We start from the raw sequence: 115,343 nt of genomic DNA on the forward strand, positions 1-115,343 counted from the left end.
GACGTAGGCGCCGGAGCGACGACGATTGCGATCTTCCGCGACGGAACGCTTACAGCCACGACAACTTTGCCTATAGGCGGTGACTTCGTCACGAACGATATTGCTTACGGTTTGCGCACAATGTCAGACCATGCGGAGAAAGTGAAGCTGAAATATGGATGCGCATGGATTGACGATGCAGTGGAGGACCAAGTCTTCAAAGTGACCCGTATCGGCAGTAATGTAGAAAAAGAATTCAATCAAGTTTTTTTAGCCAACATCATCGAACCGCGCGTACAAGAAATATTCCATCTTGTCAAAAACGAAGTGAAGCGTCTAGGTTTCACGGAATTGCCTGGCGGTTACATTCTATCCGGTGGCACCGTTTCGATGCCAGGGGTGTTGCATGCGGCGCAAGCCGAGCTGCAAACCTCCGTGCGCATTGCCGTGCCTGATTTTATCGGAGTGCGCGATCCCGGGTTCGTCAGTGGTGTTGGGGTATTGCATCATGTATTGCGCTCCGTTCGTCCACGCAGTGCGGGTGGCGCTAAGAAAGCGGCTGCACGGAAGCAAGCTCCAGTTGAATCATCGAACAAGCCGGGCTTGATTGAACGGTTGAAAAATATGTTTAGTGAATTCATCTAGAGGTTGTTCAAAGAGCCCCCTTTTAATCGCGAAGTATACCAATATGTGTTTTCGGCATTGAATCTTGCATTCACTCAATAAGAGGTTATTGCTTTCGAAGTCGTTTTCATGCGAAATTTGTACTTCTCGTGCTGACAAGCGGTCTTTTTGAACACGGATATTTAATAATAAGTTGACTTCATGCCATCCATGCACAATGAAGGGGAGATGGAGAACTGATGTTGGAATTTGAATTTGAGATGGAACAACTAGCCCAAATTAAAGTTATCGGCGTCGGCGGCGGCGGCAGTAACGCGGTTAACCGCATGATTGATAACGGTGTCCAGGGTGTTGAGTTTATTACGGTTAATACGGATGCGCAGGCGCTGCATTTTGCAAAGTCCGAGCATAAGCTGCAGATCGGGGACAAGCTGACTCGAGGCTTGGGTGCCGGAGCAAATCCGGAAGTGGGGAAGAAAGCGGCTGAGGAATCGCGCGAGCTAATAAGCAACACGCTGAAGGGCGCCGATATGGTGTTCGTTACAGCCGGAATGGGCGGCGGGACAGGTACCGGCGCTGCACCGGTCATTGCCGAAATCGCGAAAGAGTGCGGCGCTTTGACTGTTGGCGTCGTCACACGCCCGTTTACATTCGAAGGCCGCAAGCGCCTTACGCAAGCAGAGATGGGAATCGAAGCTCTGAAAGAGAAAGTCGATACGCTCATCGTCATACCAAATGACCGATTGCTAGAAATTGTAGACAAGAAGACGCCGATGCTGGAAGCATTCCGCGCGGCGGATAACGTGCTTCGTCAGGCTGTACAAGGCATTTCCGACTTAATTGCGGTTCCGGGTCTTATTAACTTGGACTTCGCTGATGTGAAGACGATTATGACTGAACGCGGCTCCGCGTTGATGGGCATCGGTATTGCCAATGGCGAGAATCGAGCAGCGGAAGCGGCACGCAAGGCGATTATGAGTCCGCTTCTGGAGACGTCGATCGATGGGGCACGCGGTGTTATTATGAACATCACGGGCGGTTCGAACCTTTCTTTGTATGAAGTCAATGAAGCAGCCGAGATTGTAACAGAAGCTTCCGATCCGGAAGTGAATATGATTTTCGGTGCCATCATCGACGAGAATATGAATGATGACATTAAGGTTACGGTCATCGCAACCGGATTTGAGCATAAGCCTGCGCCAGCCATACCTGGACGTCGTCCATCGTCTGCTGCTGGCGGCAACGAAGCAGCTGATTCACGCTCTGCATCTGCGCTTCGCCCATTCGGCAATCAGTCATCCGGGGATCAGCTGGATATTCCAACGTTTCTGCGCAACCGGCCCCGTAACACGAACAACGATTAATATGATCAATTGATTAATAAAAGCGTTTGCCTGCTATCAGGCAAACGCTTTTGTCGTTCCTCACCCATGAAAGCTATCATCTGGTAACCCTCGACAAAAAAAGTGCCTTTCTTCGCCCACCTTTAGACAGACTTCGGATACGGGTCTCTTTATACTAATTAATAACTTCCCAATAGTTGGCGGCTTATGAAGGGGGGAAGCACATTGACCGTCATCTATGCTGATCTTTTATTCGGTATGAACTTCATATTGGATTGGACCTTGCTCCGAACGACAGCCTGGATGCGGGGGTTCTCCTTTTCAAAATGGAAGGTTGCTGCCGCGACGGGTGTAGGGACGGCTTATGCTGCTGTGTTATTCATACCGTCATACCCGATTCTTTATACGTACGTAGGCAAAATAATTTTCTCTATAGTTATGCTGCTCATTGCGTTTGGATTTCGCAACGTCGGTTTTTTTGTTAAAACAATCGCCGCTTTTTACTTTTCTGCATTTGTATTGGCCGGCGGTGCCGTCGGCTTGCAATATTTATTTCAAGATGCTAGAGGATGGTCGCTCTTTCGCGAGGCCCGGGAAATGTGGAAGAGCGGCGGAACAGAGCTGCAAATGGGTGCTGGCTTCCTCATCGTGGCGCTGCTGGCTTCCTACGCACTATTTCGTACCGTGTGGAAGCAGAGCAAGCGTCAGCAGCAAGTGGCGAGACAATTGGTTCGGCTGGACATTCAAATCGGTGAAATCAATCGGAGCTGCACAGGCCTGGTAGATACGGGAAATCATCTGAATGATCCCTTAAGCGGCGCGCCAGTCATTGTTACGGAGTCGCGCCTATGGGAGGGAGTCCTGCCGGAAGAATGGCTCGAGCGGCTAAAGCAAGAGGAGCCGCTCGACATGCTGCAATCCATTGGCAACTCAGATGGGAGGTGGCCGCTTGATGAATCCAGGCTGCGCATTATCCCCTATCGAGGAGTGAACCAAGGAATGCAATGGATGATTGGGTTGAAGCCAGACTTCATTCAAGTCATTTCCGAGACAGCTAATTATGTCTGCACAAAAGTGATTATCGGGCTGGACGGAGGGACGCTATCCCACGAAGGCGCGTTTCAGGCGATTATCCATCCGGGCGTGATGGAAGCGGCTGAAACCTGCCCGCCGCATTCCGGAACTCCAGAAGCGGCCACGCAAGCTTCGTAGCATATCGAATCAAATAGGACAGCGCATAGAACGTTTGCAAGTGCGTGTTCAGAAGGGGGCTTTTTGAACAACCTCTGCAATCATCGTTACATAGGAACGCGCTGCAGTCTAGACTGCCCTTTCATCACACGTTTATAGGAGGATTGTCGATGCGGTTGAAATGGAAACTAATGATGCAACTCTATTATTATAGGCTGTTGTTCTGGGTCGGACTAAAGCGCGATGAAATCTATTATATTGGCGGGAGCGAGGCGCTTCCGCCGCCACTGACACGAGAAGAGGAAGAATATTTGCTCTCCAAGCTATCTTCGGGAGAAGCGGCAATACGGGCAATGCTGATTGAGCGCAACTTGCGGCTAGTCGTGTATATTGCAAGAAAGTTCGAGAACACGGGCATTCACATCGAAGATTTGGTATCGATCGGCGCCATCGGGTTGATTAAGGCGGTCAATACGTTCGATCCGGAGAAAAAGATAAAGCTGGCCACGTATGCATCGCGATGCATCGAGAACGAGATTTTGATGTATTTGCGCCGCAATAACAAGACGAGAACGGAAGTATCCTTCGACGAACCGCTCAATATCGACTGGGACGGAAACGAGCTGCTGTTGTCCGACGTGCTGGGCACAGAAAATGATACGATTTACAAAAATATCGAAGAGCAGGTGGATCGCAAATTGCTCCACAAGGCGCTCGACAAGCTGAGTGAAAGAGAACGCATGATCATGGAGCTGCGATTCGGTTTGGCGGATGGGGAAGAGAAGACCCAGAAGGATGTTGCCGATCTCTTGGGCATTTCCCAGTCTTATATTTCCCGGCTGGAAAAGCGGATTATAAAGCGTTTACGCAAAGAATTTAATAAAATGGTGTAGCCTGAATATGTCTATGAGCACCGCTGTTTTTTGTCATTTCGGGTCAGTAAGCGAATGGGATGCAGGAATAAAAATGATCCCCGGGGAGATAATGTACATTAATGTTTCTCCCTGGGAGGTAGTCACGAATGACCCGAAACAAAGTCGAAATTTGCGGTGTCGATACATCGAAGTTACCCGTGCTCACTAACGCCGAAATGAGAGAATTGTTCGTGTCTCTGCAGGAACGAAACGACCGTTCGGCTCGGGAAAAGCTGGTCAACGGTAACTTGCGCCTTGTCCTTAGCGTTATCCAACGCTTTAATAACCGCGGAGAGTTCGTCGATGATCTATTTCAAGTCGGCTGCATCGGATTGATGAAAGCCATCGACAACTTTGACCTGGGACAGAACGTCAAATTCTCAACCTACGCGGTCCCGATGATTATAGGCGAAATACGCCGGTACCTGCGGGACAACAACCCAATTCGGGTGTCACGCAGCTTGCGGGATATCGCGTACAAGGCGTTGCAAGTTCGTGATTCCTTGACGAATCAGAATTCGCGGGAGCCGACGATCAATGAAATCTCAGAGGCTTTAAACGTTCCCAAGGAAGACGTCGTATTTGCGCTTGACGCGATTCAAGACCCCGTCTCGCTGTTTGAACCGATTTATCATGATGGCGGCGATCCGATTTATGTGATGGATCAGATTAGCGACGATAAGAACAAAGACGTGTCTTGGATCGAAGAGATTGTGCTTCGAGAGGCGATGCGTAAACTGAATGAGCGCGAGAAGATGATTTTATCAATGCGTTTTTTTGAAGGAAAAACTCAGATGGAAGTTGCAGATGAGATTGGCATTTCGCAAGCTCAAGTATCACGACTCGAAAAATCCGCTATTAATCAAATGCAGAAGCATGTTCGAACTTAACCCTTTATGTTAAGTTATGCTTACAGCCGACCGCTTAGAAGCGTCGGCTTTTTTTTACGTTTAGGGACACTGCCCGGGCGTAGAGGCGGGGCGAGGAAATGCGTCGGCTGAGCAATGTGTGTCTACAGGAGGTTTTATGCCTCGGAAATGTTAATCGCGGATATAAGGACATTTTGCCCGAACGATACATATACTTAAGTATAGGAGTGCACGTTCAAAAGAGGTTTTTTTAAACAAGCTTTACAAAGCAAGGTCAAATCCAATGTGTCGTGGTGAATGCTATGAAAATATCCGATTTCCAAACGAAGGATGTCATCAATATTGTAGACGGGAAAAAACTAGGGCAAGTTAGCGATGTAGAACTCGATTTAAAGCAGGGGCGCATTGATTCCATTGTCGTGCCCAATTACAGCAAGTTCCTAGGCGTGTTCGGCGGAGGCACGGAACTGGTTATTCCCTGGCGTAATATTGTCAAAATCGGGGCGGACGTTGTGCTCGTCAAAATGGAGGAGACGAAGACGATTCGTGCCGAGGAGTATGAGGACGTGGCGTTTCAGCACAAAACATAGGCTTAGAGGGGCTGTTTATGGTACACTGTACGTTGAGGTGAACAACGATGGAACCTTTTGTGCTTCAGCGAAAAAAACATAACGACGGGCCTGTGCTGCTAGAACTGAAAGGGTGGACGGATGCATATCCGGCATTGACCGCAGGCTTCACGACACGCAGTGGAGGGGTCAGCGAAGGTGGCTGCGGTTCATTGAACTGCGCGCTCCATGTTCAAGACGATGAACAGCATGTAATTGTGAATCGTCAGCGTGTCGCTGAGGCTAGCGGTATGCCATTCGATGCATGGACATGCGCGGAACAAGTGCATGGCAACCATGTGCATATTGTAACGTCGGACGAACGCGGCAGAGGGAGATTGAATCGGGATGATGCGATTCAAAATGCGGATGCTCTGGTTACTGATGTAACAGGGGTCATGTTGACATCGTTCTATGCCGATTGTGTCCCGCTCTTGTTCCTTGACCCGGTGCAGCGGGTTGTCGGACTTGCTCACGCAGGGTGGAAAGGGACGGTAAGCAAAATCGGGCCGGCGACGATACATACAATGATGGCGAATTACGATTGTCGACCTGAACACATTCGTGCAGCGATAGGTCCATCCATCGGACCTTGCTGCTATGAGGTGGACGAGCGTGTCCTGGCAGAGGTGAATCACGTGTTCGCGGCTTGTCCGGAGGCGAGGGCGCATGCGGATACGATCATTCGTCCCACGGCGCCGGGACATGCCATGCTGGATTTGCGGGAACTGAATCGACAATTGTTGAACCAAGCAGGAATTTTGACAACAAATATCGAATGTACTAGTTGGTGTACCGGTTGCCATACGGATATGTTCTTCTCCCACCGCATGGAGGGGGGTGCAACCGGACGCATGATGAGTTGGATTGGTTGGAGGATGACATGATGACGCTGCAGCACCGAATACAAGCTGTAGAACAACGCATACAAGCGGCATGCGATCGAAGCGGCCGCAAGCGAGACGAAATTCAAGTGATTGCTGTGACGAAATATGTGTCGCTTGAAGCAACGGGAGAGGCGATTCGCGCCGGCTTGCCGCATATCGGCGAGAATCGTTGGCAGGATGCGGAAGCGAAATGGAAAGCTTTCGGCGCGGAAGCGACTTGGCATTTTATCGGTTCATTGCAAAGCAACAAAGCGAAGGACGTTGTGGGCAAGTTCGCCTATATTCATTCCTTGGACCGCCTTTCTCTGGCACAGGCCATCGAGAAACGGGCGGCTTCACTGGAAGAACGCGTGCGCTGCTTTATCCAGGTGAACATTTCGGGTGAAGATACGAAGCAAGGGTTGCCTCCAGCGGAGGTGCCGTCGTTCTTGGAACATTTGCGCTCGTTCCCTCATCTTGAGCCGGTCGGATTAATGACAATGGCCCCTTACGAACTGGAACCGGATGCGACAAGACCCGTCTTTCGCGGCTTAAGGCTGCTGCGTGATGAGCTGGAGGCGGCTATGCCCGTATCGTTACCGCATTTATCGATGGGAATGTCCAATGATTTCGAGATTGCCATCGAAGAAGGAGCGACATGGGTTCGGCTTGGTTCCATCCTGGTAGGGAAGGAAGGGGAAGCGTAATGGGTGTGATGAACCGTTTTATGAATTTTCTCGGACTGCAGGAAGAAGAAGAGATCATCGAACGTGAAAAGATAGCGGACGCCGAAGAGCATGAGCTGGATGCGCCGGTATTCGACCAACGCAAGACTTCATCGAAGGGAGCCAACATTGTGAGCATCCATTCACAAAAAGCGGCTAAAGTGGTGCTCTATGAACCCCGATCTTACGATGAAGCGCAAGAGATCGCTGATCATTTGCGCTCGCGGCGCTCAGTCGTCGTGAATTTGCAGCGCGTGCGCAACGACCAAGCTCTGCGCATTATCGACTTCCTAAGCGGAACTGTCTACGCCTTGAGCGGCAATATATCGAAGATTGGCGGTAATATATTTATATGCACGCCGGAGCATATTGAAATTCAAGGTTCCATTACGGAGATGTTCGCGGAAGAGTTTGACTACAATCAAATGAGGTGACCTGAATTTGGAATACCAGGTGTTAACGTACTTGGGCTATTTATATCAGATATACAGATGGCTCATTATTATTTATATTTTGATGTCTTGGGTGCCTAACGTACGCGAAAGCTTCGTGGGTGAAATATTAGGCAAGATCGTAGAACCTTATTTAGCTCCGTTCCGGCGCATTATCCCGCCGATTGGCGGCATGCTCGACATCTCCCCGATCGTAGCTTTGTTCACGCTCCACTTCGTTTATATGGGCTTGTTTGCGGTCGTTCAATATATTTTCTAATGAATGAGGAAGAATATATTGCAGATGTATTCTTGCCTTATCCTTTCCACAGCTGCGGCGTATCCTTGAACCGGGACATGCCGGTCAAGCTGGGGGCAGAGCATGTAAAGGGCGGCGAATAGCAATGACAGCCAACGAACGTATATACGCTCACTTCCATCCGGATGAACGCGCGTTTGTCGATCGCGCATGGGAGTGGGTGATACGCGCTGCACAGCAGCATGAAGTGCGGCGCACCGATTTTATGGATCCGCGGCAAGCCTTTATCGTATCAACGCTTGTCAACCGTGAACCAGATGTTCAGCTTCTGCTGGAAGGCGGTTATGAGCAAGCTGAGCGCAAGCGGGCGTTAATTGCTCCTGATTATGTTTACGCCGAAGGTGAAGAGATGGGGATAGCCGTCATGGAGATCACGTCGTCTGATCGGAAATGGGACGAGCTTGAGCATGGCGATTTTTTGGGCGCAGTGCTTGGCTTAGGAATAAAACGCGATAAAATAGGCGACATTCACATCAGCGAGGATCGTTGCCATATGCTTATTACCGAGGATATTGCCTCTTTCCTCGATACACATCTTCGGCAAGTGCATCGGGTCAATGTGTTTACGGACGTGCTGCCGCTTTCCGAATTGCGTACCGCCGATGTGGAGCTGAACGTGATGCAGCTCAGCGTCGCGTCGCTTCGTCTGGATGGCATCGTGAGCGATGTATTCAGATTAAGCCGCGCGAAGATTGTCGCTCCCATCAAAGCCGGGCGCTGCAAGGTCAACTGGAAAGTTGAAGACAATCCGTCCGCTCTGCTCAGAGCAGGCGATGTTGTGTCGCTGCAGGGCTTTGGACGCTTTAAGGTCATCGATATGGAAGGGATGACAAAGAAAGGCCGCATGCGGATCACGGTGGGGACGTATGCCCGTTAGGAACATTTGGGAACGGGAGCTTGCAGGATTTCTGCATGAATTTGTCGAACAAAAGGATACGCTCTAGGGTTCGTAATTTTGAGGAGGTGCACATCATGCCATTGACACCACTGGATATACATAACAAAGAATTTGGCCGCAAGCTGCGCGGTTACGATGAGGACGAAGTCAACGAATTTCTAGACCAAGTCATTAAAGATTATGAGGCGGCCATTCGCGAGAACAAGGAAATGCAAAGCCATGCCGCAAGCTTGCAGGAGAAGCTCAATCACTTTGCGAACTTGGAAGAAACGTTAAGCAAGACGATCATCGTTGCCCAAGAAGCGGCTGACGAGGTGAAGAGCAATGCGAAGAAAGAAGCGCAGCTCATCATTAAAGAAGCGGAGAAAAATGCGGACCGCATCGTTAACGATGCGCTCACGAAATCCCGCAAAATTGCGATGGAAGTAGAAGAACTGAAGAAGCAAGCTTCCATCTACCGCGCCCGCTTCCGCACGCTGGTGGAAGCGCAGTTGGAGCTTCTCAGCCAAGATGGTTGGGAAGCGCTTGAACGTGCCGAAGTAAAGGAATTGTATTAACCCTCCTCAAGCCGTGTTTGACATTTATGCCAAAACGCGCTATAACTATGTATTATTCGATAAGTAACCGTACGGTCATGTTCTGCGTCAGCACCATGATGTCGCGCTGATGCAGCCTGATCGCAACATAACAGCAATTCTATGACGGGAACGCGCCGTCACGTCCCTTGTTCTCCAGAGAGTCGGAGATGCTGTGAACCGATGAACAAGCCGTGAGTGGACATCATCCCAGAGAAGTTAAGCTGAACCTTGGCAGAAGCTAGCGCACGCATAGGCTCTAAGCTGAGGCTTAACCGGAACCCTACCGTTATCGAGGGCGTGTATAGAATACACGATCAGAGTGCCGTGCAATGAATGAGGGACAACTTATGTCGATGGGCGGAACAAGGGTGGTAACGCGAGATAACCTCGTCCCTTTATGGGATGGGGTTTTTTTATTGCAAACCGATTACGATATGGAGAAAGGAAGAGATATCATGAGAAAAGTGGATGTCAAAGAACGCGCCCGCGAGCGGGAGCTTCGCGTGTTAGCGAAATGGAATCAGGAGCATACGTTTAAGAAATCAATCGAACAGCGCGATGGCAAACCGAACTTCGTATTTTATGAAGGACCGCCTACGGCAAACGGTGCGCCTCACATTGGACACGTGCTTGGACGCGTAATTAAAGATTTCATTTGCCGCTATAAGACGATGGCTGGCTACCGTGTCGTGCGCAAGGCTGGCTGGGATACGCACGGACTGCCTGTCGAGCTTGGCGTGGAGAAGCAGTTGGGTATTTCCGGCAAGCAAGAAATCGAGAACTATGGCGTGGAAGCGTTCGTCAAGAAATGTAAAAACAGCGTCTTCGAATATGAGAAGCAGTGGCGCGAGCTGACCGAAGCGATCGGCTATTGGACGAACCTTGACGATCCTTACATTACGCTCGATAACAACTATATTGAGAGCGTATGGCACATTTTGTCCACGATCCACAATAAAGGGCTCTTGTATCGCGGCCACCGGGTCAGCCCGTATTGCCCATGCTGCCAGACGACGCTGAGCTCGCATGAAGTGGCCCAAGGATATGAAACGGTCAAGGATCTGTCCGCAACCGTAAAGTTCAAATTGCATGATACCGGTGAATACGTGCTGGCTTGGACGACCACGCCTTGGACGCTGCCGGCGCACACTGCGCTGGCGATGAACCCGGATATGGACTATGTACGAGTGCAGCAGGACGATGGCGTCTATATTGTTGCCAAGAACTTGGCAGAAGACGTGATGAATGGACCATATACCATTCTGTCCGAGCATAAAGGCTCCGAATTCATCGGCAAAACGTATGATGCGCCATTTATGTTCATCAAGCCGGAGAAAGGACATCTCATCGTGTCCGCAAGCTTCGTAACGGATTCAAGCGGTACGGGGATCGTCCATATGGCCCCGGCTCACGGGGAAGATGACTATAAGTGCTGCCGCGAGAACGGAATTAGCTTTATCAGCGTTGTCAACACGCAAGGACGCTACACGGATGAAGTAAGCGACTTCGCAGGCCGGTTCGTGAAAGATTGCGACATCGACATCGTGAAGACGTTGTCTGAGCGGGGAACATTGTACAGCAAAGAAAAATACGAGCACAGCTACCCATTCTGCTGGCGCTGCAAAACACCGCTTCTCTATTATGCGACCGAATCGTGGTTCATTAAGACGACAGCGGTTAAAGATCAATTAATTGAAAACAACAACAAGGTTGACTGGTATCCATCCCATATTCGCGAGGGGCGCTTCGGCAACTTTTTGGAAGATCTCGTCGATTGGAACATCAGCCGCAATCGCTACTGGGGGACGCCGCTAAACGTGTGGGTGTGCAGCTCCTGCAAAGGCGAGTATGCGCCGCACAGCCATCAAGATTTGCGTGAGCGCTCGACCGTGCCGATTGCGCCAGACTTGGAGCTCCATAAGCCATATGTGGACGAAGTGAAGCTTCGTTGTCCTCATTGCGATCACGGCGAGATGGAACGCACCTCAGAAGTCATTGACGTCTGGTTTGACAGCGGATCGATGCCATTTGCGCAGCATCATCATCCATTCGGCGATGAGAAGAACTTCAATGAGCAATATCCGGCAGATATCATTTGCGAGGGAATCGACCAAACTCGCGGCTGGTTCTTCAGCTTGCTCGCTGTCTCGACATTGTACAACGGCAAAGCGCCGTATAAGGCGGTCATTGCGACCGGACATATTTTGGATGAGAACGGGCAAAAGATGTCCAAATCCAAAGGCAACGTCATCGATCCTTGGGAAATCATCAACGAGTATGGCACCGACGCCTTCCGTTGGGCTTTGTTATCTGACAGCGCGCCATGGAACTCCAAGCGGTTCTCGAAGCAGATTGTAGCCGAGGCGAAATCCAAAGTGATCGATACGCTCGTAAATACGCACGCTTTCTATGCGTTGTACGCGACTATCGACCAGTATGATCCGCAGGCGTATGAGGAGCGTCCCTCTGCCAACAAGCTGGATCGGTGGATTCTGTCCCGCCTCCATACGTTAATGGCCACGGTAAGCAAAGGGCTGCAAGCGAACGATTTCTTGAATCCGGCGAAGGCGATCGAAGTATACGTAGACGAGTTGAGCAACTGGTATATCCGCCGCTCACGCGATCGCTTCTGGGGCAGCGAGATGACGGAAGACAAACTGTCGGCGTATCAGACGCTCCGCACGGTGCTGATAACCCTGGCGAAGATGATTGCGCCATACGCTCCGATGGTAGCCGAAGATATCTACACAAATCTGGGCGGCGAGTGCCAAAGCGTTCATTTAGCCGAATATCCCCAAGCCGATACGGCTATGGTGGATGCAGAGCTGGAGCGTGACATGGAGACAGCGCGCCAAATCGTTGAGCTTGCGCGCAACGTCCGCAACGAAACGAGCATCAAGACACGCCAACCGCTGTCCGAGCTCATTATTTCCATGGATCGCCAGTTCGATCTGGCTGGCTATGAAGAGGTGATTAAGGACGAAATCAATGTGAAGGATATCCGCATTGAGACGAGCGATAATGGCTTTGTTGATTTCGCCTTGAAGCTGAACCTGAAAGTGGCGGGGAAAAAATACGGGAAGAATGTCGGGCCGATGCAAGCCCGCTTGAAAGCAATGACTGCCGCAGAGACGCGCGAAATCGTCGAGCGAGGTGAATGGAGCTTCACCAGCGCCGATGGCGAGACTTTGGTCGTTACAAGTGAGGAGCTGCTCATTGAGAAGCAGGCGAAGGCTGGCTTTGCATCCGCGTCCGGTTATCAGATGACGGTTGCGCTCAATACGGACATTACGCCGGAGCTTGAACAGGAAGGCTGGGTGCGTGAAGTCGTCCGTGGTATCCAAGATACGCGCAAAAAGCTTGATTTGCCAATTGAGAAACGCGTTGACATCGTATTGGATGTCGATGACGAGTTGAAGGCGGCCATTCAAACATTCGAATCGACGTTGCGCGACAATGTGCTTGTCGCTACCTTATCATTCGGTGCGGTCGATGCCATGGAGACGATCGATCTGGGCCAGAAGACAATCCGCGTGCATATCGCTTAAAGAAACACTTCGTTGCGGCAAGGGAATGAGCATTACTTCCAAGGGAACAATAATGGCAAACGCCGCTTGCAGCACATAAATAGGAAAGGAGAGCGTTGACCTTGCAGGACACTTATCCAGCATCAGGTCGCGCTCTTTTCCATTACGGTACAGTGAAGTCTGTTCTAGGCAGCGATAAAGCGTAAACCAAAACATTTTGTAAGGCGATAAAAAACTCACCGTTTGGTCTTAGTGAGGGAGGCATGACAATGTCAGGACAAAGACAAAATAACGATAAGAAGGAACAGGAACAACAAAAAAAAGAGACCATCACCATCGAATTCCCGGCTGCAATTCCCGGCAATGATGAAGAAGAACGGAAAATGATGAAGACGATACATGACTATACCTTCCGCATGGCGCAACAAATGGAGAAGTCCCGTATTTACGAATATACGGAACTTCAGTTGAATCCCCGCCGATTAATATGGGTTAACCTTATGGGAGGCATGGCGCGGGGGGTTGGGATTGCAATTGGATTCTCCATTTTTACGGCCATTATTGTATATATATTGCAATATCTTGGGGCGCTGAATTTACCTATCATCGGTGATTTCATTGCAGATATTGTGCGCATCGTTCAGCGTCAGCTGGACACGAAGTTCTATTAAAGCGGTTGAAGCGCCATGATTAGTGCAAATCCGGGTCTGCGTAGTCAGTCAGATCGATATGCTCATCTTCTTCGAGCAAAGGAATTCCTTCACCATTTTCCATGTATTGTCTATACTGGCGATTGCGGACGATAGATACATGACGGCCTGTAATATCTGTAGCGACGAAGCTTTCGAACGCTTCAACGCCGCCATCCAATTCTTCGGATGCTTCGATTACCAGGTCATCATAGCCGTCCGCATCGCGTTCCTCGTGCAGCGCTGGAGAATCCGACGTGCCCCAGGCTTCAACGATCTGCCATGCATCTTCGCCGTCGAAGCCATTCTGAGTATCCAACTCGTCCAGGCTGGTGCGGCCGAAGGGAGGAGCCAAAAATTCCTCTTCCACCGGACGCCGATCCGATACAAAGGTCTCCGGGCAATGCGGAGCGCAATACATTGTCGAAGGAACCGCTTCAAGCCGCTCGTAAGGAATATGTTCACCGCATACGACGCAAATGCCGTACGTCCCTTTTTGCATCATGCCCAATGCGGTGTCAATTCGTTCAAGCAATATTTCATCATGTTCATTCAGCGCGATGTCTTTGCCGCGCTCATACATTTCCGTCGCCATATCGGCGGGGTGGTTATCATTGGTTGAGAGCTCGCCAGTGTTTTCGCGCAATGATTGGGACAGGCCATAATGATCTCCTTGCTTCAAGCGCCGTTCGAGGCTTGCCTTCGACTCGATTAAGTTTTGCCGTAAGCTTGCTAATTGGTCTGCAGTCAATTGAGGCATCGTTCGCAAGACTCCTTTCGGGTTGACGTAACGCTTACGTATAGATTGTGCGTTTTAGGCAAAAAACTTCGTGGTAAATGAAACAGAGGCTGGGTTGGATTGGACGCCATTTTTCAACCTGTGATACAATGAGCGGGGCAGTAATTAAGCAAGAAATACATACAAAATGAGGTGACAATCGCCCGTGTGGTACTATATCATCGCTCTAATCGTTTTTTTGATTGATCAGGGCACAAAGTGGATAATCGCTACAAAGTTGGAATTATATGAACAAATTTCAGTAATCGGTAATTTCTTTCTCATTACTTCTCATCGCAATACAGGCGCCGCATTCAGCATTCTGGAAAATCAACGGTGGTTTTTTGTTATCGTGACGATAATCGTCGTATCAGGGATCATTTGGTATATGCAAAAGATTAAACATCAACAAGGCGTCATCTTGCCGTTGGGACTCAGTCTCATCTTAGGGGGAGCAGTCGGCAATTTCCTTGACCGCCTTCTGACGGGAGAGGTTGTCGATTTTCTGCAATTCAACTTCGGTTCCTACACCTTTCCAATCTTTAATATTGCGGATACCGGGATTTGTGTCGGAGTCGGCTTCGTTCTGCTTGATGCTTTGCTGACGGTAAAGCATGAAAAGGAGCTGGAGAAGACGAAGGGGCAAGACAACCCCGAGGCTAACAATCAATAAAGCCATAAAGCAGACATTTACGATGCGTGTTCAAAAAGGACAGATTTCTGAACAGCTATATAAGGAAGGATAATTGCAATGAGCAAGCATTTACAACATGACGCAGGTCAGGCCGACAGTGAAGAGCGGGAGGTTTTCATATGGACGGTTCAGGCTGAGCATGCTAAGGAACGGATCGATAAATATATAACCGACTCCATAGAAGAAGACGTATCGCGCTCCCAAGTGCAGCTGTGGATCCGCGATCGGGCCATTCAAGTGAACGGGCAAGCGGTAAAGCCGAATTATAAAGTACTCGAAGGCGATATGATTGAGCTGAAGATGCCTGATCCGGCTCCCGTCGATATTATAGCGGAACCGATTCCGCTCGATATTTATTATGAGGATGCCGATGTCGTCGTCATTAACAAACCGCGCGGCATGGTCGTGCATCCCGCTCCGGGACACACTTCAGGCACGGTCGTCAATGCGCTTATGTACCACTGCAAAGACTTGTCGGGCATTAACGGCGAGCTGCGGCCGGGCATTGTGCACCGGATTGATAAAGATACTTCAGGTCTGCTGATGGCGGCGAAGAACGATCGCGCGCATGTTCATCTTGCGGCCCAATTGAAAGAGCACTCGGTCATGCGCAAATATATGGCATTGGTGCACGGCAACGTTCCGCACGATCAAGGCACAATCGACGCTCCGATTGGACGTGACTCTTATGATCGCAAAATGTACACGGTAACGGAGCGCAACAGCAAGCATGCGGTGACGCACTTTAAAGTGCTGGAGCGATTTGGAGATGCGACATTGGTTGAACTTCAGCTAGAGACGGGACGTACGCATCAAATACGCGTCCATATGAAGTTTATCGGGCATCCGCTCGTAGGCGATCCGATGTACAGCCGAGGTACCCGGGGCTTATCGATGGATGGTCAGGCACTGCATGCGGCTACGCTCGGATTTGTGCATCCGACATCCGGCGAGACGCTTGAATTTTCAGCCCCGCTGCCGGAAGATATGGAGCTGCTGCTGCAATCCATTCGCAATAGATAGGTAAATTCATGCAAACCATCCTTCACTTAAATCAGTATATATTAGAATGATGTGGACAGCTGTCGTGTAATTAATGCAAATTGTTAAATGAATGATCCATTCCTTTCAATGACCGATTCCAGCATAGTAGTAGTGCAAGTTCAAATTCAGCCCGCTGCTGGGTGACTTTTGAACATCAGCTTATAGCATTAAGCACAAGCTTGAACGATTCATTGAGAGAAGGAGCTGCATTACAGTGACAATACAACGTTATCAGGACACATTCATTCAACAGAACTTTGCCGAACGCATTGGCGGAGCGAATTATGGCAAAGACACGAATATTTATAAATTCGAGAAAATTAAACGTGCCAAAGCGGCTGCAAAGCAAGCACAACCTCATGTGGAGCTAATTGACATGGGGGTAGGCGAGCCGGATGAGATGGCCGATGCCGGCATTGTGGCGAAGCTGGCTGAAGAAGCGGCAAAGCCGGAGAATCGCGGCTATGCCGATAACGGGATTGCTGAATTTAAAAGAGCGGCAGCCGACTATTTGCGCCAAGTATTCGGGGTGCATGACATTGATCCGGACACGGAAGTGCTTCACTCCATTGGGACGAAGCCTGCGCTGGCTATGCTTCCGTCCTGCTTCATCAATCCGGGAGACGTGACCATTATGACGGTTCCGGGATATCCGGTTATGGGTACGCATACCAAGTATTTAGGTGGAGAAGTGTATAACATTCCGCTGACGAAGGAACAACAATTTCTGCCCGATTTAGAACGGATTCCGCAAGACATATGCCGCCGTGCCAAGCTGCTTTATTTGAACTATCCGAACAATCCGACTGGTGCGGCGGCAACGGTTGAATTTTTCGAGAAAGCGATCGCGTGGGCAAAACAGCATGAAGTCATTATCGTTCATGATGCTCCCTATGCCGCATTAACGTTCGATGGGGCCAAGCCTTTCAGCTTCCTTAGCGTTCCTGGCGCAAGAGATGTGGGGGTGGAGCTTCACTCCCTGTCGAAATCTTATAACATGACGGGCTGGCGCATTGGATTTATTGCGGGTAACCCGCTTATCGTCAAAGCATTCGGCGATGTGAAGGACAACAACGATTCGGGGCAGTTTATCGCCATTCAGAAAGCTGCGGCATATGGGCTTTCGCATCCGGAAATTACCGAAGCGATTGCGAACAAATATTCACGCCGTCACGACATGCTCGTATCAGCATTGAACGAAGCGGGATTCCGTGCCGAGAAGCCAAAAGGCTCTTTCTTCTTATACGTGGAGGCGCCAAAAGCGATTAAGAACGGTCCCGAGTTTGCAACGGGAGAAGATTTCTCCCAGTACCTGATCCGGGAAAAGCTGATTTCCACGGTTCCTTGGGATGACGCGGGCAAATTTATTCGGTTCTCGGTTACGTTTGAAGCCGATGGCGAAGCGGACGAGCGCCGTGTCATTGCGGAGCTGAAGCGCAGACTGACAGATGTGGAATATATTTTTTGATTGGCTCTGCTTGACAGGATGCAGGTGAAGTGGGATAATTCTGTTAAATGAATATTGAACCTTTAATTCAGTCCCGAGAGGCTGGCAAGGTAACGCTCATTGCGAGAAAGGACTCGTGAAGGGTGAAGGTCTTCTAGTGCAATCACTAACTACCAGAGAGTGGAAAGTGATTGGAACTGCTGCAAGGTCTTCTTATGCCCTAGTCACGTTGTGCCCTTTCGCGCTCACTGATGAAGCATACAACTCCTTGCCTGCGGGCAAGGAGTTTTTTTGTGCGCGTAACCGAGAACACTTAACGAGGTTGCTAAGAAGTGAATCACGCGCTTAAAAAATGGCCTTGGTTGACATGGGTCTGATAACGGAAGGAGTAATCACCCAAATGAGTACGGCAGACTTCAACATTATTATGGATGAAGCGGGGATTCGGCGTGCGCTTACCCGGATTGCCCACGAAATACTTGAACGCAACAAAGGAATTGACAATTGCGTGCTGGTCGGAATTCGAACGAGAGGCATTTACATTGCGCGGCGAATCGCGGAACGAATCCAGCTCATCGAGAATACGAGCATACAGGTCGTAGAGCTTGACATTACGGGTTATCGGGATGACAAGAAAAAAGAGGAGCGGGAGATGGCAGCCATAAGCGAACCTTTCCCGATACAAGATACAAAAGTGATTTTATGCGATGACGTGCTGTACACCGGCCGCACGATTCGAGCGGCGATGGACGCCCTCATGGACCAAGGACGGCCGCAAATGATACAGCTGGCGGTTCTGGCGGACCGGGGACATCGGGAACTGCCGATACGGCCGGATTATGTAGGCAAGAACGTGCCGACCTCGCGTACGGAAGAAATCGAAGTGGCGCTTACAGAAATCGATGGCATCGATGAAGTGAAAATCGTACACCACAGGGGGCAGCAGCAATGACAATGGTACAAATGGAACGTGCGGTGAAGGAGCGCAGCTTGCTCGGACTCAAGGAGCTTGGCATGCAGGAGATTGAATCGATTCTGGATCGCGCCGCTTACTGGGAGCAGCAGCCCATCAAGGTGAACGATGTTCTTCGGCACAAATTCGTTGCAAATATGTTCTTCGAGAACAGCACTCGCACCCGCTGTTCGTTCGAAGTGGCCGAGAAGCGGCTTGGTGCAGAAGTGATTAACTTCACGGCTGCGGCTTCCAGCGTAGAGAAGGGCGAATCCATCTATGACACGGTTCGCACGCTGGAATCGATGGGGATGGATGCAGGAGTGATTCGCCTAAAGCCGGTAGGTCTCTTGGAACAAATTGCGGAGCGCGTCAAAATGCCACTCGTCAATGCAGGGGACGGCATCAATGAGCACCCGACCCAGGCTTTACTCGATATGTATACGATGAGAAAGCAATTCGGGCAGCTGAACGGCCTTAACGTAGCGATAGTCGGAGATGTCGAGCACAGCCGCGTTGCACGCTCCAATCTATGGGCGCTGCGCAAGTTCGGGGCACGGGTAAGCTTCTGCGCTCCGGACAATATGCGCACACACGATGTGGATGTGCCATATGTCACCATGAATGAGGCGCTGCAAGCCGATGTCGTCATGATGCTGCGAGTTCAATTGGAACGTCATGAATCGAATATGCTGAGCTCGGCGGAGCAATACAGGGCCGCTTACGGGCTAACACTTGAACGCGTTGCACGAATGAAATCTCACGCCATCATTATGCATCCCGCGCCGGTTAACCGCAACGTTGAAATTGACGACAGTGTCGTCGAGTGTGAACAGGCCCGTATCTTCGACCAAATGGCGAATGGTGTGCCGGTGCGAATGGCGGTTATGGAACGGGCCATGGCTTAATTATAGAAAGAGTTAATTATCCGATAGAGAACGGAACAGCACGCACGATGAGAGGAGAAATAATCGATGCTAGTTATAACAAACGCAACGGTGCTTGCCAATGAAGGGGAAATGAAATCCGCGCACATTTGGATAGAGGATGGGGTCATCAGCAGGTTGACGGATACGAAGGAGCCGATTCCCGCACATGCTGAAGTTCGTGATGCAGCAGGAAACTTCGTATCGCCGGGATTTATCGACATGCACGTCCACCTGCGCGAGCCGGGATTTGAACATAAAGAAACGATTGCGACGGGAACGCGTTCGGCGGCGAAGGGCGGATTCACCACTATCGCCTGCATGCCGAATACGCGACCGGTTACCGATACTCCGGAAACGGTGCAGCTCATATTGGATAAGGCTGAACAGGAAGGTATCGTAAAGGTTCTGCCTTACGGTTCCATTACGAAGAATGAGCTCGGAAGAGAACTGACGGATTTCGTGGCGCTGAAGCAAGCCGGTGTAATCGGCTTCACGGATGACGGTGTCGGCGTGCAAAACGCCCAGATGATGAAGGATGCGATGAAGTGGGCCAAAGAGCTCGACATGCCGGTCATTGCGCATTGCGAGGATGATTCGCTGGTCAAAGGGGCGGCGGTGACAGACGGTGAGTTCGCCCGCAAGCACGGATTGAAGGGAATTCCGAACGAGTCTGAGGCGATTCATGTGGGGCGCGATATTTTGCTCTCCGAAGCGACAGGCGTGCATTACCATGTGTGTCACGTCAGCACGGAGCAGTCCATTCGACTTATCCGCCAAGCGAAGCAGTTCGGCATTCGGGTTACAGCCGAGGTATGCCCGCACCATCTGCTTCTGTCTGATGAAGACATTCCGGGAATGGACGCAAATTGGAAGATGAATCCGCCGCTGCGCACACCGCGGGACGTTGCGGCATGCATCGAAGCGCTCGAAGACGGAACTATCGATATAGTCGTAACCGACCACGCTCCGCACAGTGAAGAAGAGAAGGCGAAAGGAATGGACTTGGCTCCATTCGGCATCGTAGGATTGGAGACTGCGTTCCCGCTGTTGTATACGAAATTCGTCGCTACGGGCAAATGGCCGCTCGGCTTGTTGGTGAAGCGGATGACGGCAGACCCGGCCAATATCTTCGGGTTACCGACAGGCCGCTTGGAGGAAGGCGCACCGGCAGACATAACGGTCATTGATTTGGAGACCGAACATGAAGTGGACCCGAGCGCCTTTCTAACGAAGGGCCGCAACACGCCGTTTACCGGTTGGAAGCTGAAAGGCTGGCCGGTGATGACGCTGGTGGACGGTCGGGTCGTCTGGAGCAAGTAACCTGGAGCATGCACGGATGGAACGGAACAGACATAGATGTGCCCGGACAGCTTGAATGAATTGTCCGGCAAGGACAAGAGACAGAGAGAGCGAGGAGTGACGAACATGCAAGCAAGATTGATGTTGGAAGACGGAACCCTATTTACAGGCGCTGCATTCGGGGCGGATGGTGAATCTGCCGGAGAGGTCGTATTCAATACGGGAATTACAGGTTATCAAGAGGTGCTGTCCGACCCGTCTTACTGCGGTCAAATCGTGACGATGACATACCCGCTCATCGGCAACTATGGCATTACGCGCGACGATTTCGAAGCGATTCGCCCTTACGTGCATGGCTTTGTCGTGCGCCGTCACGAAGTGACGCCCAGCAACTGGCGCGCGGAGTATACGGTGGACCGCCTGTTGAAAGAATACGGCATCGTCGGCATTAGCGGCATCGACACACGCATGTTGACGCGCAAGCTGCGCCATTTCGGAACGATGAAGGGGATTCTGACCACAGGCAGCCAGCCCGTTGATGAGCTGAAAGAAATGCTTGGCGTCACTGAACTGATGCGTGACCAGGTGGCTCGCACATCGACGATCCAATTGTTCTCCAGTCCTGGCGACAAAGAACGGATTGTACTGGTTGACTTCGGAGCGAAGAGCGGCATTTTGCGCGAATTAACGAAGCGCGGCTGCGATGTTGTCGTCGTGCCGCACGACACGACGGCAGAAGAGATTCGCCGCCTCCGTCCGGATGGCATCCAATTGTCGAACGGGCCTGGGGATCCGAAAGATGTGCCCCATGCCGTGAACATGATTCAGGAGCTGCTCGGAGAGATTCCCATCTTCGGCATCTGCTTGGGCCATCAGCTCTTCGCGCTCGCTTGCGGCGCGGATACGGGCAAGCTGAAGTTCGGTCACCGCGGCGGCAACCATCCGGTTAAAGAATTGGCCACGAACCGCTGCTACATTACTTCTCAGAACCATGGCTATACGGTAGTGGAAGAGTCGATTCAAGGCACGGACTTGGTCGTCACGCACATCAACAACAACGATAAGACAATCGAAGGCTTGAAGCATGCGAACGCGCCTGCGTTCTCGGTGCAATACCATCCGGAGGCGGCTCCGGGGCCGTATGACAATAGCTATCTGTTCGATGATTTTATAGAAATGATTCGCGAGCACAAACGCAATCAACCGCAAATTTCGCGCCAAGCGGAACTCGTAGCACAGCTGAAAGGGGAACTATAATATGCCTAAAAACAAAGACCTCAAGAAAATTCTTGTCATCGGTTCGGGTCCGATTGTCATCGGTCAGGCAGCGGAATTCGACTATGCGGGAACGCAAGCCTGTGAAGCATTGAAAGAAGAAGGCATGGAAGTTGTTCTCATTAACAGCAATCCCGCTACGATTATGACAGATACGAACATGGCGGATAAGGTGTACATCGAACCGATTACGCTCGATTTCGTCACGCAAATTATCCGTCAAGAGCGTCCGGACGGCTTGTTGCCGACTCTGGGCGGCCAGACTGGCTTGAACATGGCGGTGGAATTAGCGCGCGCCGGCGTGTTGGAGCGGGAAAATGTGCGCTTGCTCGGAACGCAGCTTGATGCAATCGAGCGTGCGGAAGACCGCGACTTGTTCCGTGAGCTTATGCGCGAGCTGGAGCAGCCGGTACCGGAGAGCACGATTGTGAATTCGGTGCAGGAGGCCGTTGATTTTGCGAATGAGATTGGCTATCCGATTATCGTTCGTCCGGCGTACACGCTTGGCGGTACGGGCGGCGGGATTTGCGACAATGAAGAGGAACTGCTTGAGACGGTAGCGTCCGGTATCCGCTATAGCCCGATTGGACAATGCTTGATTGAGAAGAGTATCGCCGGTATGAAAGAAGTGGAATACGAAGTGATGCGCGATGCCAATGACAACTGCATCGTCGTGTGCAACATGGAAAACTTCGACCCGGTTGGTGTCCATACAGGTGACAGCATTGTCGTCGCGCCAAGCCAAACGCTGTCCGACCGCGAGTACCAAATGCTGCGCTCGGCATCGCTTAAAATCATTCGCGCCTTGAATATTGAAGGCGGATGTAACGTGCAGTTCGCGCTTGACCCGTTCAGCTATCAATATTATGTCATCGAAGTGAACCCGCGCGTAAGCCGTTCGTCGGCTCTCGCATCGAAAGCGACGGGCTATCCGATTGCGAAGATGGCGGCAAAAATTGCGATTGGCTACACGCTCGACGAAATTGTGAACCCGGTAACGGGGCAAACATATGCCTGCTTCGAGCCGACGCTCGACTACATCGTATCGAAGATACCGCGTTGGCCGTTCGATAAATTTACGCAAGCGAACCGCAAGCTCGGTACGCAGATGAAAGCGACCGGCGAAGTGATGGCGATCGGACGCACGTTTGAAGAATCCATGCACAAAGCGATTCGTTCGCTTGAAATCGGCACGCACCGCCTGTACTTGAAAGGCACGGAGCTGCTTGACGAAGATACGCTGCAAGCGCGCTTGAAGGCGCCGGATGACGAGCGCTTGTTCCTGCTCGCCGAAGCGTATCGCCGCGGCTACACGCTGCAGCAGCTGCAAGACTTGACGAAGATCGATTGGTGGTTCCTCGATAAGATTGAGGCTATGGTCCAATTCGAAAACGTCATTCGCGCTGACGAGACTCTACCGGCAGAGACGCTCTATGAGGCCAAGCGCATGGGCTTCACCGACCGGGCCATTGCGGAGCTGCGCAGTGAAGCGCATCCGGGCGGCGGGTGCACGAAGGAAGAAGAAGTGCGCCGCTTCCGCAAACAGCAAGGCTTTAATCCGGTATATAAAATGGTTGATACATGTGCGGCGGAATTCGAAGCGACGACGCCATACTACTACTCGACTTACGAGACCGAAAATGAAGTGATTGAATCCGCCAAAGAAAAAGTCATCGTGCTTGGCTCCGGGCCAATCCGCATCGGTCAAGGCATTGAATTCGATTACTCCACCGTGCATGCGGTATGGGCGATTCAGGACGCCGGTTACGAAGCGGTCATCATCAACAACAACCCGGAAACGGTATCGACCGACTTCAATACTTCCGACCGCTTGTACTTCGAGCCGCTCTTCTTCGAAGACGTCATGAACGTTATCGAGCAGGAGAAGCCGATTGGCGTCATCGTGCAATTCGGTGGACAGACGGCCATCAACTTGGCAGCGCCGCTTGCCAAGGAGGGCGTGCGCATTCTGGGCTCGAGCCTGGAAAGCATCGATGAGGCGGAAGACCGCAAAAAGTTCGAAGCGCTGCTGTCCCGTCTGGACATCGCGCAGCCGAAGGGCAGTACGGTTACCTCGGTCGACGAAGCGGTAGGTACCGCACAAGGTCTTGGCTATCCGGTGCTCGTACGCCCATCCTACGTCCTCGGCGGGCGCGCGATGGAAATTGTGTACTCGGATAACGAGCTCTTGAATTATATGGAGCAGGCCGTAAAAATCAATCCGGAGCATCCGGTTCTGATTGACCGCTACATGCTGGGAAAAGAAGTGGAAGTCGACGCGATTTGCGATGGCGAAACGGTGCTTATTCCAGGCATTATGGAACACGTCGAACGCGCTGGCGTTCACTCCGGCGACTCGATTGCGGTCTATCCGCCGCAGCATCTGTCGGCTGAATTGAAGCAGCAGGTCGTCGACATTACGATTCGGATTGCGAAAGAATTGAACACGGTCGGACTTATAAACATCCAGTTCGTCATCTATAAAGAACAAGTGTACGTTATCGAGGTGAACCCGCGTTCCTCCCGTACGGTGCCGTTCTTGAGCAAAGTTACGAACATTCCGATGGCGAATGTTGCAACAAAGCTTATTTTGGGAGCCAAGCTGTCTGAGCTGGGGTATCAAGAAGGCTTGTGGCCGGAAGATGACCATGTATCGGTAAAAGTGCCGGTGTTCTCCTTCGCGAAGCTGCGCCGTGTCGAGCCGACGCTCGGACCGGAGATGAAATCGACGGGCGAAGTCATGGGGCGTGACGTTCAATATGCGAAAGCTCTCTACAAAGGCCTTATCGGGTCGGGCATGAAAATCCCGGCGACGGGCGCCATTATATGCACGGTAGCGGATAAGGACAAGGAAGAAGCGGCCGAGCTTATGCGCGGCTTCGTCAATCTAGGCTACAAAATCATTGCCACGGGCGGTACGGCTACGGCGCTGGAAGACGCGGGCCTTATCGTCACGCGGGTGAAAAAGCTGACCGAGGGTTCTCCGAATATTTTGGACCTGATTCGCAACGGCGAAGCTCACTTTGTCGTCAATACGCTCACGAAGGGCAAGACGCCGGAACGCGACGGTTTCCGCATCCGCCGCGAAGCGGTAGAGAACGGCGTCGTCTGCATGACTTCGCTTGATACCGTACGCGCGCTGCTCGGCATGCTGGAGCAGATTAATTTCTCCTCCCGTCCGATGCCTGCTTTCCACAACCATAGTTAAGCGGAGCTATAAAGCATAGCACAATCGCATAGAGGGTAAGCGGGGAGGCCTTCCGGCCTCCCTGGATTGTGAATATGTGCCTCAATCCGGCAGTACGGACCGGTTTACTTACTATCGCGTATTCAATAACGGACTTTGAACAACCGCTTCAAATGGAAAGGCAGAGTGATATCAACGATGAATCAACACATAAATGCGGCTGACGCAGCCGGACGGATAATGGTAGCGCTCGACTACCCGCATGCGGAGGCAGCCAGGCAGCTAATCAAGGAGCTTGCAGGCATTCCATGCTACATGAAGGTGGGGATGCAGCTTTTTTACGCGGCAGGTCCGGCATTTGTCCGTGAATTGAAGGATTGCGGCTATAAAGTGTTTCTCGACGTCAAAATGCATGATATTCCGAACACGGTCAAGGGGGGAGCAAACAGCGTGACGAAGCTGGGCGCCGACATGTTCAACGTTCATGCCGCCGGCGGCGCGAGCATGATGAGAGCGGCAATGGAAGGCGTGCAAGCGGCTTTGGCGGAAGACGCATCGCTGCAGAGGCCCGTCGTCATTGCCGTTACCCAGCTGACGAGCACGAATCAGCTGGTAATGAACGATGAGATCGGCATCCCCGGTGCGGTGGAGGAAGCGGTCGTGCGCTATGCGAAGCTGACGCAGGAAGCGGGGCTTGCTGGAGTAGTCGCTTCACCGCAGGAAGTGACGCGCATCAAGGCGGCTTGCGGCGCCGGGTTCAAGACGGTTACGCCGGGCATCAGGCCCGCAGGAAGCGAGAAGGGCGACCAATCCCGCGTCATGACTCCGCGCGAAGCGTTCGCTTGCGGCACGGATTACATTGTGGTCGGGCGTCCCATTACGGCTGCGCCGAACCCGCGCGCAGCATTGGAATCAATCTTAGAGGAGCTGTTGAACTCATGACAACGACAAACCTGGAACGAACGATTGCAAGCCATTTATTGAATATTCAAGCGGTGGCATTGCGTCCGCAAGAGCCGTTCACTTGGACTTCCGGCATTAAATCGCCGATTTACTGCGACAACCGCTTGACGATGTCCTATCCGGACATTCGCGCCGCGATTGCGGAAGGCTTCGCCTCCTTGGTCAAGGAATACGCGTCCGATGCAGAGGTCATTGCGGGGACGGCTACGGCTGGCATACCGCATGCGGCATGGGTGGCAGACAAGCTTGGATTGCCAATGGCATACATTCGCGACAAAGCGAAGGGACACGGGAAGCAAAATCAAATTGAAGGCATAATCCGCCCCGGACAAAAAGTCGTCGTCATCGAAGATTTGATTTCAACGGGCGGCAGCTCGCTGAAGGCTGCGCTTGCGGTCAAGGAAGCCGGAGCCGAACCGCTTGCGGTATTTGCCATCTTCAGCTACCAGCTGGACAAAGCCGTATCGGCTTTTGCGGAAGCAGGCATACCGCTTCGCACCTTGTCCAATTATTCGGCGCTGATCGATACGGCGCTGGAGCTCGGCGTCATCCAAGCCTCTGATTTGGATGTGTTGAAGGCTTGGCGCCGTGATCCTGCCAGCTGGATCAACTAGGTTGACACCGTGGAAAGACCTGATCGAGTACGCGATCAGGTCTTTTTGTCATTATTAAGGAAAGTTTAAGCTTTTGAAGCGCAAAAGCGAAATCAGCCTTTTTTATGGTATAAAAACGGCCTCTACACGCCAGCGATCATCGCTGAAGGCCTCCATAGAGGTTTTTTTGCATGGAAATGTTGCGTAGGCCAAGATGAAATAAAGCTCGATTTCTGAAATTTGGTAAATTTATTGTAGTAAAACTGGAAAAAGCGTTACAAACTTTGTAACTTTTCATATCATTCAATCGTTTATACTTTAGGAGAGTTTGACGTCATGTCCGAGAGAAAGGGGCAAGGAAACGACAATGAAGTGGCTTCGCAAACGGAAACAAACAGCTTCTGAAGAGGCGACCCCGGTTCTCGCGGCGAACGAGCAAAAGAAGAAGCAAAATGCGCAAGACGAGGCGGAATACATAGAAGATAACGGACAATCTGCAGTTTGGCCCGCGCGCGCAGTTCCTGTCGTGACAGATGAGCTTCTGCTGGACGTTCGCGGCGTGGAACGAACTTTTCAAGTCGGAAGCGAGAAGTTGCATGTGCTGAAGGGAATCGACATGGCCGTACGTCCGGGTCAATTGGTGATGTTAAAAGGCCGCTCAGGTTCAGGGAAGACGACGCTCTTGAACATGTTGGGCGGACTTGATCTGCCTACAAAAGGCGATATTTTGTTCCGTGGAGATTCATTATCGTCATGGAGCGACAATAAACGCACCGTTACCCGGCGCAACGATATCGGGTTTATTTTTCAGGCTTTTGCCTTAATGCCGCTCTTATCCGCATACGAAAATGTAGAGCTCTCGCTGCGCATGGCCAACATTCCCCGCCATTTATGGAAAGCGCGTGTACAGCACTGCTTGGAAATGGTCGGTCTCGGCAAGCGGATGAAGCACCGTCCGTACGAGATGTCCGGCGGGGAACAACAGCGCGTTGCGATCGCGAAGGCTATTGCTCATAAGCCGTTATTGCTGTTGGCCGACGAGCCGACGGCGGAACTGGATTCTCAGATGGGTGCTCAGGTCATGGGAGTATTCCGACAAATTTTACGCACTGAAAACATTGCAATTTGCATGACAACCCACGATCCTACAATTTTGGAGGTTGCTGATCATGTTTATGAAATGGTCGACGGAAAATTCATCTCCTGACACAGGAGCATTACGGAAACGAAACTGGCGCCGCGCCGTGCTGGCGCTCATGTGCGGCACGCTGCTGCTCACATCGGCATGCTCGCTGCTGCCGGACGAGGCGGAAGAGGAAGTGCTTCCGAGCATTACGCCGCCCACGATTTCGAAGAAGCCGGAGTATGAGGTCATTAAGAAACCTTGGATCAATCAGTCTGCCGGGTCAGGCAAAATTATGTCCGAACAGGAAGAAACCTTATTCTTTACTTTGGATGGCAAGCCGATCAAGGAAATTCTTGTCAAGAACGGCGATGCGGTAAAAGCCGGTCAATCGATAGCTCTGCTCGATGTGGATGATATGCAGAAGGATTTGCGCCAGAAGCGTCTTGCGCTGCGCAAGGATGAAGTCGAATTGAAGGGCACGCTGCGCCAGAAGGACGAAATGGATCCAGTTCAATTCGAAGAGGCGCAAATTTTATATGAAGAGAAACGCCAAGCGATTGCCGATTTGGAGGCCGATATTGCGAAAGGCACGATAACGGCTCCGTTTGAAGGAACGATTGTGTCTGTTGCTGCGAAGAAGGGGGCGAACTCGAAGAAATACGATCCGGTTGCGACGATTGCGAACACGTCCCGCCTGATGGTGGCGGCCAAATTGTCGAAGGACGACTTGAAGAAAGTGGCGCCTGGCATGGAAGTGGAAGTCAGCATCAATACGGTCAGCAAATCGTTGAAAGGGAAAGTGAAGGCCCTACCTGTGGCGACGAGTGAGAATAGTGGCGGCGGGCAAGGGAATGAACCCGATCAAGACAGCCTGGACAAATATTTGACCGTCGAACTGCTTGAAAAGCTGCCGGCGAGCGTGACGCGCGGAACGCCGCTCAGCATTTCGGTCATTACGGAACGCCGGAAAGACGTTACCGTCATTCCGCTGGCCGCCCTGCGCACGATCGGTTCGCGCACCTACGTGCAAGTCGTTGACGAGAAAGGCAAGCGGGAAGTCGATGTCGAGGTGGGAGCGCAAGGGTCGACAGAGGTTGAGATTAAAGCCGGGCTTGAACCGGGGCAGAAAGTAGTGGGTAGATAATGGGCATGCCTATGATGCGATTTCTGTTCCGCAAAATGTGGAATACCCGCTGGCTTACGTTCAGCACGCTGGCGGGCCTTATCGTTGCAGTGTCCTTTACGGTCAGCATTCCGATGTACTCGGACGGAGCGTTGAAGCGCGTTGTCACGAAAACGCTGCAGGAGAACGGAGGAGGCTTGCCGGCAGGTTCCATGCTCATGCGTTATCAAGCTGCGGGCGGAGGAAAGACCGATCTGAATGCGCTCAACGAAGTGGACCGCTACATTCGAGATGACGTAACGGCCGAGATCGGGTTCCCGACAGATGTATTCGTCAATACGCGCAGCTTGAAAGCGACGGAGGTGTATCCGGTCGATCCGACGAAGGTGGATGCCAGCCGCGTCCGCACGATGACGCTTAGTTCGTTGACCGGCTTGGATGAGCGGGTCGAATGGTCGCTCGGCAAGCCGTATGAGGATGGAGAGACGAACGGAATGCTGCAGGTCGTTATGCTTGAGGAAGCGATGTACCGCAACGACCTTCACATCGGCGATGAACTGGAATACACGGTACACGGGGAAGCACGTCAGACGCTCATATTGAAGATTGTCGGCACGTTCCAGCCGAAAGAACCGACAAGCGCTTATTGGTATCAAGGGTTGGAAAGCATGATGAACACGTTCTATGTTACTCCCGATACTTTTAACAAGGTGCTGTTGGAACAAAAAAACGCTCCGCTGCAGGTGTCGAGCTGGTATTATGCTTTTGATTTGCGCCAGATTCAGACGAGTCAATTGAATCCGCTCGAGCGGACGCTGGATAGGCTCGGCATCGAGCTGTATCAGAAGCTGAAAGGCACACAACTTGAGCTGTCTTTTGCAAAAGTGTTGAATGAGTTCCGCAGTCAAAGCATACAACTGCAAATGATGCTGTTTACGTTGGCTGCGCCGATGATTGCGATGGTGTTCTATTATATTGCGATGAACGCGAGCCAAGCGCTGGAGAAGCAGCAAAGCGACATTGCCGTGCTGCGCAGCCGCGGCGCGAGCACGCGGCAAATTATATGGTTGTTTTTGCTGGAGGGCTTGCTTCTAGGCGCGGTCGCCTTGGCCATAGGGCCGTTTTTTGGTTGGTTCATGGCCAAATCGATCGGCTCGGCGAACGGGTTCTTGGAGTTCGTCAACCGGAAATCGATTCCGGTCGGCTTCACGACCGATGCTGTCATGTTCGGAGTCGCAGCGGTCGTTATCGCATTGATGGCAAGCGTCATTCCGGCTATTATATTCGCCCGCTCGTCCATTGTTAATTTGAAACAGAAGATGGCCCGTTCGGATCGCCGTCCCGTATGGCAGCGCTGGTTCCTTGACGTGCTGTTGCTTGCAGTCGCCGGTTATGGCTATTACATGTTGAATCAACAGCAGCTGCTGTCCTTCAAGACGGGGATGAGTTCCGATCAACTGCAAGTGCAGCCGTTTCTATTCTTCGTTCCGGCGCTTGCGATATTTGCGGCCGGCCTGTTCTTCTTGCGGCTGTTTCCGCTCATTTTGCGGCTTGTCCAATGGATTGGCGGGAAGCTGCTTCCAGTGCCGCTTTATTTGACCTTGACGCAGTTGTCACGTTCTGCCAAATCGTACTATCCGCTCATGATTTTGCTCATACTGACGCTCGGTTTAGGCGTGTATAACGCTTCGGCCGCGCGTACGATTGATACGAATTCAACCGAACGGACGCTTTACAAACATGGCGCCGATGTCATCATTAAAGCCGTATGGGACAGCACGCAGGAAGTGGACCGCAGCGCTAACAGCAATAACAACAATAATAATAACAATAACGGCGGTGGCGGAAAGCCGGGACCGGGTCCGGGAGGCGGCAATCAACGGCCGAAGCCAGGCCGCGATATTTATAACGAACCGCCGTTCGAGCCATTCAAGCGGATGCCTGGCGTGGAAACTGCCACGCGTGTATTGAAGGAGAAAGGCAATATCATCGTGTCCGGCAAATCTATCGGGACGGGAAACATCATGGGGATTGACAATGTCGACTTCGCCAAGGTTGCCTGGTTCCGCAACGATCTCTTTCCGGCGCATCCGTACCGGTATTTGGATGCTCTCGGCAAATATTACGAGTCAGGTGTCATCATACCGACTAATGTCGCGAAGAAATATCAACTGAAGCAAGGGGATGTTATCTCCGCTTCGATACGGGATCAGATGGTCGAATTCGTCGTCGTGGCGATTTTGCCGTACTGGCCGAGTCTGTACCCGGACGAGGCGCCGTTCTTTATTGCGAATTTGGACTATATTTATGATCAGGTTCCGATCTTTCCGTATGAAGTCTGGATCAAGATGCAGGATAAAGCGCTGCTGGCGCCGGTCGTGACCGGATTGCAGAAGGAAGGCATTGAAATTTATGATATCCAGGACGTGCGCAGCGAGCTTGCGACACAAAGCAAGCATCCGACGCGCGGCGGGGTATTCGGCATACTCAGTATGGGATTCTTGGTCTCTATAGCCATTTCTTTAACCGGATATTTGTTGTATTGGTTCTTCAACCTCTCAAGGCGTGTCGTTCAATTCGGCATACTGCGAGCGATGGGATTGTCACGCAAGCAGCTTACGGGGATGCTGCTGTTGGAGCAATTGTTCACGGCCGGCCTGTCGATTGTGCTCGGTATCGTCCTAGGGAAGCTGGCCAGCCGCTTGTTCCTGCCGTTCCTGCAGTCTGCGGAGAGCGCGAAGCAGCAAGTTCCGCCGTTCCGCATCGTCTTTGAGGCGAAGGACACCCTTCAGCTGTATATCGTAGTAGGTGTCATGGTAGTGACGGGGGCGACGCTCCTGCTGATGCATATTCGCCGCCTGCGCGTCCATCAAGCCGTGAAGATGGGAGAGGAGCGTTAAGCCGTGATACATTGTGAAGGCCTCGTTAAAATTTATAAAACCGAAGATATTGAAGTAGTGGCCCTGCAAGGCTTGAATTTATCCGTGAAGCAAGGCGAACTGATGGCCATCATCGGGAACAGCGGCAGCGGGAAATCAACCTTGCTCAACATCCTTGGCGGATTGGATCGTCCGTCCGCCGGGGCAGTCCGGGTAGGGAAGTGGGATCTGCTCAAGATTACCGAAGAGCAGTTGGTTGAATATAAGCGCGATACGGTAGGGTTCATCTGGCAGAACAATGCCCGCAACCTGCTTCCTTATTTGACCGCGCTCGAAAATGTGGAAGTGCCAATGATGCTGTCCGGCAAGCTGGATCGCAAATATGCAAAAGAGCTGCTTGAATGGGTTGGACTCGGGCATCGCATGAACAACAAGCTGCATCAGCTGTCTGGAGGGGAGCAGCAGCGGGTCGCCATCGCGATCTCGCTCTCGAACCGGCCGCAGCTGCTGCTGGCCGACGAACCGACAGGCTCCGTGGATACGCAGACGTCTGACATGATTATGAACATATTCCGGCGGATGAGCTCAGAGCTCGGGGTCACGGTCGTCATTGTAACGCATGATCTATCGTTGGCAGGCAAGGTGGACCGTGTCGTCGCGATTCGAGACGGTCTGACCAGTACAGAATTCATTAAACGCAATCCGAACTTGAATGCGGACGGCGGTGAGGCGGAGCAATCCGGCGGACACGGGCTGCAGGAACTGCATGAGGCTTATGTCGTAGTCGACCGCGTAGGTCGTTTGCAGGTGCCGAAGGAATATTTGGAAGCTCTTCACATCCAAGACAAGGCTTCTATGGAATTAGACGGAGACAAAATTATTATCCGCACACCGAAAGAGTTGGAGGGGTAAACGATGAATCGAAAAAAATGGGTACGCAAGTTGCTGATGGTTACGTTGACGTTGAGCATGATTTTTCCGCTGCTCGCTGCGTGCAGCAACAAAAATGAGGTGGAGCCCGGTCAAGAGCGCGTCCTGCGCATAGGCGTTGAATACGGAGGTTACGGCGGTGACGATACGTACTTCCGCCAGCAATATACCGACGTATATGAATATGCGAACAAAGGCGTTCGCATTGAGATTGTTCCAGCCATAGATGCAAGCGAACAGCGCTATGACAATTCTACGGATGGTTCCAGAAAAGAGCCTGACCGTGTCGAAGCTTACAAGAAGATGATGACATCAGCCAATCCAGTCGACATCGTCGTAACGGATGCCAACCAGTTCCGCAAGCTTGTGCAGGACGGCATGCTGAAGCAGCTGGACCCGCTCATTCAACAAGACAAGGTCGATACAAGCGATTATGTTCCGACTGTCATAGACGGCATCAAGGCGATGGGCAACAACAACCTGTACGGTTTGGCGCCGACCTTTTATTCCCAGGCGCTGTTCTATAACAAGACCATGTTCCAAGAAGCAGGCGTCAATCCGCCGACTGACAACATGACATGGGAAGATATGTTCAACTTGGCGCGGCGCGTGTCCAAAGGGGAAGGCGCGGATCGGCAATATGGATTTTCATTTAACCGCTACAGAGGCACCGAACCGTTCTGGGAGATTATCCATACCTATATTCCACCGCTGAACCTGCAGCTAATCGATGAAAAAGGCGAGAAGATGACGGTTAATTCGCCGAAGTGGGAAACGGTATTTTCCACGTTTTCCAAATTAGTGAACGAGAAAGTCATTCCGGGTGATAATGAGGACATGGACATGGCTGGAAGCGGAGAAGAATATAATCCGTTCAGCCACGACAACTTCTTATCTGGACACGTAGCGATGGTCATTGGAGAGTATTCCTATATCAATTCCGACCTGGCAGATGCGATGAAAAATGCGGAAAAAATCAAAGGCTTCAAAAAATTCGATTGGGATGTCGTGACGGTGCCTTCTCATCCGGAAGCGCCCGGAGTGGCCGGAGGCGTCTCGTTGAGCAACATTTTCTCCATTAACCAACAAGCGTCCAATCCGGATGACGCTTGGGACTTCATTAAATTTGTAAACAGCGAAGATTGGGCAAAGATTCGTTCCCGGAGCAGCTGGGAGATGGTTTCCCGCAAGAAATTCATTACGGCGAAGGATGGCTCGAACTTCAACATTGCAGCCTTCTATTCGGTCAAACCAGTTCCACCGACAAGTGCGGATCTAAGCGAAGTGTTCAACAAGATGCCGAATGCATGGCAGGTGCAGGAGCCTGGACAGACCTTGTTCAAGGACGTAGTTAGCGGCAAAAAAACATCTGCCGATGCGGTAAAAGAATGGGAGACCAAAGGAAATCAAATATTGCAGCAGCTTAAAAAGAACCCGAACGGAACGGGTGACCCCGTTCAAGGCAACGTATACGGTAATTAATGACGCCGCTGCAAGCAAGCAGATCTAAGGAAAGAATCGGCAGGGATCGCGATTAGCGGGCTTGCCGATTCTTTTTTGTGGTTGTTGGGAATAGTAGAAATGACATTGGCGAATCAGGATGGAGGAGCATTAGGTGCACTGGGTGTATTGGGGCAAGCTGTACGATACGAAATTTCAAGCACGCTGCTTGCTCGAGCGGTTAGAGCATGATGCATGGATATATGGGTATGATACGCTTCAAGAGATTGAAGTATTTCGTTCCCGCAAAGGCAAGTATGGCGTTCGCTTCGTTCCCTGAATTTGGAATGGTGAATTCGCAAGTTTTTTTTCGTTTTCCCTTGACTGTTCATATATTAATGTTGTATAGTAATACTTGTCGCTGCTGAAACAACACTTTAAACAATGTCGCGGGGTGGAGCAGTCCGGTAGCTCGTCGGGCTCATAACCCGAAGGTCGTAGGTTCAAATCCTGCCCCCGCAACCAACTTATAACTTTTATAAACAATGGCGTACGGGCCCTTAGCTCAGTTGGTCAGAGCGGTCGGCTCATAACCGATTGGTCGTGGGTTCGAGTCCCTCAGGGCCCACCAGAACCCGTTGTTTTCAAAGATTCATAGCTTAATACGCCGGGGTGGCGGAATTGGCAGACGCACAGGACTTAAAATCCTGCGGTAGGTGACTACCGTACCGGTTCGATCCCGGTCCTCGGCATATGGATACCTCTGAAATTGAAGAGAGTGTTTTAAATTAAAGTGTATAAGAAGTCCTTGCGTGGAGAAGCCCACGAAAGGGCTTTTTTGTTGTCGTTAACGAATGTTTAATTTTTTGTAAAGCAATAAAGCAGATGGACTATTTTAAATTTTATTGTAAAATGATGGGTGATTGATGTATATTAAGGAGGATTTTCTTTTGATGGGACAAACTGCTATACGTTGTCTTAGATCAGAAATCGAAGAGCAATTGAAGTTACATGGGTACACGCTGGCTAAATTAGGACATTTGACGGGAATTCGCTCCGGGCATTTGAGTCAGATTTTGAACGGAAAACCCCCGCGTTCAATCACAATAGGTCACCTTGACGCAATGGCTGCTGCTTTCGGTCATGCCCCGGGCTGGCTATACCCGGAAGAATGTTGTTCAGAACATAAGTTATCGCGTCCGCGGCTGGTTCCGTATTTGGTTCGATGTGCAGAAGTGAGGCAATGTGACTGCATAGATTTCGCTGCTTCAAGATTGTTGGACATTCCCAAAAATATAGGAATTTTCTTTTCTGTGGCAGAACGGCTTTTTGAAGCCGGGAAGCAAAAAGAATCCGTTATATTTTATCGTCTTGTGATCGATAACGAAAGAGACAGTTTTCACGATCGCTTCATTATGAGCCAGTATCGTTTGTTCCGGGCATTGATAGGAATGGTTACAGAGGATATCCAGGAAGCGGTGATTCGTTTTGAAGCTTATTACAATCGGTTACCCGAAGATATTCAATTAGATGCTTTAGTACAAATGATAAACGTCTATTATGCATTGGAGGATTGGGGAAAAGTTGAAAGATATGCAGATGAATTACATAAATTGACGACCACAATATATCAAGCTCAGAATAGAAGGCGCAATGTTCTAAAATATGACGAACCATTACGGATGGAACGTGATTTTGTGGAATATTATGAACAAGGATTCATCATGAAAGGAATTGCCTTAATTAAGCAAGAGAAGTTTGAAATGGCGAAAAAGCATGTGAAGGAGTACTCCGCATTTAGCTGGTTTTCTTTTCTCGAAGATGCAAAAAAGAAAGAGACTGAAAAGTTTCTCGTTTGGAATAGAAGGAATATGTTTATGCTCAACTTAATGATTGGGAACGCCACCATCCTTCCCGAATTTACGGAATTGATTGAAAAACATCCTAATGATATTCTTCCCATGTTAATTCACATCCTGGATTCAGCTAATAAGTTCGACTTTGCTGTTGATGACATATTAGAGCGTTTCTCCCACAGTCCCCCTCCTGAAAGCAGTATTCACATGCAGATTGACACAAAGCAGATGTTTCATTTTTGGTATCAAAAATCAAAATACAGTTTTAGAAAAGGAGAGGAGCCAAAAGCAGTCGAAGAATTGTTATATGCCCTCTCCTTAGCGCAAACGATGAAATATTATTCGGGTTTTGAAAGATGCGTATCCTTATTTTGGTTACATGTAGATTCCGCAACTCATCAACAAAAAAGGAAATATCAAGAGCTATTGGAAGGAGGATATGAAAAGAAGGAAAATGGCCCCTTGTGCGTAGCGTCAAAAAAATAAAATAAGCTTCAGCCAATTCCCCCCTGCAAGTCAAAGATCCACCATATTCTTTAATATTCAAAATTTGGGTTTCGATGCTACGATATAGATGTTGAAAGGAGGGCAATCTTCTTTCAAAAAAATGATTGAAAAGGAGAAATGACAATGGTTGAAAAATGAGGAAGTCGCTTATTCTGTTCATGTCTTTTACACTGCTATTTATTTCTCTGGGAATCAATGTTTCTGTTGCAGACGCTCAACCCAAAGAACACCTCTTTGTAAGTGAAGGGTTTCGTGAGGTAGAGGCCGTTCTGTCAGCAATCGAAAACATTCCCGATACTGTCGTGGCCCAAGGGGAAGAAAAAACGGTTGAATGGCTAACGCAATACACGGGGATGAATGTAATTATCCAAGAAGGCAATATTAAATTTTCTCCTGAATTCCTTCCATCATTCAGCATTCCAGGCTGTATAGGCGCCATTGGATTGGCGATAATTCCATCGGACTTCCCTTCACAAAAATTCTTAAAGTAAAAAAAGCTCTTGATGCTCTTGGCGGTACGGCGAAATTTGTAAAAGCATTTTATGAGAGTTATAAACTTTGCAAGTCCTACGGCTATTCGACAACGACGGCAGTACAAAAAGCGATTAGGTCAATAGGAGGAAGCTTAAAATCTGATTTAAAGGATGCTTTGTTTGACTTCTTCAATATTAGTACAATGATAGGAAATTGCACGTAAAGTATAATTTAGGAACTGTGATGTAATGCCCAGCTACCGTGATTCAATTTTGCAGCTTTGATTCAAACAGTGGTTAATCATGTCGCAGTTCCTTATTTAATGAATGCGGAGTTGAAAGTTGATGATAAAAAAAATTTGGGATATAACTCGCTTTACAGTCATTATCATATGTCTTTTTCTGAGTTGGTTTTCTAATAATGACACCTTCAAATTGACAGTAATTTTGACCGGATGTTCTATTATTGCTATTTTTCGAATTGTGCTCTACGTATTAGAAAAAAGAGAGAAGAAAGAGCCACCCGCCTAGAAAGCTTAACGAAGCATCACATTGGTGGTCTGTCATGGTTGTTCCACATAATGGATTTAGCTTTTATCGGATGCAACGGTTGACGATGCGGAAAGAAAGATGATATATTGATTGTTGCTAATATATGCATTTACGCCGGGGTGGCGGAATTGGCAGACGCACAGGACTTAAAATCCTGCGGTAGGTGACTACCGTACCAGTTCGATCCCGGTTCTCGGCACTATTAGTCGATAATGAGACTCCTTCAACGGTCTGTTTCCGAACAGCGCATGAAGGAGTCTTTGACTTATTATATTATACAGTCAAGGAGAGGAAGATTACCGTGAGTGTGCTGGTACATAACGATTGGGCGAATCTGCTTCATGATGAGGTAAGAAAGCCTTATTTCAAGCAGTTGTGGGGATGGTTGAAGCAGGAATATGAGCAGAATGTCGTGTATCCTCCATTTGAACACATTTTTTCTGCGCTGCAATATACGTCTTATGAGGACACGAAGGTAGTCATTGTCGGACAAGACCCTTATCATGGGCCAGGGCAAGCCCACGGCCTGAGCTTCTCTGTCCAGCCCGGCGTTAAGATCCCGCCTTCGCTGCAAAATATGTTGAAGGAGAGCGCAGCCGACGTTGGGACGACGATGCCTGATCACGGCTATTTAGCCCCATGGGCCAAGCAAGGGGTCATGATGTTGAACACGGCGCTGACTGTCTACCAAGGCCAGGCGGCTTCCCACCGCGGCAAAGGCTGGGAAATGTTCACTGACCGCGTCATTCAGCTCCTGAATGAACGTGAACGCCCGGTAGTCTTCGTGTTGTGGGGTTCACACGCACAGGCGAAGCTCAGTATGATCGATGCGAGGCGGCATGGTATCGTGAAAGGGCCGCATCCGAGCCCGCTCTCTGCGCACCGCGGTTTTTTCGGCAGCAAACCCTTTTCAAAAGTAAATGCGTACTTGCGGCAGTTCGGCGAAACTGAAATTGAGTGGCAGCTTCCTCCGCTCGAATCAATACGTCAGCAATCATTTTAATTTTTCCTAAAAACTGCTTCCGCGCAGCCCTGTTTCCATCGATTTCAACTTATTTGGAAACAGGGCCTTTTTATTGAATCGTAGAATCGTTTGCCAAAATAGGGATTGACTCAGAATCAAATTATTGATATATTATTAATTGCCAACGACATGTTCTGATAGCTCAGTCGGGAGAGCACCATCTTGACAGGGTGGGGGTCGGCGGTTCGAGCCCGTCTCAGAACACCATACTACAACTATTAGAACCCTTGAATCATAAGATTCAGGGTTTTTTGCATACGAGTATTTTGAAGGATTACAGAGCTGTCTGTATGATGACTATAACCCCACTGCAAGCCCATTCTTCTAGAATTCACCAATTGTTCATACATATGTATTTATGTATCATCTGACAGCTGCCGTATACGTGCTGCTCGGATGAGATGAACCTGGCGACGAACGGAGGGAGAAAGATGGGCGGCATATTATTTGTGTGGCTGATCGGACTGTTCGGCATGACGATTCTCGTCATCTGGGCGCTTGTTCATATGGTCAGCAAGGACAGCATCCGGTACGACGAGCAGTTTGTGTGGAAAAGCAAGCAGAACGCTGAAGCTAGGCAAGAAGAAAAGTGATGTTTAATTTTTCTTGAAAACGGTGACAATGGCATTGTAGTCTTCCAATGAGTGGTTGAAGCGGAGGTTGGTCAGATGAAACCGTGGCATTCCATCATTTATATGGTTGCAGTGGCCACTGTCGTTGTCGTGGTTGCAGGCTGCGTTGCGCTTGCGCATGGTGCGCCCCGATATGAATCCCCGGACTTGCCTGAACCCGTTCTTCCTAGTATACAGACCGAGGTATATGGAAATCCGGTGCCGTCTGAAGTGTATGCGCCTTAAAACCCGCTATAATGGGCAAGGCCTTGTTCTGTTTGTTGACGTAAGAACGTCTGCGGGAACAAGGCCTTTTTTCAATTTTTGCTATGACGCGCTACCTGTGTGCTCATTCTCTTCATCGGCATCAAGAAAGGTCTGTTCATTTTCCCATTTGCGTGAATATGCTTTTCTGGTGACATAAAGCAACAAGAAGACCATTCCGATCACCATAATGACGACCGCGACAATGGTAGCTATAACCGGATCCACGGATTATCCCTCCCTGGTTGATACTAAAGCGCTATAATAGCTGTATATGAATAACTATACATGAAAACGATTTTTCTGTATAATATACTTTTATTTAAATCACACTTTTTATGTTGTTGAGTAACGTATTTTGATATGGTTAAGGATGGTGTGCGACATGGCAGCGGAAGTGATTGAAGTTAAGACGGACGAGCAATTGCAGCAATGTTTGAATATCCGCACTGAAGTATTCGTTGAAGAGCAGCAGGTTCCGATGGAAGATGAAATTGATGACTTAGATACACTTGACGCGCAGGCGAATCATATCCTGCTTCAGGTTAAGGGCGAGATTGCCGCCACCGGCCGGATTAAATGGTTGGATGAAACGACCGCCAAAATGCAGCGGATTGCCGTGCGCAAGCATTATCGAGGGCATGGCATCGGGCGTTCACTCATGCTTGCTCTGGAGCAGTTGGCTCGGTCAATGGGCGCGACATCCAGTATTCTAGACGGGCAGTGCCAAGCGGAAGGGTTCTATCAATCGCTCGGCTATCGCACCATTTCGGAAGAGCCGTTCTATGACGCAGGTATTTTGCACGTCCGCATGGAGAAAAAACTGTAATTTGTAAGCGCGGTATGAAAGGCCAATAGGTGAACAGTCTTCTGATAGATGCCATAAAAGGAGTATCTTCCGGGAAGAGTAACATATAGTTCTGTTTTTTGCGTAATACGCCTAGACGCGAAGCAGAACCTGTAATTTACCCTTCAGGAGGTTATGTCATGGAATCACGTGAAACATTTGTTGCCGTGCAGAAAAATGGGGATGGGGACCTGACTGCGTTCAAGACCGATTCAGGCAGAGTCATGGCTTACGATGAAGCGTTGCAAGCCGTTCACTCGGGTCAAATTGCCGGAGTTAACGTCTTCAAAGGCAAAGATGGCGGGATGTATATTCGCGGTGATGCGGATGGCGACCCCACGAATAACTTAGACAACTTGCCTATGTTCTAAATTTCAAAAAACACCGGCGAGGATGCTGCCGTTATGCGGCAGATCCCGCCGGTGTTTTGTTCCTGTTAGTCCATAATGGTAATAATCTGATGCTGATCGACAAAAGGCATCGGTCCCGTACGGCCCTCATACTGCGAACGCTCATCGCCGTAATGCATTAAATAAATTTTGTCTTGTATCCATTCCGGCAGCGTCAACAGCTCCGCGAGTGTAGTATGAACTTCTCCTTTGCCGGTCAATTGGCAGTCATGAAAAATAAGATTGATTCCTTGCTGCCGGACTAACGCATGCAGCAGGTCAGGTTGAAATCGCATATCTGCGCTATAGAAGAAGGAGCCGTTGACCAGTAGCGAAAAGCTTCGCTTTCCCGCAATATGCGGAGTTTCGATAAGCTGTATCTCCAGGCCAGCTGCTAAAGAATAAGTATGGTTCGGCTCGAGCGCATGCACGTCAAACACATCCTCCAGACATGAGATGCCTTCCTGAGTTAACCCGCCTTGCAGCGTATTGTTCCATAACGGCTCAACCAACGGAGAAGCAAGATACAATTTTGGTTTGCGCCCGTAAATGAACTTCATCTGAAATGCGTATTCTTCCAAGCCTCCCACATGATCGGCATGAATATGAGTAATGAGCGCACCGTCGATATCGCCGAAGGATTTGCCTAGCTTATGCAGCGCCATGGGTGCAGTAATACCGCAATCGATGAGCAGAGTGTTCTGTTCCGTGTAAAGGAGCGCGTTATTGTTAAAGTAGTGTTTGGCAAATGCGCTGCCGGTTCCAATCATTTGTATCTGAAGCTTCATCTCCATCCTCCTACCATGGCATCGGTTAAATCTGACTTTACTGTATCACGCTGTCGGGCACATATACAAGCAAAGCCCTTACAGCCCTCATATAATATGGCGTGAAACGTTAAGCCGGCTGTGGCGATACGTGCGAAACGATCAAACGCAGGGAGAAGGATTGGCGAAAGGAAGGCTAGCACATTGAATGGTCTTCCAGCATGATGATATTCTGGAAGATGAACGAGGATATCTAACATTTCCTGTTAAGCGCAGCCTTCGCCATCTCTCTTTCGTTTCACATGCCGCCGTCTGGCGAATGCGCTTGAGAGGGAGAGGTGTGTAACGATGGTGGTTGATGTTGCGTGGAAAGGCAATGAATTTACGAATTCAAGTGATCGGAAAGGACAAGCTCCCGTTATCATCGTCAATCATATATCAGCAGGAAGCATGTCTCGTTTGGATTCATGGTTCACGAGCCCGGACAATAAAGTTTCGTCGGCTCACTTTGGCGTATCGAAGCAAGGAATCATTCATCAATATGTAAAGATCGAACGCATGGCCTGGGCGCAAGGTATTACCGCAGATCGTATCGCTGCAGCGCCTGCAGCCATCGTGCGCAGCAAAGGAATCAATCCTAATCTGTATGCCGTATCGATCGAGCATGAAGGTCTGGACGGGGAATTAACGGAACAGCAATTTGCTGCTAGCGTCGCCCTGCATCGCTATATTCAGGCCTATGTTAAAGAGCATTGGGGGCATAAGATTCCATTTGATCGCGAGCATGTGCTCGGTCATTTTCAAATCGACCCTGTCCGCAAAGCGGGCTGCCCGGGGCCTAAATTTCCGTGGAAACGTTTATATGCCGCGTTGTCGCTGCCGGAAAAGGGACAAGGGGGAACGGATGGCATGGAAGAGCGATTGAGGCAGCTGCAAAGATCGGTTGCAGACCTGGAGAGCAGGCTGGCCGGCCTCGAATCGCAGCATCAATTGCAGGAGGTTCCCGCATGGGCCAAAGCGAGTGTGGACAAGGCGTTCTCCCAAGGCTTAGTAAACACGCCGACACCGTCTTCGCTGGATTTTTACCGGATGTTGAACGTATTGGATCGCAAAGGATTATTATAGCGCGTGATTAAAAGAGGCTTTTTGAATAACCTCATATAGTGCTAGCGCAACTCTCCTGCAAATTTTGAGTATAACTTAACAACTAAGCAGTTGGAGGTTATGCGATGAAATGCAGGAGAATTGCCGCATTTGTTCTTCTCGGAAGCATCTTGGGCGGAGCTTACGCAGCGGCGCAGCCGGACCCGTCATCTGGCTCTCTGCCAGCCGCGGCAACGGCTGAGAAGATTGAGGTCATATTGAATGATGCCGCCGTCCAAGAAGGAGGGGTCATGTTCGAGGGACGAGCGTATTTATCCGTACGTCAGCTCTCTGAAGCCCTGCTGGCATTCGTTACTTGGGATGAAGCCAACAAGAAAGTCGTCATCGAGAAACCGAATGTCGACTTGATGTTGTTCAAAGATAACACCACATTCGGCAAGGTGGAGACAGGAAAGACTTCCTTTACAGTTCTTGCTCAAGTGGACAGCCTTAAAACGACTGTTGACAAGATAAAACTGACGATTACCGATCCAAAGGGGAATGCGACGCAAATTCAAGAAGAAGCAGTCAAGACGAACGAGGATAATTTCTGGTTCAAATCTCCGGAATTCAAATACGATTTCAAGACCAAAGGGGATTACACCATCTCGTGTTATTTGAGACAGAAAAATGGTGATTTTACGTTAATGTCTCAAAAGACCGTAACGGCGATTTAATTCGGCTCTCTTCGTCGCTATATACATAGGCAGCGGCCCCTTCATTGACCTTGTCCGCATAAAGTGGTAATATACGGTGGTATGACCACTACCTGAATACAAAGGAGATTCACGCATGAGCGAACATAATCATGACTGCGGATGTGGACACGACCACGATCATGACCACGAACACCAAGAAATGGTCGTTACTTTGGTAGATGACGAAGGCAACGAAATCGATATGGCTCTCGTCGAAACGTTCAATGTAGGTGAGCAACTGTACGCGTTGTTGCTTGAACGCAACAATCCGGAAGCAGATGGCATCATTGTGCGCGTGGACGAAGAAGATGAAGATATGGTGCTTAATCCGATTGAAGATGATGAAGAATGGGAGCGCGTGCAGCAAGCATACGAAGAGCTTGTCGCTGCGCAACCGGAATAAGACTCGTCTCTTAAGGGATTTAACCGTCAGAACCATGCCGCTCCGAGGACACTCCTCGGAGCTTATTCATGTTTCCTTCATGCCGTCTATACGGCAGCTCCAATATATAATTCCATGCTAATGAGGATTATTTTCTAGGATTATAGTACATAGTGCGGCCGTTGAACAGCTTGAGCTTGGCTTTCCATGTCTTCGCTAAATATTTGCACAGCTCATTGCCTTTTCCTTTGTCTCCATGTGTGGCATCATCAGGCAGCACGACCTGCACATAATGACGCGGTGCATCTTCCTGGGTTGTCCCTACGCCAAATACGATATGCCGATACATTGGGGATGTTCCTTTCAGATAGAACCACAGATGTTCCTGACCGGGCTTCGTTTCAATCGTGTAGGGAAATGCGGCATCGGCATAATCCCAACTTAACTGCTCGCCGGTTAGACTCGTTTGATGACGATAATGGATCAACTGCTCCTTCAGCTCATCCAAAGTAGCGGACGGCACGGCCGAGCCGTCGACAAACGTAATCGTTGCGCTTTGACTCATCTCTTCCACCTCCCATGCGCCATCGGATCACATTTATCATATCATCGCCTATAATCCATGGCAATATTTACATGATTTTGTGTGTGTGACGGATTGTAGGAAGCGGATATCTCATGATATAGTAATGAAATCAGCCCATTAAATGGTTGCCGTGTTTGGAAAAGGATAATCTAAGGAGGGGATGCGATGTTTGACCAATTGTACGAAGAAACGGAACAAGCAAACGTGAGCTTTGTCGGATGGGCGACAGAAGAAGGCCGGTTTGATTTTGCGCTCATTTATTCGAATCACTTTATCGGTAAAACACTGGTCGTTTGCATGCAGACAGGACGTTCAACTTTATTGTGCGCCGATGATTTGCGACCCGAGCTTCTGAAAGACAAGTTTCAATTGGGACATCTTGAAGCTGCTGCCGAAGCGTCTCAACTGCTTCGCAACCGCATACCTTCCCTGAAAGCGCAGGATCAATATTGAAAGCAATAGAAATAATGGAATCCAGGTAAAAATGAAAGGCTGCTCCTTCATCCGGGGCAGCCTTTCGTTCTATTCATATATCGCTTTTTCTTCTTTGATGACCTTCACGAATTCGATATAGCGGTCTTCAGGGCCTTTCACAGGCAGACCGATGTCGACGTGATCGCGGATATAATCGATGTTCTCCTGCGAAATGACTTCACCTGGAAGAAGAATGGGAATTCCCGGCGGATAGACGTAGATGAATTCCGCAATAATTCTTCCCGCCGATTGTTTGAACGGCACAATTTCCGTATCCCCGTAGAATGCATCGCGGGGGATGAGGGACAACTGTGGAATTTCCGGAATTTTTACGACGAGATCCTTCACTTCATTTCGTTCAAAATGAAGTTCCGACAATTCACGCAAGGCCTTCAGCAATATCGACACGGTATCTTCCGTATCTCCCGGTGTAACCAAGCACAGGATGTTGTACATATCGCTTAGTTCAACCTCAATATTGTAATGATCGCGCAGCCAATTTTCCGTCTCGTAGCCCGTAATTCCCAAATGACGCACATGGATGGTCAGCTTGGTCGGATCGTAGCTGTAAGTCGCTTCTCCGCCGAGGATGTCTTCCCCGAAGCAGTACAGTCCCGGCATCTCGTTGATTTGTCCGCGGGCGTATTCGGCGAGCGCAATCGCGCGTTCAGCCATGTCATGCCCATGCAGCGCCATGTTGCGGCGGGACGTGTCAAGGGATGCAAGCAAAATATACGATGTCGATGTCGTTGTCAGCATGCTGAAAATCGTCTGTACCCGCTGGGGATTGACCAGACCGTTTTTAACATTGACATTGAGCACCGAGCTTTGAGTCATGGAACCGCCCAGCTTATGAACGCTCGTCGCAGCCATATCCGCTCCGGCTTCCATGGCGGACATCGGCAATTTTTCATGGAAATGAATGAGCACGCCGTGAGCTTCATCCACAAGGACCGGAATCTCATGTGAGTGGGCAAGATCAACAATTTCTTTTAAATTAGCGCAGATACCGAAATAGGTCGGGTTAATGACAAGCACCGCTTTTGTATCCGGATGCTTCTCCAGCGCACGGCGCACCGAGCGGGTCGTAATGCCGTGATCGATGCCGAGATTGGCATCGCGGGCCGGAGAGACGAACACCGGCTTTGCTCCGGCGAAAATGATGGCTGACATAATCGACTTATGGATATTGCGCGGGACGATAATTTTGTCTCCCGGGGAGCAGACCGACATAATCATCGTCATGATCGCTCCGCTCGTGCCCTGAACGCTAAAATAGGTATAGTCCGCATCGAAGGCATCGGCCGCTAAGGCTTGCGCTTCGGCGATGACGCTCGATGGCTGATGTAAATCATCCAGCGGCGCAATGTTAATCAAGTCTATGGAAAGCGCTTGATCACCAATAAAATTCCGAAATTCCTCATCGGTGCCAACGCCTTTTTTATGGCCTGGAATGTGAAATTGCACCGGATTTTTTGAGGCATGTTCCGTCAGTGCGGTAAATAGAGGCGTCCGATGATGGTTCATCGCCGTATCACAACCTTTCATGCTGGGAATAAGCTTAGATGCGCATGTTGCGTCTCAAGCAAACAAGGTTAAGTGTAACAAAAACGCCTCGGAATGCAAGCAGTTTTTCCAACGACATTTATAGAGGGTTCTTGCAACCTTCTCGATGCTGAAAAGTCGCCTTTTTGAATACGCTCTTTATAGTTGCTTTTTGGACCATACGTTCGAATTTTATTCATTTCCGATTCATTATCATCTGTGATAGGATGTACATAAATGGAGGGAAGTGTGATGAAAAAGCAAATGACCGTCGTCATGCTCATGCTGATGATGGTATTTATCGGGTTCGGCATTGTCATTCCGGTTCTTCCGCTAATGATTACGGATGCCGGTGCCAATGAATTTCACTTGGGGCTAATGCTGTCGCTTTATTCGCTTATCTCATTCATCGTGTCGCCAATATGGGGGGCATGGTCTGAAAAGGTGGGCCGCCGTCCGATTATCCTTATCGGCACGCTTGGCTTCAGTATAAGCTATTTATTGTTCGGTTTGGCGGATGGTCAGCTATGGCTTATGTATGTGTCACGCGTACTCGGCGGATTGTTCTCCGGAGCCGTTACCGCAGTTATCGTAGCCTATGTGGCGGATATTACGACGAACGAGCAGCGAACGAAAGGAATGGCGCTCGTTGGCATGTCGATCGGTCTGGGCTTTACGTTCGGTCCGGCTTTTGGCGGGATATTAAGCGCCTATGGGCATAATACGCCATTTTTCGCCGCTTCCGCATTGACTTTAATCACATGCATACTCGGATTTGGCCGATTGAAGGAGTCGCTGCCGCCAGAGAAGCGGACAAGCCGTCATGAGGCATCCCCGTCACGCTGGACCGCATTTACGGGACTCATGAAATATTTATATGTGCTCTCGTTTTTCGTTACGTTTACGCTTGCTGGACTGGAATCGACGTTATTGTACTTTCAAGCGCAGCGGATTCCCGGCATTACAGCCACGCAGATCGGGTTCATGTTCTTCTTCTGCGGTCTGGCCGGCGCTCTTGTTCAAGGCGGAATCGTCAGACGGTACATAAAGAAAGGCGGGGAGAAAAAGGCCATTGCTGCCGGCCTGACTGTGTCGGCGCTTGGATTCTTCCTGCTGCTGCTGTCCTCCAATATCGTAGATGCAACGATATATCTGTGCGTCTTCGGAATTGGCAACGCCCTTATCCGTCCTTGCGTCACCTCTTTAATAACGCAGAAGACGACCGTCAGTCACGGTATTGCTTCAGGGCTGAACTCCTCGATGGACAGCTTCGGACGTATTGCCGGCCCGATATTGGCGGTAGCGGCATTCAACTGGATTCCCAGCATGCCGTACATAATCGGCGGTGCACTGTGCTTCGCCGCCATCGGATTGCTCGTCCGCTTTTCAACACTGGATCGTACCCAATCGATGGCCAATACTTCCGTATGAATGAGGCGCGAGTCTTATGATAAACGGTGATTCGTCCGCTGCAAGAGCGGCGAATCACCGTTTTGTTTTTTTTATGTATTTGGTTGCGCCCGGCTGCGCTTACGCTTCGACGGCCAGCTTGTACAACGGCATCAGCGTTTCCATCGTTTCTCTCGCCAGGCTCATGAACGCTGCTCCGTTGGCCAGGATCGGATCATTTGCGGCAATATGGCGGCCGATCAGCCACTCCGCTGCTTTTACATCCCGGAAGCGGTTCAATTTGGCTTCCAGCTCATCCGCGCCCAAATCTCCGAATCGCACCGCATTCTTTTTCATATGGTCCATAGAAACGGCATAATCCTTCGGCACGATCGCTCTGACGCGGTCCATTTCGCTCAGCATGGCTTGCGCAATATTTTGCTTGTTTGAGACCTCATATATGAAGGCGAGCCATACAAAAACATGATCATCGAACAGTCCGACCTGGAAATGCGGCAACGATTTGTAGCCGCGCTTGTTCGGCCCAATGGCCAGCCAAGAGTCCTTCGGCGGGTTGACGGTGCGGCGCGCGTGCTTTGCGATATGCAGGAACATTTCTTGACCGCTCAATACGGCGGCATCGCCGACCAGCTGTTCGCCAATGGCGCGGAATTTAGGTTGAATACGATCGCGTATCGCTTCCATGCGAGCGTCCAAGCCATCAATCGTAAATGTTGCGAAATCAGAGGGAGTAAATCCGGCAAAACTCATAAAGTTCTTCCTTTCTTCGTCTAAAGTCGTCATCAGCCGTACATAAGTAGAACAAGCTTATTGTAACATATATAAATGATAATGTTTATCAGTTTATAACAATGACAAGCTGGCAGCGGCTCTCAAGCTGGAATTAACTCTCTGTATAGTGATAAAGCTTTTTAGTATTGCGTTTGTGTGAAAACTACAATAAAATAATTTGTCGCATTTTGTTGCGCGAGACTTTTTTTCTATCCGCTGACTGCTTGGAAAAAAGCGGCTTGGACATACAGCATGAGGTGAGCATGATGAAAATATTGGTTGTGGACGACGAACAGAGCATTTCGAATCTGATACGGTTAAACCTTGAAATTGAGGGGTATGACGTTGTTGTGGCGGCGAACGGGGAGGAAGCGCAGCAGCATTGGGATGAACGCCCGGATATGATTATTTTGGATGTGATGCTGCCGGATACCGATGGATATCAATTGTTGCGCGCATTCAGGCAGCAGGACCCTGACATTCCGATTATAATGCTGACCGCCAAAGGGCAAGTGAACGACAAATTATTGGGCCTCCAGCTCGGTGCGGACGATTATTTGACCAAACCGTTCCATAGCACGGAATTGCTGCTGCGCATCAAGGCGATTCAGAGGCGGTTGGCGAAACATCAGTCTCAACCCGCAATGCTCCGAGTCGATGAGTTTACGATATATCCCCACGAACGGAAGGTATATCTCCAGAGCCGCGAAATTTCGTTGACATACCGTGAATTTGATTTGCTGGTGTTGCTGCTGCAGCATAAGCAACGAATTTTTACGCGGGACGAGCTGCTTGCAAAAGTCTGGAAGTTTGATGATTCAGGAAATACACGTGCTGTCGATATCATGATCCAGCGTTTGCGCAAAAAATTGGGGAGCTGCGGGGATAAAATCAAAACAGTCTATGGCGTAGGCTACAAAATCGATGTATAAGGAGCGCGTATGACAGTAAAGAAAAGTTTAAACATCGCGATTCTGGCTATGTTCGTTCCGGTGATGGCGCTGTTGTACGTCATTATGATCGTTGGCTTGCAAAACAATATGTACCAGCATGCAATCGATTCCTTGCAGAAATTAAGCGTAGAAGCCCAAATTTATACCATTAATTACGTCGAACGCGAGCAAAAAGATGCGAAGTCGGCTTTGCAAAACGGAGCGCCTTTACTCGCATCCTATTTGTCGAAGCGGATGGGAGTTCGTGTGCAGGTGATTAACGGCCAGCATGAAATCGCAGCCGATACGAATCGCTTGGAACTGCCTCACCTGAACGAGGATATTGCTTATGCGTTATCGGGCGATAAGGCGTATGTTTTGGAAAAAGCGGCCGCTGCTCCGCTGCTGTTATTTTCAAGTCCTGTATATGTGGACGGGCAAGTGATTGGCGTCGTCCGATTTATTCAGCTATTGGAAGGGGAAGGAGCGATAATCAAGCGGATGAACTGGTCGTTTCTGCTTGCATGCGCCTTCTTATTCGTTGCTGTCGCTTTATTCGTCAACCGTTATGCGACTTCATTGAGCAGGCCGATTGAGAAACTGCGGGATATGGCGCAGCAATTGGCGGATGGACGGTATCAAAGCAAGATAGAACTCCGGGATTATAAAGAAATTATGCAGCTTGCCCAATCGTTTAATATTATGGCAGACGCGATTGAACTTCATATCCAACGGTTGAACGATGAAAAAGTAAAGCAAAAAGACTTCTTGGATCGCGTTACCCATGAACTGAAAACCCCGCTCACCGCCATTATGGGATATGCGAACTTAATTCCGCGCTTGCAGCGCCGCAGCGACGTCACTGACAGCCTCAGGCATATCTCAGTCGAGAGCGAGCGGTTGCTCGCGCTTGTCGAAGAGCTGCTGAGCTCTTCCAAATACGGAAACAGCCAATTTACCGTTTCCCCCACGATTTGCGAGATTCAAAATATTGTCCGTGAAGCGGTGCGGATTGTACAGCCGCGGCTGGATAAATACTCTATTTCATGGCGGGATGAATTAGGTACGGCAAAAGTATCAGCCGATCCAGACAAAACAAAGCAAATCTTTCTCAATTTATTGGATAACGCGATAAAATACAGCGATGCGACCATGATTGCCTGTAAGCTTGAGGTTACGGAGAGCCATGTAACGGTAGAAATGAAGGATGATGGTATCGGCATGAGTCCTGAATTGCTCAGCAGTTTTAGGCAGCTTCCGCAAGGAGCCGCTCTTCCTTCGAGTTACGGGAACGGTTTCGGTTTGCTCATTTGCAGGGATTTGATGAAGCAGCAAGGGGGAGAGATGAGCATTGCCGCGGATGATGAAGGAACGGCGATACGGCTTCAGTTTCGCAGGCCAGCCTGGATGTTAAACATTACAAGTCCGTAAAGACGAAATAATACAATTACGAAACAATTGGGATGTAATTATGAAATATTCGTTGTTTATCGTTAAGGAGTACAAGAAAAATGAAAAAAGTTACGTTGGCAATCTTTCTTTGTTTGGTCTCGCTGCTGCTTGTGTTTGGGATAGGCCGCTCTCTGACGGAACGATTGTACGGCAAAGTAATCGTTATTGAGGACCGGAACGAGGTGCTCAAAAAAGTAAGCGATTCCCTTCCCGTAGAAGTGACGATTCATCATCGCCAATGGGGTGCCATTCAGGTCACTGATGAAGTTCGGCTTCATTCGATCATCTCGTATGCGGATCTCGTAAAGAAAGAGAACGACCCTGTAATGATGAAACAAGAATCGCGTTCCTTGTTTTCCGGGACCATCCGGTATTTAAACGGAGCCGAGCAGGTGTTTGCGCTAGGCGACACCCTATCCGTCGATCGCTTCAATTATGGAAGCGAACGGGTCAAACCCCTTCTTTCCGCATTTCGCACGCACTTGGTAAGTTTGTTTTACCAAGCTGACTATTTTGCCGATTTTATCGAAAATGCGCAGAGCGTGGTTGCGAAGAGCAACGGCAGCGCAACAGAGCTGCACGAAAATGAAAAGGGTTTATTGGCGCGCAAAGTGCGGCAATCGTCCGAAATAAGGGGCGCCTCGGATATTAAACGGCTTCTGATGCTGAAGCGGCAGCCCCTCGGTTATATCACCGTGTATAAAAACGGAAAAAAAACGAAGAACGACCGCGATTCTCTCGTCCATCTTATTGTGTTCGGTGACAGCTACATCGTGCAATATATGGGAGACGACAACGGCAACTCCATCTATATGAAGGGCAGTCTAACTGAACTGTTACAAACCAAGGCAAAGGCAGAGAGCGAATGAAACGAATTTTCTTTTTCTTGTGGATAGGGATATGCGGGCTTATGCTTGTCAGTTGTTCCAAAGATCAACATACCGATCCGTTCCAAACCGGCGAATTTCCCGATTTGAAAGGACGCCATCTGGTCGCCTATGTTGCGGCGCGCGAGGAAGTCGGCAATGCGTTGCTCTCTTCTTTCTGCGAAACGAGAGGCTGCACGTATGAATATATCCGTCTGTCAACGGAGGAAATATTGCGGCGCGTCACCGCAGAGAACGGCAAGCCGCAGGCGGATTTGGTGCTTGGCGGTACGGTTGACGCGCACATCCAGATGAAGCAGCAGCAGTTGTCTTCACCTGCGCGCAGCCGCAACGCCGCTTTCATTTCCGAGCATGTGAAAGATGCAGACGGGTACTGGTACGGTTACGAGGCCGAACAGTTAGCGATTGCCGTTAATGAAGAGCGCTGGCGCGAGGAGCTGAAGCCGTCAGGTATTCCGCTCCCGCAGACATGGGAAGATTTGCTGGATCCCGCGTATCAAGGCGGCATCGTGATGTCCGATCCGAAGTATTCAGGGACGGCGTATACATTTTTGCTATCGCTGTTTGAAAGATGGGGTGACGACAGGGCGGCCGGTTATTTGCGGCGTCTTAACCAAAATATCGGCGCCTTAACCGTAAACGGCTACATGCCTGCCCAGTACGTGAGTGTCGGGGAATATACGATCGGCATTAATTTTTTGGGCGATCAGCGCAAGCTGCGTGAAGCTGGGTTTCCAATCGCGAGCATCGTGCCAGAGGATACGGGAATATCCGTCAATGCCGTTTCCAAGCTGAAACACGCTCCCCACGGGAACATTGCGGATACGTTTATTGATTATTGCCTCTCGCCCGAAGCTGCGGCCGACGTTCTGGAACGCATGTCATACGGGATTCCGACGGTGCGGCAGGACAAGATGGAGCGCCTTGATACGGCGGTCATCCATCGAGAGGAATCAACGGAGCGGCATGATCGGATCATTGAAATATGGGACAAGCTCTGCTCGACAACACCAAGAAAAGGAAGATAACATCATGTTCAAATGGCTCAAAGCGGCACCGGCCGTACCGCGCCTGCCCGATCATATGATTGCGAGAATGTACAGCATTTTCCGCATCCGCACACTGCTCTCCATATTTATTGGCTACGCGGGATACTATTTTGTACGCAATAATTTTTCGTTATCGACAACGTATCTTGTAAATGAATACGGTTTCAGCACGGCGCAAATCGGTTTATTCGGCACGGCATTTTCGATTACGTACGGATTGAGTAAATTTTTTATGGGCAATTTAGCGGACAAAGCACATACGCAGCGTTTTATCGCAATCGGCTTGCTCCTGTCGGCGCTCGTGAATATTTGTTATGGGCTCGCTTCATCGTTCAGCATGATTATTATGCTGCTTATCTTTAATGGGATTTTTCAGGGGATGGGAGCGCCTCCTTGCAGCATTGTCATGGCGAAATGGTTCTCCAAAAAAGAACGCGGCACCAAGATGGGGATTTGGAACATTTCCCATAATATCGGCGGCGGCATTATTGCTCCGCTCGTCGGCGTGGGCCTTGCGATATTCGGAAGCCACTATTGGCAAGCAGGCGTCTATTACTTCCCGGCCGCACTTGCGATCATCATTGCGGTATTCGTGCTGTTCTGCGGCAAAGACACGCCGGAATCGGAAGGCTTGCCGCCAATTGACGAATACCGGAACGATTATGACGATGCGAAAGAGAGTGCGGATGGGGTCAAGCTTTCGCTTAAGGATATTTTGGTCAAGCATGTTCTCAACAACAAATTCGTGTGGTATTTGTGCTTGGCCAACGCGTTTGTGTACCTGATCCGGTTCGGTGTATTGAACTGGGTTCCGCTTTATTTAACGAGTGTGAAAGGCTTCACCGCAAGCCAGTCGCACTGGGCGTTTGCGATCTTTGAATGGGCCGCGATTCCAAGTTCGCTGCTTGTCGGCTGGTTGAGCGATCGGCTGTTCAAAGGAAATCGTATGCCGCTATGCATTATCAGCATGTTCGGGGTGGTGATCGGCACGTTGGTATACTGGCAATCGACGAATGTGCTTGTCGTCAGTCTCGCCGTATCTGTTATCGGCTGTCTGATCTATGTGCCGCAATTTTTAATCGGATTGAGCGCGATTGATGTCGTGCCCAAATTTGCGGTAGGCACGACAGTGGGCTTGACGGGGCTGTTCGGTTATCTGGGGGGCAGCGCCATCGCTAACCTAGTCATTGGCCTTATTGTGGACGCTTCCGGCTGGAACGGCGGTTTCGTGCTATTGCTGGCGAGCGGAGTACTGGCCACATTGTTCTTGTTCATTATCCAGATTGGCCGCAAGAAGCAGCAGGCGTCAACAGCGAATCTGTAAGTGCGTGTTCAAAAGGAGGCTTTTTGAACAACCTCTAAAATGCGGCTGCGTTCAGCGCATGACATCATTCCCGCTTCACGCATCGTCGTGGAGCGGGATTTTTTGAACAACCTTTTGCAAATCGAGTCAATAATCCAAGTTACCGAATCATAAGATGGAGTATACGATAAGGTAAGGAGGGATTGCCGTGAATCGCAGCGACGAGGTAGAATACTGCAACTTGGAGCTTCGTTTTGACCGCCGGCAAATCCAGAACCTCATCCGAGATCTTATACAAGAGGGCTATTCCTTGTACTGGAGCGAGAATGAATCGCTGTTTATTGTTTCGATCCGAACCGGTCGGAAGCTGGTCAAACTGCGCTTTCAACGCATCCATCACCGCTATAAAATTGTAGGCGATTACACGATACGGGACGAGAAGCTATCCGAGTTCATGGAGAAGATGATCGGCGATTCACGCGGGCATGCGGTGGTCAAACGTTTTAAAGACAGACATGTTTTCGTGGAAAATATAATGTTTGGCGAACGTATTCGCCTGGTTGAAATTTGCGGCCCGGATCAGAGGGTGCTGTATCAAAAAAGGCCGGCCGTAACGGCAGAGCAGATGATGGAAACTTTTATGTCTACGCAGGCCGAGGAGCGCATTGAGGTGCTGCGAATGGAAGTCGATTATGCGTTGGCTGAACTGCATGAAGCGATTGCAGAAGAAGATTCGGTCAAGACGAAGTGCTGCAAAGAAAGGCTGAATGCCATGCGGACCGAAATGCTTCAGCTGGAATGGTAACAAATGCTGTTTGTTTTTCGCCCTCCCATCCGCCGCATGTTGGATGAAATGCTGTTTGCGAGATGGTTGCAGGGTTTTTTGCTGTGGGGTACAATAAGCGTAATGCAAAGTATATAAAAAATTTTAGGATAAAGGATGGAAGAACCATATGACGAAAAATCAAATTGGTGTCATTGGACTTGCGGTCATGGGCAAGAACTTGGCTCTCAATATTGAAAGCCGCGGGTTCACGGTCTCGGTATATAACCGTTCTCGCGAGAAGACGGACGCGCTTATTGAAGAAGCACAAGGCAAGCAATTGACGGCTACATACTCCATTGAAGAATTTGTGCAGTCTTTAGAGGCGCCGCGCAAAATGTTGATTATGGTTCAAGCCGGACAAGCTACAGATGCCACAATTGAACAATTGCTTCCGCATCTGGATGAAGGTGATATTATTATCGACGGCGGGAACGCGCATTTTCCCGATACTCAACGTCGCAGCAAATATTTAGAAGATAAAGGAATTCGTTTCATTGGGGCCGGCGTGTCTGGCGGCGAAGAGGGCGCTCTGAAGGGTCCTGCCATTATGCCTGGCGGACAAGAAAGCGCATATCGCTTGGTAGAGCCGATTCTGACCAGCATTTCCGCCAAAGTAAACGGCGATCCATGCTGCACTTATATTGGCCCTGATGGTGCCGGTCACTACGTGAAGATGGTTCACAACGGTATTGAGTACGGCGACATGCAGCTCATTTGCGAGGCTTATCACCTCCTTACAACCGTGCTTGGCGTCAGCGCCGAAGAACTGCATTCCATCTTCAGCGAATGGAACAAAGGCGAGCTGGACAGCTATCTGATTGAAATTACGGCGGATATCTTCTCCAAGTACGATAAAGAAACAGGCAAGCCTATGGTTGACGTCATTCTAGACGCGGCAGGTCAAAAAGGAACAGGAAAATGGACGAGCCAAAGCGCGCTCGACCTGGGTGTGCCGTTGTCGATGATTACGGAATCCGTATTTTCCCGCTTCTTGTCCGCACTGAAGGATGAACGCGTAGCGGCAAGCAAAGTGCTGCAAGGTCCGGCAGTGAAGCCGTTTGCCGGTGATAAGGCGGCATTTATCGAAAGCATCCGCAAAGCGCTCTACGCCAGCAAGATCGTATCGTATGCGCAGGGCTTTGCCCAAATGCGCGCGGCATCGGAAGAATCCGGCTGGAACTTGCGTTATGGCGAAATCGCGATGATTTTCCGCGGCGGCTGCATTATCCGTTCCCGTTTCTTGCAAAATATTAAGGATGCGTACGACCGTGATTCCGAATTGAAGAATCTGTTGTTGGACCCATACTTTAAAAATATCGTGGAATCATACCAAGACGCATGGCGTCAAGTTATCAGTATCGCTGTTGCGTACGGTGTGCCTGTTCCTGGCTTTGCGAGCGCACTGTCGTACTTCGACAGCTACCGCACCGAGCGTCTGCCGGCGAATCTGCTGCAAGCGCAGCGGGACTACTTCGGCGCGCACACGTTCAAACGTGTAGATAAAGAAGGCTCGTTCCACTTTAACTGGATGTCGGAGTAATGAACAGCAATAACGCCGAACCCTACAAGGGCTCGGCGTTATTTTTTTCAAGCGCTGTCTCTTTGTCCCACAGGCCATGTGCCGCTTCAGCCAAATATTGCCGAATGCGGTCGGATTCCTGACCGTAGCTGCTGTTCCGAATCAACAGCAGCGATATTTCGGCAAAGTAACGGAAGTTGCGGATAAGCCGCTCAGGCTCAAGCTTGGACCAAATTTCGTCTTGATCGGTGAGCTTTTGCTTCACTGCGTTAAGTACCCACACAATATCCTCCCTGCACAAGGGATGGTTCGGGTCCATAATCCGCGCCATCCGCGCTGCCGCAGTTGGAACGGGATGTGAATCCGGGGCGGGTGAGGTTGACATGCATCTTCACTCCTAAACAACCAAATCTACAAAATGATCTTGATGCTGAAAAGACCACTTTTTGAAAACGTACTATAGTTCATCTTTACGTTGAAAACGTCATTTTTATACATGTCAGCATTGTCGAATGAAAGAAACGTATGGTATCCTATGGGAAGTTTAGCATCTGTGGACAAAGAAAGACGAGGGAGGCCCCAATGACAACCCGGCATATACTATTAATCGGCTTCATGGGTACAGGAAAATCAACAGTCGGGGCGCAACTGGCCCGGAACCTGAATTACGCATTCGTTGATTTGGATGCGGAAATCGTAAAGCAAGCGGGACGCTCGATACCCGACATATTTGCGCAAGAGGGGGAAGCGTTCTTCCGGGAACAAGAAAGCCGCATTCTTACACGCTTGTTGCGCGACCGAACACGGCAGCTTGTCATCGCCACCGGCGGCGGCGTCGTACTAAGCGAAGCGAACTGCAAGCTCATGCGGGAACATGGTTCAGTCATCCAGCTTACAGCGGAAGAGGAGACCATAGTGCAGCGCGTCTCACAGGACCGCAATCGTCCGCTGCTGCAAGGAGACGCAGCCAGCCGTGTGCGCAAGCTGCTGCATGAGCGCCAAGGGCTGTATGACTTCGCCCATTTGAGCGTTCCGACCGACCGCTTGACGGTGGAGCAAATTAACGAATGCATTGAAGCCTATCTTGTGAGTGACAAGACGTATTGATACAGGGTACGGATGGTTGCCCGGGCTTTAATCTTCCAGCTGGGACCAGGCAATCATGCCGCCTTCCATATTGACCGCGCCCTGTATACCGATTTGCTGCAAGTACTCGCATACACGTTCACTGCGGTAGCCGCTGCGGCAAATAAAGATGATTTCGCCGTTCTGTTCGATTTCGTGCAGCCGGCCGGGAATCTGGTTCATTGGAATATGCTTGGCGCCAGCAATCATGCCGCAGGCAACTTCCTCATCCTCCCGCACATCAATCATATTTAATGCTTCGCCGCGTTGCAGGCGTTCTTTTAAGGTGGATACATCGATTTGAACAATGGAATTCATATAATTTTTGTGCATCCTCTCATTAGGAATGTTGATTCAAAACAACCTCTTGGATTGAAATTCAACTTGTAATCACTAGCTGATTGTACTTATTATACTTGTAATAGCAAAGGAGTGAAAGCGCATGGACGTTATCGTTAAGCCCACATTAAAGCTGCAAGGTGAAATCCAAGCATTATCTTCAAAAAACTACACGACACGTTACTTGCTTGCAGCCGCATTGGCGGATGGGGAGAGCACGATTTACTATCCGGCCCACAGCGAGGACAGCGATGCGATGCGCCGTTGCTTGCGTGATCTGGGAGCCGTGCTTGAAGAGGATGAAGAGAAAATTGTTATAACAGGTTTTGGCAAAGCGCCTCGGCTTGCGAATCCTAACCGAGAACTGAATGTCGGCAATGCGGGAGCGGTGCTGCGCTTTCTAATGGGGATAGCGGCCTTGCTTCCCGAAGTGAACTTCGTGAATACGTATCCGGATTCGTTAGGGAAACGCCCGCACGACGATCTTATTACTGCGCTAGAACAGATGGACGTGCTCGTGGAGCATCGGGAAGGGAAGCTGCCGATAACGATTCGGGGCGGAGAGCCGAAGGGCGGGCACATTAAGGTGTCTGGCAATGTCAGCTCGCAATATTTAAGCGCCCTTCTGTTCCTGACGCCGCTGTTGGAGCAAGACAGCATCATTGAAGTGACGGACGACTTGAAGTCCAAAGTCGTCATCGGCCAGACGCTGGAAGTGCTGGCACAAGCCGGAATTCATATCGAGGCACGCGAAGATTTAATGTATTATCGCGTTCAAGGCAATCAACACTATGAAGCGAAGACGTATGTCGTCCAAGGCGACTATCCAGGCTCGGCGGCCGTGTTGGCTGCGGCGTCTGTCATCCCGTCCGACATTACGGTGCGCGGGCTGACGGAAGACAGCAAGCAGGGGGAACGGGCAATCGTCGATGTGCTGCGCATGATGGGGGTGCCGCTTGAGCATACGGACTCCATCGTCCGCATCAAGGGCGACGGCCGTTTGCAGCCGGTTGAATTCGACGGCGATGCGGCAACCGACGCGGTACTTGCCATGGTAGCCGCTGCCGTATTTGCAGAAGGAAGCTCGCGCTTCTACAATGTAGAAAACTTGCGGTACAAGGAATGCGATCGCATCACCGATTATTTGACAGAACTGCGCAAAGCGGGCGCTCAAGTGGAAGAACGGCAGGCGGAAATTATCGTCCACGGCCGTCCGGAAGGCGTTGCAGGCGGAGTGGAAATTAACGCTCATTACGATCATCGTGTTATTATGGCGTTAACGGTGGTTGGCTTGCGCGCACAGCAGCCGATTCGCATTAAGGACGCTCATCATGTAGCGAAGTCATATCCTCAGTATTTCGATCACTTGCAGGCGCTGGGCGCTCAAGTGGAATGGGTGGAAGCATAAAAGCGACGTCACGGAAGGGGCGAAGAGCTATGAGTTATACGCAGCCGTCACAAGAAGACATCAAAAAATTGCTTGAGAAGAGCACCAGCATCGCGGTTGTCGGCTTGTCCGACGATCCGACGCGAGTGTCTTATATGGTGGCCGAAGCGATGCAGAAGAAAGGATACCGCATCATACCGGTCAATCCGAAGGCGGAACGCATCCTGGGAGAGACATGCTATTCCAAGCTTCAGGACGTGCCGGAACCAATCGACATTGTGAATGTGTTTCGCCGCAGTGAATATTGTGCCGACATTGCGCGCGACGCCGTTGAAGTGAAGGCGAAGGCCATTTGGCTGCAGCAGGGCATTGTCAATGAAGAAGCTGCGCGCATTGCATCGGAGAACGGGTTGGGCGTAGTTATGGATCTATGCATTAAAGTTTTGGATTCCATTTTGCTGCCGCACGGCAAAGCAACTTCGTGATGCGCGGAAAGAAATGCCGGGTGTTCTCGCAATGAGGATGGAGAGCCCCGGCTTTTTGTCTGTTTTCCTTTGACAAAGGAACGATATGCCCTTACCATTCATGGTAGAAGGAGTGGATGTCCTTGAATCAGTTAGGGCTGTTGCAGCAACTGTCGCGGGCTATGATGCAGCCGCTTATCGCTTTACCCGCAGCAGCGTTGGCTGTGGCCATCGGTCATTTCCTGCATAGCACCGGGATGCAGGATGCCGCTACGCTGTTTGAGTTGACCGGAAAAACGATTTTTTATGTGCTTCCCTACCTATTTGCGGCAGGGGTGGCGCTTGGGTTATCGAACAATGCGGGTGTAGCCGCCATGTCCTCGATGCTGGGAATGTTTATTTTTAAGCAGCTCCTGACCCATTGGCATGCTTCATTTACGCCTACCATTTTGAACGGTATACTGTTCGGCGTGCTGGCAGGGATGATTCATGAGCGATTTAAAAATGTCCAGTTTCCAGAATATTTGCAATTTTTCGGCGGTCCCCGATTTGCTGTCTTGCTTACGACGCTAAGCTCCATTTTCCTCTCATGGGTGATGATTGTACTTGCGCCGTTCATGCAGCAAGGGGTATCCTTTCTTGGACAAGAAATATTGGCGATGGGCGGGTTCGGCGTATTCATCTATGGAGTGCTGCACCGGGTGCTGGTCGCATTTGGACTTCATCATTTATTGAATAACGTGTATTGGTTTCAAGTCGGCTCGTTTACCGATGCTGAAGGGATGACCTTTACCGGCGATTTGCCGCGTTTTTTTGCGGGGGATCCGACAGCAGGCGTGTTCATGGCAGGTTTGTATCCGATTATGATGTTTGCTCTGCCTGCGGTAGCCTTGGCCATCGTGCATGAATCGCGCGAGGATTTGCGGCCGAAGGTGCGCAAGACTTACTTCACGGCTGCGTTCGTCTCGCTGTTGACGGGAATTACGGAACCGATAGAATTTGCTTTTTTATTTGCGGCGCCGTATTTATTTATCGTGCACGCGTTATTGTCCGGCGCAGCGATGTGGCTGACAGCCGAATTGGGAATTCGGCACGGTTTTTCTTTTTCGGCAGGAGCCATTGATTATGTCGTGAATTTTCACCTATCGACCAAAGCGCTCTGGATTATCCCGATTGGGATTGCATTCGGGTTGATTTATTATGTCATATTTCGTTTTGCGATACAGAAATTTCAAATCCCGACCCCGGGACGAGTGGAAGTGTCGCTGCTCGATGATATGGCAAGCGATCTGCTTCATCGCGTTCCGCTCATCATTCAAGCATTGGGCGGAAAAGATAACATTGTCGATACTCAGGCATGCATTACAAGATTGCGGCTTCGAGTGCAGAACGACAAGCTCGTGGATCGGCATGCGCTCCGCATGATGGGCGCCGCTGGCGTCATCCGGCTTGGCGGAGGTCATTTGCAGGTCGTCTTCGGAACGTATTCCGAACTAATCAAAGAGGAGATGGTCAAGCGCCTGCAGCGCGATCCGAAGCAAGTGTGGTTTGTCGCTCCGGTGCAGGGCCGCATGATCCCAATCGAAGAAGTGCCGGATACCATCTTTGCGAAGAAGCTGGTAGGCAAAGGAGTGGCCTTTTATCCTGAGAGAGGAGAGCTCGTATCTCCGCTGAGAGGCTTCATCCGTCACGTGTATCCGACAATGCACGCGTTAGGTATTGAAACGCCCGAAGGGTTGGAAGTGCTGCTTCATATCGGAATTGAGACGTCATCTCTGAATGGCGCCGGTTTTCAAGCGGTAGTACAGGAAGGTGATGAAGTGAAACCGGGACAGCTGCTCATCAAGTTTGATATTAATGAAGTGAAAAAGCGTTGCAAGTCGCTCGCGACTCCGATGGTCATTACGAACTCGGATAAAGTCGCCTCATGGAGCATGGCGCCTTATGCTGCAGTGAAGAAAGGACAGACGTCCGTAATGTCCGTCGTCTTGCACGAACATGCGCTTGGAGGTGTGCACCAATGACGCAAAAAGTGCAGGGAATCGGCGCATCTAGCGGAATTGCCATTGGCAAGGCGTTCGTGCTGCCGACATGGGAATGGGACGTGCCGGAGGAGAAAATGGACCCGACCGATTTGGCGCGTGAATTCGAACGCTTGTACGAAGGCATCCGCTCCTCTAGAGACGAGATCGAGTTCATCAAGAGCGAGATTCGCGAAATGGTCGGCAGTGAAGAATCGACCATCTTTGATGCGCATCTGGCCATTTTGGAAGATCCGATCTTCATGAACGAAATTCAAGGCATCATTCAACGACAATATAAAGCGGCCGAAGTGGCGGTTAAAGAAGCAATCGATCATTTTGTCACGATGTTCGATCTGCTGGATGATGAATATATGAAAGAGCGGGCGCTCGACATTAAAGACGTCGGCAATCGCCTCTTGAAGCATTTGCTCGGCGCTCCCGAGATTACGCTGCCGACGGATACGCAGCCTTATATCTTAGTGGCGAAGGAGTTGTCTCCTTCGCAGCTCGTGCATTTGAATCCGAAAAACGTGCTTGGCATCGTCATGCTGATGGGCGGGAAAACATCCCACTCCGCCATTATGGCGCGTGCGCTCGGCATACCGCTCGTGCTCGGGCTGGAAGGCAAGATCGTAAAGCCGATTCAAACGGGAGATTTCATTATCGTTGACGGGGAACACGGTGTCGTGTATATCGATCCCCCTGAGGATATCCTGTCTTGGTATGAGGCGCGGCGTGACTTCTATGCGCAAGAAGCAGACGAGTTGAAGAAAATCGTGTCCCTTCCCGCCGTAACGAATGACGGCTACGAGATACATCTGGCCTCGAATATCAGCTCCACGAGGGAGCTTGAAATCGCAGAGCAGAACGGAGCGGAAGGCGTAGGATTGTTCCGCACCGAATTCATGTACATGGATCGGTCCTATCCGCCTTCGGAAGCGGAACAGTTGACCGTGTACAGGGATGTCGCCGAGTATTTCAAGGATAGTACGGTCATCATCCGCACTCTCGATATAGGCGGGGACAAACCGATGGAATACTTGGATCTGCCCGAGGAAGACAATCCGTTCTTGGGCTACCGCGCCATTCGCATCTGTCTGGATCGGAGAGACCTGTTCAAGACCCAGCTCCGGGCCATATTGCGGGCCAGCGCATTCGGCGCGGTGAGCCTCATGTTCCCGATGATTTCGTCTGTTGAAGAAGTGAGGGCGGCGAAAGAAATCTTAGAGGAAGCCAAGCAGGAGCTGCGTGCCGAAGCATTGCCTTTCGATGAGCAGCTGCCGATAGGAATCATGGTTGAAGTGCCCGCAGCGGCGATGATTGCCGATCAATTAGCCGAGGAAGTGGACTTCTTCAGCATAGGTACGAACGATCTTGTGCAATATACGCTTGCGGTCGATCGGATGAATGAGCAGATTGCGCATATGTATGATCCATTTCATCCTGCGGTGCTGCGCCTCATTCGCCATACTATCGAAGCGGCGAAGAAGCGCAATATCGCGGTCGGGGTATGCGGAGAGATGGCAGGCGATCCGCGTGCGGTGCCGTTATGGGTTGCGCTCGGCATCAATAAGCTGAGCATGTCCTCGCGCTCCATCCCACGTGTCAAAGCGGCGATTCGCCGGGCATCGCAAGAGAATAGCAGAAGCGTGACCGATAAAATATACAAGGCTGGTTCCAAAGCCGAATTAGATGCGCTGCTGGAGCCGCAATAAACAAATAAAAGGCATGACCCGGATATGGGGGTCATGCCTTTTGCTTGTTAAAAAACGAGGTTACTTTTCAGCCAACTTGTCACAGAACGCTTTGCCATAAGCCGCCAGATCCGGGGGTCTGCGCGCAGACACCAGGTTACCGTCGATGACGACCTCTTGATCGAGCCACGTCGCGCCTGCATTTTCCATATCATCCCGAATGCCGGGAGTTGACGTAACCGTGCGCCCCTGCAAAATTTTAGCGGAAATAAGCACCCAGCCTGCATGACAAATTTGTCCGATCGGCTTGCCGGCTTCGTCCATCTGTCTGACGATATTCAAAGCATCCTCATAACGGCGCAGCTTGTCGGGAGCCCATCCTCCCGGAACGAGCAGACCGTCGTAGGTGCTGGCATCGACATCTTTAAACGCGTAAGTAGAGGTTGCGGGCACGCCATATTTTCCGATATACGTTTTGCCGGGTTCGTTGCCGACAAGATGAACTTCAGCACCTTCTTCCCGGGCGCGGTATACCGGGTACCACAATTCCAAGTCTTCGAATTCTTCATCCACAAAAGAGATAATTCGCTTTCCGCTTAAACGCATGAATGTTGTCCCTCCTTCGTATCTTGTACAAAGCAGCTTATTACTCTGCCGTGCAATAAGCCTCCAGTTCCCAAATGATGTGCATTGAGTGTTTCCGATATATGACCTACGATAGTTTCAATAGGTTATATTGCATGTGAAAGGGATGTACGTTCTACCTTCTATTTAACCATAATGTCATGAAAATTAACATGATTATTTAAAAACGGCGACATAAATGTGATTTGCATCATTGTCAAAAACGGCTTCTCATTCCAGTCCGTTTCTAGTTGTGTAAATAAATACATCTTTTTGCATAGAAGGAGAATGAGAGACAGAGTCGAAATATACGTTAATCAAATGCGCAAATGGCTATATCATTAGGGTTCGAATTTCATTAACAACATCAACAACAAAAATTAGGGGTGGACCGTATGTATAAACGTTGTAACTGTGGTCATTATATGGATTTAACGCTGCGTACCGTTGTACACGCGCGTTCGGTGCACATTCACCGTGTTCCCGTGTATACTTGTACGTGTTGTGAACGTTCCGAATTGTTGTCGTTCGTTAAGAAAGACATTGCAGAACTCATTCGAAATCGTATGAGCCTAATCGCTGCCAACCCGCATGTCACCCAGCATGGTCCGCTCGTGGTGGCATTTGATGAAGTCCATGAATTATCCAGCGTTCTGGCAGAATGTGTAGAAGTAGAGGGCTGCGACGATATGTTGCCGGTGTTCGAACGCAGGGTGGATGAACGCGTCAACCAACTGCTCGATTTGTATCTAATCGCGAAGACTTGCAACGATGCGCTTTGGATGTCGGACCTTCAGCGCAGATTAAAACAGGTTACAGGTTTTAGTTTACAGCCATATAGGGTTAAAATAAGTTAAGAGGCTCCATAGATATCAGTGTGAGCATTGATTGGCCGTTTTCAAGCAAGCGGATAAATCGTTACAGGAGGAGGTAAGGCATGAAAGCTGTCGATTCCATAGAAAATCTGCAGGAAGCCATCGATTTGTCATCGCAGCAAACGGTAGTCTTATTTAAGCATAGCACGCGCTGTCCGATAAGCGCGCAGGCGGATGAGGAAATGGTGAAGGTGGAGGACGACTATGAGCATAAGGGCGTTGGGTTCGGGCGCATTCTCGTCGTGGAACATCGCGACGTTGCCCAGGCTTGCGCAGAGCAGCTCGGCATCAAGCATGAGTCCCCGCAAGTGCTTGTGCTTAAGAATGGCAAAGTTGCTTGGCACGATTCGCACTATGCGATCCGATACGACAAGTTGGAGTCTGTTTTGACAATGTAAAGGCAAGTTTTGGTAAATTAAGGCGGTTTTGGCCGTGACATTGCGAATTTTCTGAAAATATCGTATCATTGAATGTAATATGTATGGTCGCATTAAATTTTTCGGTAATTGGAGAGAAGGATCGTGACGGTAACTATTTATGATGTAGCGAGAGAAGCGGGCGTCTCGATGGCCACCGTTTCCCGGGTTGTGAACAACAATCCGAACGTGAAGCCGCAAACGCGTAAAAAAGTGTACGAAGCGATTGAACGTTTAGGTTATCGCCCGAATGCGGTCGCACGCGGACTTGCGAGCAAGAAGACGACGACCGTTGGGGTCGTCATTCCTGATATTTCCAATTCCATCTTTGCTGAAGTCGCGCGCGGTATTGAAGATATTGCGAATATGTACCATTACAATATCATTTTGTGCAACGCGGATAAGAAGAAGGATAAGGAAATACGTGTTATCAATACGCTGTTGGAGAAACAAGTGGACGGGCTCTTATTTATGGGCGGCGTTGTTACGGAAGACCACATTCAAGCTTTCCGGACCGCATCCGTGCCAATTGTGCTCTGTGCAACGACAGATGAGAATGGCATTATTCCGTCAGTCGATATCGATCATGAAGCGGCGGCTTTTGACGCGGTGAATACACTTATTCGCCACGGCCATCGCGATATTGCGATGATAAGCGGCACGCTCCAAGATCCGGCTAACGGATTTGCCCGGTTCCAAGGATACAAGAAAGCACTGGAAGGCGCAGGAATCGAGTACAAGGAAGATTTGGTTCGAATCGGCAACTATCGTTATGAATCCGGTGTCGAAGCGATGAAATATTTCCTCGGCTTGAAGAAGCGCCCGACGGCCATTTTTGCGGCAACAGATGAGATGGCGATCGGTGCGATCCACTGCATTCAAGATGCCGGTCTGAAAGTGCCGGATGATTTCTCCGTCATTAGCGTCGATAATATTCGTATGGCCTCCATGGTTCGTCCGCAACTGACGACGGTTGCACAGCCAATGTATGACATTGGTGCCGTAGCCATGCGCTTATTAACGAAATTGATGAAGAAAGAGAACGTAGACAATTCGCGCGTCATCTTGCCGCATGAGACGATTCTTCGTCTGTCGGTAAGCCAAGTGAACGAATAGCACGCTGCCCTAACGGCAGGACAGAAGCCCCAGAACGATGGGGCTTTTTGTGTGAGCATGTTGATACATAAGGAGGCTTGGAGATGGCAAAAGAAGCTGCCATTGGCATAATCGGTGCCATGGATGAAGAAATTGAATTGCTGCTGAAGGCCGCTCAACCGATTGAGGAAATTCAAGCGGCAGGGCTGAAGTATTTTCAAGGCAGCTTATTCGGCAAGCGTGTCGTCATTTGCAAATCGGGAGTAGGGAAAGTTAACGCAGCCATTACGACGCAAATTCTGATAGACCGCTTTCAAGTGAAGACAGTGCTGTTCACCGGGGTAGCCGGGGCGGTTCATCCGGATCTGAATATCGGAGATATCGTCATCTCGACCGCATGCATGCATCATGATATGGATGTGACGGCGCTGGGCTTTGCGCCAGGAGTCATACCGTTCCAGGAAACATCGCAATTTGCGGCTGACCCGAAGCTGATCCAATTGGCTGAAAGCGTTTGTGAGGAGTATTTTCCAGGACGTTACCGGACGGGATTGGTGTTGTCGGGCGATCAGTTTATCGCAAGCAGGGATAAGGTGCGGGAGCTGCACGAGACGTTCGATGGCGCCGTCTGCACGGAAATGGAAGGCGCAGCTGTGGCGCAGGTATGCTTTATTAACCAAATTCCGTTTGTCGTTATTCGCTCCATGTCGGATAAAGCAGACGGCTCAGCGCATGTGAATTTTGCAGAATTTACGGTAGAGGCTTCCGAGCGATCGTATCGAATTGTGGAGAGCATGGTCAAGGAAATCGCCGTTTAATGCCGATATTTTTCTTTATAATGAGCAGGCCGTTGATGCTGCGCGCTGTCCCCATAACAAAGGACGGAGCGGACGCATGTCAACGGCCTGTTATTATTTGTTTAACGCACATATTCCAGCGCCAATTCCTTCACGTGAGCATTGCGCTCCTCAATGAGACGGCGTCTAGGCATTGGGGTCCATCCCCCCACGTCGTCAAGCCAAGTGTCCGGCAGGGGGGCGGAAGATTTCTGCGACCAATGGGCAATCCACTGGGCAGGCAAACGGTGCAGCGGGTTCTTGTCTACCAGCAGCCGCAGCGGGTCTTCGTTCATTTCCAGCCAGAGCAGGCTCCAGGCTCGCGGCACGACCTGCCATATTTCATAGCCGCCGCCGCCAAGCGCAACCCATCTTCCATCGCAATGCTCGTGCGCCAACTCGTGAATGAGTCGAGGCATCTCCGCATAGATCCGCATGCTGCAGTGCATGTGTGACAGCGGATCCAGCGCATGCGCGTCGCAGCCGTGCTGACTGACGATCATATTGGGCTTGAACGAACGTGCGACTTGTTGAATCGTCTCCCTGAAGCACTGCAGCCATGATTCGTCTTCTGTATACGGTTCCAACGGAACGTTGACGCAGGCGCCGAATCCCTCCCCAGCCCCGCGCTCATGCACGAAGCCGGTTCCGGGAAATAAATATTTCCCCGTTTCGTGAATAGAGTAAGTCATGACATCCGGGTCCGTATAGAACGACCACTGTACACCGTCTCCGTGATGAGCATCCGTATCGATGTATAAGATGCGCGCGCCGTAATGCTTGCGCAGCCAAGCGATGGCAACCGATGCGTCGTTATAAACGCAGAAGCCGGAGCCCTTATCTCCGAACGCATGGTGAAGTCCTCCGCCCAAATGAAGGGCATGCGCGGCTTGTCCCGACATGACGGCATCACATGCGGCGATAGACCCTCCTACAATGGCGCAGGCGGAGTCATGCATTCCGGCAAAGTATGGGGTGTCTTCCGTATGCAGCCCGTATGTATCTGCCCGTGACGTCCACTCTGGATGGGGAAGAGGGTCACTGAGCCGCTTCACCGCTTCAATATAATCATCACGGTGAACTAATCCCAGCCATCGCTCCCACTCAGCGAGAGTTCCCTTGGGCCGGACAATTTGCGACTCGCGCAAAGCTCCGGCATGATGGAGAAGGTCGTTCGTCATCACGACCCGCTGCTGATCGAACGGATGATCGGCGTGAAAGCGATAGCGGAGGGAATCATCGTGCATGAAGTATAAAGCATTTCCCGACATCTGATATCCATCCCTCTCATACAAACTAATAAAGACAGTTCTAAGCGCAAAAACGCATAAATGGAAACGAGCAGCGAGTGTTCAAAAAGACCGCTTTTCCGCACCGAGAAGGATGCTTCGTGATCAAAAGGAGATTTTTGAACAACCTCTAATACATGAACCGTTGTCTAAAACGGACGCGATCGAACTGTTCCTTTGAATCGAGCGGCACATCCTTTCCGATGCGCACCATCAAACAGTTGGCCGGGTGGGCGCAAATCTCGGGATCGTCCGTCGCATACCATATCATCCCGACCGACTGCATCAGCTTTTCCATCATTTTTCGGTAGTCCCATACGCTGAGTCCCGTGCCTTCCATATCCCAATGCCAATAATATTCGGTCGTAAACACAATATAGCTTTCCATCTGATCATCTTCAAACGCGGTTATGATGAGCTTTTTGCCTAATCCCAGAGAACGATAGTCATTTGCCACTTCGATGGCGCCGAGCTCGATTAAATCCTCCATATTTCCTTCGGACCAACGTTCCAGCTCATCGGGATAATGAAACGTCACATAGCCCACGATCATTTGTCCTTCACGAGCGATGATGATGCGGCCTTCCGGCAGTTCCGCAATTTCGACGAGCGCCTGATGCTGTTCTTGCGGCCTTCGAAACGCGTTCAAATCGGCATGCATGCTTAAGGTGCGCAGCGTCTCAGGTTTGATCGGTCCTTCAACCACAACGACACGTTCCTCATGAGGAATGATTTGCGCGTGATAACATTTACGATGTTCCACACCTAGCAGCTCCTTTCGTCTCTATCCTATCGTTATAGCAAAAAAAGGATGCTTTGAAAAGGAAAAGAATAGGCGAAAGGGGTTTCGTGTGATATAATAATTCTGCCATAAAATTCATGGAATCTCCCCTTGACAGCACGAACGACATCATCGTCCTTGTAATTACAGCTTTCTGAAAGCGGTTTTATCGCAGCGTCTGAAATCGCCCGATGGCTGAAGCGACCAATAAAGAAGGGAAAGAAATAGGAGGATGAAACGACTATGAGTAACGTGCAAGGAGAAATCATTGCTGCATCAGCGAGCAACCCGAATATGCAGAGCTATGAAAATTGGGCGGACAGTTTCAATTGGGAAGACGTGGAGAAGCAATTTACTTGGTATGACACCGGAAAAGTAAATATGGCGCACGAAGCGATCGATCGTCATGTCGCGAATGGACGCGGAGACAAGGTGGCGCTCCACTACATCGACGCGGAGCGGGAGGAGTCGTACACATACGACGATATGCGCCGCAGGACGAATCAATTTGCCAATGTGTTGCGCAAGCACGGCATCCAGAAGGGCGACCGCGTTTTTATCTTTATGCCGCGCACGCCAGAGCTGTATTTCAGCTTTATGGGCGTGCTGAAGGTGGGGGCGGTTGTAGGGCCGCTATTTGAGGCATTTATGGAAACGGCCGTCAAAGACCGGCTGGAGGACAGCGGCGCAGTAGCGATCGTCACGACGTCAACGCTGCTTCAGCGCGTGAAGCGTGACGACCTGCCTGAATTGAAGCATATTATCGTAGTCGGCAGCGATGTGAAGACTGACGAAGGATTGATTGATTATCACGCCGAGATGGCCGAAGCGCTGGAAGAAGCGGAGATCGAATGGCTGGAGCGGGAAGATGGTCTAATTATGCATTATACGTCCGGTTCGACTGGCAAGCCGAAGGGCGTCTATCATGTCCAAAATGTGATGATTCAACAAGCTTATACAGGCAAGATCGTGTTGGATTTGAAGGAGGATGACGTATACTGGTGCACGGGCGATCCGGGCTGGGTCACCGGGACGTCCTACGGCATCTTCTCCCCATGGCTGAACGGCGTCACCAATGTCGTTCGCGGCGGGCGCTTCAGTCCGCAGGACTGGTACGGCACGATTGAAAAATATAAAGTGACGGTGTGGTATAGCGCGCCTACCGCTTTCCGCATGCTGATGGGCGCCGGCAACGATGTCATCGCGAACTTTGACTTATCCAGCCTGCGCCATGTGCTGTCCGTAGGCGAACCTCTGAATCCGGAGGTCGTGCGCTGGGGGCTGAAAGCGTATAACCATCGCATTCACGATACGTGGTGGATGACGGAAACGGGCGCGCATATGATATGCAATTATCCGGCAATGCCGATCAAGCCGGGATCGATGGGACGTCCGGTGCCAGGCATCGAAGCGGCTATTCTCGATGATCAAGGCAACGTGCTGCCGCCGTATCGCATGGGCAATCTGGCGATTCGCACGCCGTGGCCGTCGATGATGCGCAAAGTGTGGAACAACCCGGCCAAATACGAGGAATATTTTCGCTTCTCCGGCTGGTACATCTCCGGGGATTCCGCGTATATGGATGAAGAAGGCTACTTCTGGTTCCAGGGACGGGTCGATGACGTCATCAACACGTCCGGAGAACGAGTCGGTCCATTCGATGTCGAGAGCAAGCTGGTCGAGCATCCGGCCGTGGCGGAAGCCGGTGTCATCGGCAAGCCGGACCCGATTCGCGGGGAGATCATCAAGGCGTTCATTTCCTTGCGCGAAGGGTATACGCCTTCCGATGAGCTCAAAGCGGAGATTGCCCAATTCGTCAAGCAAGGGCTGTCCGCTCATTCAGCACCGCGGGAAATCGAGTTCAAGGACAAACTGCCAAAGACGCGTTCCGGTAAAATCATGCGCCGCGTGCTGAAGGCATGGGAATTGAACCTTCCGACTGGAGATCTGTCAACGATAGAGGATTAATGTTGACAAATCCATAATCGTGGGATATTATCCCAATAGCGAAGCGAATTTGCAACGCGCAACGACAAGTATAGAAGAATGGACATAACATGTTACCGCAAGGGCATCCGTTATGGAAGTTCAGTCGCAATATGACTGCCTTCTTAACGTATGCCCTTTTTGTCGTTCCAAGTTCTCGCTTGCTTATAGAACTATCATCTAATTTGGAGAGGGGCAACCGTTATGAACGCAAAGCGTCCCGCTTGGGGCAATTCCCTGATGCTGCTCATCATATGCGTGCTGGCCGCGATGATGGCGGCAGGCTGTAATTCAGACGGCAAGATGAATGAAACGACGGGCAGCAACGGCAATGGCGCAGAGACGACGCGGAAAGTGGAGTCGAAGCAAGGGAATACAGATAAAGGCAATGATGAAGTGTCGGGCGACTTCGAAATCCAATATTTTGTGGGCGGCTACGGCGATCAGGGCTGGAAGATGATTTTGGCGGAATTTCAGAAGAAATACCCGAATGTGAAATTGAAAGAATCGGCAGGCTCCAAAATCAATGATCAGATGAAACCGCGCTGGATTCAGGGGAACCCGCCTGACTTCGTATACATTGACGGTGCGGGATCGAATGCGACGCAAATGGTGCTTGATGACCAGCTGATGGATTTGACCGATTATTATAAGGATGCCAAAAACGCCGATGGCAATATGATCAAGGATGAGCTGTTGTTGAAGCCGATTGAATATGACGGCAAAATTTACACACTTCCGTTCGTATTCGGCTCGTGGGGCGTGTTCTATGATAAGAAGCTATTCGCCGATAATGGATGGGCCGAGCCGAAAGATTTCGACAGCTTTTTGAGCGAGTCCCAAAAGATTGCAGACTCCGGAAAAGTGAATGCGCCGCTTATTTACACAGGAAAATACCCGTACTATTTCACCAGCGGCATTCTGGATTCGGCGTTTGTCGTGAACAACAATGACGATACGTCGATCTTACTCGAAATGGCAGCGCTGAAAGAGGGTATCTTCAAGAGCGAACCGGTAAAGAAAGCGTTGGCGCAAATGGTGCGAATGAGGGATGCCGGCATCATTGATCCAGCCTCGGCACCGATTAACCACATCGATTCGCAGATGCTGTTCCTCCAGCATAAAAATGCATTTATTCCGAACGGTCTTTGGCTGGAAAATGAAATGCAGAAGGATGTGCCGCAAGGTTTTGAATTCGGTTTCATCCCTTCCATTACGCAGTCGGCAGGGGGCAAATACATCGCGATACCGTTTACGGCAACGGTCGGCATTGCGAAGAAAGCGAAAAACCCTGCCGCGGCAAAAGCTTTCTTGGAATTTTTGCTCACGAAGCAGTCGGCTGTCACATGGGCGGAACAGACTGGATCTCTGGGCAATCTGAAAGCAGATCTCGACAATTCCAATGCAAGCGCCCTCGTGAAGTCGGCGATGAAATTTTACGAGTCTGACAATACGATCGTAGCGCCTTACGTGCAACTGAATGCGGATGTAGACAAGGTGAAGCAAGATTCTACGCTTGCGCTTATGACCGGCAGCATCACGCCTGAAGAATGGATGGATCGGATGGAGAAGGCGGCAGCGAAGGCGCGAAAATAACGGCAAAGACGAGGCGAATGCGCTAGGAACCGGATGTGTGCGGCTGTCCGCCGCATGCATCATTCCCAATACAATGTGAAATGGAGGGAGACATGCGTGAACAGCGCGCCACCTGGGGCAGGCATGCCGGGTAAGCCGGAAGCGCCCCGCGGCTTCACCTGGAAGACGAAACGAAACATGTTCATGCTCGTGTTCACCGTACCGACGTTGTTGTTTTTTTGCTTATTTATGATATATCCGATTTTTCACGGACTCTATTTCAGCTTTACCGATTGGTCTGGAGGCTCGGAGACGAAAAACTTCATTGGATTCGACAACTATAAGGAAATGCTTACGGATCCGATTATCAGCACGGCGATTGCAAACGACTATTTCCTCGTATTTTGGAAAGTGATCGGCATTGTCGGACTAGGTGTAATGTTCGCCGTCGTATTGACAAGGTTCCGGCTGCGTGGAACCGGATTTTTCCGGTCCGTCTTTTTTATTCCGAACATATTATCCGTGGTTGTCATCGGAGTGCTGTGGAATTACATTTACAATCCGAGCATCGGATTTTTGAATTCTTTTCTGTCCTTGTTTACGGACGGGAAGGTGCAGACACCATGGCTCGGCGATACAAAGCTCGCGATATGGATGCTTCTGCCGCCCTCGATTTGGGCAGGGATCGGATTTGTCATGATTCTCGTCATCGCGGCCATATTGAATATTCCAAAAGATTTGTACGAGGCGGCAAGCATCGATGGCGCGCAGGAGTGGCAGCAATTTTGGCGGATTACGATGCCGCTTGCATGGGAGCAGATTAAAGTCTCCATTCTGTGGGTCGTCATGACGACGCTGAATGGCTCCTTCGTCATCGTATGGATGATGACGGAAGGGGGACCGGACAACTCAACGCAGGTGATGGGCTCTTACTTGTATCAAATGGGCTTCCGGCAATACCATTTCGGCTATGCTTCCGCTATCGGCGTCCTTATTCTTATCCTGTCGTTAATTACGACTTTGGCGTTGCAGCGCCTTATGCGCAGAGATGCGGTGGAGTTGGCCTAATACTCTTATACAGAAGGGGGCGATCGATTTGCAACCTGCACGGCAGCATAAGCATAACAACCCCGTCATCCGCTGGTTGCTCTACACATTCATGGCGGTGTGGAGCATCTGCGTCATTTATCCGCTCATTTGGACCGTTCTCGGATCGTTAAAGAGCAATCAGCAATTTATGCTCGATGCACCCTGGAGCCTGCCGGATTGGCCGTTTCGCTGGGACAACTTCGCGAACGTCTGGAACAATTACAATTTAGGAACGTATTTTATGAATTCCCTCCTGGTGACGATTGCGAGTACGGGTTTGGCGTTGTTGCTGGCATCCACGACCTCTTACATCATTGCGCGTTTTCCGTTCCGCGGCAGCCTTGCCTTGTATAACCTCTACTTAGCCAGCATGATGATTCCGCTTATATTAGGATTGATTCCATTATTTTTCCTGTTGTCCGATCTAGGGCTCGATAATTCGCTGTTCGGTCTTAGTCTTGTTTATACCGCTATTAATTTGCCCTTCGGCATATTTGTGCTAGTCGGATTTTTCAAATCGATGCCCACAGAGCTGGATGAAGCGGCTTCAATCGACGGCAGCTCCCATTACGGCGTGTTCTTTCGCATCATGCTTCCGCTGGCCAAGCCCGGGATTATTTCGGTAGGCATGATGAACGTATTGAACATTTGGAACGAATATATTATCGGTACGGTGCTTGTGAACGATCCTGCCAAATATACGATTCCTGTCGGTATTGCGGTCATGCAGGCGGAAATGCAATACCGTACCGAGTGGGGAGCTTTGTTTGCGGGACTGCTGCTATCCATCGTGCCGGTTCTTATCTTATATACGATCTTCCAAAGACAGATCACGAGCGGAATGATGGCGGGAGCCGTGAAATAAGGTAACTGAAGTGCGAGATCAAAAGGGGACTCATTGAACAACCTCTTAAAGTAGGTGCGGAGCATGCGATTGATGTCTTGTATGCAGCAGATCGGGCGTTCGCTCATGATTCCGATTGCAGTGCTTCCCGCTGCGTCAATCTTGGTTCGAATCGGACAATTTCAATTTGAGGCCCCTTGGCTTGCGGCTTTTGCCAGTGTCTGCAAGCTAGGGGGCGATGCCATTTTTGGGAACCTGCCGGTTTTTTTTGCCATCGGCGTGGCGATTGGGTTGACTTCCGGCCAAGGTGTAGCCGCACTGGCGGCGGCGGTAGGCTATTTCGTATTTACGAATGTGTTGAAGCATTTTGAAGCAGGAGCCGGCGCCGAGCTCGATACGGGCGTGCTTGGGGGCATGATTTGCGGCGGTCTTGCCGCGTGGCTGTATCAGCGGTTTCATCAAATTAAACTGCCGGAGGCATTAGGATTTTTCGGCGGAAAACGGTTTGTGCCGCTTATTACTTCGCTTGTTATGGTCGTTGCCGGAGTCGGAGTGGGGTTCATTTGGCCTGCAGTGCAGCAACTGATCCGGGAAGTGGGCACGGGAGCGATGACGTCCGGGGAATGGGGGGCGGGGGTTTACGGCATATTGAACCGCCTGCTTATCCCTACGGGGCTGCATCATATTTTGAATAATATCGCATGGTTTCAAATCGGCGAATTCACGAATTCGGCCGGCAGCATCATACGCGGCGATATGTGGAGATTCCACGCAGGCGATCCGACAGCCGGCCTCTTTATGACAGGCTTTTTCCCCGTCATGATGTTCGGGCTTCCAGGCTATGCCTTGGCCATCGTTCATGCCGCGCACCGCGAGGAACGCAAGCGCATCGCCTCGATTATGCTGACCGCATCGTTAACGAGCTTTTTGACGGGAATTACGGAGCCGCTCGAGTTTGCCTTTTTGCTGACCGTTCCCTTGTTGTATGCCATCCATGCGGTGTTAACCGGGATTGCGATGATGTTGGCGGCATGGCTTGATATACGGGCTGGCTTTGGATTTTCCGCCGGGTTTATCGATATGGTCATTACGTGGACGAATGGCCGCCATATGTGGCTGCTCCTATTGTTGGGACTCATTTACTTTGGATTGTATTACACCGTGGCTGCCCTTGCCATTAAAGTATTTCATCTGCAGACGCCGGGCAGGCGCGAGACAACGTTCCATGAAGCGGTTGAGCCGACAGGACTGCTGTCTGAGGAGCTGGAAAGCAAGCTGGAGCAAATTATTGGATGTGTCGGCGGGATGGGCAACATTCGTTCTGCGGATGCCTGCATTACGAGGCTGCGGCTGCAGCTGTGGGACGATGCGAAAGTGGATGAAGCCGGACTGTTGAGGCTGGGGGCCTTTGGCTTCATGCGAATGGCGACAGGACATGTTCATATTATTATGGGAACCGATTCCGATATATTGCGTGAAAAAATAGAGCAGAGACTTGGCGTAGCTGCATATATCAATGGGTAGCGCATAGGATTGGCATAGAGCGGAGTGGACGTTTCAGGATCAGATGGAGGGGAAGTCAAATGATTGAACGCAAAATTGTTCATATCCTATCTCATAACGTTGTCATGACCAAGCTGTCAACGGGTAAGAACTCCATCGTTTTCGGCAAGGGGATTGGGTTTCAAAGAAAACCGGGCATGCCCGTCAATGAGACGGACATCAAACAAGAATTTTTGCTGCAAACCTCTGCGGTTCTGGAACATTATGAGCATATTTTGAATGCTGTCGATTTCAAAATTATCGGAGTCGTGGAGGAAGTGATCGCCTTTGCTCAAGGGCATTTGGAGGGCGACTTCTCCGAAACGATTCATGCGTCGTTAGTGGATCATATTAATTTGGCTATTGAGCGCACGCAGCGCGGTCTTTTCATTCGCAATCCGTTCATGTTTGAAATTCAGCATTTATACCGGGATGAGTACCGCGTTGCGGAGCATGCGGTTGAATATTTGAACGAGCAGCTTGATGTGGAGCTGCCGCCGGATGAAGTTGCATTTTTGGCGATGCATTTTCATGGGGCAAGGCAGAGGGAGAAGGGAGGACATGCCATTTCTGAAATCAAGATCATTTCCAAAGTGTTGGAAGAAGGCAAGAAGATAGGCATCCGTTTTGATGAATCCCTGTCGACCGTCCTGTTTATCGGACATGTAAAAGGGCTGATTGACAGAGTGAAGGCAGGAAAGACCTTGAATAATTCGCTGCTGGTTCAGATTCGGCAAGAATATGAGGATACGTTCGAAAAAGCAATCGTGCTGGCCGGAGCGATTGCTGACGGAGTGATGAAGCCCGTGCCCGCGGAGGAAATCGGATTTCTAACGATGCATCTGGAGCGCTTGGTTCAACGTCAGAACTTCGTTCTCTAAGGTGCGTATTCAGAAGGACTTCATGAATGGCTGCATAAAAAAGAGGACAGGGCTGCTACATGCATCCTGTCCTCTTGCTATGTGTAACGGAATGAATGCCCGTTACTGAACTTTGACCGCGGCGGTTGATTCGGATTCTCCGGCATCGTTCACTGCGGAGACTCGATACCAGCCTGCCGGCGTCATCGTAATCAGTTCGAACCCTGGCGTCGGTGAAGAGCCGATCTGCTCAAATGAGCCGCTGCTGCTCGCGCTGAAATAAATACGGTACTCGCTTGGATTGTTGGAGGAAGCCTTCCAGGACAGCTTTACTCCCATGTCCGTAAGCGAGGATTTGAGTCCACTCGGTTTGCCCGGAGGACCGGCTGCTGCCGGCGGTTCTTCGTTACCGGCGGAACCGCCGTTATTATTGGCTGCTGACCCGCCGTCATCAGGCTGTTCTCCGCCATCGGTCTGCGTCGGATCCCCAGAATCAGGCGAACCTTCTCCCGTATCGGTCTGTTCGGGTGGATTGGCTGGTTCGATTGGAGCGCCGTCCCCCCATTGAACAGTTGCTGACGGCTCGGATTCATGACCGCCGACATCTACAGCAGTCACGTAGTACCCGTATTGCTTGCCTGCGGATACGTAATTTTTGAACCGCAGCTCATCGCCCGTCAACACCGTTCCGTCAGCCCGCTGGAACGCTCCGCCGTTTAACGAGCGGTACAGCCTATAGCCAACGACGTCTGAACTGCCGCTTGGGGAGAAGCTGATGCGAACCGTCCCGTCTCCGAGCGCTTCGATAGTAACGTTCCCCGGAGCGTTGGGCGCTTTCCCGTCATCTTTGCGCGGGTCAACCTTCGCTGGCGCATCCGAAGTGGCATCTTCCGGCAAATAGCTTGATAACGAACGGCGGCGGCTGCTGGATGACAGGTGAGCGAGCGCCTTCTTCAGTTCCTCGACAAGCTCTTGAATCGGCTTCTCGCGCTTAATAACGACCTTCTCCCGCGTCATATCATCGGGCGTACTTTCCTGCGGAATGTAGTTAACTCCGTCATAGGTAATGTATTTCGCCCGTACGAGCACATCTTCTTTTTCCGTCGGTATATATTTGCGGTTGAAAATATCAGTCACATAGCGGCCGGCTTGGCGGGTCAATTCGTCTGGCAGCTTGCCGCTATATCCAGACACCGTCATGCTCACGATGCCGTCCGGACGCTTGAATTCCTTCGTCTCCAACAAATCAGGCTTGGCCTTCGTCACTTCGTTCATCACTTTCGACCAGATTTCGGTTGAACGTGAGTAGGCGCTGCGGTTCAAGACGTGAATCGGCTGATCGTAACCGACCCAGACGCCCATCGTGACATCAGGCGTATATCCGACAAACCACGTGTCTGCATAGTTCTGAGTCGAACCGGTCTTGGCCGCGACTTCGACCGAGCCATATTGGTTGAACTCGGATTTGACGCGCCGGCCCGTACCTCTCGGACCGGAGATGACTGACTTCATCATATCGGTCATCAAGTAGGCGCTTTGCTTCGACACGACCGTTTGCGGATCCGCCTTGTGCTGATACACGATATTCCCTTTGGAATCCACGATTTTTGAAATCAAATAAGCGTCATTGAATACTCCTTCATTCGCTATGGTTCCAAACGCATTAGTGATTTCCTCGACCGTTACCCCGTAGCGCAGACCGCCGATTACGCCGGTTTGCGCATAATAGTCTTCCGGCTGAATGGTTGTAATGCCCAGCTTCTGCACGAAGTCGAGCGCCTTCTTCACTCCGAGCTTCTCAATGTAAATATTGAGCGCTGGCAGGTTAAGCGATTGGCTTAGCGCATCGCGTGCAGTCACAAGGCCTTGATAGCGCCCGTTGGCGTTGCCCGGAATGTGGTACCCCTTCGAACCGTCCTTCAGCACCATCGGCGCATCGTCCAGTATCGTGGCAGGCTGCACCTTGCCTTCTTCAATCGCCGGCAAATAGGCGGCGAGCGGCTTCATGGTGGAGCCCGGCTGACGCAGCATCTGCGTCGCGAAGTTCATCTGCTCCAGATAGAAATCACGGCCTTCAATCATGCCGAGAATGGCGCCGGACCGGTGATCGAGCATAAGCGCGGCGACCTGCTCCTCGCCCTTCGTATCGCTCCGGGGGGAGAAGTTGTCCTTGTTGTCCGATACACGCTTCATCGCGCTGTATATGTTTTTGTCAATCGTGGTGTAGACCAAATACCCGCCCCGAAGCAACTGCTCGCGCGCGTTTTGTATTAACTCGTTGTTCTCGCGCTTGCGCAGATCCGCTTTGGTGAGTCCCGGATTCTGTTGGAGCAAAAGAACTTCGGCCGCAGCGCGCTCTGCTTCCAGCATCAGATAAGGATATGTAGCATAAGCTTTCTCTTTTGGTTTCGCAATCGAAGCGCGAATGTCGAACGCCGTGGCTTCGTTATATTGCTGCTGCGTAATTTTGTGTTCCTCAAGCATGCGCTTGAGTACTAATTTCTGGCGTTCTATGGCGCGGGTCAACCCTTTCTCGTTCGGTTCGCCCTTCCCGTTGAAGGCGGAATAAGCGGAAGGAAGCTGCGGAAGCCCAGCTAAATAAGCAGACTGCGCAATATTGAGTTGATCCAAATTATCAATGTTGAAAATTCCTTTGGCTGCCGCCTTGATTCCATACAGGTTATACCCTGTCGAACCGTTGCCGAACGGCACTTTGTTTAAGTAGGCCGTTATGATTTCTTCCTTGGACAGGACGCGTTCCATGCGCAAGGACAATAGAATTTCTTTGGCTTTACGGCTATCGGTGCGGTCTAAATTGAGAAATACTCGTCTTGCCAATTGCTGTGTGAGCGTACTGCCTCCTGTTTGCACCGGTTGTTTCAAAACCTTTTGCAGCACGGCACGAGACAGACCTCTAATATCAATGCCCATATGCTCGAAGAAACGATTGTCTTCGGTTGCGATTAAAGCATCGATGACGGATTGCGGTATTTCTTTCAAGGAGACGGGACGTCGGTCTTCCTCGGTACGCAGCTGTCCGATTTGAGTGCCGTCATTAAAATAGACAAAGCCCGTAACGGCGTTTTCTTGAATTTTCTGCTCAATCAATTCACGCGGGCGAATCGGTTCATCCTTGACTAAGGATGTGACGTAACCGACGCCTGCACCACCAACGAACAAGCCGCATAGCAGGCCGAACAGCATGAGCCACTTAATAACGGACCAAATTCGGCGACCAATTGACCTTTTCCTCGTCGGTTGGTCGTCATTCTCCGTCAATTTCTCCTCAACCATGCATTTTTTCCTCCTTAATAATTGCAGCGCTTTCCATTATACCATAAAATTTGTTTGGGTAGATGTCACTTTTGTTAGCGGATGGTTAGCGTTAAACAGGCGGCGGGACAAGGCCTAACGGCCTATGCTTCAGGTCGCGTGCCGGTCGGATTCTGCCTTGCGGGCTGCGGGGGAAATGCATCGAACAAGATAGCTTTATTGGTTTGCTGAACCTGTTTTGTTCAGTAAAATGAAAAAAGTCGCCACCCTGCAAAGGATGGCGACTGTCTCGTGGTAAGCGATAGTCTTATCGGCTGTACAACTCGACGATTTGTTTTTCATCGATGTCTTGGGACAACTCGCCGCGCTCAGGCAAACGAACATATTTGCCTTCAACAGCAGCTTCATTGAATTCCAAGTAGTTTGGCAAGTGATGGCGGCCTTCGATCGCCTCTTTGATCACTTTCAAACCGCGGCTTCTTTCGCGCAAGCCGATAACGTCACCAGTAGATACGAGGTAGGACGCGATATCGACTTTCTTGCCGTTCACAGTCACGTGACCGTGAGATACCAATTGGCGCGCTCCGGCACGGGAGTTGGAGAAACCAAGACGGTATACCAAGTTGTCCAAGCGGCTCTCAAGCAAGAACATGAAGTTCTCACCCGGGATACCCGGCATTTTGGTTGCGCGGTTGAACAAGTTGCGGAATTGCTTCTCGCCCAAGCCATACATGTGGCGGAGCTTTTGCTTTTCTTGCAATTGAACACCGTAACCGCTCAATTTCTTGCGTTGTCCCGGACCATGTTGTCCTGGAGGATACGCGCGTTTCAATTCTTTGCCTGTGCCGCTCAGAGAGATTCCGAGACGACGGCTTAATTTAAATTTAGGACCTGTGTAACGTGCCATATTAAAGTTGACTCCTTCTCAATCGAATTTAGATTGTGGGGTCTCTTTGCGCCGAATTTCATGCAATGCTGCAAAAAGCGCAGCTCCGGCGCGAGGTGTTCAGCCGCAGCCCGGCCGGCGATGAAATTCGTGAGGGTGACACAACAGCTTCTCCCATATACATCACATAATATTATAAGAAGAAGCAGTAGTATGTCAAGTTTGAATTGCCAATCCGGTCAAAAACAATCGTTCGACAAATATCTTCAGCAAAAGAATGCATCTTTCGACATGGTTCTTATGACCCAAAAAAGTTTAAAAGGTTATGTTGATTTAGTACATTTTAATTGAAAAATATTGTATGATAGTTGGAGACTAACCTTTCTATAGAAGGAGAAGAGGATGACGGAACGTCAACTCCACCACCAGCAAATTGAATCAGAACCTACCGTCATAGGCTCGAACGAGCCCTTCGAGCTCGGGCGTCGTGATCGACACCCGGAGCTGGACGGCTGGTTGCTGCAGCGTGATATAACCGTACACGACTTCCCGTATATTGAACGGCTATTGCAGACTGCATATGCAGACTGGCGTGAAGACGCTCCCACGGATTCGTTCACCGTTCAGGGAGATATAGCGCTTTATGACTATACCGGCAAGTGGATTGCCGGCGATGGCGAATTGCAGCATCATGACGACGCGCGGCAAGCGGCGGAGCTTTCCCTGCGCGACCGGCGAATCGTCATGTGTGAAGGAAGCGGGAGCAGATGCTATGTAGCCTGCCCGTTGAAGTCACGATTGGGACAAGACTGCTTTGCGGTGGCCGTATGCCGGCTGAACAAGCCATCTGCGGATGGCGCAGAAGCGCTGTTTGAATTATGGGTGCACACATTGCGAACTCAATTTTACCGCAGATTTGAATATATGTTTATTGAAGAGCTAATCTATACGCAACGTGAAGTGGAACGCGAATCCAAACGCCGTGATGTCCTCTATCATGTTATACGCCACATGCATGATCGGATCGATGTGGACGCGGTTTTGTCGCAAATCATGGAGAGTGTAGAGCTTCTTGTGCCGGAAGCTGGTATTGAAGTGTATTTATCACAGGATCACAGCAGCGTGAATCCGCAAGTGAAGACGCTCTTATTCAAGCCATGGAGCGACCCGATTGTCATGGAAGCCTTCATGAAGGGGGAAGTATGCTACCGCCGTTCCGATACAGGCGAACGTACAGAAGTGGCATTTGCCCTGTGCGGCAAGCAAGGCTCATATGGAGTGCTTAAGATAAGTCTGCCGATGGAGTCGCCCGATCCGTCAGACATTCAGCTGATTCAGCTCATCGTCGAAACGGCAGGCACTGCCTTCGAGAATGCGCGGCTGCATGAACAATCGAATGAAGTGATTCAAGAATTGCGTTTTATTAATGATTTGACCAAACGAATTAACCAGAGCTTGCGCTTGCGAGATGTGTTCCGCGATGCGACCCACGAATTGCTGCGGGTATTCAAGGCGGAATTTTGCGTGCTGCTGCAGCTGAATGATGATAAGAAGCGTTTTGAGGTCGTTTCGTGCAATCTGGACGAATTCGACGGAGCGCATTTCCCGTCAGATGAAGGATTATTCGGATACATGCATTCGATGCGTGATTCCGTCATCGTGTCCGATAGCAGAGAGCAATCGCCGACACGCATGCATTTTTTTGAGAAGCTGGGCCTCCATTCCGTAATTGCCGCCCCTCTGTTCGGCAGCGGTGAAATGGTAGGCATTGTTGTGTTGGCGGACAAGCGGCCGCAATTTTTCACTTATGATAATTTGAAATTGCTGCAAATGCTTGCCACGCATATCGGGCTGGCGATCGCCAATGCGACGCTGCACGCCCGTGTGAAGCATTTGGCCAATAAGGATCAGTTGACTGGCCTTTATGCGCGCCATTATCTGGACAAACAAATTGACCGGCAGCAGAAGAGCGATTTTTGCGGTTCGCTCATTATTGTAGATATTGATTATTTCAAGCAAATCAATGATACGTATGGACACCAAACCGGTGATAAAATATTAAATCAAGTCAGCCAAATTATTCGCTCTTCCATTCGTGAAACGGATATCGCTGCGCGATGGGGCGGAGAAGAAATCGCGATCTATTTGCCCCAGCTCAATGTCAGCCAGACGATACGCGTAGCGGAACGAATCCGTTCGCGTGTCGCGAATGAAACCAACCCGCAAGTTACCGTATCGTGCGGCATAGCAGAGTGGAATTGGCAAGACGAGAAAATCAGCGTCGAATCGCTGTTCTATCGTGCCGATATGGCCCTCTATCAAGCGAAGAACAGCGGGCGTAACCAGATTCGCATCAGCAATTCATATGCATAAAGCCAAATCGCGTGTGAGACGATAGTAGAGATGGGTCATGACCCATCTCTTTCTTATTTCGGCATAACATCGTGAAATGTTTAGAGCTGAATTGAACTACGGCTTTGTGAATGATGAAGGGTGGGGGCACATGCTACAGAAATTTCCCCGATATGGACGGATGAAGCGAGCAGTGAGCTTGCCGCTTGCCGTCATCCTGCTGGTGACAGCGGGTACAGGGTGTCTCCCGGCCTCGAAGACGCCGCCGAACGTGCTGCTGGACAGAGCGTTAAGCGGGATGGCCGGTCAAGACCAGCTTCGCTTCGATGGAGAGGCTGAACTTCGGGTTGGAGAAGACATGATCGTGACGAAGCAATTCCGTTATGAAGGAGAAGTCCGGCAGCATAAAGGGATCCACATGCGTCTCAGTCCGCAAGCGGAGCACACGACGACAGAGAAAAGGTGGAATCCGCTGAAGCAGCTGGATGAGTTGAAAAAAATTCCGCAGAAGAAGGTCGAACGTCTGGAGCAGGCTCATGCGGCAACGCAAGGAGCGTCCCGGGAGAACGGCGCATCGAAGGTGCCGGAAGCTCTGGGCGGCAAGCAAGCGAAAGACTTGATCGCGCTGGAAGTATACCTGTCCGACGAAGACGCCAAACGGATTTATACCGCCCAAATTGAAGAAGACTTCAACCGTTTGGTCATTCCCAATGTGCAACTCAATCAAGTGAAGACGCCGCTTAGCCAGCGTGAGCGCAAGGACCTTCAGGCGAAGCTGAAAACTATTGCTGATGAGGGGCGGAAAGAGCTGCGCCAACGGCTGAATGAAGCGAAGGTGCAAGCGAAATACAGGATTTGGGTAGAGCGGCGCCAATCGTTGCCCGCTTATATGGAAGGGTGGATTACCGCTTTGTATACGGAACAAAATCAGCCGAGAAAAGAAACCATTCATGTGAAATCACGGTTCATCTATCCTTAAATGAGGATTGGCGGGCACTCGTGGCCGCGAATGCGCTGACTTCCCCGTATCATCATGTTACAATGGGAAGGATTCGTTTTATTTTATACCGGCCGAGGAGGAAACGTAACATGAAAGACCCGCGATTGGAACAATTGGCAAAAAACTTGGTTGGATATTCCATTGATGTGCAACCGGGAGAAAACGTATTGGTTGAGATGATTGGCTCGGAGCGAGAACTGGTTAAATTGGTAGTGGATGAGATTGCGAAGCGCGGCGGCCGTCCGTTCGTGCAGCTGACAGATCGCGCCGTGCTCCGGTCCATGCTGATGAACGCTACGAAAGAGCAGATGGAAACATGGGCGGAGTACGATTTGCTGCGTATGCAAAATATGCAGGGTTATATTGGAATTCGCGCAGGAGAAAACGCTAACGAGTTGGCAGATGTGCCTAAAGATAAAATGAAACTATACGAATCCATCTATTCCCATCCCGTACATATGGAAGAGCGCGTGAAGCGCACGAAATGGGTGGTGCTGCGTTATCCGAACGCATCGATGGCCCAATTGGCCAACACGTCAACGGAAGCATTTGAAGATTTCTATTTTGATGTGTGCAACTTGGACTATTCGAAGATGGACAAGGCGATGGACGCGCTGAAATCGTTGATGGATCGAACGGACAAAGTGCGTTTGGCCGGTCCGGGCACGGATCTGACGTTCTCCATTAAAGGCATCGGTTCCGTCAAGTGCTCCGGACAATGCAACATCCCGGATGGAGAAGTATATACCGCTCCGGTGCGTGACTCGGTGAGCGGGACGTTATCTTACAATACACCGTCCATTTATAATGGCTTTACGTTTGAAAATGTCCAGTTCCGCTTTGAAAACGGAAAAATTGTGGAAGCGACGAGCAACGATACAAAACGGTTGAACGATATTTTGGATTCGGATGAAGGCGCGCGCCACATCGGGGAATTTGCGATTGGGGTCAATCCTTACATTTTGCATCCGATGAAAGATATTTTGTTCGATGAAAAAATTGCCGGCAGCATTCATTTTACTCCTGGACAAGCGTATGAAACAGCGGACAATGGCAACCGCTCGTCCATCCATTGGGATCTGGTGCTTATCCAGCGGCCGGAGTATGGCGGGGGCGAAATGTACTTTGATGACGTGCTCGTGCGCAAGGATGGTCGGTTTGTCATTTCTGAGTTGGAGTGCTTGAATCACGAGCATTTGAAGTAGTACAAATTTAACGGGCGTTTTAAGCGGATTATAGCTTGCGCCCAGCATCTTATTCACGGTATGATGGAATGGAAGTATTGACAAGATTCATTCGATGACGGAGGGATTTCGATGTCCAATAACTCAGCAATTGTGGAAATCTCGCAAACAGCCAACAAATTCAGATCTTCGATTGTGTTGCAAGCCGACAACAAATACATTGATGTAAAGAGCATTCTTGGCCTGTTTACGACACTCGTAGGCAACCAAGCGTATGAGCTTCACGTACATGGCCCTGATGTTGATGAAGCGAAGGCGGCAATGGCTGAAGTATTCGCTAAACATGGATTGAACGTTACAGTGGTAGCTGAATAACAAGCAGAGCCGGAACGACCTCGTTCCGGCTCTTTTGTATATCCAAGTTGTGCGGATGATCACAGAAGTTTGCCGAGCATCTTGTGTTACAAGTCATGATCGTCTAATATTAGAAATAGAACAATCGTGACTTCAAGTCATAGGGGGGAAATCAGGCATGTCTTCGTCGAATGTGGTACAACAGATTAATGACAAAGCGCTCGCTTTGCTTGAAGATGAGGCGCATCAAATAGAGAAGCTCATTCAAGTTCAAATGGAGAACTTGGCGACGCGTTACTGCCCTCTCTATGAGGAAGTGCTGGATACGCAGATGTATGGTTTTTCTCGGCAAGTGGACTTTGCCGTTCGGGCTGGCTTAGTTCAGGAGAACGTAGGCAGGCAGCTTGTCAGCAAGTTAGAGCGTAACCTCGCAATCCTATATGAAGCTTTGAACAAGGCGGAATAATAGAGAGCAGCGGACGGAAAAATGCGAGGATAAACAGAACAAGAAAGCTTGGGACAATGAGCCCCAAGCTTTTTTTATTGCATCCTCTTATACCAAGTAGAAGGACACACCCAAAATTATGTAGACGGCGAGCAGCATCAGGGAACCATTCATCCCGGCCAAGTCCGTATTGAAGCGCTGCGTCTTGAATTTCAGACCGCCCACGAACACGCTTAATCCGAGCACGAGCAGCAGATTGCCGATGATTGCCCCGTCAAGCTGGCTTTAACCATATCGAACAGACCATCGCGCACAAGAAAAATCGAAATGATGAGCTCCGCCGCGTTGCCGAACTAGCGTTCAGAAATCCGCCCAAGCGTTGTCCGGCATAATGGAACACACTCTCCGTAGCCCGTCCGAGGAATCCAGCCACAAAAATGATCGCTAGTGCGGATATGGCAAACTGCAGCGTCATATTCCAATGCAAATAGTGCCCTGCTCACTTAAAACGAAGGTTGCGATGAGAGGCACGAAAAATAATCGGTTGCCCAGATCGATCACTCCTAACGTGATCTTGAATTTTTTTGAAAACTTCCCGATAATAAATATATATAACTGCTTGACATTTGTAAACAATGGAAGAAGCTTGAAAGCATTCGACGTTTGCTTTCATGTTCAGGGACCGCTACAATAAAGAGGAGATCGAAAGGAGGATGACGATGACAGAGAAACAGTTGAACACACAAGAGGGTAATATTCGTATTTCCAACGATGTCGTCGCCACTATCGCAGGTCTTGCTGCGCTGGAAACTCCAGGAATTGCCGCCATGTCCGGTGGGCTATCCGAAGGTTGGGCGAAACGATTAAGCGGCAAGAACGTGCAGAAGGGCATATCTGTAGAAGTGGGTCAATTAGAAGCCGCTGTAGATTTAAGGGTGATTGTTATGTATGGCATGCCGATTCAGGAAGTATGCCGGCAGCTGCAATTAAATGTTCGTGAAGCGATTCAAAATATGTCCGGTCTTTCCGTTATTGAAGTTAACGTGAAAGTGGAAGGCGTTGCATTTAAAGATGAAGAGCTGGAAGAGATTCAACGGATTAAATAAGCACTTATGATTGCTGAACAGAGAAAAAGACTACACAGGCCGCAGCGGCCGGTAGTCTTTTTTGCGTGAATGGGTGGTTGATTTGGACGTGGATTCTTTTGGCTGATGCACCCTGTTGTATTCCCTCGAAACGCTGAGCAATATGCCGATGCTTCCCAGAGTAATAAATAATGAGGAGCCGCCATAACTAATGAGAGGGAGCGTAACTCCCGTAATCGGAATGGTGCGTGTCACCCCACCGATGTTAATGAATGCCTGAATTGCTATAATTCCGACGATGCCTACACTTACGAGCGTGCCATAAATGTCCGGGCAGCGGACAGCGATAAGAATGCCTCGCCAAATAAACAGCAAATAGACAAGAAGAAAAATGCTTGTTCCGATAAAACCCCATTCTTCTGCAATGATGGCGAAAATAAAGTCATTATATGGATACGGCAGATAGAGCAGCTTCTGGATGCTCTGTCCGAAGCCGGCTCCTGTCCATCCGCCATGCGCAATCGCCTTGAGCGAGTGCAGCAAATTGTAGCTTGCCGCCTGTGTATCGTGGAAAGGGTCAAGCCACGACTGAATCCGGGCGAACTTGTAGCCGCCTGTCACCTTGTCCGGCGAGAAGAGCATGCTTATGCCGAGGACGACGAGCACGCCGGTAAGTCCGACCAGCATGCAGTTCATAATGTGCTTCAGGTTTGCTCCGCCCGCGATAACGATGACGCCCGCGCAGGCCGCCAAAATCAACGCTCCCCCCATGTCAGGCTGCAGCATAATAAGCCCGACGACGAAGCCGACGATAATCATGACAGGGAAGAGCCCTTTTTTGAAATCGCGGAACTTCTCGCCCTTCTTCGTGATCAATGCAGCAAGATACAGAACCGTCGCAATCTTGGCCAGCTCTGTCGGCTGGACGCCGATGGAACCGATACCGAACCAGCTTCGTGCGCCGTTAAGATCTTTACCGATATAAGGGACGAGCATGAGCATGATGACGGTAACGATAAATAGAGGTACGAACAATTTTTTATAAGCCGTATATCGGATATTCATGGCAATGAACATTGCGATAACTCCGAGGACGGCCCACATTAGCTGACGTTTGCCGAAGTATAGTGCATCATGGTTGTAAAGTTTTGAAACGGCAGCTAAGCTTGAGCTCGCGCTAACCACCATGACGACACCGAACCCCACGAGAAGCAACGTGAGCACAAGCAATAGAAAATCAGGCGTGCCTTTGTTGATGGGAGTCGGGTTCTCTCGTTTCATGGGTCGATATGTTCTAGTCAATGGAGAACCATTACGCGCTAATAAGCGCTTGTTTCAATTCGTTCAGCTTCTGTGTAGCCGAATTGAGAATGGGTTGCGGAATCGGCGTATCGTAATCCAATCCGTGGGGGAAGGAAGCACGACCCATGTACACCGCTTCTACCGCCAGTATCGTGTCAGGCTTCTCCAGCTTGCCTTCCTTGACTCGAGTGTTGATGCGCAGAAAGTATTCTTCACCGTTTGCTTCAAATTTCAAGTCATATGTAGCACGGTAATATTCCCATTGCCAACGCACAAAACCAATATCTTCCGTCACTTCGTCCAGATAAGCCAGGTCAGATTCGAGCCCGATAAGGCCGGAATTTTCGATAATCATGCACCTTTTCCTCCTTCAAATTGTTGCGTAACCTATAATACTTCCTCATGAACCTCTTATCATGATAGTATGTTTCCAAGTCTTGTGCAAGACATCCCTTCTCCCCTTATGGCATGATTTGTTTCTCGTTGACGACAGAACGAAAATGCGTCGTCGCAACGCGCAAGCCTATGGTACAATATAGAAAATCTCAAACGCACGAATGGCCAGTTAGGGGGAGAACGCGTGACACATACCTTCGTATCTCATTGGAAGGAAGCGCTCGCAGCGAACTATGAGCAGACCGTCGCTTGGCGGCGCCATTTGCATCAATATCCGGAAGCTTCCTATGAAGAACGGGAGACAGCCCGGTTTGTGGCCGGCCATTTGCGATCATTCGGCATCGACACCCAGACCGATGTCGGCGGTCATGGCGTGGTGGGCGCCATTCGGAACGGAGAGGGACCAGTCGTCGCTCTGAGGGCGGATATGGATGCCTTGAACATACAGGACGAGAAGCAGTGCGCATACCGCTCGAAAGTGCCGGGAGTGATGCATGCATGCGGTCATGACGGGCATACTGCCGTCCTGTTGTCTGTCGCCAAGGTGCTGGCGGAGCACCGCGACGGCTGGGCTGGAGAGATCAGATTCCTGTTCCAGCCGGCTGAAGAAGTCAGTCCAGGCGGAGCGCGGGAGATGATCGGGGGCGGCGCGATTGAAGGCGTGGACAGAATGTATGGCGTACATTTGTGGACGCCTCTGCAAGCTGGCGTGATTGCAACGCGTCCCGGTCCGATGATGGCGGCGGTGGATGATTTCTTTTTGACGATTTACGGAAAGGGCGGACACGGCGGGATGCCGCATGCGTGCGTCGATGCGGTTGTTGCAGGTGCAGCGCTGGTGCAGCAGCTGCAGACTATCGTAAGCCGCAACGTGTCTCCGCTGCAGCCAGCCGTCGTATCCGTGGGATCGCTGCAAGCGGGAACGGCCCAGAACGTCATTGCGGATCATGCGGTAATGAAGGGGACCATTCGCTCGTTCGATTCGGCCACCAGGCAGCTTCTGCGGGAGAGATTCGAGAACATAACAGAGCATACGTGCGCGATGCACGAAGCGAACTATGAGCTTGAATATCGTGTCGGCTATCCGGCCCTCGTTAATGACGCGGCGGAAGCCGCCCGGGTCATGCGCGTCGGGGAAGCGTGCTTCGGCGCGGATAAGGTGCAGGAGGCGGACATGATTATGCCGGCTGAAGATTTCGCTTATTATATGAAGCAAGTTCCTGGATGCTTCGTGCTCGTCGGTGCCGGCAACGGAGAAGAAGCCGGCTTTCCGCACCATCATCCGAAGTTCGACCTCGTTGAATCTTCCATGCTTACAGCGGGTGAGCTTCTTATTGCGTTGGCATTGGATGCATTGCAGGATACAATATAAAGGGTGATGGGCATATCTTTGGCTGCTTGGGGTATCCTATGCGTATGCGTGAATAGGAGGATGATTATGCCATCGGTTAAAGATGTAATGACATCGCAATGTGCGACTTGCACGGTAGCAGACAATATTTATGAAGCCGCCGTGCTGATGAAACAGTATGATACCGGATTTATTCCTGTCGTTGACGGAGAGCGGCTGCTTGGCGTCGTCACCGATCGAGATCTCGTCATTCGCGGCGTGGCCGAGAAACATTCCGGTTCAACCCGGATCAGCCATGTCATGACAGAGAAGATTGTCTCTGTCGATCCCGATATTTCCATCGACGATGCGGCGGAGCTGATGGCAGAGCAGCAGGTGCGCCGCTTGCCGGTCGTCAAGAATGGCAAGCTGCTTGGCATTGTGTCGCTTGGCGATCTTGCCGTGCGAACTCCATTCTCAGATGAAGCGGGTCAGGCGTTAAGCGAGATTTCCGAGTCGCCATATACCCATTAAGTGAATGTTCCTTCAAGGTCCTTAACGGAACTTGAAGGAACAACGCATGAAGACTTGGACGATAATGCGTGCAAGTTCATCCTGTCCCTTTAGGGAGGGATGAACTTTTTTTCGTTCTGACGTTGAGAAGGCAAAGGGGGGGGCATGCGTGAAAAACGTATCGTTCAAATTGGTTGTTCAGCAGGACTTGACGATATTGGCAAATGAGCAAAGTCCGGATTATGCATATATTCGGGCAGCTTTGCAAGGATTTGCGGAATTGGTGAAAAATCCGGGGGGCATACATACGTTCAAAATGACGCCGATCTCATTATGGAATGCGGCGGCGAGCGGCAAAACAGCGGAAGACATCGTGCAATTGCTGGAGCGTTACAGTTCCTATCCGATTCCGATGAAAGCGAAGCAAGAAATATTTATGTGGATGGGACGTTACGGTCTGTTCATTCTGGAAGGCGAAGACAGGGAAGCGTATTTAACGCTTCATTCTGCAGATGAGCGGGTACTGGAGCGGTTCATGACCGATCCCGAGGTCGGAGTTCTCTATTCCGGCAAGCCGCAGAGCGGCCGGGTCGCGATTCAGGCGAAGCATCGGGGCAGATTGAAGCGGGCGCTCGCCAGAGCCGGCTATCCGGTTATCGATAAGGTAGGCTTCCATGACGGGGAGCCTTTATCTTTTCGCTTGGCTGGCAACGGCGGGTTCCGGCTGCGGCCGTATCAAGAGGCTGCGGTGCAATCCTTCATCGGCAGCGGCGAGCGTGCGGCCGGGGATGGGGTCGTCGTGCTGCCTTGTGGAGCGGGCAAGACGATTGTCGGCATCGGCGCCATGACGAGCTTGCAAAGCGAAACGCTTATCTTGACGTCCAATACTACTTCGGTGAAGCAGTGGAAGCAAGAAATTTTGAAATGCACTACATTGGAAGAAGATCAAATAGGCGAATACACGGGAGCGTCGAAAAAAGTGCGCCCCGTAACGATTTCAACCTACCAGATGATGACCTACCGCCAACAACAAGATAGCGAGTGGCATCACATGCGCTTGTTTCATGAACGGGATTGGGGATTGATCGTATATGACGAGGTTCATTTGCTGCCTGCTCCCGTCTTTCGCACGACGGCCGATCTTCAAGCGACACGCCGACTGGGATTGACGGCCACGCTTGTGCGGGAAGACGGATGCGAACGCGATGTATTCTCGTTAATCGGACCGAAACGATATGAGTTGCCGTGGCGGCAGCTGGAAGAGGCGGGCTGGATCGCGGAGGTCGTCTGCACAGAGGTCCGCGTGCCGCTTACAGAGCAAGGCCGCAAGCGTTATAATCAGGCGGGTGAACGGGAGAAGGCGCGGATTGCGGGGGAAAATGAAACGAAGTCCGAAGTGTCGAAGCGTATTCTTGAACGTCATCCCGATGTGCCGACATTAGTCATCGGGCAATATTTGACCCAATTAAAGGAGCTGTCGGAGGCGCTGCAAGCGCCAGTGCTGACCGGGCAGACTCCGCAGGAGGAACGCGAACGGTTGTACTCGCAGTTCAAACAAGGGGAGATTCAAGTGCTTGTCGTCTCCAAGGTGGCGAATTTTGCCGTTGATTTGCCTGATGCGACCGTGGCCATTCAAGTGTCCGGCAGCTTCGGCTCCAGACAGGAAGAAGCACAGCGGCTTGGCAGGCTGCTGCGGCCAAAATCGGATGGTCGGAAGGCCTATTTCTATACGCTCGTAAGCGAAGAGACGAAGGAAAGAGACTATGCCATGAAGCGTCAGCTGTTTCTGGTTGAACAGGGGTATCGTTATCATATCGAGAAAGGGGAGGGTCAACATAAATACGTGGCAGCTATTCAAGCGGACGGAACCGGTTGATGATTACCCGCCCCGGCAGCATTGGCAGCGTTATGCCGAACGTCCGGAAGAGATTGCACGTGTGTTTGCGGCACTTGGCACGGCGCTGCGCTCATCTTTTACGATCATGCTCAGAGAAGCGGGGCCGCTTCCATTTACATTCGAGACGCTCAAACGATGGCACGGTCCCGAAATGCCGGGAGCAGTGCTGCAGTTGGCGTGCAATCCGCTGATGGAGCTCGGTCTTCTTGCCAGTGTCCGCAAGACATGGGGGGAACGCATGCTGTTTATTCCGTCAGATGTGTACGAGCGGTTATTGGTTTATTTGCTTGAGCAGCAGCAACTGCAACCAACATCCGCATGGGTTGATGAGACGCTCCTGCAGCCGATCGGCGGGGCAATTGACGCCGGATCTTCCATCGAATCGGCGAGGGGGCTTCCGCTTGACATGTTTCACTTGCTTGTGTTCGCTATGAAGGAGGGGCTGCCCCTCACTTCCAAAGGAACGCTTCATAAGCGGGTCATTACAAGGCTTGCAGCGTTATTCCGGACGGATGAGTCGGCTCTCTCCGGGTTTGGGGTGAATTATCCGTTTGCAGACACGCTTCCGCTCGCCGTCGCGATCGTCATCGATATGGCGCTTCGATTCGGACTGCTGCGCAAAGAGCCGAACCGTTACGTCGTCAATGAAGCGGAAATGAGAATATGGTTGCAGCGCACCATTCAGCAATGGCTGGATGCAATCGCGCAAAATTTGATAGAGCATTACATGCCGGCCCAACCGCGTGTGCGGCATATGATTCATGCCGTCCTTGAAGTTGGGCGCGGAACGGCGTGGCATACGGATAGTGAAGTGATAGAACGGCTCCGTGCGATCGGCTGGCTTGAACATGATGAATCGAAGCAAGCCGGTAATCGCGAACTCATCCGGACGTGGCTTCGGGCAGCTCATGCAGTCGGGCTGTGCGATGTTGGCGCGATCGGCGGGGAATGGGCGTTTCGCATCGTGGAGCGCGATACGGAAGCGGGGGAAGGAGGCTTCTTCATGCAGCCGGATTTCGAGATTGTGCTGCCGTCCGATACGCCGTTCGCGCTGCGCTGGGAGCTGGAGGCGTTCGCCGAAACGCAAAGCTCGGATCAGATGGATATTTACCGGTTGACGAGAAGATCTTTCGAACGCGGCATCGAGCAAGGACGGACAAAGCAGTCGGTGCTGTCATTTTTGGAAGAGCATGCCTGGTCCGGCGTGCCCGAAAATGTGCAAGATGCGCTTGAACTGTGGAGTCTGCAATACGGGCGCGTCCAATTCGCCGAGGTCGTCCTGCTGAGATGCGCCGACAAGGAAGCGGCGGACTTGATCAGAGAGGAATTGATGGCTGCTGAGCCTTATAGAAAGTGGATTCAGGCCATTGGCGAACAAGATTTTGCTGTTGATCGCCATCGTGTTGCCGAGCTGTCGCGCTCCTTAGAGCGAATCGGTCTTTCTCCACTGCAACGCTGGGAAGGCGCGGAGGATGAGGCAGGAGTTATGACGCAGTTATGGAAGGACGAGCATACGCCCATTGCGCTTGAACAGGAGGACGAAGCGAAAGGGATGGTTTACAGCCCTTCCTCATTGCAGTATTATGAAATTGAAACCGAATCGCTGGGCGGGGACCAAATCTCATCGTCGTTTCACGATGTGCCTAGTTTGTGGACGAAGGCGCTTCGGCCTTTCCATGAATCCACGAAGAAGGATATGGTGACGACCGCGATAAAGCGGCAACTGCAGTTGGAGATAGAGCGTTCGGGGAAGTCCTTCCTCGTGCTGCCTGTATCGCTGGTGGTGACGGATGAGGGAGAGTGGAAGGTGGAGGCGCACATTGTTGCCGGTCCGTCTTCATCCCAGCTTCAGCTTCTGTCAGCGAGCGAATGGGATCAAATGAGATTGATATTGCCCGATGTGACGATTTGAGCGTCCAACCCTGCAACTATATACAGAATTGAGCGTGATAACGTGCCTGTAGAAAATGTTGAACCCGCTGCCGATATGGCCGTTCTGCTCACCAACGCTTACGAATTGGGAGACATGATTAACCAGTCGGCCGAAGTTGCCGAATATTTGTACTGGAAAGAACGTGTCGATAGCAGCGAGGCAGTCAAACACCTTGTGCGCGAATTTTCCCGCAAGAAGGAGCGGTTTGAAGAAACGGAACGATTCGGGCACTATCACCCTGATTATCATAAGGCTAAGGATGAAGTGCTCGCCGTACAGAGCCAGTTGGATTCCATAGAAGAAGTATCTTATTTCAAGCAAGCCGAGCAAGCGGTGGATGAACTGCTGCATCGTTTGTCAGAGACAATCGCATTTGCGGTATCAAATACAATCAAAGTTCCTGGCAATGACCCTCAACCATCCGGAGGCTGCGGCAATGGTTGCAGTGGCAACTGCAGCAGTTGTTCGTAAAGGAATCACACCTTGAGATGCTTCGTGATCAAGAGGGGAATTTTTGAACAACCTCTTATTAGGGAAAGCGAGGAGAAGCATGTTTCCTGAACGCACAGGTTATATCATATGGGTAAGTGACGTGAAAGCGGCAAGAAATCTGGAAAAATATGGATCGCTTCACTATGTTTCGCGTAAAATGATGTACGCCGTGCTCTATGTCAACGCAGACCGGGCGGAAGACACGATTAAAAATGTGCGGCGTCTCAATTATGTGAAAAAAATAGAGCGATCCTACCGCAATGAGCTCAAAACGGAGTATAGCAGCGAAGTTCCAGATAAGACCCGCTTTTACGGAATGTAAAGGACAAACCAAACCGTCTTCTTTCAAACAATAATGAAAGAAGACGGTTTTTTTGCTTGGAAGTTAAAGTTTAGCTAAAATTTGGTTTAAAATGATTGGCTAAACTTGAGAACGAACTGCGCTTCATGTAATATAATGGGTAAATATACATAGATAAAAAGACCTAACGTGGTGGAGAGTGGAGGTATCCAGTGAGAGACAAGGTAATGAATCGATGGAGCACATATGAACCTTTCTATGTCTTGTTAGGCGAAAAGAAAGTGGCGGATATCGTCATTACAAATCACGCAAAGTCCCGCTGGAGCGACCGGATCGCGAAAGAAGAGGCGGATGCCGAATCGATCGCCGCGTTTATGTGGGATTGTCTGAAGCAAGAACGGATAGAGTCATATTATCGCAATGAACAAGATGTTTATTTGATCGATGGAGACATCGTGGTCGTAGCCGAGTTCGCCCAATCCGATCAGGATTTTGACCTTGTTGGCGAACCAATGGTCAAAATGATCGTCGTTACATTCCTCGGCAAAATGTCGGAGACGATGGAGCTGCGCGATTTGAAGACATACTACTCTTGGTTGCGGCATACGAGACGCATGACGCTGGTCAAGAACAGCCGCAAGCATAAATAACGATATAACGCCAGAGCCGTTTTCCAAGAGGGAGCGGCATTTTATTTTTCAAATAAAACTCGGCTTGCTTTACATGGAGCACCGTTGGTTGATACAAGGGGAAGCCGTTTCGATTTGACTGCCTGTATGCGTTATAATACATGTACAGAAGGCTTGAGAGAGGATGAAAGGCGGATGGGGTTGAATTTTCACCAGCTTCATATATTTTATAGCGTAGCGACGCGAGGGAGCTTCTCAGCTGCTGCCCAGGCGCTGCACATGACGCAGCCGGCGGTGACGATGCAGATTCAAGCGCTGGAAGAGTATTTCGGCACGAAGCTGCTGCATCGTTCCACGAAGAAGCTGCAGCTGTCTGAAGCCGGACAGAAGCTTTTTCCTTATGCGCAGCGTTGTCTCGAGCTTGTTCGGGAGACGGAGGACATGATGTCGAACTACACGCTCGATTTGCAGGGGAAGCTTGTGCTGGCCGCGAGCTTGACGATTGGAGAATATGTGCTCCCCCATTTGCTCGGCACATTCGCGAAGCTGCATCCGCAGCTCGATATTCATCTTCGTGTTATGAATTCATCGCAGATCGTCGAAGGAATCCGTTCGCAGCAGCTCCACCTCGGTCTTGTCGAGGCGCCGGTAGCTGATGCCGATATTAGCGTGGAGCCGGTCATGGAAGATGAACTGCTGCTTATCGTGCCGCGCGAGCACCCATTGGCGCAAGCGCACGAGGTGGAACTGCAGGACATGTTGACGTATCCGTTCGTTCTGCGCGAGCAAGGCTCGGGGACGCGAAGCGTCATGGAAGAGGCTTTACGCGAGCAGGGAGTGCTTCCGGATCAATTGCAGGTTGTGATGGAGCTTGGCAGTACGGGTGCGGTCAAATCTGCAGTGGAGGCCGGAATCGGCGTGACGATGCTCTCGCCTTCCGTCGTAAGGCATGAGCAAGCGCTAGGCTTGGTGAAAGCCGTCCGGATTCAGCATATTCGCATGAAGCGCCAATTCTATGCCGTGCATGCGCAATCTGGATTGCTGTCACTGCCGGCGACCACATTTCTTACATTTCTGCGAAATAGACAAGGAAAGGAATTGCTGCAATGACACCAATATCCGACGGACGCGAGTCCATGGGCACAAGCGATGCTTCACTATTCTCGATCGAAGGGCTTGAAGGGTCTCCCGCCGCAGCTGGCGGCGCCGATCTGCACAGCCATACGACCTCTTCTGACGGGATGATGGCGCCGGCAGACAATGTCCGTCTTGCCTGCAAGGCGGGACTAGAGGCGCTTGCGGTAACGGACCACGATACAGTCGCCGGGGTGAAGGAAGCGCTGGAAGCCGGACGGGAATGGGGCGTGCATATCGTGCCCGGGGTCGAGATAAGCACAGTGGAGGACGGGATCGATATTCATGTGCTCGGATACTTCGTTAATATAGAGGATGAGCTATTCTTGGATCGCTTGGCCAGCCTGCGCGCCATCCGCGATCGGCGCAATGACATGCTCGTGGCGAAGCTGACGGAGCTGGGCATACCGTTGACGATGGACGAAGTTATCGCCGAGTTGGGACGCCCATTGTCCCCGGGCGAAACGGTGGGGCGCCCTCATATTGCCGATGCGCTCGTGCGGCGCGGCGTAGTGCGGAATATGAAGGAAGCGTTCGATCTCTATCTTGGCACTGGCGGAAAAGCATACGTCAACCCGCCGCGCATACGTCCGCATGAGGCGGTGGCATGGATTCATGCGGCCGGGGGCGCCGCTGTGCTCGCTCATCCAGGCTTGTATGGATCTGATGAATTGGTGGAACGCATTTTGGAAGCTTCGCCTTGGGATGGCGTAGAGGTGTGGCATTCGGATCATTCATTAGAGGACAGCAAGCGTTATGGCGTATTGGCTGCGCGTTGCGGGCTCGTAATGACGGCGGGATCGGACTTCCACGGCGCTCGGCGCGGCGAAGTGTTCCATGGAGCGCTGGGCGGCCGCCGGGTCGGAATGGAGGCTGTGGAGCGGCTTCGCAGCATAAGCGGCGCGTATAAGGCTAACGCAGAATAGCGGCAGGAAGGGGAACGGAGGCATTGTTAAAGCAACAACGTTTTAATCCCAGTCATGCGGGTGAAAGACAGTTCTGGAACGAAAGGCTGATACGTGACCGGTTCCTGTTTGCAGCAGCGGCTGTGTTGTTGGCCGTGATAGCTGTGCTCGGCATCCGGTTCCCCCACAATTATTCGCTGTTGGAAGCAATGATGCGGTGGCTCGGGATCCCCACCGTAATACAGCTCGGGAACAATTCGAAATTATTGATAACCGGAATTGTGGCCGTTATCGGGATGATCGCGATGCTGTGGATGCTTGCCCGCTCCTTGAATCGAATGCGGGCGCGTATCGGCTTTTTGGCAATTCTGTTGTTAGGGTGGCTGCCGGGCCAATCGGTTGGCTTATATCAGGCTTGGTTCGGCGAAGGGATATACGCGCTTAAGTTCGAAAGGAACGTGGGCAACTGCGACTTGCAGCAGAAGGAGTCGTTCTGGGAAGGGGAGTGCAGCCTGAAGGTTGTCAATTACCATTCTAGAACGGTGCAGGCTGATGTGACGCTCCGCGCGCCTGATCTGGACGGCCAGCTTGCCGCTTTGAGGGATATTCCGCTTGGTGCGGTCGATTTTTCTCCCGGGCATAGTGCAGTTACGGTCACGGTTCGTCTCCCGGATCCTGAAGCTCGCTTCACGAATTCCGTAAATGCCGCTTTCAGCGAGATATCCTACCAAGAGGCAGTAGTGACGGATGGCAAGCGAGTCCGCAATTTGGTTTCAATTCCGTAGCGCAGGGCCGATGCTGCGCAAGTCGTAAGGCGGCAGGTTTTATAATCGATAAACAAGGCTGAAGAAACGAATCTCGACAGCCTTGCCTCAGCCTGACCCGGAGTCGGGCTTTTTATCTTTTACGTTGCTTTCGAAGCGTGCATTTATCCTCGACGAGCTCTTTTGCTTTTTTATCCCCCGGATTTCATCGTGACTGGCATTTGGTCGATTCGCCTGTTGTCCGGCGTAATGAACAGCGTCTTTTGCCGATCATAAATGACGAAGCCGGGCTTTGCTCCATTTGGCTTGCGAACGTGCCGGATCAGCGTGTAATCAACGGGGACTTGACTCGAATTTTTGGCTTGGCTGAAGTAGGCGGCAAGCTGCGCCGCTTCCTCCAGCGTAGCGTCTCCATACTGCTCGCTGCGGATAACGACGTGCGAGCCCGGGATATCCTTCGTATGCAGCCACGTATCGTTTGGCTTTCCTAGCCGATTGGTCACATATTCATTTTGCAAATTGTTTTTGCCTACATAGATCGGGATGCCTTCTGAAGAGGTAAAGCAATGCAACGTAGGACGGCTGTCCTTCTTTTTGCGCTTCCCCTTGCGATTGCGATCGCGCAAATATCCTTGCTCGACAAGCTCTTCCCGTATTTCCTGCGCGTCCTGCACATTCGCTTCACTCAGCTGCAGCAGCAGCATCTCAAAATAACGATTTTCCTCTTGCGCCGCTTCCATTTGCTCTTGTACGACCGCAATGCTGTTTTTCGCTTTGTTGTATTTTTTAAAATACCGTTGAGCGTTATCGGACGGCGAAAGCAGCGGGTCGAGCGGTATCGTTATCGTTGCGCCGTTCTCATCGTAGAAATTGAGAAGCTCCGCCTCTTTGTCGCCCTTGGAAATGGTGTGGAGCGAAGTGAACAGCAGCTCGCCCATAATCCGGTAACGGTCTGCGTCCCGGGCTTCATGCAGCGTCTCGGCAAGCTTCTCCAGCTTTTTGGCATTTTTCATATGCTCCTGCTTCAGGAAGCGGGTTAAATCTCCGACCCGCTGCTTGATCATATCCCGTTCCGCTTTATCCCCGTAGAAGGCTTCTATACAGTCGCTCATCGTCTCGAATGTCGAAGCGATGCCGGTAATATGCGTCAACGATACGGCCGAAAAATAGGTTTTACCGCGCTCGTCTTCGACCAGCGTAGGCAGATAGCGATGCTCGCGTATATCATTCATGAGCCCGGCAAAAGCATTCCACAGCGAGTTGATTTCCGCTGCGGTCCCAAGGCTCGCTTCACGCTTCAGGCCGGAGCGAAATACAATCTCTTCAGCCAAGCGGGGGCTTATGCCAGACATGTGCTGGACAAGCCATTTGGAGCCGATCATGCTCTCCCGTGCCGGTTCGGAGCCGTTGTCATTGTTCCACAGGGAACGGAATTGCGTCTCGTTCACCGTCAGCGGATCGGACTTATGCTGCTCGGGCGGCACCGTATAAGCAAATCCAGGCATGACGATGCGATAACTGCTGATGGCTGGCGTGACATGGTGTATGCCGTCTATGATTGTCGATGCCGACGGATCGAGCAGAATGACGTTGCTGTGCCGTCCGGTCAGCTCCACGACGAGCGTCTTCACGGACTCGTCACCGAGCTCGTCCCGTTGGCGGATCTGCATATGGACGACGCGCTCCATGCCGACTTGTTCGACGCGCTCGATAATGCCGCCTTCGCAATTTTTCCGCATCAGCATGCAGAACATTGGCGGTTCCGGCGGATTGGAGAACGTTTGCTCCGTAAAGTGAATGCGCGGATAGGTCGGATTGGCGGAGAGCAGCAGCTTGCGATTTTTGCCCGCTACCCGCATGTGCAGCAACAAGTCGTGTTCGGTCGGTTGATAAATCTTATGAATGCGTGCGCCGATCGTCTGCTGCAGCTCATGAACGATTGCGCGGGTTACGATTCCATCTAAAGACATAATAGTTCTCCTATCTATCGCTTCTGCGATCAATGGCTTAAATGCAGTATAACCGCGTGTTCAAAAGGAACCTTTTGAACAGCTCCCACATAGGCGCTGACGGGCAACCCGAGCGCGTACATATGGATGGGACTATATCCTGAAACATCGGAACTATCTCCTATGATGCCATATTTTTGCGCAAAACTTAAGCGCCGGAAGGAACGATGGGATATTTTTAGACTCGTCCGAATAGATTTAGCCTAAAGGCTGTCTGCTTGGACGCGCTGTCCAGCCGCCAATGCATAGCCATTATGGATAGGAAAGGGGAACGGACCATGGATCAAACCAAGTGGCACCAGTTAACGGCGAATGACTTGCTTCATGCGCTGGGGGTCCACGCCGAACAAGGCTTGTCGGAAGAAGATGCGGCGGCGCGTCAGGAACGCTACGGGCGCAATGAGCTGTCGGAGGGGAAACGCGTTTCGCCATTGGCGTTGTTTTTCAACCAATTTAAAGATTTCATGGTGCTCGTGCTTGCAGGGGCCACGCTTGTGTCGGGAATGCTCGGGGAATATCTCGACGCCATCACGATCATCGCGATCATCCTCCTAAACGGAATACTCGGCTTCGTGCAAGAATTCCGGGCGGAACGTTCGCTGCGCGCACTGAAGCAGCTTTCTGCCCCGATGGCGAAGGTGGTGCGTTCCGGCAAGCTGTGCCACATAAACGCCCACGAATTGGTGCCGGGCGATGTCGTGCTCATGGAAAGCGGGGACCGTTTGCCAGCCGACATCAGATGGATCTCGACGAGCAGCTGCTATGTCGAGGAATCGGCGTTGACAGGGGAATCGGTTCCTGTAAACAAGCACCATCACGCGATTAAACAGGACGAATTGCCGTTGGGGGATTTGAAAAATATCGGCTTTATGGGAACGATGATGACCCGGGGCACGGGAAAAGGCGTCGTCATTCGGACCGGGATGGACACGGAGATGGGCAAGATTGCCCACATGATTGAAAATACCGAATCCATGGATACGCCACTGCAGCATCGTCTCGAGCAGCTCGGCAAAATTCTCATTATTGTCGCGCTTGCGCTCACCGTGATGGTCGTCGTTGCCGGCATACTTCACGGGCAGCCTGCGATGGGCATGTTCTTGGCCGGCGTCAGTCTGGCGGTGGCGGCTATTCCGGAAGGGCTGCCAGCGATTGTGACGATTGCGCTCGCGCTTGGCGTTCAGCGAATGATTAAGCGCAAGGCGATCGTGCGCAAGCTGCCTTCCGTCGAAACGCTAGGCTGCGCTTCAGTCATTTGCTCGGACAAAACCGGGACGCTTACGCAGAACAAGATGACGGTTACCCGCCTTTGGATGGGCGGAAGAGCGCTGGAGGTAAGCGGAGAAGGGTTCGAGCCTACAGGGCAGGTCACTGAGGAGGGCAAGCCGCTCGACTTGAAGAATGACCAAGCGCTGCGGCGATTTTTGCAGATTAGCGCGCTATGCAACAATGCCGTGTTATCCGAATCTTATCCGTCTGAGCTGCGTTCGGCGAAGGGAAGCGGCAAGCAGGCGAAGAAGGCGAAAGAAGTGAAGAAGCAGGGCAGCGAGGAGTTAAAGCCGGTATGGGACATTAAAGGCGATCCGACAGAAGGAGCACTGCTTGTGCTGGCCGCCAAGCTGGGGATGACGCCGCATACATTGGCCGGTATGTACGCGCGCATGGAGGAATATCCTTTTGACTCGGAGCGGAAGAGAATGTCCGTCATCGTGACGCATCAAGGCGGTAGGAACGTGCTTACCAAAGGAGCGCCTGACGTGCTGCTCAACCGCTGCAGCTATATATTGTGGGACGGGAAGGTAGTTCCGCTCACGGCGGGCTTGAAGCAGAAGGCTCTCGCCGCGAACGAGGCAATGGCCAAGCAGGCCTTGCGGGTATTGGGACTTGCTTACCGCGAATTAAAAGCAAGCGAACCCGCGGCACAAGAATCAGCGGTTGAATCACAGCTTATTTTCGTGGGCTTGGCCGGGATGATAGATCCGCCGCGCCGCGAAGCGAGGGATGCGATTGCGGTCTGCCGCCGGGCAGGCATTAAGACGGTCATGATTACGGGCGACCACCAGCTGACGGCGGAAGCGATTGCTCATCAGCTCGGCATCATTCCTCACGGTGGACAGACGGTGAACGGCGTCCAGCTGGCACAGATGGATGACGATGCGCTCGACAAGGTCATCGATAATATATACGTGTATGCGCGCGTATCGCCGGAGCATAAGCTGCGCATCGTAAAATCGCTGCAGCGGAAAGGGCATGTCGTCGCCATGACCGGCGATGGGGTGAATGATGCGCCGGCGATTAAAGCGGCTGATATCGGCATTGCGATGGGCATTACGGGAACGGATGTGTCGAAGGAGGCGTCTGCGCTCATTTTGAGCGATGATAACTTTGCCACTATCGTTGCCGCGATCGAGGAAGGCAGGGGCATATATGAGAACATTCGCAAATTTATCCGCTATTTGCTGGCGTCTAACGTCGGCGAAATATTGGTCATGTTTTTCGCGATGATGCTCGGACTTCCGCTCCCGCTCGTCCCGATTCAAATATTATGGGTGAATCTGGTGACTGACGGACTGCCTGCCATGGCGCTCGGCGTCGACCAGCCGGAGAAGGATCTGATGGAGCATCGCCCGCGTACGGCGAAAGAGAATATATTCGCGCGGCGTCTCGGATGGAAGATAATAAGCAGGGGACTGCTCATCGGCGTATGCACGCTAATCGCGTTCTGGCTTACGTGGAGCGTTGACCCGAACAGCGCGGAGCAGCTGACGAAGGCGCAATCGGTAGCGTTCGCCACGCTCGTCATGGCCCAGTTGATTCACGTCTTCGATTGCCGCAGCTCGCGCTCCATTTTTCACCGCAATATGTTCCAAAATCGATATTTGGTGCTGTCCGTCGCATCGTCGCTCCTGCTTCTGCTCGCTGTCTTATATGTCGAGCCGCTGCAGCCAATATTTAAGACGGTTCCGCTTCATTTCAGAGATTGGGCGATAACGTTTGTCATGGCGGGCATTCCGACATTTTTAATGGGCATCGGCTCTGTATTGAGCGGACAGAGATCCGGCAAATCAGGAGGGGCAAAGCCTGCGTATACTTCGAATCGGCGCGCCGCGTAGTTTGGCTTTATGCCTATAATGGCCTTGCTTGCAGAACCGCACGATGCCTATAACGCATGTTCAAAAAGGGGGGCTTTTTGAACAATCTCGTCTCGTATAGAGGAATAGTACAAACATTGGTGCACTCCGTGAATACACATTCCCGCCCGGATTGCGGTATCCTAGGGACACTAGACAAGGAACGGCAGCGGTTGCTCCGTTCCGGCCGCAAGAGGAGTTGGGTATAAGATGATCTTTACGAAAATGCATGGGTTAGGCAATGATTTCGTTATCGTATATGGAGAAGAGGAAATGCCCGATCGGGTGGCGGAGTTGGCGATTGCCGTCTGTAACCGGCACTTTGGCGTTGGTGCAGACGGGTTAGTGTATATTTTGCCTTCAGAGCGAGCTGATTTTATGATGCGGATCATCAATTCTGACGGCACGGAAGCAGAGCAGTGCGGCAATGCAATCCGCTGCGTCGCCAAATATGTCGCCGATAACCGCCATGCCGTCTCAGACGAGCTGACAATCGAGACGAGAGGCGCTGGCGTGCAGCGGGTGCAGTTGAACCGGATTGACGGTAAAGTCGAATCGGTTCGGGTCGATATGGGCGAACCTGTCTTGGAAGGACTGAAGGTGCCGACGACGATTGATGAGAAGCGGATTGTCGACTGTCCTATAGAAGTGGATGGAGGGTTATTCCAATTCACGGCGGTATCGATGGGGAACCCGCATTGTGTCATTTACGTGGAAGACGCTGCATCCTTCAACGTCGCTGCATGGGGACCGAAGCTCGAAACCCATCCGCTGTTTCCGCGCAAGATCAATGTGGAATTCGCAACCGTCAAGTCGCGGGGCGAAGTTGAAATGCGCGTATGGGAGCGAGGGGCGGGGCAGACGCTCGCTTGCGGAACGGGAGCATGCGCCACTCTGGTGGCAAGCGTGTTGAACGGATTGACGGACCGCCAGACGACCGTATCGCTTGCTGGCGGCGATCTAAGGATCGAATGGAATGCGGCTGATAATCATGTGTACATGACCGGAGCGGCCGAGGTTGTATTTGAAGGACGCTGGGGGTAATTGGAATTTTGGTCCGCGGATATCCTGTCCGTCCCACCGGGACGGACAGCCGTATTTGTCAGATGCACACGCACAAGCGTAGATACGAAATGCACATATATGCAGTTTTATGAAAAAAGGGCGCTCCAATGGGGCGTCTTTTGTTTCAAGAATGAACGTTTCTTGATAGAATGTAGGATAAATCAATTTCGACAATCATGGGAGAATGGGGTGCAAGACGGGATGAGAGACTTTCGCGAGGCGTTACAAGAGCAGATTATTGTCGGCGATGGTGCGATGGGAACCTATTTATATCAGCTTGGATATCCTGTTGGCATTTCATATGAAGCGTTGAATGTAAGCGAACCAGATATGATTCGCGATATCCATCAGCGGTATGTAGCAGCGGGAGCCCGCTTGCTTGAAACGAATACATTTACGGCCAATCGCGAGAAGTTGTCCAAGCACGGTTTGGAAGACAAGGTGAAGGATATTAACCGCGCAGCGGTCCGCCTGGCTCGAGAAGCGGCGCAGAACCGTGCGTATGTGGTCGGAGCGTTAGGCTCCATCCGTGCAGGGAAGCGGGAGAACATTCATACCGATCAGGTGAAGCTTGATTATATGGAGCAGCTGTCTTCCTTATTGGATGAAGGCGTGGACGGCATCATGTTCGAAACGTTCTATGATTTGGAGGAAATGCGGCTTGCGCTCCATATTGTCCGCAGCTTGGATAAACAGGTTCCTATCATTTGCCAGTTCGCCGTGGAAGAGACACACCGGACCAAGGACGGAGTAAGCCTGCTGGATGCTTTCAACATTTTGCGTGAAGACGGGGCCGACGTGGTAGGCTTGAACTGCCGCATGGGTCCGAATGGGCTGCTCCGGGCGATGGAAAGCGTCCAAGGCCAAATTGCGCTGCCGATGTCCGCATTTCCGAATGCGGGGCTTCCCGACTATGTTGACGGACGCTATAATTTCGTCGCGACTGCCGAATATATGGCGGAGAGCGCCGTGCATTTTGCCCAGATGGGCGCCCGGCTCATCGGAGGATGCTGCGGAACGACGCCTGAGCATATTCAGACGATTGCCGCAGCGTTGCAAGATATCGACGTTCCCGAATTGCCGCTTATGACCGAATCGGATGCAGCTGCCGGGAATGTCGATAGATTGGAGATTCAACAATATCCCTATAATATAGAAGAGACGGTGGGCGGGGATCGGACGGCGAGTTCCATCGTCGAGACAGTCCGCACGCGTCATACTGTTATTGTAGAGCTGGACCCGCCGCGCGATTTGGACATTACGAAGTTCATGAAGGGAGCGGAGGCACTGCAAAAAGCAGGGGCGGATGCGATTACGCTGGCGGATAACTCCCTTGCCGTTACGAGAATGAGCAATATGGCGCTCGGCTACCTGGTCTTGGATAAGCTCGGCATGCGTCCGCTGGTTCATATCGCTTGCCGCGACCGCAACCTTATCGGCACCCAGTCCCATATGATGGGCTTGTATGCGCTTGGCATCGACCACGTGCTCGCCGTTACGGGAGATCCGGCGCGATTCGGCGATTTGCCCGATTCCAGCTCGGTTTACGATTTGACTTCCTTCGAAATCATACGCATGATTAAGCAGTTGAACACAGGGCTGGCGTTCTCCGGCAAGCCGCTCAAGCAGCGGGCCACCTTTGTCGTCGGCGCTGCTTTCAATCCGAATGTGAAGCATCTGGACAAAGCAATCACGCGGCTGGAGCGGAAAATAGAAGCGGGAGCGGACTACATCATGACGCAACCGGTATACGACGCTGCTCTTATCGAACGGATTGCTGAAGGGACAAAGCATCTGAATGTGCCCGTCTTCATCGGGATCATGCCGCTGGCGAGCGGAAGAAACGCGGAATATTTGCATAACGAGGTCCCGGGCATTCAGCTTTCTGATGAAGTCCGCAGCCGGATGAAGGGGCTCGAAGGCGAGGCAGGGCGCCGGGAGGGCGTAGCGATTGCCAAAGAACTGCTGGACGTTGCAGTCAATCATTTCAAAGGCATTTATTTTATGACTCCATTTATGTTCTATGAAATGACGGCCGAATTGACGCAATACGTATGGGAAAAAGCGGAACGGAAGACAGACCCCTTGTTTCGACTAACATAATCAATTAAAATAGGATAATGGATGTGGTTCTCATGGTTTACAGCATGACCGGATATGGTCAGTCCGCACGCGAGATTGGCGGATATAAAATAAGCATTGAAGTGAAGTCCGTAAACCATCGATATTGTGAAATCATGCTCCGCATGCCGCGTGAATGGACAAGTCACGAAGATCGGCTGCGCCGCATCGTGCAGCAGCACGTGAAGCGCGGCCGAATTGATGTGTTTATTAACACAGAGCGTGAAGGCGAAGCGAAGACGCTGGTGGAAATTAACGATCAGACGCTCGAAGCTTACATGCAAGCCTCTCAATTGCTCCGTGATAAATATGGGGTATCGGGAGAATTGTCCGTTGATGATTGGCTTCGCTTGCCTGATATAATTACGATCCGAGAAGAGACATCATGGTCCGAGGAAGAACTTGCTTCTTGCTTGGAATCGGGATTGACCGAAGCAATGGATGGATTATGCCGGATGCGCGCCATGGAAGGCAGCCACCTCAACCGGGACTTGGCAGAACGGCTGGGCCGCTTACAATCGCTTCATGCAGAAATGATGGAGTGGGCTCCGGTTGTCGTGACTGAGTACCGGGCTAAGCTTAAGCAGCGCATAGAGCAACTGTTGGACGCGAATTCTTCCTTTGACGATCACAAGTTCGGCATGGAAGTAGCGCTGTTCGCGGAGCGCTCCAACATTGACGAGGAATTGACGCGGTTGAAGAGCCATTTTGGACAGTTCGGACAGCTGCTTCATAGCGGCGAACCGATAGGACGCAAGCTTGACTTTCTTATCCAGGAAATGAATCGGGAAACGAACACCATTGGCTCCAAGGCGAACCATTTGGAACTTGTCAATCGGGTCGTCGATATGAAGGCCGAGCTGGAAAAAATTCGCGAACAAGCCGCGAATATTGAATAAACTAGGAGCGCTCGAATTTAGAGGGAGGACCTGTAATGGCGATCAAGCTGATTAACATCGGTTTCGGCAATATCGTGTCTGCCAACCGAATTATTTCCATCGTGAGCCCGGAATCGGCTCCAATCAAACGAATCATTCAAGAAGCGCGTGACCGCCATATGCTTATTGACGCTACATACGGCCGTCGAACACGCGCGGTTATCATTACGGACAGCGATCATGTCATCTTGTCCGCCGTACAACCGGAGACGGTGGCGCACCGCCTATCAACCAAGGATGACGACAACGACGAATAAAGATGGAGACGAACATGAATAAGGGGTTATTATTTGTGCTTTCCGGCCCGTCTGGTGTCGGCAAAGGCACGGTGTGCAAGGCGCTTCTAAAAAAAATGCCTGATTTGATCTATTCCGTGTCCGCCACGACCCGCCAGCCGCGGATCGGCGAGACGGACGGCGTGAATTACTTTTTCAAATCACGCGAACAATTTATGCAGATGATCGAAGAGGATCAGTTGCTTGAATATGCCGAGTATGTCGGGAATTATTACGGCACGCCGCGCGATTTCGTAGAGCGGACGCTCGAGGAAGGACGCGACATCATTTTGGAGATTGAAGTCCAAGGCGCGCTGAAGGTAAAGGAAAAGTTTCCTGACGGCATTTTTATATTCTTGCTTCCGCCTTCGCTGGATGAATTGAAGGATCGGATTCGCGGTCGCGGAACGGAGAACGACCATGTCATCGATCACCGCATGAACGTAGCGGTTGAAGAGATCGCGCTCATGGCGAACTACGACTATGCGGTCGTGAATGACGAGATTGACTTGGCTTGCGAACGTATAGAGAGCATCGTTATTGCCGAACATTGTAAAATTGAGCCTACTGAATAGGCTGGAGCAGGGCGCACTTTCCACGAAGTGTGCCTTGTCACGGTTCATTGCCGATAAACGCTTCGGGCTATGTAAGCCAGTCAAGAAGCAAGAAGAAAAGGAGTGCTGAACTATGCTTTATCCATCTATTGATGAATTGATGAAAAAGGTAGACAGTAAATATTCTTTGGTTGTTGCCGCTTCGCGCCGTGCGCGTCAGCTGCGTGACGGAAACCGTACGGAAGTGACCCAGCCGAAATCGCACAAGCAGGTTGGTGTGGCGCTTGAGGAAATTTACGGCGATAATATTTTTATTGAGCAAGGTTCACAAACGCAGGAACGTTCTAAAATGGTCCTGTAAGCGCGCGTTTCAACAGAGGGCTGTCAGAGCTTCCTCTGTAACGGATACACGTGAACATCGTATGCGGGCTGCTGGTGCGGTGAACATCGAACCAAGCATGCTCCTAAATGAGTCTGGCATCCAAATAACAACCGAAAGGTTGTTATTTTTTTCAATGTTGTATATTTTTAATGAGATGAAAAACGCTTGCATGACACGTAACGGAAAGGCGGGAGCGTATGCTGCAAGGGAAAACGATAGTGCTCGGAGTTACTGGTGGAATCGCGGCTTATAAGGCTGCGGCTCTATGCAGCAAATTAAAGCAGGAGGGTGCGGAGGTGCACGTCATCATGACGGCGTCCGCCACTCAATTCATATCGGAACTGACGTTCCAGACGCTGTCGCGTCAGAACGTGTATACCGATACGTTTGATGAACGGGACGCCTCGGTCGTATCCCATATTCATTTGGCGGACCATGCCGATTTGGTGCTTATCGCGCCGGCGACAGCCAATGTAATTGGGAAGATGGCTCATGGACTTGCCGATGACATGCTTACGACGACAGTGCTGGCGACGATGGCCCCCATCTTGGTGGCCCCGGCCATGAACGTTCATATGTACGCTCACCCTGCGGTGCAGCAGAACATGGACGTGCTTCGGCAGAGAGGCGTCATGTTCATCGAACCGGAAGAGGGGCTGCTTGCCTGCGGATATACGGGCAAAGGGCGCATGGCCGAACCCGAGCATATCGTAGAGCATGTGAAGCAGTGGTTTGCCGCAGAGAAGGACTTCGAGGTCAGTGAGGACCGCATTGCGCACAGCAACCCGGGACATGATGCCGAGCTTCCATCCGGGCTGGCCGGCGGGGAAGAATGCCTGCTGTCAGGCCGGACGGTGCTGGTCACCGCAGGCGGCACGATGGAGCGGATCGATCCGGTTCGCTATATTACGAACGATTCTTCCGGGAAAATGGGGTTCGCCGTGGCGGAAGCGGCACGCAGCATGGGAGCGAAGGTCATCCTCATAGCGGGGCAGACTCAGGTTGCTCCGCCGGAAGGAATGGATGTTATCGCGGTCGAATCGACGCAGGATATGTTCGACGCGGTCACCTCCCAGTACGATAACGCCGATATTGTCATTAAGACGGCGGCCGTGGCGGATTATCGGCCAGTTGCCCGGGCGGCGCAGAAATTAAAAAAGACCGGTGAAAAGCTGGTTCTTGAGCTGGAGCGCAATCCGGATATTTTGGAGGCGCTCGGCAAGCGGAAAACGCATCAGTTCCTCGTCGGGTTCGCGGCAGAGACGGAGCACGTGGAGCAGTACGCCCTCGATAAGCTGCAGCGCAAACGGCTTGATCTGATTGTAGCGAATGATGTGTCGCGTTCTGATGCAGGGTTCCGTTCGGACAACAACGAAGTGTTGATCTATGATGGACAAGGCTTGGTGGAACGCATTCCGCTCATGGCAAAGACGGGAATCGCGAAGCGGTTGCTGCACATCGTAGCCGAACGGCTTCCGGCAGGTTCCAGTCAGCGCATGCCGACTGCCGAAGAGGTGCGTTCGCTTGAATAGAGAGGGAATCGGGATGGCGATGAGCTTCGGGACAGAGCCGGGCTCCGAAGAGGAACGGCACGGTCTTGTGGCTCAAGTCATTGTGGATGTATCAAGCAAAGCGACGAACCGCCCGTTTGACTACGCGGTTCCCGATGACATCGCCTCTTGGGTGGAAGTCGGCAGCCGGGTTGGCGTGCCGTTCGGCGGACGCACGGTACAAGGCTTCGTCATTGGAGTGTCGCAGCATACCGATGTGCCGCTCCACCGATTGAAGCCGTTGCAGCAATTGCTTGATGTCGTCCCGCCGCTGCCGCCAGATTTGGTGGAGCTGGCGCAATGGATGAGCGCCCGCTATGTGTGCACGCAGACAGCGGCGCTGCAGGCGATGATTCCCGGAGCGATGAAAGGCAAGCGTGAGAAGGCGGTGCAGCTCGGGGAGGACGCGGTTGTCTTCCTGCAGCATTCTCATCAGTCCGCTGCCACCCCGATCGGGGAACTTGAGCTGCGGCCTGCATTTGTTCTCGATCACCCGCTGACGCGTGAATTGTTGGCTTATGTCAAGCGGCACGAACCGATAGCGGCGCCGAAGCTGCTGCAGGCTTATCCGCATGCGGCGCGGCTTATTAAAGAGGCAATGCAGCACGGATGGCTCGTAGAGACGGAGCGCATTAAGGACCGCATCGGCGTGAAGAAGCTGAAGCGGGTGCAGTTGGCCGTCCCGCAGGAGGAGCTCGATGAATTGCTCGAAGCGCTTGGCGTCAGAGCGCAGCGCCAGCGTGAGGTGATTGCACAGCTTCTGGAATTCGGAGGCGAGCTGCCGCTTAAAGATTTGAATGCTTCCGCCGTTAAGGCGCTGCAGGCGAAAGGCTTCGTCGTTGTAGACGAAGTGGAGGTTATGCGCGATCCGTTTGCGCACCGCCAGTTTAAGCCATCGCGGCCGTTGCCGCTTACGGAAGAGCAGCAAGGCGTATTTGATTCCCTGGCTGAAGCTCTGGATGCTAAGCGGCATCAATCGTTCCTGTTGCATGGCGTTACCGGCAGCGGAAAGACGGAAGTGTATCTGCAATCGATTGACCGCTGCCTGCAGTCAGGCAGAGAAGCGATCGTGCTTGTGCCGGAAATTTCGCTCACACCGCAGATGGTAGAGCGTTTCAAAGGCAGATTCGGATCCAAGGTGGCGGTGCTTCACAGCCGCCTGTCCCAAGGGGAACGGTATGACGAATGGAGAAAGATTCGCGAACGGCGCGTGCAGGTAGCCATCGGCGCGCGTTCCGCCGTGTTTGCCCCTTTCGCCCGCATCGGGCTTATTATAATGGATGAAGAGCACGAAACGTCCTATAAGCAGGAAGAAACGCCAAAATATCATGCGCGGGACGTGGCGATAGAACGTGCCAGGCAGCACGGGGCCGTCGTCGTGCTCGGTTCCGCAACCCCGTCGATGGAGACGTATTATGCGGCCAAGCTTCATGGCAGCGATCCGTTGCCGCGCGGCTTGGAGCCGCCGGCCTGGAACCTGGCGCCGGTGGCCATGCCGACCCGTGTCGGCGGGAGAGACCTGCCGCCGGTCACGATTGTAGATATGCGGGAACAGCTTAAGCTCGGCAACCGCTCTATGTTCAGCGCACCGCTGGAGAAGGCGCTGGAGGAACGCTTGGAACGGAATGAGCAGACGGTGCTTCTGCTGAACCGGCGCGGATACTCCACCTTTGTCATGTGCCGGACGTGCGGGTATGTGGCCCAGTGTCCGGAGTGCGACATTTCGCTGACGTACCATATGAAGACCGGCCATATGCGCTGCCATTATTGCGGACATGCGGAACGGGCCCCTTCGGTATGTCCTGCCTGCGAGAGCGAGCATATCCGCTATTTTGGAACGGGAACGCAGCGGGTGGAAGAGCAGCTTGCAAGACGATTTCCGGGCATTCGCGTCATCCGCATGGATGTGGACACGACCTCGGAAAAAGGATCGCATGAACGCATGCTGCAGCAATTCCGGGAACGGAAGGCCGATGTGCTGCTAGGCACGCAAATGGTTGCAAAGGGACTCGACTTTCCTTATGTTACGCTGGTTGGCGTCATTGCGGCGGATTCGGCATTGCATATGCCTGATTTCCGGGCGGCGGAGAAGACGTTCCAATTGCTCACCCAGGTGGCCGGACGCGCGGGACGGCACGATCTGCCGGGGGAAGTTGTCGTGCAGACGTATGCGCCTGAGCATTATTCCGTTCTTCACGCGTCGCGGCACGATTATGCCGCGTTTGCTTCGGACGAGCTGCGCCATCGGCGCAATCAAATCGTGCCCCCGTTCTGCCGCTTGGCGCTTTTGTCGATGACGCATGAACAGCTGCCGCTGCTCGTTCGCGTTGCGGAGAATGCGGCGATGCGCTTGAAGGAGCTGGCGGAACGGCGTGGCTGGCTTAAGCCGCTTGACGCGCACGAGGACGCGGTGGACATTCTCGGCCCGGTCGCTTCTCCGATTCCGCGGATCAAGAACCGCTATCGCTTCCAATGCGTCATCAAATGCAGGGGCAACGTGGATTTATCCGGCCTGATGGCGGAAGCGATGGCGGAATTCGATTCCATTGCGAAGGAGCAGGATATTTGGTTCAGCGTCGACATTGATCCGCAGATGATGATGTAGCGGCAATGGCAATGGATTTCGTTATGCAAACAGATATTGGATATAATTATGGAAAAGCATTTTATAGAGAGGTTGTTCAAAAAGCCCCTTTCTGATCACGAATCATTTCAAGATGTGATTCAGCATCGAATCTTGCATTCACCCTCGAAGAGCTTGTGATTTCGAATTTCGAAGCATGTTTCCTGCGGAAACATTTCAGGTGCTCATGTAGTCTTGCCTGCATTCCGCTCCTCTTTCTTCGAGGGATGCTTCCGATGTAGTTTTCTTACGAAAACTTGTACTTCCCGGTGCTGAAAAGTGGCCATTTAGAACACGCACTTAATAGAGGTTGTTCAATAACTCTTTTTTGAACACGCATTAAAGGATAAAAAGGAAGGTGTGCCTGATGGCATTGCGCATCATTGTACATGAACCGGATCCGGTTCTTCATCAAATCGCGAAGGAAGTACCTAAAATTACGCCCAATATTCATAAGCTGCTGAACGATATGGCGGATACGATGTACCATGCCGAAGGCGTAGGGCTCGCCGCTCCGCAAATCGGCATTTTAAAACGCGTTATCGTCGTTGACGTCGGCGACGAGCATGGATTAATCGAAATGATTAACCCTGTTATTTTGGAGAAGGAAGGCGAGCAGCTCGGACCTGAGGGCTGCTTGAGCATTCCCGGGCTGAACGGCGACGTCCGCCGGCACCAGAAGGTAAAGGTGAAGGGATTGGATCGCAACGGCAATGAGTTTACACTGGAAGCGACTGATTTCCTGGCGCGCGCCTTCCAACACGAGATTGACCATTTAAACGGGGTGCTCTTTACTGAAATTGCAGAACGCGTATATGAGGTGCCCCGCGAAAGTAGGGACTGAGCGATGACTAAAATTGTGTTTATGGGAACGCCGGCGTTTGCCGTGCCTTCCTTGGAAATGCTGCTGCAAGAAGGTTATGAAGTGGCTGCCGTCGTTACGCAGCCGGATCGTCCGGTCGGCCGCAAGCGGGTATTGACGCCGACTCCGGTCAAAGCGGCGGCGCTGGAGCATGGACTTGCCGTGTGGCAGCCGGAGAAGCTGCGCGTCTCCTCTGCCATTGAAGATATGCGCGCGCTGCAGCCGGATCTTATCGTGACGGCGGCTTACGGGCAGATTTTGCCGAAATCGGTGCTGGACATTCCGCGTCTAGGCTGCATCAACGTCCACGGCTCGCTGCTCCCGAA

The 115,343-nt window shown here is 51.1% G+C and carries 107 protein-coding genes, 5 tRNA genes and 1 pseudogene (2 of these 113 cut by a window edge); 96 read left to right on the plus strand and 17 right to left on the minus strand.

The window, feature by feature from the left end:
- The 14 genes from ftsA to JSQ80_RS19625 form a co-directional block, all read left to right on the plus strand.
- A protein-coding gene (gene ftsA / locus JSQ80_RS19560; RefSeq protein WP_087432637.1) for a cell division protein FtsA crosses the window boundary here: on the plus strand, positions 1 to 624 show its 3' portion. 621 nt of this gene lie to the left of the window's left edge; 624 of the gene's 1,245 nt are visible here — the last part of the coding sequence; its start codon lies off the left edge, out of view; the stop codon is at positions 622 to 624.
- 218 nt (positions 625 to 842) lie between these two features.
- A complete protein-coding gene (gene ftsZ / locus JSQ80_RS19565) occupies positions 843 to 1,967 on the plus strand; it encodes a cell division protein FtsZ (protein ID WP_087432638.1) in 1,125 nt (374 codons plus the stop codon).
- A 204-nt stretch (positions 1,968 to 2,171) separates the two neighbouring features.
- Positions 2,172 to 3,158: a sigma-E processing peptidase SpoIIGA gene (gene spoIIGA / locus JSQ80_RS19570; protein WP_206096398.1), complete on the plus strand. Its 987-nt coding sequence runs from the start codon at positions 2,172 to 2,174 to the stop codon at positions 3,156 to 3,158.
- A gap of 149 nt (positions 3,159 to 3,307) precedes the next feature.
- Positions 3,308 to 4,030, plus strand: a complete 723-nt coding sequence (sigE, locus tag JSQ80_RS19575) for an RNA polymerase sporulation sigma factor SigE (protein WP_206096399.1) — start codon at positions 3,308 to 3,310, stop codon at positions 4,028 to 4,030.
- Positions 4,031 to 4,158: 128 nt separating this feature from the next.
- Entirely contained in the window at positions 4,159 to 4,941 is a 783-nt protein-coding gene (sigG, locus tag JSQ80_RS19580; protein ID WP_019420633.1) for an RNA polymerase sporulation sigma factor SigG, read from the plus strand.
- A 281-nt stretch (positions 4,942 to 5,222) separates the two neighbouring features.
- Positions 5,223 to 5,510, plus strand: a complete 288-nt coding sequence (locus JSQ80_RS19585) for a YlmC/YmxH family sporulation protein (protein WP_087432641.1) — start codon at positions 5,223 to 5,225, stop codon at positions 5,508 to 5,510.
- 47 nt (positions 5,511 to 5,557) lie between these two features.
- Positions 5,558 to 6,415 carry a peptidoglycan editing factor PgeF gene (gene pgeF / locus JSQ80_RS19590; RefSeq protein ID WP_206096400.1) on the plus strand — a complete coding sequence of 286 codons (858 nt, stop codon included), beginning with the start codon at positions 5,558 to 5,560 and terminating at the stop codon, positions 6,413 to 6,415.
- On the plus strand, positions 6,415 to 7,101 hold the full coding sequence (locus tag JSQ80_RS19595; RefSeq protein WP_206097663.1) for a YggS family pyridoxal phosphate-dependent enzyme: 687 nt from the start codon (positions 6,415 to 6,417) through the stop codon (positions 7,099 to 7,101). The genes pgeF and JSQ80_RS19595 overlap by 1 nt, the downstream gene beginning before the upstream one ends.
- Entirely contained in the window at positions 7,101 to 7,553 is a 453-nt protein-coding gene (locus tag JSQ80_RS19600; RefSeq protein WP_087432644.1) for a cell division protein SepF, read from the plus strand. The genes JSQ80_RS19595 and JSQ80_RS19600 overlap by 1 nt, the downstream gene beginning before the upstream one ends.
- 7 nt (positions 7,554 to 7,560) lie before the next feature.
- Positions 7,561 to 7,830, plus strand: a complete 270-nt coding sequence (locus tag JSQ80_RS19605) for a YggT family protein (RefSeq protein ID WP_087432645.1) — start codon at positions 7,561 to 7,563, stop codon at positions 7,828 to 7,830.
- 124 nt (positions 7,831 to 7,954) lie between these two features.
- Complete coding sequence (locus JSQ80_RS19610) at positions 7,955 to 8,746, plus strand: YlmH family RNA-binding protein (RefSeq protein ID WP_206096401.1); 792 nt, start codon at positions 7,955 to 7,957, stop codon at positions 8,744 to 8,746.
- 95 nt (positions 8,747 to 8,841) lie between these two features.
- Positions 8,842 to 9,324 carry a DivIVA domain-containing protein gene (locus JSQ80_RS19615; RefSeq protein ID WP_087432647.1) on the plus strand — a complete coding sequence of 161 codons (483 nt, stop codon included), beginning with the start codon at positions 8,842 to 8,844 and terminating at the stop codon, positions 9,322 to 9,324.
- Positions 9,325 to 9,800: 476 nt separating this feature from the next.
- Entirely contained in the window at positions 9,801 to 12,893 is a 3,093-nt protein-coding gene (ileS, locus tag JSQ80_RS19620) for an isoleucine--tRNA ligase (protein WP_206096402.1), read from the plus strand.
- 248 nt (positions 12,894 to 13,141) lie between these two features.
- Positions 13,142 to 13,543: a DUF5665 domain-containing protein gene (locus JSQ80_RS19625; protein WP_411829088.1), complete on the plus strand. Its 402-nt coding sequence runs from the start codon at positions 13,142 to 13,144 to the stop codon at positions 13,541 to 13,543.
- A 19-nt stretch (positions 13,544 to 13,562) separates the two neighbouring features.
- Here the strand turns inward: JSQ80_RS19625 and JSQ80_RS19630 are convergent, their stop codons facing one another.
- Positions 13,563 to 14,321, minus strand: a complete 759-nt coding sequence (locus JSQ80_RS19630) for a TraR/DksA C4-type zinc finger protein (protein WP_087432649.1) — start codon at positions 14,319 to 14,321, stop codon at positions 13,563 to 13,565.
- Positions 14,322 to 14,505: 184 nt separating this feature from the next.
- Here JSQ80_RS19630 and lspA point away from each other — a divergent pair, with 184 nt between their 5' ends.
- The 26 genes from lspA to JSQ80_RS19760 all read left to right on the plus strand — a co-directional run bounded on the left by lspA (position 14,506) and on the right by JSQ80_RS19760 (position 39,489).
- Entirely contained in the window at positions 14,506 to 15,012 is a 507-nt protein-coding gene (lspA, locus tag JSQ80_RS19635) for a signal peptidase II (RefSeq protein ID WP_206096403.1), read from the plus strand.
- A 78-nt stretch (positions 15,013 to 15,090) separates the two neighbouring features.
- On the plus strand, positions 15,091 to 16,056 hold the full coding sequence (locus JSQ80_RS19640) for an RluA family pseudouridine synthase (RefSeq protein ID WP_206096404.1): 966 nt from the start codon (positions 15,091 to 15,093) through the stop codon (positions 16,054 to 16,056).
- A gap of 235 nt (positions 16,057 to 16,291) precedes the next feature.
- Positions 16,292 to 17,545: an LL-diaminopimelate aminotransferase gene (locus JSQ80_RS19645; RefSeq protein WP_206096405.1), complete on the plus strand. Its 1,254-nt coding sequence runs from the start codon at positions 16,292 to 16,294 to the stop codon at positions 17,543 to 17,545.
- A gap of 379 nt (positions 17,546 to 17,924) precedes the next feature.
- Entirely contained in the window at positions 17,925 to 18,476 is a 552-nt protein-coding gene (gene pyrR, locus JSQ80_RS19650; RefSeq protein WP_087433061.1) for a bifunctional pyr operon transcriptional regulator/uracil phosphoribosyltransferase PyrR, read from the plus strand.
- Positions 18,473 to 19,384, plus strand: a complete 912-nt coding sequence (locus JSQ80_RS19655; RefSeq protein WP_206096406.1) for an aspartate carbamoyltransferase catalytic subunit — start codon at positions 18,473 to 18,475, stop codon at positions 19,382 to 19,384. The genes pyrR and JSQ80_RS19655 overlap by 4 nt, the downstream gene beginning before the upstream one ends.
- A 66-nt stretch (positions 19,385 to 19,450) precedes the next feature.
- A complete protein-coding gene (locus tag JSQ80_RS19660; protein ID WP_206096407.1) occupies positions 19,451 to 20,725 on the plus strand; it encodes a dihydroorotase in 1,275 nt (424 codons plus the stop codon).
- A gap of 105 nt (positions 20,726 to 20,830) precedes the next feature.
- A complete protein-coding gene (gene carA, locus JSQ80_RS19665; RefSeq protein WP_206096408.1) occupies positions 20,831 to 21,961 on the plus strand; it encodes a glutamine-hydrolyzing carbamoyl-phosphate synthase small subunit in 1,131 nt (376 codons plus the stop codon).
- A gap of 1 nt (position 21,962) precedes the next feature.
- On the plus strand, positions 21,963 to 25,187 hold the full coding sequence (carB, locus tag JSQ80_RS19670) for a carbamoyl-phosphate synthase large subunit (RefSeq protein WP_206096409.1): 3,225 nt from the start codon (positions 21,963 to 21,965) through the stop codon (positions 25,185 to 25,187).
- Between the two features lie 177 nt (positions 25,188 to 25,364).
- Complete coding sequence (pyrF, locus tag JSQ80_RS19675; RefSeq protein WP_206096410.1) at positions 25,365 to 26,108, plus strand: orotidine-5'-phosphate decarboxylase; 744 nt, start codon at positions 25,365 to 25,367, stop codon at positions 26,106 to 26,108.
- The gene (pyrE, locus tag JSQ80_RS19680) at positions 26,105 to 26,743 is read left to right on the plus strand and encodes an orotate phosphoribosyltransferase (protein WP_240463730.1); all 639 of its coding nucleotides are present in this window, start codon (positions 26,105 to 26,107) and stop codon (positions 26,741 to 26,743) included. Before pyrF ends, pyrE begins: the two co-directional genes overlap by 4 nt.
- Before the next feature lie 346 nt (positions 26,744 to 27,089).
- Complete coding sequence (locus tag JSQ80_RS19685) at positions 27,090 to 27,929, plus strand: ABC transporter ATP-binding protein (RefSeq protein ID WP_087432658.1); 840 nt, start codon at positions 27,090 to 27,092, stop codon at positions 27,927 to 27,929.
- Positions 27,892 to 28,992 carry an efflux RND transporter periplasmic adaptor subunit gene (locus tag JSQ80_RS19690; RefSeq protein ID WP_206096411.1) on the plus strand — a complete coding sequence of 367 codons (1,101 nt, stop codon included), beginning with the start codon at positions 27,892 to 27,894 and terminating at the stop codon, positions 28,990 to 28,992. Before JSQ80_RS19685 ends, JSQ80_RS19690 begins: the two co-directional genes overlap by 38 nt.
- Positions 28,992 to 31,871, plus strand: coding sequence for an ABC transporter permease (locus JSQ80_RS19695; RefSeq protein WP_206096412.1), 2,880 nt, complete (start codon positions 28,992 to 28,994; stop codon positions 31,869 to 31,871). The genes JSQ80_RS19690 and JSQ80_RS19695 overlap by 1 nt, the downstream gene beginning before the upstream one ends.
- Before the next feature lie 3 nt (positions 31,872 to 31,874).
- Positions 31,875 to 32,762: an ABC transporter ATP-binding protein gene (locus JSQ80_RS19700; protein ID WP_087432661.1), complete on the plus strand. Its 888-nt coding sequence runs from the start codon at positions 31,875 to 31,877 to the stop codon at positions 32,760 to 32,762.
- A 3-nt stretch (positions 32,763 to 32,765) separates the two neighbouring features.
- Entirely contained in the window at positions 32,766 to 34,262 is a 1,497-nt protein-coding gene (locus JSQ80_RS19705; protein ID WP_206096413.1) for an ABC transporter substrate-binding protein, read from the plus strand.
- Between the two features lie 133 nt (positions 34,263 to 34,395).
- Positions 34,396 to 34,560, plus strand: coding sequence for a hypothetical protein (locus tag JSQ80_RS19710; RefSeq protein WP_019420607.1), 165 nt, complete (start codon positions 34,396 to 34,398; stop codon positions 34,558 to 34,560).
- 108 nt (positions 34,561 to 34,668) lie between these two features.
- A tRNA-Met gene (locus JSQ80_RS19715) sits at positions 34,669 to 34,745 on the plus strand.
- A gap of 29 nt (positions 34,746 to 34,774) precedes the next feature.
- Positions 34,775 to 34,851, plus strand: a tRNA-Ile gene (locus JSQ80_RS19720).
- Positions 34,852 to 34,886: 35 nt separating this feature from the next.
- Positions 34,887 to 34,972 (plus strand) — tRNA-Leu (locus JSQ80_RS19725).
- A 198-nt stretch (positions 34,973 to 35,170) separates the two neighbouring features.
- Positions 35,171 to 36,562, plus strand: coding sequence for a helix-turn-helix domain-containing protein (locus JSQ80_RS19730; protein WP_206096414.1), 1,392 nt, complete (start codon positions 35,171 to 35,173; stop codon positions 36,560 to 36,562).
- Positions 36,563 to 36,741: 179 nt separating this feature from the next.
- The gene (locus JSQ80_RS19735) at positions 36,742 to 37,074 is read left to right on the plus strand and encodes a hypothetical protein (RefSeq protein ID WP_206096415.1); all 333 of its coding nucleotides are present in this window, start codon (positions 36,742 to 36,744) and stop codon (positions 37,072 to 37,074) included.
- Between the two features lie 647 nt (positions 37,075 to 37,721).
- Positions 37,722 to 37,807: transfer RNA gene (locus tag JSQ80_RS19740), tRNA-Leu, on the plus strand.
- A 102-nt stretch (positions 37,808 to 37,909) separates the two neighbouring features.
- Positions 37,910 to 38,611 carry a uracil-DNA glycosylase gene (locus JSQ80_RS19745; RefSeq protein WP_206096416.1) on the plus strand — a complete coding sequence of 234 codons (702 nt, stop codon included), beginning with the start codon at positions 37,910 to 37,912 and terminating at the stop codon, positions 38,609 to 38,611.
- Positions 38,612 to 38,763: 152 nt separating this feature from the next.
- Positions 38,764 to 38,839 (plus strand) — tRNA-Val (locus JSQ80_RS19750).
- Between the two features lie 224 nt (positions 38,840 to 39,063).
- On the plus strand, positions 39,064 to 39,225 hold the full coding sequence (locus JSQ80_RS19755) for a hypothetical protein (RefSeq protein WP_176392747.1): 162 nt from the start codon (positions 39,064 to 39,066) through the stop codon (positions 39,223 to 39,225).
- A gap of 75 nt (positions 39,226 to 39,300) precedes the next feature.
- The gene (locus JSQ80_RS19760; RefSeq protein WP_206096417.1) at positions 39,301 to 39,489 is read left to right on the plus strand and encodes a hypothetical protein; all 189 of its coding nucleotides are present in this window, start codon (positions 39,301 to 39,303) and stop codon (positions 39,487 to 39,489) included.
- Positions 39,490 to 39,570: 81 nt separating this feature from the next.
- Here JSQ80_RS19760 and JSQ80_RS19765 read toward each other — a convergent pair whose 3' ends face one another.
- The gene (locus JSQ80_RS19765; protein WP_206096418.1) at positions 39,571 to 39,735 is read right to left on the minus strand and encodes a hypothetical protein; all 165 of its coding nucleotides are present in this window, start codon (positions 39,733 to 39,735) and stop codon (positions 39,571 to 39,573) included.
- A gap of 157 nt (positions 39,736 to 39,892) precedes the next feature.
- Between JSQ80_RS19765 and JSQ80_RS19770 the strand changes: the two genes are divergently transcribed.
- Together JSQ80_RS19770 and JSQ80_RS19775 are read left to right on the plus strand one after the other, a co-directional pair.
- A complete protein-coding gene (locus tag JSQ80_RS19770) occupies positions 39,893 to 40,336 on the plus strand; it encodes a GNAT family N-acetyltransferase (RefSeq protein ID WP_206096419.1) in 444 nt (147 codons plus the stop codon).
- A 158-nt stretch (positions 40,337 to 40,494) separates the two neighbouring features.
- Positions 40,495 to 40,725 carry a DUF3892 domain-containing protein gene (locus JSQ80_RS19775; RefSeq protein WP_087432669.1) on the plus strand — a complete coding sequence of 77 codons (231 nt, stop codon included), beginning with the start codon at positions 40,495 to 40,497 and terminating at the stop codon, positions 40,723 to 40,725.
- 65 nt (positions 40,726 to 40,790) lie between these two features.
- On the opposite strand, the gene JSQ80_RS19780 is transcribed toward JSQ80_RS19775, so the two are convergent.
- Complete coding sequence (locus JSQ80_RS19780) at positions 40,791 to 41,531, minus strand: MBL fold metallo-hydrolase (RefSeq protein ID WP_206096420.1); 741 nt, start codon at positions 41,529 to 41,531, stop codon at positions 40,791 to 40,793.
- Positions 41,532 to 41,858: 327 nt separating this feature from the next.
- Between JSQ80_RS19780 and JSQ80_RS19785 the strand changes: the two genes are divergently transcribed.
- The 3 genes from JSQ80_RS19785 to JSQ80_RS19795 all read left to right on the plus strand — a co-directional run bounded on the left by JSQ80_RS19785 (position 41,859) and on the right by JSQ80_RS19795 (position 43,754).
- A complete protein-coding gene (locus tag JSQ80_RS19785) occupies positions 41,859 to 42,635 on the plus strand; it encodes an N-acetylmuramoyl-L-alanine amidase (RefSeq protein WP_087432671.1) in 777 nt (258 codons plus the stop codon).
- Between the two features lie 104 nt (positions 42,636 to 42,739).
- Entirely contained in the window at positions 42,740 to 43,330 is a 591-nt protein-coding gene (locus JSQ80_RS19790) for a stalk domain-containing protein (protein ID WP_087432672.1), read from the plus strand.
- A 115-nt stretch (positions 43,331 to 43,445) separates the two neighbouring features.
- Positions 43,446 to 43,754 (plus strand): DUF1292 domain-containing protein, encoded by a 309-nt coding sequence (locus tag JSQ80_RS19795; RefSeq protein WP_019419190.1) that lies wholly within the window; start codon positions 43,446 to 43,448, stop codon positions 43,752 to 43,754.
- A gap of 127 nt (positions 43,755 to 43,881) precedes the next feature.
- On the opposite strand, the gene JSQ80_RS19800 is transcribed toward JSQ80_RS19795, so the two are convergent.
- On the minus strand, positions 43,882 to 44,298 hold the full coding sequence (locus JSQ80_RS19800) for a DUF1885 family protein (RefSeq protein WP_087432673.1): 417 nt from the start codon (positions 44,296 to 44,298) through the stop codon (positions 43,882 to 43,884).
- Between the two features lie 186 nt (positions 44,299 to 44,484).
- On the opposite strand from JSQ80_RS19800, the gene JSQ80_RS19805 reads away from it, so the two are divergent.
- The gene (locus JSQ80_RS19805; protein WP_087432674.1) at positions 44,485 to 44,772 is read left to right on the plus strand and encodes a DUF3055 domain-containing protein; all 288 of its coding nucleotides are present in this window, start codon (positions 44,485 to 44,487) and stop codon (positions 44,770 to 44,772) included.
- A 69-nt stretch (positions 44,773 to 44,841) separates the two neighbouring features.
- Here JSQ80_RS19805 and JSQ80_RS19810 read toward each other — a convergent pair whose 3' ends face one another.
- Positions 44,842 to 46,320, minus strand: coding sequence for an aminotransferase class I/II-fold pyridoxal phosphate-dependent enzyme (locus tag JSQ80_RS19810; protein WP_206096421.1), 1,479 nt, complete (start codon positions 46,318 to 46,320; stop codon positions 44,842 to 44,844).
- Positions 46,321 to 46,590: 270 nt separating this feature from the next.
- Here JSQ80_RS19810 and JSQ80_RS19815 point away from each other — a divergent pair, with 270 nt between their 5' ends.
- Complete coding sequence (locus JSQ80_RS19815; RefSeq protein WP_087432676.1) at positions 46,591 to 47,769, plus strand: MFS transporter; 1,179 nt, start codon at positions 46,591 to 46,593, stop codon at positions 47,767 to 47,769.
- 99 nt (positions 47,770 to 47,868) lie between these two features.
- On the opposite strand, the gene JSQ80_RS19820 is transcribed toward JSQ80_RS19815, so the two are convergent.
- Positions 47,869 to 48,498 (minus strand): YktB family protein, encoded by a 630-nt coding sequence (locus JSQ80_RS19820; protein ID WP_206096422.1) that lies wholly within the window; start codon positions 48,496 to 48,498, stop codon positions 47,869 to 47,871.
- Positions 48,499 to 48,785: 287 nt separating this feature from the next.
- Between JSQ80_RS19820 and JSQ80_RS19825 the strand changes: the two genes are divergently transcribed.
- From JSQ80_RS19825 to gndA, 7 genes are all read left to right on the plus strand, one after another.
- Positions 48,786 to 49,451 (plus strand): response regulator transcription factor, encoded by a 666-nt coding sequence (locus JSQ80_RS19825; RefSeq protein ID WP_206097665.1) that lies wholly within the window; start codon positions 48,786 to 48,788, stop codon positions 49,449 to 49,451.
- A gap of 9 nt (positions 49,452 to 49,460) precedes the next feature.
- Positions 49,461 to 50,882: a sensor histidine kinase gene (locus tag JSQ80_RS19830; RefSeq protein ID WP_206096423.1), complete on the plus strand. Its 1,422-nt coding sequence runs from the start codon at positions 49,461 to 49,463 to the stop codon at positions 50,880 to 50,882.
- A gap of 80 nt (positions 50,883 to 50,962) precedes the next feature.
- Positions 50,963 to 51,772: a DUF3919 family protein gene (locus JSQ80_RS19835; protein WP_206096424.1), complete on the plus strand. Its 810-nt coding sequence runs from the start codon at positions 50,963 to 50,965 to the stop codon at positions 51,770 to 51,772.
- Positions 51,769 to 52,818 carry an ABC transporter substrate-binding protein gene (locus JSQ80_RS19840; protein ID WP_206096425.1) on the plus strand — a complete coding sequence of 350 codons (1,050 nt, stop codon included), beginning with the start codon at positions 51,769 to 51,771 and terminating at the stop codon, positions 52,816 to 52,818. The genes JSQ80_RS19835 and JSQ80_RS19840 overlap by 4 nt, the downstream gene beginning before the upstream one ends.
- 4 nt (positions 52,819 to 52,822) lie before the next feature.
- On the plus strand, positions 52,823 to 54,163 hold the full coding sequence (pgtP, locus tag JSQ80_RS19845; RefSeq protein WP_206096426.1) for an MFS transporter: 1,341 nt from the start codon (positions 52,823 to 52,825) through the stop codon (positions 54,161 to 54,163).
- A gap of 187 nt (positions 54,164 to 54,350) precedes the next feature.
- A complete protein-coding gene (locus tag JSQ80_RS19850; RefSeq protein ID WP_087432683.1) occupies positions 54,351 to 54,947 on the plus strand; it encodes a hypothetical protein in 597 nt (198 codons plus the stop codon).
- A 148-nt stretch (positions 54,948 to 55,095) separates the two neighbouring features.
- A complete protein-coding gene (gndA, locus tag JSQ80_RS19855; RefSeq protein ID WP_206096427.1) occupies positions 55,096 to 56,508 on the plus strand; it encodes an NADP-dependent phosphogluconate dehydrogenase in 1,413 nt (470 codons plus the stop codon).
- Positions 56,509 to 56,530: 22 nt separating this feature from the next.
- Here the strand turns inward: gndA and JSQ80_RS19860 are convergent, their stop codons facing one another.
- Positions 56,531 to 56,872: a methyltransferase gene (locus JSQ80_RS19860; protein ID WP_087432685.1), complete on the minus strand. Its 342-nt coding sequence runs from the start codon at positions 56,870 to 56,872 to the stop codon at positions 56,531 to 56,533.
- Between the two features lie 197 nt (positions 56,873 to 57,069).
- On the opposite strand from JSQ80_RS19860, the gene JSQ80_RS19865 reads away from it, so the two are divergent.
- Positions 57,070 to 57,594, plus strand: coding sequence for a shikimate kinase (locus JSQ80_RS19865; RefSeq protein WP_206096428.1), 525 nt, complete (start codon positions 57,070 to 57,072; stop codon positions 57,592 to 57,594).
- A 27-nt stretch (positions 57,595 to 57,621) separates the two neighbouring features.
- Here JSQ80_RS19865 and JSQ80_RS19870 read toward each other — a convergent pair whose 3' ends face one another.
- On the minus strand, positions 57,622 to 57,930 hold the full coding sequence (locus tag JSQ80_RS19870) for a rhodanese-like domain-containing protein (protein WP_206096429.1): 309 nt from the start codon (positions 57,928 to 57,930) through the stop codon (positions 57,622 to 57,624).
- Positions 57,931 to 58,054: 124 nt separating this feature from the next.
- On the opposite strand from JSQ80_RS19870, the gene aroA reads away from it, so the two are divergent.
- The 4 genes from aroA to ptsP all read left to right on the plus strand — a co-directional run bounded on the left by aroA (position 58,055) and on the right by ptsP (position 63,541).
- The gene (gene aroA / locus JSQ80_RS19875) at positions 58,055 to 59,359 is read left to right on the plus strand and encodes a 3-phosphoshikimate 1-carboxyvinyltransferase (protein WP_206096430.1); all 1,305 of its coding nucleotides are present in this window, start codon (positions 58,055 to 58,057) and stop codon (positions 59,357 to 59,359) included.
- A 29-nt stretch (positions 59,360 to 59,388) separates the two neighbouring features.
- Positions 59,389 to 59,823 carry a CoA-binding protein gene (locus tag JSQ80_RS19880; RefSeq protein WP_206096431.1) on the plus strand — a complete coding sequence of 145 codons (435 nt, stop codon included), beginning with the start codon at positions 59,389 to 59,391 and terminating at the stop codon, positions 59,821 to 59,823.
- 116 nt (positions 59,824 to 59,939) lie between these two features.
- The gene (locus tag JSQ80_RS19885) at positions 59,940 to 61,826 is read left to right on the plus strand and encodes a glucose PTS transporter subunit IIA (protein ID WP_087432690.1); all 1,887 of its coding nucleotides are present in this window, start codon (positions 59,940 to 59,942) and stop codon (positions 61,824 to 61,826) included.
- Positions 61,823 to 63,541: a phosphoenolpyruvate--protein phosphotransferase gene (gene ptsP, locus JSQ80_RS19890; RefSeq protein ID WP_206096432.1), complete on the plus strand. Its 1,719-nt coding sequence runs from the start codon at positions 61,823 to 61,825 to the stop codon at positions 63,539 to 63,541. Before JSQ80_RS19885 ends, ptsP begins: the two co-directional genes overlap by 4 nt.
- A 60-nt stretch (positions 63,542 to 63,601) precedes the next feature.
- Here the strand turns inward: ptsP and JSQ80_RS19895 are convergent, their stop codons facing one another.
- On the minus strand, positions 63,602 to 64,126 hold the full coding sequence (locus tag JSQ80_RS19895) for a type 1 glutamine amidotransferase domain-containing protein (protein WP_087432692.1): 525 nt from the start codon (positions 64,124 to 64,126) through the stop codon (positions 63,602 to 63,604).
- A 413-nt stretch (positions 64,127 to 64,539) separates the two neighbouring features.
- Here JSQ80_RS19895 and JSQ80_RS19900 point away from each other — a divergent pair, with 413 nt between their 5' ends.
- The 4 genes from JSQ80_RS19900 (at position 64,540) to JSQ80_RS19915 (ending at position 67,348) form a co-directional block, all read left to right on the plus strand.
- A complete protein-coding gene (locus tag JSQ80_RS19900) occupies positions 64,540 to 65,001 on the plus strand; it encodes a hypothetical protein (protein WP_206096433.1) in 462 nt (153 codons plus the stop codon).
- 80 nt (positions 65,002 to 65,081) lie between these two features.
- On the plus strand, positions 65,082 to 65,417 hold the full coding sequence (gene ytxJ / locus JSQ80_RS19905) for a bacillithiol system redox-active protein YtxJ (RefSeq protein WP_206096434.1): 336 nt from the start codon (positions 65,082 to 65,084) through the stop codon (positions 65,415 to 65,417).
- Between the two features lie 123 nt (positions 65,418 to 65,540).
- Positions 65,541 to 66,551 (plus strand): catabolite control protein A, encoded by a 1,011-nt coding sequence (gene ccpA, locus JSQ80_RS19910; protein ID WP_087432695.1) that lies wholly within the window; start codon positions 65,541 to 65,543, stop codon positions 66,549 to 66,551.
- An 83-nt stretch (positions 66,552 to 66,634) separates the two neighbouring features.
- Positions 66,635 to 67,348 (plus strand): 5'-methylthioadenosine/adenosylhomocysteine nucleosidase, encoded by a 714-nt coding sequence (locus JSQ80_RS19915; RefSeq protein ID WP_206096435.1) that lies wholly within the window; start codon positions 66,635 to 66,637, stop codon positions 67,346 to 67,348.
- A 101-nt stretch (positions 67,349 to 67,449) separates the two neighbouring features.
- On the opposite strand, the gene JSQ80_RS19920 is transcribed toward JSQ80_RS19915, so the two are convergent.
- Positions 67,450 to 68,637 carry an acetoin utilization protein AcuC gene (locus JSQ80_RS19920; RefSeq protein ID WP_206096436.1) on the minus strand — a complete coding sequence of 396 codons (1,188 nt, stop codon included), beginning with the start codon at positions 68,635 to 68,637 and terminating at the stop codon, positions 67,450 to 67,452.
- A 148-nt stretch (positions 68,638 to 68,785) separates the two neighbouring features.
- On the minus strand, positions 68,786 to 69,418 hold the full coding sequence (locus tag JSQ80_RS19925; protein WP_087432698.1) for a GNAT family N-acetyltransferase: 633 nt from the start codon (positions 69,416 to 69,418) through the stop codon (positions 68,786 to 68,788).
- Positions 69,419 to 69,679: 261 nt separating this feature from the next.
- Between JSQ80_RS19925 and acsA the strand changes: the two genes are divergently transcribed.
- From acsA to JSQ80_RS19955, 6 genes are all read left to right on the plus strand, one after another.
- A complete protein-coding gene (gene acsA, locus JSQ80_RS19930) occupies positions 69,680 to 71,404 on the plus strand; it encodes an acetate--CoA ligase (RefSeq protein WP_206096437.1) in 1,725 nt (574 codons plus the stop codon).
- Between the two features lie 222 nt (positions 71,405 to 71,626).
- Positions 71,627 to 73,018, plus strand: coding sequence for an extracellular solute-binding protein (locus JSQ80_RS19935; protein WP_206096438.1), 1,392 nt, complete (start codon positions 71,627 to 71,629; stop codon positions 73,016 to 73,018).
- Between the two features lie 123 nt (positions 73,019 to 73,141).
- Positions 73,142 to 74,065: a carbohydrate ABC transporter permease gene (locus JSQ80_RS19940; RefSeq protein ID WP_206097666.1), complete on the plus strand. Its 924-nt coding sequence runs from the start codon at positions 73,142 to 73,144 to the stop codon at positions 74,063 to 74,065.
- Between the two features lie 28 nt (positions 74,066 to 74,093).
- Positions 74,094 to 74,951 carry a carbohydrate ABC transporter permease gene (locus JSQ80_RS19945; RefSeq protein ID WP_206096439.1) on the plus strand — a complete coding sequence of 286 codons (858 nt, stop codon included), beginning with the start codon at positions 74,094 to 74,096 and terminating at the stop codon, positions 74,949 to 74,951.
- Positions 74,952 to 75,023: 72 nt separating this feature from the next.
- Positions 75,024 to 76,454, plus strand: coding sequence for a PTS transporter subunit EIIC (locus tag JSQ80_RS19950; protein ID WP_206096440.1), 1,431 nt, complete (start codon positions 75,024 to 75,026; stop codon positions 76,452 to 76,454).
- A gap of 59 nt (positions 76,455 to 76,513) precedes the next feature.
- Positions 76,514 to 77,353: a PRD domain-containing protein gene (locus JSQ80_RS19955; protein WP_206096441.1), complete on the plus strand. Its 840-nt coding sequence runs from the start codon at positions 76,514 to 76,516 to the stop codon at positions 77,351 to 77,353.
- 102 nt (positions 77,354 to 77,455) lie between these two features.
- On the opposite strand, the gene JSQ80_RS19960 is transcribed toward JSQ80_RS19955, so the two are convergent.
- Together JSQ80_RS19960 and rpsD are read right to left on the minus strand one after the other, a co-directional pair.
- Positions 77,456 to 80,626: a penicillin-binding protein 1A gene (locus tag JSQ80_RS19960; protein ID WP_206096442.1), complete on the minus strand. Its 3,171-nt coding sequence runs from the start codon at positions 80,624 to 80,626 to the stop codon at positions 77,456 to 77,458.
- 286 nt (positions 80,627 to 80,912) lie between these two features.
- Entirely contained in the window at positions 80,913 to 81,512 is a 600-nt protein-coding gene (gene rpsD / locus JSQ80_RS19965; protein ID WP_087432702.1) for a 30S ribosomal protein S4, read from the minus strand.
- A 381-nt stretch (positions 81,513 to 81,893) separates the two neighbouring features.
- Here rpsD and JSQ80_RS19970 point away from each other — a divergent pair, with 381 nt between their 5' ends.
- The 5 genes from JSQ80_RS19970 (at position 81,894) to JSQ80_RS19990 (ending at position 86,847) form a co-directional block, all read left to right on the plus strand.
- On the plus strand, positions 81,894 to 83,864 hold the full coding sequence (locus JSQ80_RS19970) for a sensor domain-containing diguanylate cyclase (RefSeq protein ID WP_206096443.1): 1,971 nt from the start codon (positions 81,894 to 81,896) through the stop codon (positions 83,862 to 83,864).
- Positions 83,865 to 83,994: 130 nt separating this feature from the next.
- Entirely contained in the window at positions 83,995 to 84,822 is an 828-nt protein-coding gene (locus JSQ80_RS19975) for a hypothetical protein (protein WP_206096444.1), read from the plus strand.
- Between the two features lie 110 nt (positions 84,823 to 84,932).
- Positions 84,933 to 86,048, plus strand: coding sequence for an aminopeptidase (locus JSQ80_RS19980; RefSeq protein ID WP_206096445.1), 1,116 nt, complete (start codon positions 84,933 to 84,935; stop codon positions 86,046 to 86,048).
- A 111-nt stretch (positions 86,049 to 86,159) separates the two neighbouring features.
- Positions 86,160 to 86,402, plus strand: coding sequence for an HPr family phosphocarrier protein (locus JSQ80_RS19985; protein WP_019424839.1), 243 nt, complete (start codon positions 86,160 to 86,162; stop codon positions 86,400 to 86,402).
- A gap of 157 nt (positions 86,403 to 86,559) precedes the next feature.
- Positions 86,560 to 86,847 (plus strand): Fpa/YlaN family protein, encoded by a 288-nt coding sequence (locus JSQ80_RS19990; RefSeq protein WP_087432706.1) that lies wholly within the window; start codon positions 86,560 to 86,562, stop codon positions 86,845 to 86,847.
- Between the two features lie 123 nt (positions 86,848 to 86,970).
- On the opposite strand, the pseudogene JSQ80_RS19995 reads toward JSQ80_RS19990, so the two are convergent.
- A pseudogene (locus JSQ80_RS19995) lies at positions 86,971 to 87,378 on the minus strand (calcium:cation antiporter); the annotation flags it as partial.
- Positions 87,379 to 87,545: 167 nt separating this feature from the next.
- Between JSQ80_RS19995 and JSQ80_RS20000 the strand changes: the two are divergent.
- Positions 87,546 to 87,932, plus strand: coding sequence for an Asp23/Gls24 family envelope stress response protein (locus tag JSQ80_RS20000; protein WP_087432707.1), 387 nt, complete (start codon positions 87,546 to 87,548; stop codon positions 87,930 to 87,932).
- 30 nt (positions 87,933 to 87,962) lie between these two features.
- On the opposite strand, the gene ftsW is transcribed toward JSQ80_RS20000, so the two are convergent.
- Positions 87,963 to 89,192, minus strand: a complete 1,230-nt coding sequence (ftsW, locus tag JSQ80_RS20005) for a putative lipid II flippase FtsW (protein ID WP_206096446.1) — start codon at positions 89,190 to 89,192, stop codon at positions 87,963 to 87,965.
- Positions 89,193 to 89,223: 31 nt separating this feature from the next.
- Positions 89,224 to 89,568 (minus strand): YugN family protein, encoded by a 345-nt coding sequence (locus JSQ80_RS20010; RefSeq protein WP_087432709.1) that lies wholly within the window; start codon positions 89,566 to 89,568, stop codon positions 89,224 to 89,226.
- 225 nt (positions 89,569 to 89,793) lie between these two features.
- On the opposite strand from JSQ80_RS20010, the gene JSQ80_RS20015 reads away from it, so the two are divergent.
- The 10 genes from JSQ80_RS20015 to JSQ80_RS20060 all read left to right on the plus strand — a co-directional run bounded on the left by JSQ80_RS20015 (position 89,794) and on the right by JSQ80_RS20060 (position 99,528).
- Positions 89,794 to 90,981 (plus strand): amidohydrolase, encoded by a 1,188-nt coding sequence (locus JSQ80_RS20015; RefSeq protein WP_206096447.1) that lies wholly within the window; start codon positions 89,794 to 89,796, stop codon positions 90,979 to 90,981.
- Between the two features lie 66 nt (positions 90,982 to 91,047).
- Positions 91,048 to 91,473, plus strand: a complete 426-nt coding sequence (locus JSQ80_RS20020) for a CBS domain-containing protein (RefSeq protein ID WP_087432711.1) — start codon at positions 91,048 to 91,050, stop codon at positions 91,471 to 91,473.
- Between the two features lie 148 nt (positions 91,474 to 91,621).
- Entirely contained in the window at positions 91,622 to 93,328 is a 1,707-nt protein-coding gene (locus JSQ80_RS20025) for a DNA repair helicase XPB (protein WP_206096448.1), read from the plus strand.
- Complete coding sequence (locus tag JSQ80_RS20030) at positions 93,243 to 95,261, plus strand: helicase-associated domain-containing protein (protein ID WP_206096449.1); 2,019 nt, start codon at positions 93,243 to 93,245, stop codon at positions 95,259 to 95,261. The genes JSQ80_RS20025 and JSQ80_RS20030 overlap by 86 nt, the downstream gene beginning before the upstream one ends.
- Before the next feature lie 75 nt (positions 95,262 to 95,336).
- Positions 95,337 to 95,753: a YlbF/YmcA family competence regulator gene (locus JSQ80_RS20035; protein ID WP_087433068.1), complete on the plus strand. Its 417-nt coding sequence runs from the start codon at positions 95,337 to 95,339 to the stop codon at positions 95,751 to 95,753.
- Between the two features lie 79 nt (positions 95,754 to 95,832).
- Entirely contained in the window at positions 95,833 to 96,096 is a 264-nt protein-coding gene (locus JSQ80_RS20040; RefSeq protein ID WP_087432713.1) for a YlbG family protein, read from the plus strand.
- 191 nt (positions 96,097 to 96,287) lie between these two features.
- Positions 96,288 to 96,725 carry a hypothetical protein gene (locus JSQ80_RS20045; protein WP_087432714.1) on the plus strand — a complete coding sequence of 146 codons (438 nt, stop codon included), beginning with the start codon at positions 96,288 to 96,290 and terminating at the stop codon, positions 96,723 to 96,725.
- 174 nt (positions 96,726 to 96,899) lie between these two features.
- On the plus strand, positions 96,900 to 97,814 hold the full coding sequence (locus tag JSQ80_RS20050; protein WP_087432715.1) for a selenium metabolism-associated LysR family transcriptional regulator: 915 nt from the start codon (positions 96,900 to 96,902) through the stop codon (positions 97,812 to 97,814).
- Positions 97,811 to 98,764 carry a PHP domain-containing protein gene (locus JSQ80_RS20055; protein ID WP_206096450.1) on the plus strand — a complete coding sequence of 318 codons (954 nt, stop codon included), beginning with the start codon at positions 97,811 to 97,813 and terminating at the stop codon, positions 98,762 to 98,764. The genes JSQ80_RS20050 and JSQ80_RS20055 overlap by 4 nt, the downstream gene beginning before the upstream one ends.
- Before the next feature lie 23 nt (positions 98,765 to 98,787).
- Positions 98,788 to 99,528, plus strand: coding sequence for a hypothetical protein (locus JSQ80_RS20060; RefSeq protein WP_206096451.1), 741 nt, complete (start codon positions 98,788 to 98,790; stop codon positions 99,526 to 99,528).
- A gap of 170 nt (positions 99,529 to 99,698) precedes the next feature.
- On the opposite strand, the gene JSQ80_RS20065 is transcribed toward JSQ80_RS20060, so the two are convergent.
- A complete protein-coding gene (locus JSQ80_RS20065) occupies positions 99,699 to 101,477 on the minus strand; it encodes an Rqc2 family fibronectin-binding protein (RefSeq protein ID WP_206096452.1) in 1,779 nt (592 codons plus the stop codon).
- A gap of 317 nt (positions 101,478 to 101,794) precedes the next feature.
- Between JSQ80_RS20065 and JSQ80_RS20070 the strand changes: the two genes are divergently transcribed.
- The 11 genes from JSQ80_RS20070 to fmt form a co-directional block, all read left to right on the plus strand.
- Positions 101,795 to 104,629 carry a calcium-translocating P-type ATPase, SERCA-type gene (locus JSQ80_RS20070; RefSeq protein WP_206096453.1) on the plus strand — a complete coding sequence of 945 codons (2,835 nt, stop codon included), beginning with the start codon at positions 101,795 to 101,797 and terminating at the stop codon, positions 104,627 to 104,629.
- Between the two features lie 228 nt (positions 104,630 to 104,857).
- Positions 104,858 to 105,691, plus strand: a complete 834-nt coding sequence (dapF, locus tag JSQ80_RS20075) for a diaminopimelate epimerase (protein ID WP_206096454.1) — start codon at positions 104,858 to 104,860, stop codon at positions 105,689 to 105,691.
- A gap of 222 nt (positions 105,692 to 105,913) precedes the next feature.
- The gene (locus JSQ80_RS20080; protein ID WP_087433069.1) at positions 105,914 to 107,815 is read left to right on the plus strand and encodes a bifunctional homocysteine S-methyltransferase/methylenetetrahydrofolate reductase; all 1,902 of its coding nucleotides are present in this window, start codon (positions 105,914 to 105,916) and stop codon (positions 107,813 to 107,815) included.
- Positions 107,816 to 107,847: 32 nt separating this feature from the next.
- The gene (locus JSQ80_RS20085; RefSeq protein ID WP_206096455.1) at positions 107,848 to 108,732 is read left to right on the plus strand and encodes a YicC/YloC family endoribonuclease; all 885 of its coding nucleotides are present in this window, start codon (positions 107,848 to 107,850) and stop codon (positions 108,730 to 108,732) included.
- Between the two features lie 35 nt (positions 108,733 to 108,767).
- Entirely contained in the window at positions 108,768 to 109,028 is a 261-nt protein-coding gene (gene remA / locus JSQ80_RS20090) for an extracellular matrix/biofilm regulator RemA (protein WP_005548256.1), read from the plus strand.
- Positions 109,029 to 109,042: 14 nt separating this feature from the next.
- The gene (gene gmk / locus JSQ80_RS20095) at positions 109,043 to 109,621 is read left to right on the plus strand and encodes a guanylate kinase (RefSeq protein WP_087433070.1); all 579 of its coding nucleotides are present in this window, start codon (positions 109,043 to 109,045) and stop codon (positions 109,619 to 109,621) included.
- Between the two features lie 112 nt (positions 109,622 to 109,733).
- Positions 109,734 to 109,961, plus strand: coding sequence for a DNA-directed RNA polymerase subunit omega (gene rpoZ, locus JSQ80_RS20100; RefSeq protein WP_206096456.1), 228 nt, complete (start codon positions 109,734 to 109,736; stop codon positions 109,959 to 109,961).
- Positions 109,962 to 110,179: 218 nt separating this feature from the next.
- On the plus strand, positions 110,180 to 111,514 hold the full coding sequence (coaBC, locus tag JSQ80_RS20105) for a bifunctional phosphopantothenoylcysteine decarboxylase/phosphopantothenate--cysteine ligase CoaBC (RefSeq protein WP_206096457.1): 1,335 nt from the start codon (positions 110,180 to 110,182) through the stop codon (positions 111,512 to 111,514).
- A gap of 19 nt (positions 111,515 to 111,533) precedes the next feature.
- The gene (gene priA, locus JSQ80_RS20110; protein ID WP_206097667.1) at positions 111,534 to 114,137 is read left to right on the plus strand and encodes a primosomal protein N'; all 2,604 of its coding nucleotides are present in this window, start codon (positions 111,534 to 111,536) and stop codon (positions 114,135 to 114,137) included.
- Positions 114,138 to 114,522: 385 nt separating this feature from the next.
- On the plus strand, positions 114,523 to 114,999 hold the full coding sequence (gene def, locus JSQ80_RS20115) for a peptide deformylase (protein WP_087432725.1): 477 nt from the start codon (positions 114,523 to 114,525) through the stop codon (positions 114,997 to 114,999).
- 3 nt (positions 115,000 to 115,002) lie between these two features.
- Positions 115,003 to 115,343: the beginning of a methionyl-tRNA formyltransferase gene (gene fmt / locus JSQ80_RS20120; RefSeq protein WP_206096458.1), read on the plus strand. Its footprint extends 604 nt past the window's final position; the window shows 341 of its 945 coding nt (coding positions 1-341); its start codon is at positions 115,003 to 115,005; its stop codon lies beyond the right edge, outside the window.

The sequence above is a fragment of the Paenibacillus apiarius genome (assembly GCF_017052585.1).
In the GTDB taxonomy this organism is placed as follows: domain Bacteria; phylum Bacillota; class Bacilli; order Paenibacillales; family Paenibacillaceae; genus Paenibacillus_B; species Paenibacillus_B apiarius.

Excerpts from the sequence above, each read along its gene's own strand:
- rpoZ (WP_206096456.1), top strand. The coding sequence starts at position 109,734 with ATGCTTTATCCATCTATTGATGAATTGATGAAAAAGGTAGACAGTAAA.
- pyrF (WP_206096410.1), top strand. The coding sequence starts at position 25,365 with ATGAATCAACACATAAATGCGGCTGACGCAGCCGGACGGATAATGGTA.
- JSQ80_RS19970 (WP_206096443.1), top strand. The coding sequence starts at position 81,894 with ATGACGGAACGTCAACTCCACCACCAGCAAATTGAATCAGAACCTACC.
- JSQ80_RS19820 (WP_206096422.1), bottom strand. The coding sequence starts at position 48,498 with ATGAGTTTTGCCGGATTTACTCCCTCTGATTTCGCAACATTTACGATT.
- JSQ80_RS19705 (WP_206096413.1), top strand. The coding sequence starts at position 32,766 with ATGAATCGAAAAAAATGGGTACGCAAGTTGCTGATGGTTACGTTGACG.
- gndA (WP_206096427.1), top strand. The coding sequence starts at position 55,096 with ATGACGAAAAATCAAATTGGTGTCATTGGACTTGCGGTCATGGGCAAG.
- JSQ80_RS19900 (WP_206096433.1), top strand. The coding sequence starts at position 64,540 with ATGTATAAACGTTGTAACTGTGGTCATTATATGGATTTAACGCTGCGT.
- JSQ80_RS19880 (WP_206096431.1), top strand. The coding sequence starts at position 59,389 with ATGAGTTATACGCAGCCGTCACAAGAAGACATCAAAAAATTGCTTGAG.
- JSQ80_RS19810 (WP_206096421.1), bottom strand. The coding sequence starts at position 46,320 with ATGAACCATCATCGGACGCCTCTATTTACCGCACTGACGGAACATGCC.
- JSQ80_RS19940 (WP_206097666.1), top strand. The coding sequence starts at position 73,142 with ATGCCGGGTAAGCCGGAAGCGCCCCGCGGCTTCACCTGGAAGACGAAA.
- JSQ80_RS19885 (WP_087432690.1), top strand. The coding sequence starts at position 59,940 with ATGTCCTTGAATCAGTTAGGGCTGTTGCAGCAACTGTCGCGGGCTATG.
- JSQ80_RS20010 (WP_087432709.1), bottom strand. The coding sequence starts at position 89,568 with ATGATTATCGAAAATTCCGGCCTTATCGGGCTCGAATCTGACCTGGCT.
- priA (WP_206097667.1), top strand. The coding sequence starts at position 111,534 with ATGAGCTTCGGGACAGAGCCGGGCTCCGAAGAGGAACGGCACGGTCTT.
- pgtP (WP_206096426.1), top strand. The coding sequence starts at position 52,823 with ATGTTCAAATGGCTCAAAGCGGCACCGGCCGTACCGCGCCTGCCCGAT.
- acsA (WP_206096437.1), top strand. The coding sequence starts at position 69,680 with ATGAGTAACGTGCAAGGAGAAATCATTGCTGCATCAGCGAGCAACCCG.
- aroA (WP_206096430.1), top strand. The coding sequence starts at position 58,055 with ATGGACGTTATCGTTAAGCCCACATTAAAGCTGCAAGGTGAAATCCAA.
- ytxJ (WP_206096434.1), top strand. The coding sequence starts at position 65,082 with ATGAAAGCTGTCGATTCCATAGAAAATCTGCAGGAAGCCATCGATTTG.
- JSQ80_RS19625 (WP_411829088.1), top strand. The coding sequence starts at position 13,142 with ATGTCAGGACAAAGACAAAATAACGATAAGAAGGAACAGGAACAACAA.
- JSQ80_RS19935 (WP_206096438.1), top strand. The coding sequence starts at position 71,627 with ATGAACGCAAAGCGTCCCGCTTGGGGCAATTCCCTGATGCTGCTCATC.
- JSQ80_RS19585 (WP_087432641.1), top strand. The coding sequence starts at position 5,223 with ATGAAAATATCCGATTTCCAAACGAAGGATGTCATCAATATTGTAGAC.
- pyrR (WP_087433061.1), top strand. The coding sequence starts at position 17,925 with ATGAGTACGGCAGACTTCAACATTATTATGGATGAAGCGGGGATTCGG.
- JSQ80_RS19735 (WP_206096415.1), top strand. The coding sequence starts at position 36,742 with ATGTCTTTTACACTGCTATTTATTTCTCTGGGAATCAATGTTTCTGTT.
- ileS (WP_206096402.1), top strand. The coding sequence starts at position 9,801 with ATGAGAAAAGTGGATGTCAAAGAACGCGCCCGCGAGCGGGAGCTTCGC.
- JSQ80_RS19835 (WP_206096424.1), top strand. The coding sequence starts at position 50,963 with ATGAAAAAAGTTACGTTGGCAATCTTTCTTTGTTTGGTCTCGCTGCTG.
- remA (WP_005548256.1), top strand. The coding sequence starts at position 108,768 with ATGGCGATCAAGCTGATTAACATCGGTTTCGGCAATATCGTGTCTGCC.
- JSQ80_RS20050 (WP_087432715.1), top strand. The coding sequence starts at position 96,900 with ATGGGGTTGAATTTTCACCAGCTTCATATATTTTATAGCGTAGCGACG.
- JSQ80_RS20040 (WP_087432713.1), top strand. The coding sequence starts at position 95,833 with ATGTTTCCTGAACGCACAGGTTATATCATATGGGTAAGTGACGTGAAA.
- ptsP (WP_206096432.1), top strand. The coding sequence starts at position 61,823 with ATGACGCAAAAAGTGCAGGGAATCGGCGCATCTAGCGGAATTGCCATT.
- JSQ80_RS20055 (WP_206096450.1), top strand. The coding sequence starts at position 97,811 with ATGACACCAATATCCGACGGACGCGAGTCCATGGGCACAAGCGATGCT.
- JSQ80_RS19640 (WP_206096404.1), top strand. The coding sequence starts at position 15,091 with ATGAGCAAGCATTTACAACATGACGCAGGTCAGGCCGACAGTGAAGAG.
- def (WP_087432725.1), top strand. The coding sequence starts at position 114,523 with ATGGCATTGCGCATCATTGTACATGAACCGGATCCGGTTCTTCATCAA.
- JSQ80_RS20000 (WP_087432707.1), top strand. The coding sequence starts at position 87,546 with ATGACAGAGAAACAGTTGAACACACAAGAGGGTAATATTCGTATTTCC.
- JSQ80_RS19895 (WP_087432692.1), bottom strand. The coding sequence starts at position 64,126 with ATGCGTTTAAGCGGAAAGCGAATTATCTCTTTTGTGGATGAAGAATTC.
- sigE (WP_206096399.1), top strand. The coding sequence starts at position 3,308 with ATGCGGTTGAAATGGAAACTAATGATGCAACTCTATTATTATAGGCTG.
- pyrE (WP_240463730.1), top strand. The coding sequence starts at position 26,105 with ATGACAACGACAAACCTGGAACGAACGATTGCAAGCCATTTATTGAAT.
- JSQ80_RS19610 (WP_206096401.1), top strand. The coding sequence starts at position 7,955 with ATGACAGCCAACGAACGTATATACGCTCACTTCCATCCGGATGAACGC.
- gmk (WP_087433070.1), top strand. The coding sequence starts at position 109,043 with ATGAATAAGGGGTTATTATTTGTGCTTTCCGGCCCGTCTGGTGTCGGC.
- JSQ80_RS20020 (WP_087432711.1), top strand. The coding sequence starts at position 91,048 with ATGCCATCGGTTAAAGATGTAATGACATCGCAATGTGCGACTTGCACG.
- JSQ80_RS19600 (WP_087432644.1), top strand. The coding sequence starts at position 7,101 with ATGGGTGTGATGAACCGTTTTATGAATTTTCTCGGACTGCAGGAAGAA.
- coaBC (WP_206096457.1), top strand. The coding sequence starts at position 110,180 with ATGCTGCAAGGGAAAACGATAGTGCTCGGAGTTACTGGTGGAATCGCG.
- JSQ80_RS20085 (WP_206096455.1), top strand. The coding sequence starts at position 107,848 with ATGGTTTACAGCATGACCGGATATGGTCAGTCCGCACGCGAGATTGGC.
- JSQ80_RS20070 (WP_206096453.1), top strand. The coding sequence starts at position 101,795 with ATGGATCAAACCAAGTGGCACCAGTTAACGGCGAATGACTTGCTTCAT.
- JSQ80_RS19785 (WP_087432671.1), top strand. The coding sequence starts at position 41,859 with ATGGTGGTTGATGTTGCGTGGAAAGGCAATGAATTTACGAATTCAAGT.
- JSQ80_RS19595 (WP_206097663.1), top strand. The coding sequence starts at position 6,415 with ATGACGCTGCAGCACCGAATACAAGCTGTAGAACAACGCATACAAGCG.
- JSQ80_RS19685 (WP_087432658.1), top strand. The coding sequence starts at position 27,090 with ATGAAGTGGCTTCGCAAACGGAAACAAACAGCTTCTGAAGAGGCGACC.
- JSQ80_RS20065 (WP_206096452.1), bottom strand. The coding sequence starts at position 101,477 with ATGTCTTTAGATGGAATCGTAACCCGCGCAATCGTTCATGAGCTGCAG.
- JSQ80_RS19870 (WP_206096429.1), bottom strand. The coding sequence starts at position 57,930 with ATGAATTCCATTGTTCAAATCGATGTATCCACCTTAAAAGAACGCCTG.
- JSQ80_RS19760 (WP_206096417.1), top strand. The coding sequence starts at position 39,301 with ATGAAACCGTGGCATTCCATCATTTATATGGTTGCAGTGGCCACTGTC.
- JSQ80_RS19780 (WP_206096420.1), bottom strand. The coding sequence starts at position 41,531 with ATGAAGCTTCAGATACAAATGATTGGAACCGGCAGCGCATTTGCCAAA.
- JSQ80_RS19660 (WP_206096407.1), top strand. The coding sequence starts at position 19,451 with ATGCTAGTTATAACAAACGCAACGGTGCTTGCCAATGAAGGGGAAATG.
- JSQ80_RS19795 (WP_019419190.1), top strand. The coding sequence starts at position 43,446 with ATGAGCGAACATAATCATGACTGCGGATGTGGACACGACCACGATCAT.
- JSQ80_RS19800 (WP_087432673.1), bottom strand. The coding sequence starts at position 44,298 with ATGAGTCAAAGCGCAACGATTACGTTTGTCGACGGCTCGGCCGTGCCG.
- JSQ80_RS19815 (WP_087432676.1), top strand. The coding sequence starts at position 46,591 with ATGAAAAAGCAAATGACCGTCGTCATGCTCATGCTGATGATGGTATTT.
- JSQ80_RS19790 (WP_087432672.1), top strand. The coding sequence starts at position 42,740 with ATGAAATGCAGGAGAATTGCCGCATTTGTTCTTCTCGGAAGCATCTTG.
- JSQ80_RS19860 (WP_087432685.1), bottom strand. The coding sequence starts at position 56,872 with ATGTCAACCTCACCCGCCCCGGATTCACATCCCGTTCCAACTGCGGCA.
- JSQ80_RS19950 (WP_206096440.1), top strand. The coding sequence starts at position 75,024 with ATGTCTTGTATGCAGCAGATCGGGCGTTCGCTCATGATTCCGATTGCA.
- sigG (WP_019420633.1), top strand. The coding sequence starts at position 4,159 with ATGACCCGAAACAAAGTCGAAATTTGCGGTGTCGATACATCGAAGTTA.
- JSQ80_RS19980 (WP_206096445.1), top strand. The coding sequence starts at position 84,933 with ATGAAAGACCCGCGATTGGAACAATTGGCAAAAAACTTGGTTGGATAT.
- pgeF (WP_206096400.1), top strand. The coding sequence starts at position 5,558 with ATGGAACCTTTTGTGCTTCAGCGAAAAAAACATAACGACGGGCCTGTG.
- JSQ80_RS20035 (WP_087433068.1), top strand. The coding sequence starts at position 95,337 with ATGGCCGTTCTGCTCACCAACGCTTACGAATTGGGAGACATGATTAAC.
- JSQ80_RS19805 (WP_087432674.1), top strand. The coding sequence starts at position 44,485 with ATGTTTGACCAATTGTACGAAGAAACGGAACAAGCAAACGTGAGCTTT.
- JSQ80_RS19630 (WP_087432649.1), bottom strand. The coding sequence starts at position 14,321 with ATGCCTCAATTGACTGCAGACCAATTAGCAAGCTTACGGCAAAACTTA.
- JSQ80_RS19825 (WP_206097665.1), top strand. The coding sequence starts at position 48,786 with ATGAAAATATTGGTTGTGGACGACGAACAGAGCATTTCGAATCTGATA.
- JSQ80_RS19615 (WP_087432647.1), top strand. The coding sequence starts at position 8,842 with ATGCCATTGACACCACTGGATATACATAACAAAGAATTTGGCCGCAAG.
- JSQ80_RS19865 (WP_206096428.1), top strand. The coding sequence starts at position 57,070 with ATGACAACCCGGCATATACTATTAATCGGCTTCATGGGTACAGGAAAA.
- JSQ80_RS19975 (WP_206096444.1), top strand. The coding sequence starts at position 83,995 with ATGCTACAGAAATTTCCCCGATATGGACGGATGAAGCGAGCAGTGAGC.
- JSQ80_RS19990 (WP_087432706.1), top strand. The coding sequence starts at position 86,560 with ATGTCTTCGTCGAATGTGGTACAACAGATTAATGACAAAGCGCTCGCT.
- JSQ80_RS19830 (WP_206096423.1), top strand. The coding sequence starts at position 49,461 with ATGACAGTAAAGAAAAGTTTAAACATCGCGATTCTGGCTATGTTCGTT.
- JSQ80_RS20080 (WP_087433069.1), top strand. The coding sequence starts at position 105,914 with ATGAGAGACTTTCGCGAGGCGTTACAAGAGCAGATTATTGTCGGCGAT.
- JSQ80_RS19955 (WP_206096441.1), top strand. The coding sequence starts at position 76,514 with ATGATTGAACGCAAAATTGTTCATATCCTATCTCATAACGTTGTCATG.
- JSQ80_RS19695 (WP_206096412.1), top strand. The coding sequence starts at position 28,992 with ATGGGCATGCCTATGATGCGATTTCTGTTCCGCAAAATGTGGAATACC.
- carA (WP_206096408.1), top strand. The coding sequence starts at position 20,831 with ATGCAAGCAAGATTGATGTTGGAAGACGGAACCCTATTTACAGGCGCT.
- JSQ80_RS19920 (WP_206096436.1), bottom strand. The coding sequence starts at position 68,637 with ATGTCGGGAAATGCTTTATACTTCATGCACGATGATTCCCTCCGCTAT.
- ftsW (WP_206096446.1), bottom strand. The coding sequence starts at position 89,192 with ATGAAACGAGAGAACCCGACTCCCATCAACAAAGGCACGCCTGATTTT.
- JSQ80_RS19915 (WP_206096435.1), top strand. The coding sequence starts at position 66,635 with ATGGCAAAAGAAGCTGCCATTGGCATAATCGGTGCCATGGATGAAGAA.
- JSQ80_RS19770 (WP_206096419.1), top strand. The coding sequence starts at position 39,893 with ATGGCAGCGGAAGTGATTGAAGTTAAGACGGACGAGCAATTGCAGCAA.
- carB (WP_206096409.1), top strand. The coding sequence starts at position 21,963 with ATGCCTAAAAACAAAGACCTCAAGAAAATTCTTGTCATCGGTTCGGGT.
- rpsD (WP_087432702.1), bottom strand. The coding sequence starts at position 81,512 with ATGGCACGTTACACAGGTCCTAAATTTAAATTAAGCCGTCGTCTCGGA.
- JSQ80_RS19755 (WP_176392747.1), top strand. The coding sequence starts at position 39,064 with ATGGGCGGCATATTATTTGTGTGGCTGATCGGACTGTTCGGCATGACG.
- JSQ80_RS19775 (WP_087432669.1), top strand. The coding sequence starts at position 40,495 with ATGGAATCACGTGAAACATTTGTTGCCGTGCAGAAAAATGGGGATGGG.
- JSQ80_RS19960 (WP_206096442.1), bottom strand. The coding sequence starts at position 80,626 with ATGGTTGAGGAGAAATTGACGGAGAATGACGACCAACCGACGAGGAAA.
- JSQ80_RS19655 (WP_206096406.1), top strand. The coding sequence starts at position 18,473 with ATGACAATGGTACAAATGGAACGTGCGGTGAAGGAGCGCAGCTTGCTC.
- JSQ80_RS19690 (WP_206096411.1), top strand. The coding sequence starts at position 27,892 with ATGTTTATGAAATGGTCGACGGAAAATTCATCTCCTGACACAGGAGCA.
- dapF (WP_206096454.1), top strand. The coding sequence starts at position 104,858 with ATGATCTTTACGAAAATGCATGGGTTAGGCAATGATTTCGTTATCGTA.
- ftsZ (WP_087432638.1), top strand. The coding sequence starts at position 843 with ATGTTGGAATTTGAATTTGAGATGGAACAACTAGCCCAAATTAAAGTT.
- JSQ80_RS19985 (WP_019424839.1), top strand. The coding sequence starts at position 86,160 with ATGTCCAATAACTCAGCAATTGTGGAAATCTCGCAAACAGCCAACAAA.
- JSQ80_RS19840 (WP_206096425.1), top strand. The coding sequence starts at position 51,769 with ATGAAACGAATTTTCTTTTTCTTGTGGATAGGGATATGCGGGCTTATG.